This is a genomic window from Teichococcus wenyumeiae (assembly GCF_003696345.1).
Taxonomy (GTDB): domain Bacteria; phylum Pseudomonadota; class Alphaproteobacteria; order Acetobacterales; family Acetobacteraceae; genus Pseudoroseomonas; species Pseudoroseomonas wenyumeiae.
This window is the reverse complement of sequence record NZ_RFLX01000015.1, coordinates 56,094-144,501: the sequence shown is the minus strand read 5'-3', so window position 1 is coordinate 144,501 and position 88,408 is coordinate 56,094. Positions and strand designations below refer to the sequence as shown.

Sequence of the window (88,408 nt, the reverse complement as noted above, 5' to 3'; positions counted from 1 at the left end):
TGATCGTTACCGCCGGTCTGCCCATCGCGGCTCTCCCTACGATCACCTGCATGATCATAGGAATTTCGCGATCAGGACACTAGGCCTGCTGAAGAGACAGGCGCAGGCTCATCTGCATAAGGTGGCGGCTGACATCCCGGAGCCCCTGGAGCCGCCGCTTGCGGATGACCTCCAGCGGCCTGGCGCCCCGGAAGGGTTCCGGGCGGAGCGGCGCCGAAAGCCACGGCCCCGGATCGAGCCCCAGTTGCCCCAGTGCCGCATCGAGCGACCGCATGGCGGCCAGGATCTCAGCCTGACTGTCGGTCAGCTTGAAGCGCGGACGGGCGCCCGACTTACTCAGGCCCCGATCGGACCCGATGAGCGCGAGGGCATCGGGCGCGGCGAGCCCCCAGCGGTCCGCCAGCGACCAGAAGCTGCCCGAGGACAGGCCGGCGCGGGAGCGGGGCCTGTGGTCATGCTTCTCCTCCGGCGACGGTGAGAGCTTGGCGGGAGGGCGGCGCGCCTGCGCCGGCTCCCGCCCGGGCGTCTCGGGAGGCTTGGGCGGCGGCGGCGGTGCCTGCACCTCGGGCCGCAGGGGATCAGCGGTGGCCGCGGGTGCGGAGCCGTCCAGGTCCACGCCGAAATGCTGTGCCAGGCGATCCAGCGTTGCACTGAGATCGCCAAGCGGCTCCAGCACCGACGCGGCCGGGGGCAAGGCCGCCAGGCGCCCATCCCGCCGCAGGGCCGGCAGGTCCTGGGGCAGGGCATCGAGCCGCAGGAGACTGGCTTTCAGCGGATTGCGCGCATCGATGCGGCTTGTCTCGGGAGGGCCGGCATAGCCCTGCTCGGAGGCCACCACGGCCTCGATCAGGCGTGTGGCGGCATCGCGCAGCAGGCGGGCGGCATTCCGGGTGCCGCCGGCCTGCGCCAGCCGCCGTGCGTCCTGGGCATCGGCATGGGCGAGGCGGAGCAGGCTGGCGATCATCTGCCGCACCGACACGCGCTTCCCGGCATGTTCCTTCACGGGCTGGGCCTCCACATCAGTCGGCAGGCCCGGAGGACGAAGCGCCGCAGCCTGGCCTGTCCTGGCCTTTAACGCCCAGAAGGCCGGAAGGGTCGGCGCCCGGCCGGTCGGAACCGGCACATCCAGCGCGGGCGGCCAAGCCGTTGGGCAACACGGCTTCAGCTTTAGGGTGGCAGGCGATCACGACATCTCGGGTCGACAAGGTGCTCCGAATCGTACTCTATTTGTTCTCATAAATGATCCTGATGCCGGAGCCGTATTCATGCCCGATGAGACGCCATCCCTGGTGGACCCCGTCACCGCCCATCGCGTGCGCCAGGCACTGGCCCAGGCGCTCCGCAACGGCTGCACCCTGCGGGAAGCCAAGGGGGAGGGGCGTGGTTACCTGAAGGCCATCAGCCCGGCTCTGCCCCAGGCCCATGTCGCCGAGGTCATCGATGGGCTCCTGGCCGAACTCGATCCGGCCCTGTGCGACCTGATGCACGGCGGGGCCGATGCGCGTGCCGAGCCGCCCGAGCAGCTCCGGCTGGGGTTCTGATCGGCCAGCGGCCAGCACGGTATCAGAGAACCGGCGTGCCCGGCTCGATGCCCAGCAGAACGCGGCCGGCGGTTTCGAAATTCGCACTCTGAACCTGGGCATGCTGAGAGGCCGTATGCACGTCGCGAAAGCAGCGCTGCAGAGGGCAGTGGTCGTAAATCGAGGTGCCGCCGCCGATGTCATAGGCAGCCTGCACCACGGATTTCGACACCTCCCCCGCCTGGGCCAGGGCCAGCCGCACCGCCACCCGCTGCTCCAGGGTGACGGTGCCGCCGCCCGCCGCGGTGCTCCAGGCGGCCTCGCAGGCTTCGAGCAGGAAGGCACGGGCGGCCCGCAATTGCGCTTCCGCCCGCCCGAGGGTGGCGTGAACGACGGGCCGGTCCCGCAGCAGCTCCGGCCGGATGCGGGGGGTCTTGCCGGCCGTGATCTCCCTGACCGCATCCAGCGCCGCCCGCGCGATGCCGAGCGGCACGGCCGCGATCGTGAGGCCGAGGACGGTGTGCCGCGGTATCGTGTAAAGGGGGCCGGGCTGCACCGGCTCCTGATCCGGTGCCAGGGCATGGGAAGCCGGGACGAAGACATCGGCCATGCGGTAGTCGTGGCTGCCGGTTCCACGAAGGCCTCCGACATGCCAGGTGTCGATGATCTCCGCCTCGCCGGTCGGAAGAAACAGGATGCGGGTATCGACGGTGCCGTCCAGTGCCCGGCGCAGGACACCATCCTCCATCACCACGCATCCCGTGGCGATCCAGGCGCTGTGCAGGATGCCGCTGCCATAGGCCCAGCGTCCGCTCACGCGGTAGCCCCCTGGTAACGGCACCGCCCGGCCGAGGGGCGCGAGGTTGCCGGACACCAGCGCCCGCTCCGCCACGAAGATCCGGTGGGCGGCAGCCTCGGGCAGAAAGCCCGAGAGCCAGGGCGGAGCGCCGCCACCGATGGTCACGCACCATCCCACGGTGCCGTCCACCCGGCTCATCTCCTCCACGACCTGGAGGTAGTCGGTCAGGCTCAGCTCGAGGCCGCCCAGCCGCCGCGGCAGGAACAGCGAGAAGAAGCCATGCTCGCGGAGCTGCTCGATGAGGACGGCGGGCAACCGCCTTTCGCGCTGGATATCGTCCCGCAGGCCGGTGATGGCCGGGCTGAGGGAGCGGGCCGCCTCGATGAGCCTCTGCGCTTCCAGCCCGCGTTCGCGTGCGATGGACATGGCCGGCCTTCCTGTTGCAGCCACTCTGCCAGGTGCATGCTTCTTCCTCCGGCGCGCCGCTGGCAAAGGAAAACCGCCGCCCGGCATCCGCCGATTGCGTGGCCGCGCCGCAATGCGCGCCGGGGTTAAGGGCGCGCCCTGAGAGACCATCAAAGTGCTATTCCTGTTCTGATCCACTGGCGCATATCGGCGCCGGGCGTCATGGAAGCGGCATGCCACATGATGCCGTGACCGCACCTGACCTCCACGCGCTGGAAGAGATGGCGGCGTTGCTGGAGGCCAGTGGGCAGTACCGCGTGCTCCGCCGGGTGAGACCTCACCCACAGGCCGCGATCCCCGACGGCACCCGGACCCGCCTTGGCCTGCTCCTGGACCTCGAGACGACCGGGCTCGACCCGTTGCGGGACGAGATCATCGAGATCGCCATGCTGCCCTTCACCTACGGGCTGGACGGCACGGTCTATTCGGTGGGGGAGGCGTTCAGCCAGCTTCGGCAGCCCTCCGTGCCCATCCCGCCCGCCATAACGGCCCTGACAGGCCTGACGGACGAGATGGTGGCCGGCCATAGCATCGACCCCGCCGAAGTGGCGCGGTTCATCGAGCCGGCCGCTCTCATGATCGCCCATAATGCCGGCTTCGACCGCCGGTTCGCCGAAGCCTTCTGCGGCGCCTTCGCGGAGAAGCCCTGGGCCTGCTCGCTGAAGGATGTCGACTGGGCGGCCGAGGGGTTCGAAGGCAGCAGGCTGGGCTATCTGGCGATGAAGCACGGGCTGTTCTTCGACGGCCACCGCGCCGTGCACGACTGCCAGGCGACGCTGCAGATCCTGGCGCGGCCGCTGCTCCGCTCCGGCGTCACCGGCCTGGCCCGGCTGCTGGAGAACGCCCGGCGCCCAAGCTGGCGCATCTGGGCGGCCGAGGCGCCGTTCCACCACAAGGATACTTTGAAGGCGCGGGGCTACCGGTGGAACGGCGAGGCCAACGAACACCCCAGGGCCTGGTACATCGACGTGGTGGAGGGTGCGCAGGCCGCCGAATGCGCCTTCCTCTGCGAGAGCATCTATGGCCGCGAGGTGGAGCCGCCGATGCGCCGCTTCACCGCCTATGAACGGTTCTCCGTCCGGGGCTGACAGCCGGCGGAGGCCCGGAGGTCTTCCACGCCCACCAACCCTTCACCTCAAGGCTCGCAGGTCTCGTTCAGCGCATCACCGGTCATGGCGCGGATGCGGCTGGCCAGAGCGGTCATCGCGAAGGGCTTGGTGATGACCTGCATGCCGGGCTCGAGGCTCACATTGCCGATCACCGCATTCTCGGCATAGCCGGTGATGAAGAGCACCTTCAGCCCCGGCCTGTGCTGGCGCGCGGCATCCGCCAGCTGCCGCCCGTTCACGCCGCCCGGCAGGCCCACATCCGTCACCAGCAGGTCCAGGCGCCGGGGGGACTGAAGGATGCGCAGGCCTTCCGGGCCATCGGCCGCCTCGATGGTGTCATAGCCGAGTTCCTCGAGGACCTCGGTGACCAGCATGCGGATGACCGGCTCGTCATCCACCACCAGCACCGATCCCTTCGCCCCGGCGCCGAGAGCGCCGGATGGCGCTTCGGCCGCCACATCGGCCACGGTCTCCCCGACATAGCGCGGCAGGTAGATGTGCACGGCGGTGCCCCGGCCCACCTCGCTGGTGATGCGCACGCGCCCGCCGGACTGCTGCGCGAAGCCATAGACCATCGACAGCCCGAGGCCGGTCCCCTGGCCCAGCGGCTTGGTGGTGTAGAAGGGCTCGAAAGCCCGTTCGGCGACCTCGGGCGGCATGCCGGTGCCGGTGTCGGTGACGGAAACCATCACATACTCGCCCGGCTCCACCCCGCGCAGCCGTGCCGCGCGCGGGTCGCCCAGCGACTTGTTGACCGCCTCGATGGTGAGGCGCCCGCCATCCGGCATGGCGTCGCGGCCGTTGATCGCCAGGTTGAGCAACGCGTTCTCAAGCTGGTTGGGGTCGCACAGCGTCATCCACAGGTCCGGCGGTATCGCCGTCTCGACCTGGATGGCGGGCCCGACGGACCGGCGGATGAGGTCTTCCATCGAGCTGACAAGCCGGGTGATGCCGGTCGGCTTCGGGTCGAGCGTCTGCCGCCGCGAAAAGGCCAGCAGCCGATGGGTCAGCGTGGCCGCGCGCTGTGCCGAGCTTTGGGCGGCTTCCAGGTAGCGTGAGAGATCCTGCGTCTGGCCCCGGGCGATCCTGAGCCCGATCAGGTCCAGGCTGCCGGTGATGCCGGTCAGCAGGTTGTTGAAGTCATGCGCCAGGCCCCCGGTGAGCTGGCCGACGGCCTCCATCTTCTGGGACTGACGAAGCTGCTCCTGCGCCCGCTCCAGTTCCTCGGCCGCGATCTTCTCGGCCGTGATGTCGCGCCCCACGGCGTGGATGAAGCTTTCATCCGGAACGCCGGTCCAGGAGATCCACCGGTAGCTGCCGTCCTTGTGCCGGTAGCGGTTCTGGAAGTGGAGGACCCGCGCCCCTTCGGCAAGCTGGCCCACGGCCGCCGTGCTGGCTTCACGATCCTCCGGGTGGATCAGGTCGAGGAAGCGGCTGCCGAGCAGCTCCGCCTCGCTCCAGCCCAGCAGCGTCCGCCAGGCGGGGTTTACCGCCGTCATCGTCGAATCGAAGCGCCCGACCAGCATGATATCCGTCGAGAGGCGCCACATGCGGTCCAGGTCCGCGGTACGTTCCGCGACGCGTGCTTCCAGCGCCTCGTTGATGGCCAGCAGCGCGTCTGCCAGCGTGCGGCGGTCGTGGATGTCGGTGTTGTTGCCGAGCCAGACGGTGATCTCGCCGCTGGTGTCGCGCACCGGCATGCCACGGATCTGGAACCACCGGTAGGCGCCGTCATGGCGCCGGAAGCGGCAGTCCACGGCATAGATGCCGCCCTCGCTGCGGGCTTTCTGCCAGGCGGTGAGAAGCGTTCCGGCATCCTCGGGATGCAGGATCCTGTCCCAGCCGAGGGGGAGGGATTCCTCCGCTGTCAGGCCGGTATATTCGTACCAGGCATCGTTGAGGTAGCTCAGCGTCCCGTCCTGGTGGCCGAGCCAGATGATGGCCGGCGAGGAGGAGGCGAGCAGCCGGAAGCGGCCTTCGCTTTCCCGCAGCCGCGCCTCGCTCTCCGCCAGGGCCCGCACCGCCCGCCTGCGCTCTGTGATGTCATGCACAACCAGAACGGCGCCCGTGACCCGGCCCTCCACCAGGATCGGCGCGTTCGAGCAGGCGACGTCGACCGTGTCGCCGGTCTTGCGGAAAAACACGTCCTCATGCCCGCGCAGCACCTCGCCGGACGACAGTGCCCGGACCAGCGGGCATTCGCTGGCGCTGTAGGGCTGGCCGTCCTCGTGGTGGTGATGCAGGAGGTCATGCAGGGCGCGGCCCATCAGCTCGCCGCGCTGCCAGCCGAACATCTGCTCGGCGGCCGGGTTGGCGAAGGTGATGCGCCCTTCAGGGTCCATCAGGAACAGCGCCTCAGCGGCATGCTCCGTGATGGTCGCCAGCAGGTCCGTCTGCTGGCGCAGCTCGGTTTCGGCGCGCAGGCGCTCGCGGGCCGCGGCGGCCTGTTGCGCCAGGGTGCCCATGAAGAGCAGGTCGGCGTTGGAGAAGCGGTCGCGGCGCCGCGTCCCGAAGGACAAGGTGCCCAGAAGCCGTTCCGCCGCCAGCAGCGGGAAGGCGGCATAGGCGCGGATGCCATGCCGCCGGACGATGCCCGTGCGGGGATCGTCGCTGGCCTGCACGTTGCCGACATACATGGCCCGCCGGGTGCACGCGACATGGCCGCACACGGAGCTGCCGTCCATGTCGATCCGCGCGACCTCCGCCTCGACCTCCGGCGGCAGCCCGAAGCGGGCGGCGAGATGCAGCGCGTTTTCTCCTTCATCGGCCACGAAGCTCAATGCCGCATCGATGCCGAATTCATCGGCCAGCGACTGGAAGAGCGATCGCAGAACCTCGTCCGGGTCCCCTGTGTCGAGGAACCTGGCCGCGGTCTCGGACACGATCTCCAGCCTGCGCGCCCGCATGCGCAGCACATGCTCGTCGCGCTTCCGGTCGCTGATGTCGCGGTAGAAGACCACGATGCCATCGGCCGTCGGATAGGCCCGGATCTCGAACCATGTGTCGCGGTGGTCCGAGACATAGTGGTTCTCGAGAGTGACGGGGACGCGTTCCTCCAGGCAGCGCCGGTAGGCCGCCTCCAGCGGCGTGCCCACGGAGGCTGGCCAGAGGTCCCAGTGCACCTGGCCGAGCAGGTCTTCGCGGGACCTGCCCTCAAGCTCGATTGCCCTGCCGTTCACTTGCACGATCCGGAAGTCGCGATCCATGGCCATGAAGGCATCGCCCATGGCTTCAAGCAGGTCAGCGGCGCGCGCCTCGGCCAGCTCGGCTTCCTGCTGGGACCGGCGCTCCTCCGTGCGGTCCCGCAGGATCTTGAGGAAGCCCCGCACCTCGCCGTCCCGGAGCGGCATCATCTGGCCGCGGGCCCAGAAGCGCGAGCCGTCCTTCCGGACGTGCCAGCGCTCACCCTCCGCCCGGCCGTGCTCCAGGGCGATGTCCATCTCGGCGCCGGGCAGGCCGGTGGCCCGATCCTCGGGCAGGAAGATCACGCTGCCCGGCTGGCCGAGGATCTCGGCCTCCTCCCAGCCGAGGGTGCGCCGCGCCCCCTCGTTCCAGGATGTCACCCTGCCCGACAGGTCCATGCTGAAGATGGCGTAGTCGGTCGCACTCTCCAGGATGAGCCGGTGGAGCTCCGAGCTCTTCTGGAGTTCGGCCTGGCTCCGGCGCAACTCGGCGTTGACGCGCTGCAGCGCGGCGTTGAGTGAACCGGGCGAGGCTGAGCCCTCTTCCCTCATGCCAGCCCGGAGCTGTGCGACCTCGGCCTCCAGCTCGGCTTCACGGCGCCGCAGCCGCGCCAGTTCCGTCTGGTCTGCTTGCTCGTCCGGGGGCATCACCGCGCCACCTGCGGGGCACCCGCGCGGCGTGCCTCGGCCATGTCCAGCATCCGCTGGCGCGAGAAGCCGGCGATGCGCGCGGAAAGGGTGGTGAGCGCAAGTGCCAGTTCGGCCTCGTCCATGGCGCCCCGGGCAACCCATTCCGCCAGCAGGCCTTCCGGCGTTTCTTCCGCCCGCCGCATCCAGTCCGGCGTCGTGGCGCCGTGGCTCCCGTCCCACTGGCTGCACCAGAGCCGCCAGCGCGTCCTGGATCCGTGGTCGCGGGGGAGCCCCGTGAAGCAGCCTTTCGGCAAGTAGCCGACGGCGATGTTCACATGCGCAGCCGGAGCATGAAGCCGGGGGCGCCGGTCCCAGACGATCACGGCGTCCTGCGGCTGGATGCGGCCTTCCAGCAGGTCCTGGGGGAAGAGGGCCAGGGTGGGGCAGGTCTCCGAAGCCTTGCCCAGCCCACGCCAACGCTCCGGCCAGGCCGAGGCCGGCGTGGCTTCCAAGGTTTCGATCAGGGCGCGGAGCGCACCGCTGGGGCCATCCCCGGCCCCGATGTCGCGCGCCCGGCGCCGGGACAATATTCCGGCATGGTCCAGCGCGGCCTGCCAGACGTTTCCGAACAACATCTCCAGCCGTGGGACGAGGTTACCTTGGCCGTCCATCATCCCCTCACGTGTGAGCCGCTGTTTCTAGGCTAAAGCAACCTAGGCGGAAAGCACCTAAGGGCATTCTGGGTTGTATCTTAACCCAGGGCTTTCCCCTCGGGCTTTAGAAATGAACGCCATGGCTCAGCAGGGGCTTTAATCCTTTGACATTGTCCTGATATGAGCATAGTCCATATCGAGGCATAGGAGGCCGCCTTATGACCGCTGTCCAGAGTGCCGCACGCTCGCCTGTCGCCCCCAGGCCGTACCGCCTGGACCGGAGCCGCTTCGCGCCGGAAAACCGCCGCCGCCTCAGTGCTCCCGGACTGCGGACCTTCCTGGCCATTGCCGATCTCTGGGGGCTCGACGAGACCCAACGCCTGCTGGTGCTCGGCTACCCGCCGCGCTCGACCTTCCACAAATGGGCCAAGACGGTTCGCGAGCATGGCGAGATCACCCTTGATGCCGATGTGCTGACGCGGATCTCGGCCGTGCTCGGCATCCATCAGGCCCTTGGCGTGCTGCATGGCAGTGAGCGGGAAGGGATGGCGTGGCTGCGGGCCCCGCATGGGGCGATCGTCTTTGGCGGCAGGCCGCCGCTGGATCTGGTGACCAGCGGCACCCAGGACGGGCTGATGACGGTGCGCCGCTTCCTCGATGCCGCGCGCGGCGGCCTCTACATGGAGCCGGTGGAGGCGCTCGACCAGAACGCCCGGCCTTACACGGACGAGGATCTGATCATCTCTTGATGGATGCCCATGCGGCCGCTCCGGCCCCCAGCTACCGCCTGATTCCCTCGAAATTCCCGCCCATCGGGCTGTTCGACACCGTGGCCACGGCGGCGGATGCCGAAGCCGTCATGGAGCTTGCCGGCTGGACCAACGACCGGCTGGTGGAAGAGCGGCTGCGGCGGCTGCCCGAGGCGGAATGGGTCTACGGCCGCCCGAATTCCAGCGTCGTCATGGCCACCTTCCTGCACGCGCCGCCCTCGGGCGCGCGCTTCAACGGGCCGGACCTGGGGGCCTGGTATGCCGCGGCCAGCCTGCGGACAGCGGCCATCGAAGTGGCGCACCACCTGCGGCGGGAAGCCGTGGCCACCGGTGCGCCCAGGCTGCAACGGGCCTTCCGGACCTACACGGCCAGCCTCGCGGGGGATTACCTGGACCTTCGGGGGCAGCAGGCGGCGCGGCCGGAGGTCTATGCCACCGGCAGCTACGCGGCCTCCCAGCTCCTGGGGGAAAGCATCCGTGCCTCGGGCGGGGCGGGCATCATCTATGACAGCGTGCGGCATGCCGGGGGCACCAATATCGTGGCCCATCGTCCGCGCAACATTCTCCAGGTGACCCAGGCCGACCACTGGCTGCTGGCCGTGCAGGCCGCCTCGCCCCGGATCAGCCTGAAGCGGTTGAGCGGCGCCTGAGGCGGCGCTTCCAGGGCCGGCAGGTCTCCTGCCGGCAGCGGCTCAGCGTGGCGCTGGCCCGGCAGCCTCCGGCAGCGGCGCCAGCAGCAGCTCGAAGGTCATCAGCACTGGGTTCTCGCCGGGCAGGATCGCGCCTTCCTCCACCCGCCCCTCGTGATCCACGGCCAGCAGGGTCAACGCGGCGCGCGGTGGCTCCTGGCCCTGGGCGGGCAGCACCTGGCCGTCCCGCACCAGCACCTCGGCCGGCGCCATGCCCATGCAGCGCCCATCGGCGAAGCGCGCACCCACCAGGCTGCCGAGGCCGCCGCAAACCCGCGCCGCCGGCCAGCCGAGCCGGGCGCAGGCGGCCTCCAAGGCGGCGCAGGCATCCTCGTTCGGCTGGATCTTGACCAGTGCCCCGGTGGCCGGGCCGGTTGGCGCGGCCCAGGCTTCCGGCGTGAAGAGCGAGAAGTTGGTTTCCGCATCCGGGCGGACCGTGAAGCCGGCACCCTCGACAGCCCAGGCCTCAGCCTCCACCGGCTCGGCCAGCATCGTCTCCAGCGGCAGGATATGGCCGGCGGCGCGCTTTCCATCGGCCCCGGTCCAACTCGCATGAATATGGGCGAAGGGGCCATCCTCGCGTTCGCCGAAGGTGATGTTCACCTGCCCGCCGCGCGCGGGGGCCGCGGCCTCATGGGTTTGGGAGTAGTAGGCGGCGTAGCGCGGCTCGGTGGACAGGGCGGGGATGACGTAGCGCAGCCGCCGGAACACCCCGCCATGCAGCACCAGCACCCCGCTCCGATGGCCCTCGGCGCGCATGGCGCGGGCCACCGCCTCGTTCAGCGTCACGCCGGCCTCTAGCATGACGCTGAACCGCGCCAGCTTCCCCGCTTGAATGGTCAGCCGCTCGGCCGCCGCGGGCCCCGGCTGCTGCTGCCGGCGCATCAGGCCACCTTGTCCCGTGGCGTGGCGGGCAGGGGCAGCAGGCCGCGCGCCTCCAGGTCCTGGCGGACCAGCGCCTTGGTGATCTTGCCATAGCCCGATTTCGGCAGGGCCTCCTGCACGAAGACATGGCGCGGCAGCTTGTAGCGGGAGAGCCGCTCGCCGAGGAAGGCCAGCAGCGCCGCCGAATCGACCTGCGCGCCCGCCTGCGGGACGACGACGGCGATGCCGGTCTCGCCCCAGAGCGGGTCCGGCACGCCCAGCACCGCGCATTCGACGATGCCGGGAAAGGCCAGGATCTTTTCCTCCACCTCGCGCGGATAAACGTTGGAGCCACCGGAGATATACATGTCCGAGGCCCGGCCGGTGATGAACAGGAAGCCTTCCGCATCCATGTGGCCGAGGTCGCCGGTGCGGAACCAGCCGTTGCGGAAGCTCTCCGCATTGGCCTTGGGATTCTCCCAGTATCCGGCGAAGACGGCGGGGCCGCAGACGCAGATCTCGCCATCGGTGCCCGGCGGCACCGGGCGGCCCTCGGGGTCCTGGATCTCCACCATCATGCCGGTGCGCTCGATGCCGCAGGTGCCGATGCGCGCCTCCGGCCCATCCTCCGCCACATGCAGCGCCGGCGGCAGCACGGTGATATTGCCGGTGACCTCGCCCAGCCCGAAATACTGCACCAGCACGGGGCCCAGGGCGGCCAGGGCGCGCTTCTGGTCCTCCCGGTACATCGGCGCGCCGGCATAGATGACGTGGCGCAGCGAGGAAGTATCGGCCGCCGCCAGGGAAGGGTGCTCCACCAGCAGCTTCAGGATCGTCGGCACGGTGAACATATTGGTCACGCGGTGGGTGGCGACGATGCTCCAGATTTCCGCCGGGTCCAGCCGCTCGCCCGCCGGCAGGATGGTGACGGCGCCGCAGGCGATCTGCGTCATGGCATGCACGCCGGCGCCATGGGACAGCGGCGCGACCACCACCGAGGCGTCCCGCTCCGTCGTGCCGGGCATCAGGTCGTTGAGGTGGTTGTTCAGCACGAAGGCCATCTGCCCATGCGTCAGCACCGCCGCCTTGGGCCGGCCCGTGGTGCCGGAGGTGTAGAAGAACCAGCAGGGATCGTCATATTCGACATCGGCATCGCGCAGCGGCGCGGCATCCTCGGCCGCGATCCAGGCATCGAGCGCATCCGCCCCCGCGCCCTCGATCCAGCCAAAGACCGCCAGATCCGGCCGCGCCGCCCGCACCGCCTCGGCGTGCTCCGGGAAATCCCCGTGGCAGAGAAAGGCGCGCGCGCCGGACTGGGTGGCCATGAAGCCGATCTCGGCCGGCGTCAGCCTGAAGTTGGTGGGCACGAAGACGGCGCCGAGGCGGAAGGCGGCGAGCATCGTCTCGATAATGCCATTGCCATTCCTGGCATGCACCAGGATGCGGTCGCCCTTTACGATGCCGCGCCGCGCCAGGGCGCGGGCGAGGGCGGAGACGCGGCCATCCAGGTCCCGCCAGCTCCAGCGCCGCTCGCCCCAGAGGATGGCCGAGCGGTCCGGCAGGCGCCGCGCCGCGCGGGTCAGGAAGTAGGACAGGTTGGCAACGCGGCGGGAGGCGGGCTGCATCAAGGCGCTCACCGCGTGCGTTCCAGGATGGAGACGTAATTGACCACCGCCGTGCCGCCCATGTTGAACACGCCGCCCAGGCGCGGTTCGGGGAGCTGCATCGCCCCCGCCTCGCCGCACAACTGCATGGCGGCCATGGCATGCATGGAGACGCCGGTGGCGCCGATCGGGTGGCCCTTGGCCTTCAGGCCGCCGGAGCGGTTGATCGGCAGCCTGCCGCCGGGAAGGGCCGTGCCCTCGCGCACCACGCGGTAGCCCTGGCCGGGCGGGGCGAGGCCCATGGCCTCGTATTCGATCAGCTCGGCGATGGTGAAGCAGTCATGCGTCTCAACGAAGCCGAGGTCGTCCAGTGTGATGCCGGCCTCCGCCTTGGCCCGGTCCCAGGCCCGGCGCGCGCCCTCGAAGGCGATAGGGTCGCGGCGGGAGAGGGGGAGGATGTCATTCGCCTGCTGCCGTGCGCGGAAGGACACGGCGCGGGAGAGCCCCGCCGCCGTCTCGGCATCCGCGATCACCAGCGCGGCGGCGCCATCCGAGATGAGGGAGCAGTCTGTGCGGCGCAGCGGGCCGGCGACCAGCGGGTTCTTGTCCGATACCGTCGAGCAGAAATCGAAGCCCAGGTCCTTGCGCATCTGCGCGTAAGGGTTGTCCACGCCGTTGCGGTGGTTCTTGGCGGCGATCTGCGCCAGCACCTCGCTCTGGTTGCCGTAGCGCTGGAAATAGGTCTGGGCGATGCGGCCGAAGATGCCGGCGAAGCCGCCCTCCACATCCGCTTCCTCCTTCGCATAGCTGGCGGACAGCAGAATCTCGCCGGTGCGCGCGGTGGGGATGGCGGTCATCTTTTCCGCGCCGATGACCAGCGCGATGCGCCCGCGCCCGCTTTCGACGAAATCCAGCGCGCCATACAGGGCGGCGGAGCCGGTGGCGCAGGCATTCTCGTAATGCGTGGAAGGCGTATGGGCGAGGCCGGGCTCGTTCAGCCCGGCCAGCGCGCCCTCAAAACCCTGGCGGGAGAAGCCGTTGTTGTAGACGCCGACCGTGATGGCATCGACATCCGCGGCCTCCACGCCCGCATGTTGCAAGGCGGCGCCGGCCACGCGGGCCATCAGCGCCTCCACATCCGGTTCCTCCAGCCGGCCAAAGGGCGAATGCGCCCAGCCAACGATCGCGGCACGGTTTCTCACGCCATTTTCCTCCCCGAGGTTTTGCGGGCTACCGGACGCTCGGCCCGCAGCCTGCCGGCATTTTTCAGTTTTGCTTCCAGCCGCGTCACTTCCTCGCGCAGCAGGGCTGCCAACTCGGGCTGCCGGTCCGGGCCCATGCGGCTCTCGATGGCGGCGAGGGAAAGCGCGGCCACCGGCTCGCCCGCCGCGTCCCGCACCGCGAGGCCCATGCCCCAGGAATGCGAGACCACCAGGCCGGGATTGATGGCGAAGCCCCGCATCCGGCATTCCGCCACCAGCGCCCGGAGCCGCTCCGGCCTGTGCTGCGGGTAGCTTGTGGCCAGCAGCCCGGCATTGGCCTCCAGCGCCGCCTCCACCTCCGGGTCCGGCAGCGCGGCCAGCAGGGCGAGGCCGGCGCCGCCCACGCCCAGCGGATGCCGCATGCCGGCGGCCAGCACATGGGTGCGGATGGGAAAGGAGCCTTCCTCGCGGTGCAGGCAGACGGTGAACATCTCCCGCCGCACGCAGAGAAAGGCGGAATCGCCGCTGGCCTGTGCCAGCCGGGCCAGCCCGTCCATCGCCAGCCGGTGGATGCCGAAGCGGTCGGCCGCCAGCGTGCCCAGGACATAGCTCTCGGGGCCGAGGTGGTAGCGGCGGCTGTGCGCATCCTGTTCCACCAGCCCGCCACGCATCAGGGCCAGCAGCAGGCGCCGCGCGGTCGGCCGGTTCAGGCCGCTGGCCTCCACCAGTTCCGCCAGCCCGATGCCGGCCGTGGACTGCCCGGCCACGAGCTTGAGCAGGGCGATCACCCGCTCGCTGCTCTGGGCGCCGGAGGTGGGGCGGCGCGAGGCTCCGGCGCCACCGTCCACAATATGGACCTTTCTTGCGTCTCCCATGGGGTTTGACGATAGATCATTTACGGCGTCTGGCAATTCGTTTTAACTTTCTATCAAAGTTGCCATCCACGATGTGGATGGCTGCCATGCCCTCCGGGGACGCAGCGAAAAAGATTTGGGAGAGGAAATCGGATGAGCATCACCACGGGCTTCGGCCGTCGCGCGGTTCTGGGCACGGCCGCGGGCAGCCTGCCGCTGCTGTTTATCGGGCGGGCCAGGGCGGCGGAGACCACGCTGCGGATCTCCAACAACGTGCCGGCCACCCACCCGCTGAATGTCCGGCTGCGCGAGGCAGCGGAGGCCATCGCGCGTGAGACGGATGGCAAGGTGGAACTGCGGATCTTCCCTTCCAACCAGCTCGGCGCCGATACCGACGTGCTGAGCCAGGTGCGCGCCGGCGCGGTGCAGATGATGACCATCTCGGGCCTCATCCTCTCCACCCTGGTGCCGGCGGCCTCCATCAACGGCGTGGGCTTCGCTTTCACGGACTATCCCACGGTGTGGAAGGCGATGGACGGCGCGCTGGGCGCCCATGTGCGGGCGGAGGTCGGCAAGGCCGGGCTGATCATGTTCGAGCGGATCTGGGACAACGGCTTCCGGCAGATCACCTCGTCCCACAAGCCGATCAACACGCCGGCGGACCTGGCGAATTTCAAGATCCGCGTGCCCGTCAGCCCGCTCTGGACCTCGATGTTCACCGCCTTCGGCTCGGCGCCCACCTCGATCAACTTCGCCGAAACCTATTCCGCCTTGCAGACGCGCATCGTGGACGGGCAGGAAAACCCGCTGGCGGTGGTGGAAACGGCGAAGCTCTACGAGGTGCAGAAATACTGCGCCATGACCAACCACATGTGGGACGGCTTCTGGCTGATCGCCAACCGCCGCGCCTTCAGCGCCGTGCCGGCCGCGTCCCGCGTCGTCGTGGAGCGGGAGCTGAACGCCGCCGCCATGCGCCAGCGCGAGGATGTCGCCGCCCTGAACGCGAAGCTGGAAGGCCAGCTCCGCGAACGCGGCGTCACCTTCAACACGCCCGATGCCGCGCCCTTCCGCGCCAAGCTGCAACAGGCCGGCTTCTACAACGAATGGAAGGGCAAGTTCGGCCCCGAGGCCTGGGCCCTGCTTGAGGGCGCCGTGGGCGGGCTGGCCTGAACATGGCCCTGCCGCAGGCCGCCGTGGCGGATGGTGCGCGGGAGGCGGATGGCCTGTTCCGCACGGCCCTCTACCGGCTGGAAAGCGTGGTGGGAGGATTGGTCTCCACCGCCGCCGCCCTGCTGGTGGCGGCCGAGATCGTGCTGCTCTTCGCCGGCGTGCTGGCGCGCTACGCGCTGCATACCCCCCTGATCTGGGCGGATGAGCTGGCCACGATACTCTTCATGTGGCTCGCCATGCTGGGGGCGGTGATCGCCTTCCGGCGCGGGGTGCATATGCGCATGACGGCGCTGCTGGCCCGCGCCCGCCCCGGGCTGCGGGGCCTGCTGGAGGTGCTGGCCCTGACGGTGCCGCTGGCCTTCCTGCTCATCCTGCTGCCCACCGCAATCGAATACGCGGAGGAGGAAGCCTTCGTCACGACGCCCGCCCTCGGCATCGCCAATACCTGGCGCGCCGCGGCCCTGCCCGCCGGCATGGGCCTGATGGCCTTCATGGCGCTGTGCCGGCTGGCGCGGGCCGAAAGCCTGGGACGCAGTGCCCTCGGGTTGGTGCTGACCGGCGCGGCGGTGGCCGGGCTGGTGGCGCTGGCGCCGGCCTTCCCGCCGCTGGGCAACCTGAACCTGCTGATCTTCCTGGTGGCGGGCGTCGCCCTGGCTGTGCTCTCCGGCGTGCCCATCGCCTTCGCCTTTGCCATCTGCACCATGGGGTATCTGGGACTTTCCACCGATATCCCGATCTTCGTGATGGTGGGCCGGATGGAGGAGGGCATGTCGCACCTCATCCTGCTGGCCGTACCGCTCTTCGTCTTCCTCGGCCTCTTGATCGAGATGACGGGCATGGCGCAGGCCATGGTCGCCTTCCTGGCCGCGCTGCTCGGCTCCGTGCGCGGCGGGCTCTCCTATGTGCTGATCGGGGCGATGTATGTTGTCTCCGGCATTTCCGGCGCCAAGGCGGCGGATATGGCCGCCATCGCCCCCGCCCTGTTTCCCGAGATGAAGGCCCGTGGCGCCGATCCCGGTGACCTCGCCGCCCTGCTCTCCGCCACCGGGGCGCAGACGGAGACAGTGCCGCCCAGCCTGGTGCTGATCACCATCGGTTCCGTCACCGGCGTCTCCATCGCGGCGCTCTTCGCGGGTGGCATCCTGCCGGCGGTGGTGCTGGGCATCATGCTCTGTCTGGTGGTGCGGCACCGTTACCGGCACGAGGATGTCTCCCACGTGCGCCGCGCCTCCTGGGCCGAGATCGTCCGCAGCTTCGGCATCGCCCTGCCGGCGCTGGCGCTGCCCTTCATCATCCGCGCCGCCGTGGTGGAGGGCATCGCCACCACCACCGAGGTCTCGACCATCGGCATCATCTACGCCGCCCTGGCCGGGCTCCTGCTCTACCGCCGCTTCGACATGCGGCGGCTGGGGCCGATGCTGGTGGACACGGCGAGCCTGTCCGGCGCCATCCTGCTGATCATCGGCGCCGCCACGGCCATGGCATGGTCGCTGACGCAGTCCGGCTTCTCCGCCGACCTCGCCCACGCCATGACCAACCTGCCGGGTGGGGCCGCCGGCTTCATGGCCGTGTCCATCGTGGCCTTTATCGTGCTGGGCAGCGTGCTGGAGGGCATTCCGGCCATGGTGCTCTTCGCGCCGCTGCTCTTTCCCATCGCGCATCAGCTCGGCATCCATGAGGTGCACTACGCGATGGTCACCATCCTCGCGATGGGGCTGGGGCTTTTCGCGCCGCCCTTCGGCATCGGCTACTACACCGCCTGTGCCATCGGGCGCGTCGATCCGGATGCGGGGCTGCGGCGCATCTGGGTCTATCTGGGCGCCCTTCTGGTCGGGCTGGTGATCGTGGCGGCGGTGCCCTGGATCTCCGTGGGGTTCCTCTGATGAGCGGGCCGGGCAGGGGCCGCCTGCAGGGCAAGGTGGCCCTGGTCTTCGGCGCCGGCTCCTCCGGCCCCGGCTGGGGCAATGGCAAGGCGGCGGCGGTGGCCTATGCGCGGGAAGGCGCCCGGGTCGTTTGCCTCGACCTTTCCGCCGAGGCGGCGGAGGAAACTGCCGGCATCATCGGCGGCGAGGGTTTCGAGGCGCTGGCCCTCCCCGTGGACGTGACGGAACTCGGCTCCGTCACCGCCGCCGTCGCGGCCGCGCTCGCCCGCTTCGGCCGCATTGATGTGCTCCACAACAACGTCGGCGTCACCGTCTCCGGCGGGCCGCTGGAGCTGGAGGAGGCGCAGTTCCAGCGTGCCATGGACCTGAACCTGCATTCGGTGTTCCGCACCGCCAAAGCCGTGTTGCCACAGATGCTGCGCCAGGGCAGCGGGGCGATCGTCAACATCTCCTCGCTCGCGGCGGTGCGCTGGACCGGCTATCCGTATTTTTCCTACTACGCCTCCAAGGCGGCGGTGAACCAGGCGACGGTGGCCCTTGCCATGCAGTATGCCGCGCAGGGCATCCGCGCCAATTGCATCATGCCAGGGATGATCGACACCCCGCTGATCTACAAGCAGATCGCCGCCCACTATGCCTCGGTGGAGGACATGACGGAGGCCAGGGCGCGCGCGGTGCCCATGGGCCGCATGGGTGATGCCTGGGACGTGGCCCGCGCCGCCGTTTTCCTGGCTTCCGACGAGGCGGGCTTCATCACCGGCGTGTGCCTGCCCGTCGATGGCGGGCAAAGCTGCGCGACAGCCGTGCCGCGTTAGCGGCGGGGCTCCGGCGCCATCGCGGCAGTGCCCGGCTGCATCCCGCCGAGGCATCGCCTTCAGAAGCGTGCCAGAAAGAGGTTGAAGGCCTCGGCCACGATCTCCGGCGTTTGCACCGCCATGAAATGCCCGCTCTCCACGGCCTGGAAGGATGCCCCGGGCACCAGGCGCGACAAGGGCTCGATCATGGCGGGCGGGCGGAGCGGGTCGTGCTGGCCGGCCATGAACAGCGCCGGGCAGCGGATGGAGGCGATGCCGGCCTGCATCTCGAGCCCCGCCAGCATGCGGTAGATGGCGGCATAGCTGTCCGGATCATTGGCCAGCCAGCGTGCGCGGAAGCTGCGGAAGCGCGCGGCATCGCTGCGCAGAATCTCAGGGTAGCTGCGCGCCAGTTCCGTCTCGGCCACGGCGGCCATGCCATCGCGCTGCACCGTGTCGGCGTAATCGAGGATGGCCTGCCGGCGTTCCTCCGGGATGCCGGTCGCCGGCCCCATGGCGATCAGCCCTAGCACGCGCGATGGCCGCGTCGCCGCGAAATGCAGGGCGATGGCGCCGCCCACAGCGCATCCGGCGAGCAGGACGGGACCATCCACTCCCAGCGCATCGAGCAGGGATTCAAGATCCTGCGCCATGGTGTCGATGCTCAGCGGTGACCGCGCCTTGGTCGAGATGCCAGCCCCGCGGGTGTCGTAGCGCAGCACCCGGAACCGTGGATCGAGTTGCGGGACCAGCATGTCCCAGCTTTCCAGCGTGCCGCCCATCTCATGCACCAGAACCAGCGTCTGGCGGCCCTTGCCGCTCAGGGCATAGCGCAGGCCCGCGCCGTTTGCCTCGATCCAGTCCATCTGCCTCTCCCGTTTCTCGTTCTCACGGCGTTACCAGCCATCGAGGGCGGCGCCGATCTGTTGCGCGGCTTCCCGCAGTGCCGGCAGCAAGGTGCGGCGCAACTGGTCGAGCGAGACGCGCGCCGCCGATGTGCCGATGTTCAACGCGGCCACTGTGGCGCCAAGCCGGTTGACGATGGGCACGGCGACGGACCGGATGCCGAGTTCCATCTCCCCATCGATGATCGCATGCCGGGCGCGCCGCACTTCCTGAATCCGTGCCCGGAAACGCCCGGGGTCGGTGATCGTCCGCTCTGTCCAGGCTGTCAGTTCATGCCGCCCCAGCCAGGCCTCGAACTGATCCTCGGGAAGGGCCGCCAGCAGTACGCGGCCCAGCGAGGAGCAATGGGCCGGCAGCCGCGTGCCGACATCGATGCGGGAGGAAAAGACGCGCCGCGCCTCGACCCGCGCGACATAGATCACGTCGGCGCCCTCCAGCACCGCCATGGAGCAGGACTCCTGGAACTTCTCCGACACCGCCTGCAGGATCGGCCGCGCGACATCGCCGCGCCCGAAGGAAGAAAGGTATCCGTGGCTGAGGTCCAGCACCCGCGGCGTCAGCCAGAAGTTCTTGCCGTCGCTCGCCAGGAACTGCAGCTCCACCAGCGTCAGCAGGAAGCGCCGCGCGGTGCCGCGGCTGAGATTTGTATGCGCCGCAACCTCGGTCAGCGTCAGCCTTTCCCGCCCCCGGCCGAAGGTCTCCAACACCGCTAGGCCACGCTCCAGCGCCGCCACGAAATCGGGCCCGCGTGCCGGCGAGTCGTTCAAGTCGGATTCCGCCTGCCGGGAAGTCTTCTTCGCAGATGCAGCAGAATTCGCTGTCACCGTGTAAGCGCCTGTGCGGCCTGCATAGCGTTATCCCTGGTCTCGCGCCCGAATGCCGTGAACCGCATACTGCTGCGCATCATCCGCTCGCAAGGCGCATTTCACCTCGCGTCGCGCGTGGAGAATTCGCTTGACAGCACGCTGCGGCTAGTTCGTCATGATGCAGTTTCACGGACAATTGTCCGCTATACGGACAAACTCCGCAAGAATCCACACGGCCCGCAGAGGCCGGCGCAAGTGCACTGACGGCCCCCGGCGCAACAGCCGGAGGCCCACGAGGGAGGCGCCAGCGAGATGACGAAACCCAGAGGTTCTGGGGCTATGTGCCCACGCCTGACGACCCGGACGGACCCACCGCGCCGCGCGGGGCGCCGGCTTCCATGATCGACAAGCGCGTGCAGACCGTCGCCGATGCTCTCGCCGATACGCAGGATGGTGCCTGCGTGCTGCTGGGCGGCTTCGGCGCCGTTGGCCAGGCCGATGCGCTGATCGAGGGCCTGATCGAGCAAGGCGCCAAGGACCTCACCGTCGTTGCCAACAACGCGGGCTCCGGCCGCACGGGCCTGGCGCGGCTGCTGGAACTGGGCCGCGTGCGGCGCATGGTCTGCAGCTTTCCGCGAAGCCCGGGCTCGTCGGTCTTCGAGGAACTCTACCGCGCCGGGCGCATAGAGCTGGAAATCGTGCCGCAGGGTACGCTGGCGGAGCGGATGCGCGCCGCCGGCGCCGGCGTGCCGGCCTTCTATACCCCGACCGGCGTCGGCACCCTGCTCGCCGAAGGCAAGGAAACCCGCGAGATCGACGGGCGCACCTACCTGCTGGAAAAGGCTTTGCACGGCGACGTGGCGCTGGTCGAGGCCTGGCGCGCCGACCGCTGGGGCAACCTGACCTACCGGGAATCAGCGCGCAACTTCAACCCGGTCATGGCCATGGCGGCGAAGCTGACCGTCGCGCAGGCGCAGCACATCGTCGAGCTCGGCGATCTTGACCCCGAGGCGATCGTCACGCCGGGCGTCTTTGTCGACCGCGTCGTGCATGTGCCCTATGCCGCGGCCACGGCAGCGGCCTGAAAGGAAGCCACCATGCCGAGCGCAGTGGACCTGGGCTGGAAGCCCCGCAGCCGCACCGAGATCGCCGGCCGCCTCGCAAGCGACATCCCCGAAGGCTGGGTGGTGAATCTCGGCATCGGCATCCCGACGCTGGTGGCGGATCAGGTGCCGGAAGACCGCGAGGTGATCTTCCAGTCGGAGAATGGTGTCGTCGGCATCGGGCCGGCCCCTGCCGCCGATGCCGTGAGCCCCTGGCTGATCAATGCCGGCAAGCAGCCCGTGACGCTGCGCAAGGGCGGCGCCTATATCCACCATGGCGACAGCTTCGCGATGATCCGTGGCGGGCACCTGGACCTTTGCGTCCTGGGCGCCTTCGAGGTCGCGGAGAATGGCGACATCGCCAACTGGGCCGTTTCGGCGACGGATACGGCCCCCGCCGTGGGCGGGGCCATGGACCTCGCGGTGGGCGCGCGCCGCCTCTGGGTCGCCATGGAGCACACGACGCGCGAGGGCCAGCCCCGCCTGGTGCAGCGCTGCTCCTATCCGCTCACCGCGGCTGCCGCCGTGTCGCGCATCTACACCAATCTGGCGGTGATCGATGTCACGCCCGAGGGGTTCCGCGTGGTGGATATGGTTGAAGGCCTTGGCTTCGATGCCTTGCAGGCCATGACAGGCGCGCCGCTGCGGCAGGGCTGATATCGCAGCCGCCGAGGTCAGACAAAGAAAAAAGGTCAGGGAGGTCCAAATGCTCAATCGCCGCAGCCTGCTTGCTGCCACCGCCGCCACGCTGGCCGCGCCGCGCATCCTGCGGGCCCAGGAAAGCGCCTATGTCGTCGGCACGCTCTTCCCAATGGCCGGGCCGAATGCCGAATACGGCACGATCTTTACCAACGGCATCCAGCTGGCGGCTGAACATGTCCGTGCCGACGGTATTCTGAAGAAGCCCATCGAGATCCGCGCGCAGGACAGCCAGGCCACGCCGCAGGGCGGCGCCGTCGGCATGACCAAGCTGGCGAATGTGGACAAGGCCTCCTATGTGATGCTGGGCTTCACCGGCGTTTCCAAGGCCGCCGCGCCGATCGGCACCCGCAGCAAGGTGATGATGATCAATGGCGGCGGTGTCGGGCCTGACCTCGCCGGTCTCTCGCCCTACTTCTGGAATGTCATTCCCCTGGCCAACCAGGAGGTGCAGGCCCTGCTGCCCTGGCTGAAGCAGCAGAACCTGTCCCGCATCGCGCTGATCTATGTCGATGATCCGCTCGGCAACGGCATCCTGCAGCAGTTGAAGGAAAGCCTGCCCGGCATTGGCGGCAGCCTGGCCGGCAGCTTCAGCATCCCGCCGGCCACGCAGCAATTCGCGGCCATCGCCGCCCGCGTGCGCGACACCAAGCCGGATGCCGTCTATTTCGCCAGCTATGGCGCGCAGCAGGCGCAGATCGTGAAGCAGCTGCGCGACAACGGCGTGTCGCAGCAAATCCTGACCTATTCCAGCGGCAGCATCCCCTCCGTCGTCACCTTACCGGAAAGCGAGGGGCTGGTCTTCACCAGCCAGGCCTCCGACTGGTCGGCCGCCGACCCGCTGACGCAGCGCTTCGTCACCGACTGGCGCGCCAAGCACAATGCCGATCCCACCAGCTACAACCAGAACTATTACAACGCCATGCGGCTCTTCGCGCTGCTGGCCCAGGGGCTGGAGAAGGCGAACAAGCCGGTGACCGGCGAGAACCTGCGCGAGGAACTGCTGCGGGTCCGCCGCTTCCCGCTGGTCGGCGGCGAGGGCAATTTCGGGGACGAGGGCACCATGTCCATGCCCATGCAGATCAACCGCATCCAGGGCGGCAGCTTCCAGAAGATCGCCTGACACCATGCTGTTCCTGCAGCTTCTGGTCAGCGGCATCCAGACCGGCGCGATCTATGCCCTGACGGCGGCTGGCTTCGCGCTGATCTTCGGTGCCACGCGCATCTTCCACGTGGCGCATGGCGCCAGCTTCGCCCTGGCCGGCTATGCCTTCCTCATGTGCAGCCAGGCCGGCCTGCCCTGGCCGGTGGGCTGCCTGGCCGCGCTGGTTGTCGCGGTATCCTTCGGCCTGGGCATGGATGCCTTTATCTACCGACCGATCCAGCGCCACGAAGGCTCCTTCTTCACGGTCTTCGTCGCCGCCTTCGGCATGACCATCGTGGTGCAGAGCCTGATCGAGATCGGCTTCGGCCGTGGCTTCGCGGTGGTGCCCAGCGCCCTGACCATGGCGAGGGAGGTCGTGCCCGGGCTCTACCTCGCGAATATCTTCTGGGTGGCGGTCGGCGTCGCGGTGGTGCTCTTCGCGCTGGTCGGGGTGTTCCTGAACCGCAGCCGCGCGGGCATCGGCCTGCGCGCGCTGTCGGAGAATCCCGAATTGCTGCGCGCCTATGGCCTGTCGTCCCGCAGGCTCTCGGCCCTGGCCTTCGGCCTTGGCTCCGCGCTCGCCGTGCCGGGCGCGGTGCTGACCGCCGTGACATCCGGCCTGCAGCCCGCGATCTCCGCGCAGGTCATGTTGATCAGCCTGGCGGCGGCGGTGGTGGGCGGCATCGGCAGCCTGCGCGGCGCGGCGCTGGCCGGCCTGCTGCTCGGCGTGGTGGAGAACCTGGTGGTCTCGGTGCTCGACACGCAATGGAGCAGCGCGGCGGGCTTCGTGGTGCTGTTCATCTTCATCATGTTCAAGCCCAGCGGCCTTTTTGGGCAGGCGGTGACGCGATGATTGCCTATCTGCTGAATCTGGCCACCCTGGCCACGGTCTTCGGTATCCTGGCGGCCAGCCTGAACCTGCTGATCGGCTATGCCGGCATCTTCAGCATCGCCCATGCCGTGTTCTTCGGCATCGGCGCCTATACGGGCGCGCAGCTCGCCATCCTGTTCATCCCCGATGTGCTGCTGGCCTGCCTCGCGGGCGGCCTGCTGGCCGGCGCCCTGTCGCTTTGCCTCGCGCTGCCGGCGCTGCGCGTGCGGGGGGAATATTTTGTCGCGGCCAGTCTCGGCCTGCAGATGATGGCGGTGACGCTGTTCTCCGAGGCGCATGTCCTGACCGGCGGCCATGGCGGCTTGGTCGGCATCCCGCTGCCGACGCTCTTCGGCATCGACATCTCCGCGCCCGCCACCTTCCTGCTCTTCTGCCTGCTGGTGCTGGCCTGCGTGCTGCTGGCCATCCGCATGCTGATGCGGGGCAGCTTCGGCCGGGCGCTGATGGCCATCCGCGACAGCGAAAGCGCGGCGGAGGCCTTCGGCAAGGATGTGCCGCGGCTGAAGACGCTGGCGGTCGCCCTCGGCTGCACGCTGGCGGGCGTCGCGGGGGCGCTCTTCGCCTTCTACATGGCCTTCGTGAACGTGGAGAGCTTCACGCTGGAGCAGTCGATCCTGGTGATGGCCATGGTGATCATCGGCGGCACCGCGACGCTGGCGGGGCCCCTGGTCGGCGTGCTGCTGCTGTTGCTGCTGCCGGCCGCGCTGTCCTTCCTGCCCTTCATCCCGGCGACGCAGATCGGCGCGGTGCAGCAGCTCATCTACGGCGCCGCCATGACGCTGCTGATGATCTTCCGCCCCGCGGGTCTTGCCGGGCAATCCACGGGGCGCCGCTGATGACGGACCTTCCGCTCTCCGTCCGGGGCCTCGCCAAGAGTTTCGGCGGCCTCGCGGCGGTGCAAGATGTGGACCTGGACCTGCGGCCCGGCATCTGCACCGCGCTGGTCGGCCCCAACGGTGCCGGCAAGACCACCATCTTCAACCTGATCACCGGCAATATCCCGCCCGATGCCGGCGAGGTGCTGGTCGATGGCAAGGCGGTGCGGGGCATGGTGCCGCATCGCATCGCCCGCATGGGCGTCGCCCGCAGCTTCCAGGACCTGCGGCTCTTCGGCCGCATGTCGGTGCGGGACAATGTGCTGGCGGCGATCGAGCACAGCGCCTGGCTCTGGCAGCCCGGCGGCGGCAAGGCGCGCCGCGCGCGCGAGGCCGCCGTCGAGGCGGCGCTGGACCGCACTGGCCTGACGGCGCTGGCCGATGCGCGCGCGGCTGATCTCGCCTATGCCGAGCGCAAGTTCCTGTCCATGGCCCGCATCCTGGCGACGGGCGGGCGCATCTGGCTGCTGGATGAGCCCGCCTCCGGCCTCGACCCGCATTCACGGGCGCGCTTCGTCTCGCTGGTGCGCTCGGCGGTGGCCGAGGGCGTGACGATCTGCCTGATCGAGCACAACCTCGACATCGTCACGGAACTCGCGACACGCATCGCCTTTCTCGACCGTGGCACCAAGCTGGCGGAAGGGGAGCCGCAGGCCATCCTGCGCGATCCGGAGCTGATCGGCATCTATTTCGGGGAGCGCCGGACATGAGCGCCGTGATGAGCCACACCGCCGCCATGCCCGCCACCGGCACGCCGCCGGCGCTGGAGGTGCGCGGCCTCACCTCCGGCTATGGCGGCCGTGAGGTGCTGTCGGCGCTGGACCTGGCGCTGCCGCAGGGGGAGGTGCTCTGCCTCGTCGGCCATAATGGCGCGGGCAAGTCGACGCTGCTGAAGCTGCTTTTCGGGCTGCATCAGGCCAGCGCCGGCACCATCCACCTGCGCGGGCAGGCGATACAGCCGAGGCCGGATGTCATGGCCCGCGAAGGCGTGGCCTATGTGCCGGAAGGGCGCGGCGTCTTCCCGGGCCTGCCGGTGCGGGACAACTTCGCCCTGGCCCTCTGGTCCGCGAGGCTGGAGGGCGCGGAGGCCGAGGCCCGCACCGAGGAAGTCCTGACCGTCCTGCCGCGCATCCGCGAATTCTGGAGCCGCCGCGCCGGGCAGCTTTCCGGCGGGCAGCAGCAGATGGTCTCGATCGGGCGCGCCCTGTTGTCCCGGCCCTCCATCCTGTTGCTGGACGAGCCTTCCATCGGCCTCGCGCCCAAGACCTTTCAGGACCTGATGGCGCCGATCCGGGCGCTGCAGCAGAAGCTGGGCATGTCGATCCTGCTGGTGGAGCAGAATGTTGGCGAGGCTTTCGCGGCCTCCGACCGCGTGGCCGTGATGAAGTCTGGCCGCATGATCTTCAACGGCGTGCCGGCGGACCTGTCCGACCATGCCAAGCTGATGGAGATGTTCTGATGACGTCTCTGGAGCAGCGCATCCAGCGCATCGAGGATGAGCTGGCGATCGGCCAGCTCCGCGCGCGCTATTGCCACCTGCTGGATGACCGGAACTGGCCCGCCTTCATCGACCTCTTCACCGAGGACGGTGTCTTCCAGGGGCTGGACGCGGTGCGCGGCCATGCGGCGCTGATGGATTTCTTCAGCCGGCGCGTGCCGGAGCTCACCGAGGATTTCTGGCACTTCTGCACCAATGGCACCGTCGAGATCGAGGGCGACGCCGCGAAGGGGCGGATCACCCTGGAATATCTCTCGGTCACCGATGGCGTCTCCTATGTCTCCGCCGGCCACTACGACGATGTCATGGTGCGGCGGGACGGGCGCTGGCGGTTCCAGTCCCGCGTCATCACCTTCTACTACCTCGCGCCGCTCAGCCAGGGCTGGGCCGGGCGCCCCTTTCCCGGCCGCTGAAACGATCCAGGAGATTCCACATGCTGTTCCATGTTGCCATGGAAGTCCGCCTTCCCCCCGACATGCCGGCCGAGCAGGCCAATGACATCAAGGCGCGGGAAAAGGCCTTCGCGCTGGAGGTGCAGCGTTCGGGGAAATGGCCGCATCTGTGGCGAGTCGCCGGACGCTACGCCAATATCTCGATCTTCGATGTTGCCGACACGGACGAGCTGCACGGCATCCTCTCCTCCCTGCCGCTGTTTCCCTACATGGACATCAAGGTGACGGCGCTGGCGAAGCATCCTTCGGCGCTCTGAGCCGCCCGGATTTCTCACGGCACAAGAAGAAGCAGGGGGCCGGGCAGGCCATGCGCCGGACCCTCCGCCATGACACAAGGAAACGCCATGTTAGACGATACCCCGCCCGAATTGCGCATCATGGCTGAGGGGCTCCGCTTTCCCGAGGGGCCGGTGGCCATGTCCGACGGCTCGGTGGCGCTGGTGGAGATCGAGGCCCGCACCGTCACGCGCATCGCGAAGGATGGCGCGCGCAGCGTCATCGCGCAGGTGCCGGGCGGACCCAATGGGCTGGCGCTGGGGCCGGATGGCATGATGGTGCTGTGCAACAACGGCGGCTTCGCCTGGCATGAGGAGCCTGGCATGCTGCGCGCCGTCGGGCAGGCCAGGGATTACACCACTGGCCGCATCGAGCGCCTCGACCCGCGCAGCGGCGAGATCACCCGGCTCTACGATTCCTGCGACGGCGAGCGCCTGAAGGGGCCGAACGACCTGGTCTTCGACGGGCAGGAAGGCTTCTGGTTCAGCGACCTCGGCAAGAGCCGCCCGCGGGACCGCGACCATGGCGGCGTCTACTGGGCGGCGGCGGATGGCTCCCGCATCGTGGAGGCCGCCTTTCCCATCCCTGGCGGCGCCAATGGCATCGGCCTGTCCCCGGATGGCAAGGTGCTCTATGTGGCGGAAACGGAGACGGGGCGGCTCTGGGCCTGGGACATCCTGGGCTCGGGCAAGCTGCGCAAGGCGCCCTGGCCCAGCTTCAACGGCGGCAGCGTGCTGTGCCAGTTCCCCGGCTTCCGGCGGCTGGACAGCCTGGCGGTCGCGGCCTCCGGCAATATTGTCGTCGCCACGCTGGTGAGCGGGGAGATCACCACCGTCTCGCCGGAGGGGCGGATCGTGCACACCATCCGGATGCCGGACCTGATGCCGACCAATATCTGCTTCGGCGGCCCGGACCTGCGGACGGCCTATATCACCCTCTCCACCACCGGGCGGCTGGCGACCATACCGTGGCACGAGCCGGGGCTGGCGCTGCCCTACGCGGCATAGAAGGCGCGCCGGGGGCCTGCGTCCCCCGGCTCTTTTGTCCTGCCGGCTGGCGCGGGCCGCGCCGGGGCAGCGGAAGGATATCCCGACATGGCACATCTCCCCGAGGCTCAGGTTCCGGGCCTGTACCACCGCAGGATCGGCACCATCCTGCTCAGCGCCGTCAGCGATGGCTTCCTGAGAGGCTCCAACGCGGCGCTGCAGAATATCTCCGGCGACGATGCCGCGCGCATGCTGACCGAGGCCTTCCGGCCGACGCCGCGATGCGGCTCGGTCAATACCTTCCTGGTGCGCGGCGGCGGTCGCACGGCGCTGATCGACACGGGCTGCGGGCCTTCCATGTTCGCCATGGCCGGGAAGCTCTTCCAGAACCTGGCCGCAGCCGGCGTGGACCCGGCCGAGGTCGATACCATCCTGATGACCCACCTACACCCCGACCACTCCAGTGGCCTGACGGGCGCGGACGGCCGCGCGCTGTTCCCGAACGCCGAGCTGGTCATGCATGTGGACGAGCTGGCCTATTGGGATGACCCGGCCTCCGCCACCCGCGCCGCAGAAACCGGGCAGGGCTTCCCTTACTTCGCGGAGGCGAAGGAGCAGCTGGCGCCCTACCGCCAGCGGCTGCGCCTGTTCGAGGGCGGCGAGGTCTTCCCGGGCGTCACGGCCATGCCCTTTCCCGGCCATACGCCGGGGCACTGCGGCTATGCCATTGCCTCCGGCGACGAGACGCTGCTGATCTGGGGCGACATCGTGCATGTGCCCGAGATCCAGGTGCCCCGCCCGGAGGTCGGCATGCAGTTCGACGTGGAGCCGGAGCAGGCCGCCGACACGCGGCGCCGGGTCTTCGACATGGTGGCGGCGGACCGGCTGCTGGTCGCCGGGATGCACCTGCATTTCCCCGGCTTCGCGCATATGGCCCGCCACGGCGACGGCTATGTGCTGGTGCCCGAGGCCTGGAACGTGGCGCTGTAGCCCGGCCGCCCGGTGCCGGCGGTCAGGAGATCCACCCGAGGAGCCTGAACCAGGCATAGTCCAGCGGCACCAGCAGGGCGAGCGTCACCACCGCTAGGAGCAGGCAGAGCCGGAGCCCGTCCCGCGCCGGCACCTTGCCCATGCCCATGGCCACGACGATCGGGGAGGCCTGGTAGGGCAGCAGCGGCGTGGCATAGCCGATCACCTGCACCATCAGCACCGTCAGCAGCGGCAGGCCGGTTCCCTCGGCCAGGCCCTGGGCGAGGGGGGTGAAGAGGGCCGGGACGCCATTGGCCGTGACAACGAAGTTCAGCAGCACGGTCAGGGCCGCCAGGGTGGCGAAGCCGAGGCCGGGGCGGGCGGGGTCGAGCGGCAGCAGGGGCAGCAGCGCATCCCCGATCATGGCCCCCAGGCCGGAATGCACCACCACCGCGGTGACGCCCAGGATGCCGGCGACATAAATGCAGGTGCGGATATTCGCCCCGGCCGCGAATTCATCGCCGCTGAGAAAGCCGACGCGTGGCAGCAGGCAGAAGCAGGCGGCGCCGAGGCCCACCCAGGCCGGCTGGATGCCGTGCCAGGCATCCGTGGTCCAGAGCAGCAGCGTGGTGGCGAGCAGCAGGCCCATGCGGCGCTCGGCGGCGCTGAGCGGCCCGGGGGCCTCCGCCACGATGTCCTTGCGGGGCGTGGCCGGGAACAGGGCGCTGATGCACCCGGTCAGCACCGCGCCCTTCAGCAGGCCCAGCACCGGGGCGTGCAGCAGCAGGTAGGAGAGGTAGGTGAAATGCGCCCCATAGGCCCGCTCCGCCGCGCCGGCCATGATCAGGTTGGGCACATTCGCCGGCAGGATGCTGGCGGAAAGCTGGAAGGTGCCGAAGCCCACCGCGAGCGCGAGGCCGATGCGCCCCCGGCCGCCCTCAGCCAGCCCGGCACGATCCGCGAGCGCCATGACGACCGGCATCAGCAGCGTGATCCGCCCCATGTTGGAGGGCATGGCGAAGGCCAGCGCATAGGTCAGCAGCACGACGCCGCCCACCATGCGCGGCCAGGAGCCGGAAAGATGCGCCGCCAGGAGCCGGGCGGCGCGGTCGGCCAGCCCCACCTTCCGGATCGCCACGCCGAGCACGAAGCCGCTGAGCACCAGCCAGAAGGCCGATGACAGGAAGCCGGAGAACACCACCTCGGCCGGGGCGATGCCCAGGATCATCGCGATGGCGAAGAACAACAGGGCCGTCAGATACTCGGGCAGCCGGGATGCGGCCCAAAGCCCGATCGTGCCGGCTGTCAGCAGGCCAGGCAGCAGCAACCCGCCCCAGGCAGCAGATGATCCCATGTGAAGCCCTTCATCCTCTGTTGAGGCCAAAGGACCATGGCGGGAGGCGGAGAGGAAGAGCGGCTACCTCGGGCCGCCGGTATCGACGGTGCTGCCGCGCGGCGCCGGCTCTCCCGTCACGAAGCGCGCGATGGCCGCCGCGATCTTCCGACCGCCTTGCACCGAAGGCTCGATCGGATTGGCGAAATCGCCATCCTGGTCGCAGATCAGCCGAAGGTCGATCAGCGGCAGGCCCAGCCGGAACGCTTCCCGGATGATCACGTCGTTGAACAGCGCCAGGCCCGTCACCGCCAGGTTCCGCTGCTGCTGGTCCGGGAAGCGCGGGTCATAGATGGTGCAGAGCGCCACCGGCAGGCGGCGGGCCGATACGGCTTGCAGCATCATCCTGTAGTCCTGGCGGAAGGCCTGCTGCATCTCCGCCAGCCGCTGCACGGCCTCCGCCACGCTTCGCGCCGGCTGGGCCAGCAGGCCTTCCTGCCGCAGCGCGTCGTTGCCGCCGGCGCTGACCACCAGATGCGTCGCCGCACCGGGGGCCTGCTCCAACTGGCGCGCGACACCGCTCACCACAGCCCCGTCCCGCGCCGCCAGCCCGGCCTGCCATCCCTGCGGCAACAGCGGGCGAAGCTGGGCAATGACATCCGGTCCGCCAGCCACATAGGCGCCGTTGTCGAGGATCGAATCGCCCAGCAGGACGACATGCCCCGCCCTGCCGGCCTGGGCCTCTCCGGCGGCCTTCGCGGGGGCTGCGGCCAGGGCCGCCAGCCCGGCGCCCATCGTCACGCGGCGGGGCACCGCCGGATCCTGTGGAGCAGACATCATCAACCCTCCGCGCCGTCCGCCGAGCAGGGCGGCGGCCACGGCGCCATCATCCGCCTGGGTGTCAGATGGAAATCCTCCTCCTCCCGCCGCAAGAACCGCCCGATCACTTCATCGGGCAGTTGCCGCGGCAGAGCCTCAGGCGGGCAGCACATCCATGGCCAGCGTCATCTCATCCGCGCGGGGCATATGGCTGACGCCGCGCCGCATGGCCCAGATATTCTTCTGGATATGCAGCGGCACCCAGGCGGCATCGGCGGCGGCGATGCGTGTGGCGTCCTGGAACAGCTTCTCGCGCGCCGCATCGTCGACGGTCGCCAGCGCTTGCGTCAGCACGCGGTCGTATTCCGCGCTGGAATAGCCGACGTGGTTCACGGTGCCCCAGCCCTTTTCCATGTCGCGGGTGCCGAGCAACCCGCGCAGGCCGGCCGAGGGCTCGCCGCCCGAATTGGACCAGCCGCCCATGGTGATGCTGGCATCGCGCCGCGCGCCGCGCTGCGCCACCACGGCGAAGGGCATGGTCTCCACCTTCGTCTTGATGCCGACGCGGCTCCACATCTGCCCGATGCTCTGCGCGATCTGCGCATCGTTCACGTAGCGGTCGTTGGAAGCCAGCAGCGTGACCCCGAAGCCATTGGGCAGCCCGGCTTCCGCCAGCAGCTTGCGCGCCTTCTCCGGGTCGAAGGCGGGGAAGGGCAGGTCCGGCACATAGCCATAGGTCTCCGGCGGCATCAGCTGGCCGGTCGGCAGCGCGGCGCCGGACATGACGCGGTCCGCGATGGCGGGGCGGTTGATCGCGATGGACATCGCCTGCCGCACCCGCAGGTCCGTCATCGGGTTGCGGATGGCCTCGCCATTCGGGCCGGTGACATAGGGGGATTCGGCGCGGAAATCGGTGCGGAGATAGACGGAGCGCAGGCTGGTGATCTCCGACAGCGCGAGGCCGGCCTCGCCGCGCAGGCGCGCGATGTCGTTGGTCGGCACGGCATCGATGAAGGCGACATCGCCGGCCTGCAGCGCGGCGGTGCGGGCGCCGTCATTGGCGATGATGCGGTAGTTCACCCGCTCCCAGGCCGCCTTTCTGCCCCAGTAGGCATCGTTGCGCACCAGCTCCACCCGGTCGCCGGAACGGAAGGAAACGAGGCGGTAGGGCCCGGTGCCGATGGCGTTCTTGCCGTTGTTGAAGTCGCCCGTCGCCGGGTTCGCGCCCAGCCCGTGCCAGATGATGGCAACCTGCGACAGATCCGCCGGCAGCAGCGGATAGACGCCGGCTGTCTGGAAGCGGAGGCAATGCGGGTTCACGATCTCCACCCGCTGGATCGCCTTGGTATAGACGGCGAAGGAGCCGGGGCTGTTCACCACGGTCGGCACGCGCTCGATGGTATAGGCCACGTCCCGCGCGGTGAAAGGCTCGTTGTTGTGGAAGCGGATGCCTTCCCGCAACTGGAATTCCCAGGTTGTGTCATCCACCAGGCGCCAGGAGGTGGCGAGGCCCGGCACCAGGCGGCCCTGCGCGTCCCGGTGCACCAGGTAATCGAAGAGATGCGCCGCCAGGGCATTGTTGGGCGTGAGCGTATAGAAATGCGGGTCCACCGAGCTAGGCGGGGCGCCGACGGCGAGGTCCAGCAGGCGGCCCGCCTGCGCCCGCGCGGGGCGTGCCGCCGGCAGCAGGGCGGGCGCCAGGGCGGCGCCCAGGATCAGGCGGCGGGGAAAGCCAGTCATGCGGTGTCCTCCGGTGCGGGGGCGGGTGTCGCCTGCGGGGTGGCTTCGGCCTCGGCGGGCCCCAGGATGTCCCGTGCCGTGCGCATGAAGATGCGGGCGCCGATCGCGATCAGGTCGTCGGGGAAGTCGTAATCGGGGTTGTGCAAGCTGGGCCGGCCTTCCCCGGCGCCGAGCAGGAACATCGCGCTGGGCGCGAGCTGCCGGAAGCGGCCGAAATCCTCCGAGGCCCGCAGCGGCAGCCCCCGTGGGCCATGGGGGATGCCCTCGGCCTCGCAGGCGCGGCGCAGATGCGCCACGGCCTCCGGCGCATTCTCGCAATGGTTGAAGACATCCTGGTAGACGATCCCGACATCCAGGCCGGTATCCGCCGCCGCCTGCCGCGCCAGGGCCTCGGCCTGCCCGCGCAGGCGCTGCATCCGCGCATCGTTCAGGGTGCGCAGCGTGCACCAGACCTCGGCCTGGCCGGGGGCGATGCCGAAGCAGGGCTCGCCTAGGGCGGCATGCGTCACCGTCACCATGGCGAAGTCGGGCGCCAGCCAGTCGCCGCCGCCCAGCGCCGTCAGCTCCGGCATCAGCCGCGCCACGGCCGCCATGGGCGAAAGCCCGGTCTCGGGGGCCGAGGCATGGGCGGTGCGGCCGGACAGCACGATCCGCATGCCGGCGGAAGCGCAATTGGCCGGCCCCGCGGCCAGCGCCACGGCGCCGAAGGGCAGGCCGGGCATGTTGTGGCAGGCGAAGGCGAGGTCCGGGCGGATGGCGGCGAAGGCCGGGTCGGCGATCACGGCGGCGGCGCCGGTGCCATCCTCCTCCGCCGGCTGGAACAGCAGCACCACGCGGCCCCGCTGCGGCCGCTGCCGGCCGAAGCCGCGCGCCAGCGCCGCCAGCATGGCCATATGCCCGTCATGGCCGCAGGCATGCGCCCGGCCGTGCACGCCGGAGCGGTGCGGCGCCTCCGAGAGTTCCTGGATGGGCAGCCCGTCCAGCTCGGCGCGGAACATCACCGTGGGCCCTGGCGCCGCGCCTTCGAAGATTGCGGCCACGCCATGCCCGCCCAGGCCGGCCAGCACATGGTCCGCGCCGGCGGCGGCCAGCATGGCCTGCACCGCGCGGGCGGTGCCGGCCTCCTGCCCGGAGAGTTCCGGCATCCGGTGCAGGCCGCGCCGCCATTCCGCCAGTTCCACCGCATCGCGGTTGGTCAGGAACATGGTCACGCGGCGGCCCTGAGGCCGGCGCGCAGCAGCATGCCGTAAAGGTCGCGCGGGTCGTCCGGGTCGGCCAGCAGGTCCAGCTGCGCGTATTTTCCCGTGCGCAGCAACTGGTCCCGCACATAGCGCAGGGCGGAGAAATCCTCCGTCGCGAAGCCGACGCTGTCGAAGACCGTCACTTCCGCCGCATCCCGCCGGCCTTCCGCCCGCCCGGTGACCACCTGCCAGAATTCCGTGACGGGATGGTCCGGCGGAAGCTGCTGAATCTCGCCCTCGATGCGCGTCTGCGGCGTGTATTCCACGAAGATGCCCGCGCGCAGCAGGATGTCGCTGTGCAGCTCCGTCTTGCCCGGGCAGTCGCCGCCGATGGCGTTGATGTGCACGCCGGCGCCGACGAGGTTGTCTGTCAGGATGGTGGCGAACTGCTTGTCGGCGGTGCAGGTGGTGATGATCTGCGCGCCCAGCACCGCTTCCTCGCTGCTGCCGCAGGGCACCACCGTCAGCCCGCTGCCGGACAGGTTCTGCGCCGCCTTGCGCGTCGCGGCCGGGTCGATGTCATAAAGGCGCACGGTGTCGATGCCGCAGAGGGCCTTGAAGGCCATGGCCTGGAACTCGCATTGCGCGCCATTGCCGATCATGGCCATGACACGGCTGCCGGCGGGCGCTAGGTATTTCGCGGCCAGGGCGGAGGTCGCGGCGGTGCGCAGCGCCGTCAGGATCGTCATCTCGGAGAGCAGCACGGGATAGCCGTCGCTGACCTTGGCGAGCATGCCGAAGGCGGTCACGGTCTGCCGGCCTTCCCGCGTGTTCTTCGGGTGGCCGTTGACGTATTTGAAGCCGTAGGTCTCGCCATCGCTGGTCGGCATCAGCTCGATCACGCCCTCGGCCGAATGCGCGGCGACGCGCGGCGTCTTGTCGAACAATTCCCACCGCGCGAAATCCGCCTCGATATAGCTGGCAAGTTCCGACAGCAGCCGCTCGACGCCGATGTCCAGCACGATCTCCATCATGTGCTCGACACTGACGAAGGGCACGAGGCTGAGGGGGCCGGGGGCGGCAATCGTCATGGAACAACTCCTGTGACGTGCGTGGCGTGCTGGTCCGTCTAGCGCTATCGGTGTTACTGTTAACTGTCAACAGTTACGACCGGGAGCGCGGATGAACAGGAGACGCGCGCCCGCCCGGCCCGGAGAAGGCCGTGAAGGACAACGGATGAACCTCGCCAGCACCACGCCCCTGCATTCCCCCAGCCTGACCCAGACGGTGCGCGGGCAGTTGATGCGCCTGATCGCCCAGGGCACGCTGCGGCCGGGGGCGCGGCTGAACGAGGTGCATCTGGCCGAGCGCTTCGGCATCAGCCGCGGCCCGGTGCGGGAAGCGGCGCGGGAGCTGGAAGGCGCCGGGGTGCTGGTCAGCCGGCCACGCCAGGGCTTCTACGTGGTGAACTTCACCCCCGCCGAGATCCGCGACATCTACGAGACCAAGAACTGGCTGGAAGCGGCCTTCATCGCCGACCTCGCCGCGCACCTGCCCATGGCGGCACGCCAGGCGATCCTGGCCGATATCGGCAGCATCGACACCACGGACCGCGAGGCTTTCGGCGAAACGCTGCTGCAGTTCCGCCGCCGGGTCTGCGACCAGTTGCGCAACCGCTTCCTGGCGGAACTGATGACGGCGCTCCACCGCAAGTTCTACGTCATCTCGGCCGTGGTGCCGGTGACCGATAACGCGGTGCGGGAGCAGTGGATTCTGGCGGTGCTGCGCCGCTTCTGGACGGCGATGATCGCGGGCGACGTGGATGCCGCGCGCGCCGTGATGGCCGAGGACACGGCGCATTGGCTGGCGGACCTGCCGCAGCGCTTCACAGGGGTGCCGCCATCATCCGCGCCCCTGTCGGTGGTGCGCGGCTGAGGCGGCCAACCGGCCCATATGGCGTGCCGGTAAGGGTTCGCGGTGGAGGGAGGCCCCCTTCCCGGCAGCAGGGAAGGGGGCCTCGTCAACCATGGCGGCCGCGGCGTTTACTCGGCCGCCGCGTTCTCCTTGGCGAAGGCCGCGACATCGGCATGGGTGGCGAACCACACGTCGCCCTTGGACTTCGCATGGCGGATCAGCTCGTCAAGGATCCAGATGCGCGAACGGTAGCCGATGATGTGCGGATGCGTGGTGAGCTGGAACAGGCCGCCTTCCTCATAGGCGGCGTCGAACTCGCGGCGGAAGATGTCGAACACGGCTTCCGGCGGCGTATAGGGCCGCAGCGACTGGAAGCGGTGCATCATGAAATACACCGCGTCGTCCCGCACCCATTCCACCGGCAGCTCGACGATGCCGGTGGCCTCGCCCTCCAGCAGAAGCTCGTAGCAATCCTCGTCCGCCATCAGGGACGAGTCGTAGAGTAGGCCCATCTCCCGCTCGATCCGCAGGGTGTTCGGGCTGAAGTCCCAGGACGGCGTGCGCAGCCCGACGGGACGCTTGCCGGTGATCTTCTCCAGCGTGTCGGCCGAACGCAGCATCAGGTCCCGCTCCGCCTCGTAGGGCAGCACGGAATTCAGCTCGTGAATCCAGCCATGGATGCCGATCTCGTGGCCCTCGGCGATCACCTGGCGCTGCTCCTCCTCATGCAGCAGCGCGGCGACGGCGGGCACGTAGAAGGTGGCGGGCACGTCGTGCTGCCGCAGCAGCTTGAGGATGCGCGGCACGCCGACGCGGGGGCCGTACTGCCCCCAGGCCAGGCGGCCGATGGACTTGCCGCCGTCGCGCAGTTCGTTGGTCTCATGGTCCGCGTCGAAGGAAAGGGCGAAGGCGGCGCGGGCGCCGTTCTTCCAGCGCGCCGGGCGGTAGCGCCGGCCGGCGCGAACCTGGTCCACCAGCCCGCGCCAATGCGGCTCCGGCCACTGCCAGGGTTCCTGCGATGCCTGATCGGGCATGATGCCGCCTCCTTGCGTTGACTTGCCTGCGCTCATTTTCCGCCATCCACGGACAGAATCTGCCCGTTGACGAAGCTGGCCAGATCGGAGGCCAGGAACAAGACCGCCTTGGCGATCTCCTCCGCCGTGCCAAGGCGCTTGAGCGCCACGTTCTCGACGATCTGGCGCTGCTTCTCCGGGCTGTAGGAGGCCCATTGCCGCTCCGTCGCCTCATTGGTGCGGACGAAGCCCGGCGCCACGCTGTTGACCCGGATGCCGTGCGGGCCGAACTCATGCGCCATCTGCCGCGTCAGCCCCAGCAGCGCGTGCTTGGAGGCGCAATAGGCCTGCACGCCCGTCAGCGAGGCCTGGAGGGCGGCGCCGGAGGTGATGGTGACGATGGCGCCGCGCCCGGCCGCCTTCATCGCCGGTGCCGCGGCGCGGCAGAGCGAGAAGGCGGAACCGAGGTTGATCTCGACCACGCGATCGAATTCCTCGTCCGCCACGCTTTCCAACGGCTTCATGGCCTGGCCGGCCACGCCGCCCGCGTTGCAGACCAGCACGTCGATGGGCCCGCCGGCGGCGGCCTCCACGCCACGTATCCAGGCGGCGGCGGCGGCGCGGTTGGTGAGGTCCACCCGCTGCCCGTGCATGCCCTCGGCGGCCAGCGCCTCCTGCGTTTCAGGGCGGATGTCGCAGCCATGCACGGTGGCGCCGTGGTCGCGGAACATCCGGGCGATGGCACGGCCGAAGCCGATGGCGGCGCCGCTGACCGCCACCGTCTTGCCGGTGAAGTCCAGCGCCGTCACGGCAGGATCTCCAGCAGGTTGGCGTCGGCCATCGGGCGCTTGCCGGCCTCGATCTCATGGATGCAGTTGACCAGGCCGTTCAGGGCCGGGCAGGGGATGCCGTGCCGGGCGCCCAGCGCCGCGACCGGCGCGATCTGCACATCCACCTCGGTGCGGCGCTTGCGCACCGCGAGGTCGCGCCACACGCCGGAGTGGGTCTTGGCATTGGGGCGGTTGAAGGCGACCATGGCCTCGACGCTGGCCCGCGCCTGTTCCTCGGTGGCGCCGGGGCGGAAGGCGGCGGGGTCGAAGCCGTTGAAGCCGAGCGGCGAGACGCCTTCCGCCGCCGCGACCTGCAGCACCTCGCCGGCCAGGGCGCGCCACAGCGGCAGCAGCTCCGGCCGGGCGAGGCAATCGGCGATGCCGAGCTGCCCCACCGCCTGCGCGAAGAGCAGCGAGCCATAGGCCAGCTTGCCCCAGAGATAGGCGGCGATGTCCTGGGTCAGGATGGCGTCGGGCTCGAAGAGCCTGGCTTCCTCGAGGATGTCCTTCAGGCGCTCCGTCACCTGCCCGTCCAGCTCGCCCACCACGAAGGCGGCGCGGTTGCCGTAGAGGATCTCACCCGGCGCGATCCAGTCGGCGCCGAAGTTGATGAAGGCGCCCACCGTGCGCTCGGCGCCGACGACGCCGGCGATGATGGATTCACAAAGGCCGTTCTGCAGCGAAACGACATGGCCGTCCGGCGCCAGGTGCGGCGCCAGGGCGCGCGCCGCTTCCTCGGTGTGGTGCGCCTTCACTGCCAGGTAGACGCGCTTCCACTGGCCCTTCAGCTCCTGCGGCAGGAAGGCGGGGGCGGCGACGGTCATGGGGTCCACCGGGCCGGTGATGCGCAGGCCCTCGCGGATCGCCGCCACATGCTCCGGCACCACATCGACGAAGGTGACGTCGCGCCCGGCGCGGGCCAGCGCGGCCCCGAAGGTGCCGCCGATGGCGCCGGCGCCCCAGATGAGAACAGGTTCGCTCATGGTCTCGGTTTCCTCAGCGCAGCTTTTCATGGGCGGTTTCGCGGAAGCCCCAGATCACCAGCCCGGACACGACGCCCGAGAAGATCAGGTAGTAGGTGGGGGCGATCGACGACCCGGTGTTGGAGATCAGCCAGGTGGCGATGAAGGGCGCGAAGCCGCCGAAGATGGCGACGGCCACACTGTAGCCGGTGGACATCAGCGTGGTGCGCGAATGGGTGGGGAAGAGTTCCGACAGGGCGGAGGGCCCGGCGCCGGAGAAGGCGGCGATGAACAGGTTGAAGACGATCTGGATGGCCACGATCGTCGCCAGCGAGGGCGAGGACAGGATCACGCTGAACAGCGGGTAGGGCAGGATGGCGAAGGCGGCACAGCAGGCCAGCAGCAGCGGCTTGCGCCCGATGCGGTCCGACCACCAGCCGAAGAAGGGCGTGGCCACCACCAGCACCACCAGGGCGATGGAATTGCCCCAGAGCGCCTGGGACTGCGTCAGGCCGGCTTCCTTGGTCAGGAAGGTCGGCATGTAGCTGAGCATGATGTAGTAGGAGACGGTCCAGACCACGGTGAAGCCGAAGGCCTTGCCGAGCAGCACCAGCGGGCTGCCGAGGTCATGCGGCTCGCGGGCCTTCTGCGGCGCCTGCTGCGCTTCCACGAAGGCCGGCGTTTCCTTCAGGTTCCGCCGCATGTAGATGCCGACCGGCAGCAGGATGCCGCCCAGCAGGAAGGGCACGCGCCAGGCCCAGTCCCGCATCTCGTCCGGCGTGAAGATGCCGGCGACGATGGCGACGACGACGCTGCTGAGCAGGTTGGAGGCGGCGATGGAGGCCTGGCCGATGCCGCCGAAGAGGCCGCGCCGGCCCTCGGGCGCGGATTCCACGATGAAGGCGGTGGCCCCGCCCCATTCGCCGCCCGCGGCCAGCCCCTGGATCAGCCGCATCAGCACCAGCAGCACCGGCGCCAGCAGGCCAACCGTCTCGTAGGTCGGCAGCAGGCCGATGCCCACGGTGCCGAGTGCCATGCCGAAGATGGTGATCAGCAGCGCGGCCTTGCGCCCCTTCCTGTCGCCGAGGCGGCCGATGACGATGCCGCCCAGCGGCCGCGCCAGGAAGCCGACGCCGAAGGCGGCGAAGGTGGCCAGCAGGCCCGCCGTCTCATTGTCGCTGGGGAAGAACTTGTGGCCGATGGTGGTGGCCAGATAGGCATAGACGACGAAGTCGTAGTATTCGAGCACATTGCCGATGCAGGCGGCGGCCAGTTGCTTGCGGCGCTCGGCGATGGAGAGCTTGCCTCCCTCCGGCGCGGCCGCGGCGGTGGTGCCATGTGCCATATGGTGTCTCCTGGGTTCCGGGTTGCGGCGGGTGTCAGCCGGAAGCGGGCGAGCCCAGCGCCTGGGTCAGGCGCTGCCCCGCGGCGCGCAGCCGGGCGGTGAGGTGGTCGCGCTTGGCGAGGAAGCGCTGGGTGACGCAGCCGACATCAAGGGCCGCGGCGATGCCGCCCCCGGGCAGGAAGACCGGCACGGCGACGCCGGTGCCGCCCAGGACCCATTCTTCCTCGACAATGGCGATCTTCTCCTCGCGGACGCGCGCGACGATGCGGCGCAGGGTGGCGAGGTCGGTGACGGTGCTGGGCGTCTGCTGGGTCCGGGGCACGGCGCCGAGCATCGCCTCGGCCTCATCGGGCGGGGCGAAGGCCATCAGCACGCGCCCCATGGCGGTGCAGTAGAAGGGCGAGCGGGTCGCGATGTCGAAGTCGTAGCGCAGCATCTGCTGCGACACGACCTTGCAGAGCGAGCGCACCCCGTCGCTCTCGGCCAGGCCGAGCAGCACGGTCTCGCCCACCTCCTCGCAGAGCTGCTCCATGATGGGCCTGGCATGGGCCAGCAGCCGGGCCTGGTGCTGCCCGCCCCAGCCGAAGCCGTGTTGGCGGAACAATTCGTTCAGGGCATAGCGGTCGGCGGTGTCGCGCGTGACATAGCCGCGCGCGGTGAGGGTACGCAGCAGCATGAGCGTGCTGCTCTTCGGCAGGGCGAGCGCCGTGGCCAGCTCGCTCAGCGAAGCGCCTTCGCCCCGGCTGGCCAGATGTTCCAGCAGGTCCAGGACCCGTGCGGCGGAACGCACCGTGTCGTTCAAGATGTTGAACTGCGTTCAATCATTCGAACAACGCTATGAAACGTGGCCTCCCCCTGTCAATAGGAACCGCCCTGGCACTGCGCTTCCGCCTATTCCCACCTGCTAAACTGCAATAGCATTCCGATGGTGCGTAGATGCTCGGCCCGCTGGTGTTCGGCGATGTCCGCGCCCCATGCGCTGCGCTCGCTGGCCGTGGCTTTCCCGGAAGAGGCCCGACCGCCCGGACCAGGAAAAGCGCTGCCCTGAGCAGCAACGAAGACCAAGGGAGAAAACCGATGTCCATCACCCGCCGCCTGACGCTGGCTGCGCCGGCGCTCCTGCTCGCCCGCGCCGCCGCCGCGCAGCCTGCCTGGCCGACCCGTCCGGTGCGCGTCATCGTGCCATTCACGCCCGGCGGCGCTGCGGATATCGCGGCCCGGCTGCTGGCGGAAAAACTCACCCCCGTCTGGGGCCAGCCCGTGGTGGTGGAGAACCGGGCGGGCGGCAATGGCATCATCGGCACCGACCTCGTCGCCAAGGCGGCGGCGGATGGCCATACCCTGGCCTGCACCTCCATCGTGCACGCGGTGAACGCGCCGCTGTACCGCACGCCCTACGATGTGCTGAAGGATGTTCCCGCCGTCACCATCCTGTATTCCGTGCCGCTGGTGCTGGTGACCGCGCCGGACCTGCCTGTCAGCAACCTGGGGGAACTGATCGCGCTGGCCAAACGCAGCCCCGAAAAGGCCACCTGCGTCGGGACCGGCGGGCTGTATTGCGCCATGTTCAACATGCTGGCGGGCACCGATATCGAGCAGATCCCCTATCGTGGCTCGACGGCGGCGCATCCCGACCTGATGGCGGGCCGCGTCGGCTTCATGGTGGACACCATGCCGGCCGCGCTGGGGCATGTGCAGTCCGGGAAGCTCAAGGCCCTGGCGGTGCCCAGCCCGCAGCGGATCGCCTCCCTGCCGGATGTGCCCTCGATGCCGGAAGCCGGCCTGCCGGACTTCATCGCCTCCAGTTGGGGCGCGCTGCTGGCGCCAGCAGGCGTCTCGCCAACCATCGCCCAGAAGATCGCCGATGACAGCGCCACGGCCCTGCGCGCGCCCGAGATGAGGGAGCGCCTGGCCGCCCTTGGCGCCGAGCCGGTGGGGCTGGGGCCGGATGAGGCGCAGCGCTTCGTCACCGCCGAGGTCGCGCGCTGGACCCGCATCGCTGAGAACGCGAAGATCGAGAAGCAGTAGGTGCCAGGCCACTGCAGGCCCTGGCGGCCCGCAGTGCTTCTGCCCGGAAAGGCTGTCGGGGCGTTCTACCGCTTCGTCAGCCAGCGCTTGGAGATGCGGCAGGCGACGGTGAAGGCCGGATTGAAGACATTGCCGACATCGTAGCGGACGACCTGGCCCATCAGGTGGCTGGCCGCGCGGGCATCCAGCCCGTAATCCTCGCCGAGCCACCGCATCATCTCGGTGGTCGCGTGCTGCAAGGCCTGATCCAGCGGCCGGGCATTGCCGATGGTGAAGATGTCCTCGGCCGTCTCGCCGCGCGGCCAGGTGATCCTGCGCTTCAGCACACGGAAGGTGACTTCCATCTCGAAGGAGGTCTCGATGCCGGTGCCGACGATCTCGCCATCGCCCTGGCAGGCATGGCCGTCGCCCAGATAGAAGAGCGCGCCCGGCACCGAGACCGGGAACCACGCCGTCGTCCCCGGCGCGAAGAGGCGGTAGTCCATGTTGCCGCCATTCTGCGCGCTGGTGGCTGTGGAGATCGCCTGCCCGCCCGCGGGCGCGACGCCGAAGCAGCCGATCATGGGCTGGAGCGGCGGCGCGAAGGTCTCCAGGCCCGGGGCCGCTTCCTGCAGCCGCACGGTGCCGGCCTGGTTGTCGATCTCCCAGACCGCGCGCTGCTGCGGCGGCCGCTCGGCGACGGCGGCCGGGTCCAGCACGGTGAGGGCGAGGGGGGAATAGGTCCAACCGGTTGCGCGGCTCGGGGTCAGCCGGTCGATCCGGACGGCCAGCGTGTCCCCGGGCTCCGCGCCTTCAATGAAGAAGGGCCCCGTCATCGGGTTCGGCCGGCTGGCGACGGCTGTCTCGCTGGCATCCAGGCCGGAGGCATCGATCGTGTCGGTCACCACCGTGTCGCCATCGGCGATTCGCAGGCATGGCTCGGCGGTGCCGATCACGTTGAAATAGCGGGTGGGGCGGAAGCGGTGCGTGGCCATGGGCCCTCCGGGAAACCTCTTTGATGCCAGGTGTGCCGTCTGCTCGGCCTACGCCACAGCTGCGTCCGGCACGCTAGGAACCGCTCCGGGGGTGGTCAAGGGCGGGAGAGGTGGGCCCGGGCACCGGCGACTCTGCCCTTGCCACCACACCAGTTGCTGCCAAGAGTGCCAGCAGCCGGCTGAACAGGGGGAACGAGATGGACATCAGGTTGGACGGCCGCGTGGCCGTGGTCACGGGCGGCAGCAAGGGCCTTGGCCTGGCGATCGCGACCCGCATGGCGGCCAGCGGCGCCGATGTCGCGCTGCTGGCGCGCCGGGCGGATGTGCTCGAGGCGGCCCGCGAGGCGGTCGGCCGGACAGCGCGCGGCCGCGTCCTGACCGTGGCCTGCGATGTCTCCAAGGCCCAGGATACCGCGCGCGCCTACGAGGAGGTCATGGCCGGCCTGGGCCGGGTGGATATCCTGGTGAACAATGCCGGCACCTCGCAGACCGGCGCCTTCACGACCATCACGGATGAGGTGTGGCAGGCCGATCTCGACCTCAAGCTCTTCGCGGCCATCCGCCTGGCGCGGCTGGTCTGGCCGCAGATGGAGGAGCGGCGCTGGGGTCGCATCATCAATGTGCTGAACATCGGCGCGAAGGCGCCCAAGGCTGGCGGCGCGCCCACGGCGGTGTCGCGGGCCGCGGGCATGGCCCTCACCAAGGTGTTGGCCGGGGAAGGCGCCCCGCACAACATCCTGGTTAATTCGCTGCATGTCGGTCTGATCGAAAGCGACCAATGGGTGCGCCGCCATGCGCAGGCCCAGGGGCAGACGGGCCAGTCCTATGCCGGGTTCCTGGCCGATATGGGCAAGGGCGTCCCCATGGGGCGGGTCGGCACCGCCGAGGAATTCGCCAACGTGGCCTGCTTCCTGGCCTCGGACGCCGCCGGCTACGTGACCGGCACGGCGATCAACGTCGATGGCAATCTGTCGCCGGTGATGTAGCGGCCGGGGACGCTGGCCCTGCGGGTTCCCGGGCCGGATCGGCCGGTTGCCGGACTGCGGTGGGGCAGCATCGGCCTTGCCGCAACGCCCGGACGTTCGGGCCGATTACCGCGAGGCGGCCTGGGCTGTGGCTGGAGCCGCCGCGACATCCATCGGGTGCCGGTGGCCTTTATTCCGCGGGCTGGAAAGCCGGCACCGGCGCCGGGTGGCTCGCGGAATTTGCGTTCGGCCGTGCCGTCCCGCGCAGGTAGATCCGCACCGACTTGACGATGCGCTCGCGGATCACCTCCGGTGGGAAGGATGATGCGACGCCGAGCAGCAGCCGATGATGAAAGGCGCCCAGGGCCATGCCCATCAGCATATGGGCCGCTTCCCGTGGGTCGCCGATCTCGTGATGGCCGCTCTGCTCCAGCTCCGCCAGATACGACTCCAGGGCCATCCGGGCTGTACCCGCGCCCCGCCGCTCGGCAGCCGCCAGCAGCGCCGGGCTATGGGTATATTCAGCCATGATCATCCGGCGGCGGGACGCGGCGTCCTGGCTCAGTATGATGCGGCCGGCCTCTTCCAGGAATGCCACCAGGGCCGCCTCGGGCCCCTTGGACCGGTCGATCCGGACCTGGCTGACCACCTCCTTGGAATGGTCCATCAGGCCGAAGAAAAGGTCCTCCTTCGAGCTGAAGAACTTGTATATGGTCTTCTTGGAGCAACCGGCCCGGCGCGCGATATCATCCATGGTCGCCACATGAAAACCATTGGCGGTGAAGGCGGCCTCGGCCGCTGAGAAGATACGCGCACGCGCGGCGGCCTCGGCCGCCTCATGGGCGCAGGCCTGCCGCTCCAGCGTAACACCCGGTTGCATCTTGTCGTTTTGCTGCAATGCAATATCGCCTTGACGCTCACGAGGAAACTAGCGAGTTTCCGCAGTAACCGGAAACCACGAAGTTTCCAACTGAACTCCCTGCAGGACAGCCAAGATGCCCAAGCCGAAGCCCCCTTCTGCCCGCCCACGCTTATGGCAGGCCCTGCCGCTGCTCCTGCTGGCCCTGCCTTTCCTGGCCGCCTGCAAGGATGAGGTACAGGCCGCCAAGCCGGCCGCGCCGCCGCCGCCTGTCTCGGTGGTCCGGCTGCAGCCGGGAAGCGTGCCGATCCAGAGCGTGCTGCCGGGCCGCACCGCCCCCTATCAGGTGGCCGAGATCCGGCCCCAGGTCAGCGGCCTGCTGCAGGAGCGGCTCTTCCGCGAGGGCACCGAGGTGGAGGCCGGGCAGCCCCTCTACCAGATCGACCCCGCCCCCTACCGCGCGGCCCTGGCCAGCGCCGAGGCCAACCAGGCCCGCGCCGAGGCTTCCTTGCAGGATGCCCGGGCCACCACCAGCCGCTACCGCCCGCTGGTCGGGCAGAACGCGGTGAGCCGGATGGCCTATGACAAGGCCGTCGCGGTCGCGGCGCAGGCCGAGGCCGAGGTGGCCGCCGCCAAGGCATCGGTCCAGGCCGCGCGCATCGACCTGGAGCGCACACGCATCACCTCGCCCATCTCCGGCCGCACCAGCCGCTCCAACCTCACGGTCGGCGCGCTGGTCACGGCCAACCAGGCGGCGGAGCTGCTCACCGTGACGCAGCTCGACCCCATCCTGGTGGATGTCACCCAGCCCGCCGAGGCGCTGCTGCGGCTGCGGCGGGACATGCAGGCGGGGCGGCTGCTGCGCGGCGAGGGGGAGGCGGTGGATGTCCGCCTGACCCTGGGCGACGGCACCGAATACCCGCTGGTGGGCCGGCTGCAATTCGCCGAGGCGACGGTGGACCGCGACACCGGCTCGGTCACCCTGCGGGCCACCTTCCCGAATCCGGATGGCATGCTGATGCCCGGCCTGTTCGTGCGGGCGCGCCTGGAGGCCGGCGTGGCGCAGAACGCGCTGCTGGTGCCGCAGCAGGCGGTGACCCACAATGCGCGCGGCGAGGCCACGACGCTGGTGGTCGATGAGCAGGGCACCGTGCGCCAGCGGGTCATCGAGACCAAGCAGGCCATCGGCAACCAGTGGCTGGTCAGCACCGGCCTCTCGGCCGGGGACCGCGTGGTGGTCCAGGGCATGCAGCGCGTGCGCGACGGCGTGAAGCCCGAGGTGCGCGAGATCACGTTGCAGGAGCTGGAGCAGGGCAGCGGGCCCGCCGTCGCGGCCGCGCAGGCGCGGGGCTGACCCGGCATGGCGCGCTTCTTTATCGATCGACCCGTGTTTGCCTGGGTGATCGCCATCGGCATCATGCTGATGGGCCTGATCGCCCTCCGCAGCCTGCCCGTGGCGCAGTACCCGACCATCGCGCCGCCCACCATCTCGATCCGCGCCACCTATCCCGGCGCCTCGTCCCAGACGGTGCAGAACACCGTGGTGCAGATCATCGAGCAGCAGCTGAACGGGCTCGATGGGCTGCAATACTTCACCTCGCAGAGCAACCGCGACGGCTCGGCCCAGATCACCCTGACCTTCGCGCAGGGCGTGGACCCGGACATCGCGCAGGTGCAGGTGCAGAACAAGATCTCGCCCTCCCTGTCCCGCCTGCCGCAGGCGGTGCAGCAGCAGGGCGTGCGCGTGGTGAAGTCGGCCACTTCCTACCTGATGGCCGCAGCCTTCGTCTCCACCGACGGCAAGCTCACTAGCAACGACCTGGCGGACTATATCGGCTCCACCGTGCAGGACCCGCTTTCGCGCACCCCCGGCGTCGGCGACTTCAACCTCTTCGGCTCGCAATACGCGATGCGGATCTGGCTGGACCCGGACAAGCTGGTCGCCTTCGGCCTGATGCCCGCCGATATCTCGGCGGCGCTGTCCTCGCAGAACGTGCAGGTGGCCTCGGGTGAGCTGGGCGCGCGTCCCTCCGTGCCGGGGCAGCGGCTGAATGCCACGCTGATCGGACCCTCCTATCTCCGCACGCCCGAGGAATTCGGCGCGATCCTGCTGAAGGTGAAGGAGGACGGTTCCCAGGTACGCCTGCGCGACGTGGCGCGGGTGGAGCTGGGGGCGGAGAATTACGGCGTCAGCAGCGTGCTGAACGGGCAGCCCTCCGCCGGCATCGCGGTGCAGCTGGCACCGGGCGCCAATGCGGTGGACACGGCCGCGGCGGTGCGCGCCACCATCGATTCCCTGAAGGAGACCCTGCCGCCGAATGTCGAGGTGATCTATCCGCTGGATACCTCGCCCTTCGTGGAGATCTCGATCCACGAGGTGATCAAGGCGCTGGTCGAGGCCATGGTCCTCGTCTTCATCGTGATGTTCGTCTTCCTGCAGAACTTCCGGGCGACGCTGGTTCCGACGCTGGCGATCCCCGTGGTGCTGCTGGGCACCTTCGCCGTGCTCTCCATCGCCGGCTACTCGGTCAATACCCTCACCATGTTCGCCATGGTGCTGGCCATCGGCCTGCTGGTGGATGACGCCATCGTGGTGGTCGAGAATGTCGAGCGCGTCATGGAGCAGGAGGGGCTCTCGCCGCTCGAGGCCACGCGCGTCTCGATGGACCAGATCTCCGGCGCGCTGGTGGGCATCGGCCTGGTGCTCTCGGCCGTCTTCCTGCCGATGTTCTTCTTCGGCGGCTCAGCCGGCGTGATCTACCGGCAGTTCTCGCTGACCATCATCACGGCCATGACGCTCTCGGTGATCGTGGCGCTGGTCTTCACGCCCGCGCTCTGCGCCACCATCCTGCGCCGCCCGAAGCATGGGGAGAAGCGCGGTTTCTTCGGCTGGTTCAACCGCGGTTTCGACCGCACCAGCCGCGGCTACGTGAAGGGCGTGGGCGTGATCGCCCGCCGCCCGGCCCGCTTCCTGGTGATCTATGCGGCGCTGGCCGTCGCCATGGGCGTGCTCTATGCCCGCCTGCCCACCTCCTTCCTGCCGGACGAGGACCAGGGCGTGATGTATGCCCAGGTCGTCGCCCCTCCTGGCGCCACGGTGGAGCGGACGCAGCGCGCGCTGGACGAGCTGATCTCCTACCTCCTGACCGAGGAGAAGGACCGGGTGGAATCCGTCATGGGCATCACCGGCTTCAACTTCAGCGGCCGCGGCCAGAATGCCGCCATGGCCTTCATCCGCCTGAAGGACTGGTCGGTCCGCAAGGGGGAGGAGAATTCGGTCCAGGCGCTCTCCCGCCGCGTCATGGCGCGCTTCGCCCGTTACCCGGATGCGATGGTCTTCGCCTTCGCGCCGCCGGCGGTGTCGGAACTGGGCAATGCCAGCGGCTTCAACATGCAGCTGCTGGACAATGCGGGCACGGGGCGTGAGGCGCTGGTGACCGCCCGCGACCAGCTGCTGCAGGCGGCGTCACAAAGCTCGGTGGTCAGCAATGTCCGCCCCAACGAGCAGAACGCGGAGCCGCAATACCGGCTGGAGATCGACTGGGAGCGCGCCAGCACCCTCGGCCTGACCATCTCGCAGGTGAACAGCACGCTTTCGGCGGCCTTCGGCGCCTCCTATGCCGGCGACTTCGTGGACCGTGGGCGGGTGAAGCGCCTTTATATGCAGGGCGACGCGGCATCGCGCATGCAGCCGGACGACCTGGCGCGCTGGTATGTCCGCAACAGCCAGGGCGCGATGGTGCCGTTCTCGGCCTTTTCCTCGGCGCAGTGGGAGCTGGGCGCGCCGCGCCTGGCGCGGTTCAACGGCATCGGCTCCATCGAGATCCAGGGCAATGCCGCCCCGGGCCATACCACCGGCGACGCCATGGCGGAGATGGAGCGGATCGCGGCGGAACTGCCGCAGGGCATCGGCATCGCCTGGAGCGGCCTGTCCTTCGAGGAGCGGGCGGCGGGTTCCCAGGCCTTTGCCCTTTATGCCATCTCGATGATCGTGGTCTTCCTGTGCCTGGCCGCGCTCTATGAAAGCTGGGCCATCCCGGTCTCGGTGATGATGGTGGTGCCGCTGGGCGTGCTGGGCGCCGTGGCGGCGACGCTGCTGCGGGGCATGTCGAACGACGTGTATTTCCAGGTCGGGCTGCTGACCACCATCGGCCTTTCCGCCAAGAACGCGATCCTGATCGTGGAATTCGCCAAGGAGCACTTCGAGTCCGGGGAGAGCCTGCTCGACTCCGCGTTGCATGCGGCGAAGGAGCGCCTGCGGCCGATCCTGATGACCTCGCTGGCCTTCGTGCTGGGCGTGGTGCCGCTGGCCATCTCCACCGGCGCGGGCGCGGGTGGCCGCACGGCGATCGGCACGGGGGTGATCGGCGGCGTGATGACCGGCACGGTGCTGGCCGTGTTCTTCGTGCCGCTGTTCTTCGTGGTGGTGCTGCGCCTGTTCCGCACCAAGCGCGGCTCGGAGCGGGTGCAGCCTGCGCCGGCACCCGCGGAATAACCCGCTCTCCGGCAGCCCCTTCAGCGGGGCTGCCGGGCCATCATCGGATCCCCCTCGTGTTTGATGATGGCGGCTTCGAGCCATGACACGGCATGGCTTCGCGCCCCGCGCCGCAGGGTGGGGAAGGGGTGCAGTGAACGCGGCAGCCCGGTGAAACGGGCCCGCCGGTTACCGCCAGCCGGGCGCCGGGGCCTTCCGGACGCGGCTGGAAGCCTCCTCCAAGGTTTTGATCTCGCCTTCCCAGACGAGGTCGATCAGGTCGCGATTCGCCATGATCCAGGACGAGACCTTGGTGAACTCATCCTGATACAGTCCGCCGCTGATCTGCATGACCAGGGGCTCCAGCATGAGCGTGGTCATGCGGTTGGGCTCGGGCCGCATGCTCGGTGTCACGGCGATCACCACAGGCTCATCGCTGCCGCCGCGCCGAAGCCAGATCACGCCCGGCAGCCCGGTCAGATGCGGCCCGAGGCCGATGGGCTGGGGCGTGTTCCGCACCGCGGGCGCGGGAGCGGGAGCAGCATTGGCTTCCACCCGGCGCGGCGCGCGGGATGCCTCGTCACCAGCCGCGGGCGAGCGGCCCGGGGGCGGGGAGGCCGCGGGAGGAGCGGGGCGCGGCGCGGCAGCAGGCGGAGGAACCGGTGCCGGCGCAGCCGGCTCTTCCCGCGATGGCCGCGCTTCCGGCGCTGGCTCGGCTTCCGGCACAAAGGAGCCGACGGTGACGCCCTCGTCATCCGCCGCCAGGGAAATCGAGTAATCCGCCGCGAAGACCATCCGCAGGGCATCCTCGAAGGAAGCGCGGAAAGCCTGGGGCTCCTGGCCCGGGCCGCCGAACCGGCGAAGCAGGTCGGGCCAGGGAACTGTCGTCGTCTGCCCGGCCGGCTGATTGTGCAGCACGTAGCGGATCCAGCCATGCGCATCGAGCGCCAGGGATTCCGCCGCCAGGGTGCCCACGATCTCGCGGTCCAGGGGAATGGCGTGTTCCATCAGGCTGGCATGGAAGCGGCTGCTCAGCCGGATGCGGGAGCGCCATTCCGTGCCGGGCCGGCGCCGCTGCCCCCTCGCGTCGAATACCGCCAGGGCCTGGTCCTTGTCCCAGGAGAGGCTGAGCCTCGCCGCGGCCAGACGCTCAAGCTGCGTGGTCAGTTCCTGCAGCACGGGTTCGGTCGCGGGCAGGCCGGCCTCGGCGGCCAGGGCGGCGGCATCGGCGCCCATCTCCAGCACCGCGCTTTCCGTCCGCACGGCCTTGTCGCAGACATGCATCAGCAGGCGCCGCAGGGCCCATCCGGAGGGCACCAGCTGATCCGCCTCGGCCACCTCGATGGCCAGGCCCGCGCCATCCACCTCGCGACGCCAGGACCCGCTCGACGCGGAGAACGGAAGTGCCATCTGGGAGAAGGCGGCATGGTGCCAGATGAAGCGAGGATCGGAACGGGCCTCACCTCGGTTCAACGCTATGGCAGGCGGCACAAGAACAGACATGTTGGATTAATCCAGCTGGCGGCGAAGGGCCACGGCGTGTTCCTGCGGCGCGTCGCAGCGGAGCCGGGCGCAAGAAGCAGAGAAGGCCCTTGAAGAGAGAATTATGGCTTCAGGAGAATAATCACAGGAGATCATCCTGAGAAGAGACCGCCGGCATTTTTCTTGCGAATACACCCGTGGACACCTTCGGCAGCTTTTTTGAGGCGCTTCCGGCCATAGTGACGGAAACGTGCGGGAACGCCGGCGGCGCCTCATCCTTGCGCTGACAACTTCGGAGAAGCCGCCACGACTGGGTAGCCGTGGCCAATGGCGGGATGATGGGCACTGGGCCTTGTTCAGCCGATGCATGCGGCGGTTGTTCAAGAGCAGCCCGCCCCTGCATGCGGCCTTGACCATGAACTGGGCGCGGGCGCCACCGGTGGGAACAGGCCTCACAGAACCGCCACTGGCTGCGCTAGCGCGTTCCAGTCGCCTGGGACGTGCTGACCATGGTCGAAGTATGTCTGGTGATCGCGCTGCCACAGGCCCCGCAACCGGTGCTGCATTGCTCGGAATTCCGGCGGCTGAGGGAAGGCCATCCCGCTGATGTGCGAGCACTGGCATGCGGAACAGGGCCTGGACTGCATCTCCCTGACCTTCCGTGCCGCTCAACACGCGCGGGGATCGTCCTGGCTGGCACAGTAGTGATCGCTTCTCCACCACCTCAAACAGCAAGTCACTGCCGCAGGTAGAATATCGCGGGGTGGCCCTGCCGCAATCATATGCAAAACGTAATATTTCGACCCCAGGTCGAACCGAACTCCAGCCTGTTGAGTTAACTGCTGGTCTTCATGACCCCGTGCTGTCCCCCTCCCCCAGGAGACCGCCGTGCCCCCCCATACATCCGATCTTTGCCCCCTCCACGTACCAGGGGGCACATCGCGCTCTTCTGGCCATCGCTGGAAAAGGTACTTCCTTCCTGTGGCCCTGGCCGCGTCGATACTGCTTCTGCCCGGCGGCGCCGTCGAGGCCGAGGCCGCGCAGACAAGGCAGGCGCGCCCGGCACCAGCCGCGCAAAAGCAGCAAGCCTCGAGAGCAAGCAGCCCGACGGTCAGGAAGGGCCTTGCCCAGCGCCGAGGTTCCCGTGACCGTGAGAGGCAGGCCCGGCCTACGCCCCAGCCCAGTGCGGCGGCCAAGCCGGATCCTGAAGTTATCAACGGCGCTCTGCAACGCGCGGCTCTGGCAACCGGGCTTAATGCCGGTGTCCTGCGCCGCATCGCTGAGCGGGAAAGCCGCCTCAACCCCGCAGCAGCCAATCCTTTCTCATCGGCGAGAGGACTGATGCAGTTCACCCGCGACACCTGGCTGGAAGTGGTTCGTGATTTCGGTCCGCGCCACGGGCTCAGCCAGCAGGCCCAGGCATTGACCACTGACCGCGACGGCAAGATCGGCGCGCGGAACTGGCAGGAGCTCCAGGGCATTCTCCGCCTCAGGGACGACCCGCATCTTTCGGCGGTCCTCGCCGCGGAAAGGCTCAAGAAGGCCCGCCCGGCTCTTGAGCAGGCTCAAGGCCGCACGGCCAGCCCCGCCGACCTTTACCTGGTGCATCTGCTGGGACCAACCGGAGCCAGGCAGTTCCTGGCGGCGGTCCGAGAAACCCCCAGCCGTTCGAGCCTTGCCATCGTCGGCAATGCGGCGAAGCCGAACCCGGGGGTCTTCGAGCGGAGCGGCCGGCCGCTCCCCGTCAGCAAGGTCTATGAGGAAGTGGCCGAGATGTTTGAACCCCATGCAACGGCGACCGCTGAAGTGGCACAGGATGCTGCGCATATCGCAGTGGCTGAAGCCGACCGGTAGGACCGCCCCATCCTATCCGGCCTCAGATGGTATCAGAACGATGATCCCATATCGACGGGCGCCTCAGGCAGACAGCCGGACCTTGCCGCAGTCAGCGTCGATGTTCGTTCTCCTGAAACTGAATCAACGGCTCGGGGCCGGACAAATTGTAAATTGCGCCACCAGTTACCGCAGCCAGCACCACGCCGGTGCCGATCAGGAGAGTCTGTCCAATCTGTTGCCGACTTGGCCCCTCGGCGCATCCCGCCGCTGCCAGAAGGAGTACGAGCATGGAAAGCCGACGCATGGATTCGCTTCATGTCGATTGGAATGCCAAAATTACATCATCCGCAGGCACATAGCTGGATCGCAACAAATTCTGCCGGCGCTGGATGATGGCCACCGGAGGCCCCCACGCCAGACCTGAGGGAACTGCATATCCTGGGCGACTGAATCGAAGGCAGTTATGCGAGTCTTGCCGGGGTGGAAGCGGGCTGTCAGCCGCTTCACTCACGACATTGGGCAGGATGATCAGGGCTCATCCAGCGACACGCCACCAGCGGCCTCGTTGATGGCGTTTTTCGCGGGGTCCAGCTCCGTAACCAGAACAGACGGCTAAGGCGCACGACTCACGCCAGGAGGCTACGACGAAGCCTTATCCTTTCCTGGTAGTGCCGCACACTCAGCGCAAACCATACTTCGACGGACAGAACGAGGGCCATCAAAGCTACCGTATGGATGACGTGGCGACTTACCCCGATCTCAGGCGAGTGCTTCGTCAGGTCGCAGCGCTCAAGCTCGAATACTTCGGGATCGAGTTTGTCGTGGCGGTGCCGTCGGCTCCATGGCGCCCCTGCGCCGACAGCATCGACTTCCTGGGCATGCCGCAGTCAGCCTTCTCGTCCTGTTCGGCCTGGGTTGGGGCCTGCGCAGCGGGCCAAGCTGGGCATGCTGCTGGCGGGAGTCCTGCTCATACGGCTTTTGCCACACCCTCCACGGCCCCGGCGGCGCCCGCCCGGTCGTCCTGACGCTGGTTGGCGCCGGTGCCCTGGCGATCAACCTTGCCTGCACGCTCATCCTGGTGCGCTACCGGTCCCACGGCGGCAGCCTGACCCGGGCGGCCTTTCTGTCGACCCGCAACGACGTGCTGGCCAATGCCGCTGTCACAACCGCCGGAATGGTGGCGGCCCGCCTCTGGCCCTTTGCCTGGCCGGACCTGATCGTGGGCCTTGGCGTTGTGGCCATGAATGCAGGCGCGGCTCGCAAGGTCTGGGTGGCTGCCCGCGAGCAGCACGGAACAACTGCCTGAAGGCGGCTCAGGAGCGGTCATGCCATCTTGTTTTGCACGGCACACGCCAGCGTGATACGATACGACCGTATCATTTGAAACGTGCGATGGTTCCTCCAAGCTGGCTGCTCTTCACCTATAAGGTACCCTCTGAACCGGCCCCACCCCGCATCGCCGTATGGCGGAAGCTCAAGGGCATGGGCGCCGTCTACCTGCAAAGCGGCCTGTGCCTGTTGCCCAGGACCGAGGAGCACACGCGGCGCCTGAAGATGCTGGAGAATGACGTCGCCCAGGCGGGCGGCGAGGCGGTGATCCTGGAGACAGCCGCGCTGGACCGGTCGCAGGAGGAGAAGGTGCTCGCCCGCTTCCGGTCCGACCGGAACGAGGCCTATCGCGAGTTCCTCGAAAAATGCGCCGACATGGAGGCCGAGATCGCCAAGGAGCGGGCGGCCAACAAGTTCAGCTATGCGGAGCTGGAGGAGAACGAGGTCGATCTCAAGAAGCTCCGCGGCTGGCTCGCCAAGATCACCCGGCTTGACTTCTACGGCGCCCCCCTCGCGGCCGAGGCGGCGGAGCGACTGCGCGCCTGCGAGGCGTTGCTCGACGCCTATGCTCGCCAGGTCTTCGATGCACATGACGAGAACCGATAAGCGAGCGTGAGATCACGAGGCGGCCGCGTGACCGCCGGACCTGAGACAGCCGCCCAACGCCATACGTGCCTGCCTTCCGCCACGTCCTGCCGCGACCGTCGCGCGGTGTTTCCGAGAGTTTACGGCATCCATGTTTGCGTCATTCTCCAAGCCACCGGCCGCAACCGTCCTGGTCGTCGATGACGAGCCGTTCATCCGCACGGTGGTCGCGAGGGCTTTGGACGAGATAAACTACTTCACCATTGAGGCCGAAAACGCCGAGGTGGCCCTGGATCTGTTGCATGCGGACCCAGGCATCGGCCTTCTCATCACTGACATCCACCTTCACGGCGCCCTCGATGGGCATCAGCTGGTATTGAAGGCCTACAGCATCATCCCTGCGCTGAAGGTCATCTACATGACAGGGGACTTTGTTGCCGCAGCACGGCTCGGCAAGCAGCCAGGCCCTGCTGACGGGGTCTTGGTCAAGCCCTTCCGCCTGGAAGATCTCTGGCAGATGGTTGAAGGCTGCTTGAAGACAGCCTAGCAGCCACCGCGTCGTGGAGCGTGAGGATGGAGCAGATCAACACCTTCGATCTCCTGGTAGCACGTGAGAAACTTGAAGGCCTCAAGGCGGCAGTGGCAGCCTTGGTCGATCGTCCTGAAGCTGGCTCCATCATCCAGCTCCTGAACGCTCTTGAGACTGCGCTCGATCAGGCCGACCAGCTCGCCGACATCCTTGGCGCCAAGATTGCGCCCATGCCATGGTGGCATGACTTCGCATGGAAGCCGGGAACAGGAAGCCCAGAATGAGCGGCGCCTTCTAGCAAGCATGCGCGTGAAGCTGTTCAAACGATAGCCTGGGCGTAGTCCACTATGGATGCTGCGGCGCGCGAGGCCTTTCATCCAGGGCCGGAAGATCGTGGCCGGGCATGTGGCGGCGATCCCGTTGTACCAGTTCGTCATTCTTCGGCGGCGCGGCGTGACCTACGAGGCGCAGCAGGACCAGCGGATGGTCGCCATCAGCGCACCTGGGGTGCGCCGACGTCTACCTGATCCTCATCAAAAAGCCCTGCTCAATGACTGCGACGGGCGAGATGGCGCAGCTTCATGCCCAGCCAGGGTTCTCGCCGGCTGAGGAGCCTTCCGGAAAGCAGAGATTGGAGCAGATGCTCAGGACGGCGGATGATGAGCCTGAGGCGTCAACTCACGATCATTGGCGCCGAACCCTGTGCCGCGCCAGATCAATCGGAGCCGTTCGCCTGCAGTTGACGCCGCAGTTGCTCGTTCTCCGCCTTCAAGGCAGCTATCGCGTCGCGCACAGGCCGGAGCGCCTCCTTCAACTCGGCTTGCGTGAAGCGGGGGGTGATGTGCTGCGGGCAATTCCAGTCGCCGCCTCGACCGTGATCAGTACCGCGCGCTCGATGCGCCCGGCATAGCCGCGCACGGCCGGCCGTTCTGCCAGGAGCGGCTCCTCCCATGCATCTGCGACGTGCATGCGCCCGAAGATCTTGAGGCGGCGCTGCCGCGCGTAATCCATGAGGAACAGGGCGGCCCGGTTGTTCGCCCGCACGTTGCCGATTATGAGGTACTGCCGGTTGCCGCGGCAATCAGCATAGCCGGCGTTATGCCGTCCAGGAAGCGCGGGAAGCCCGCCGGTCCGCCGCGGAACTGGACATAGGGCCAGCCGGTCTCGGACAGGCTCGCCAGATAGAAGCCGTCGCGCTCTTCGATGAACTGCTTCTCGGCTGGCCAAGTCGATCATGATGGACAGCCTCACCGGGCGCGGAGCCCTCGGCGCGGGCCCATTGGCCCGCACCGCCGTAGCGCTCACGCACCGCACGCACAGATGGCGTTGTCGCGACCTCGAGATACCTGTGACGCATGGGCTGCTCCTGTGCCTCGGCCGGGACGGCGGCGCGGCAGACGCCCCGGCGGTCCCTTAGGCCTGGAACGCCCAGTCGGCCGGCTGCCAGCGGAGGCTGCCCCGGTCGGAAACGATACGCCCGAGCCCTGGAAAGGCCATGTGCGTGGCGGCAATCAATGCACCTTGCTCCGCGGCGCGCGGGAAGAACCGCGCCCGCATGGCCTGCGCCGCTGCGTGGTCCTGTTCCATGAGAAAGTTCACATCGGTCGCGGAGGGATGCACCACTGGAAAGACCATGTCGGACACCATGATCAGGCTCTGCCCGGCATCCTCGATCCGCACGCCGATGTGGCCGGGCGTATGGCCGGCCAGATCGATGATGGAGATGCCACGTGTGATCTGGCGCTCGCCGTCAATGGCCTGCAGCCGCGGATACAGCCGCATCACCTCGGCCGATAGCCGGAAGCTGGGCTGCAGATACTCCGGGGCAGCGTTCTGCTTGGCAGGGTTTGTCCAATGCACCACGTCACGCCGGTCAATGTAGATCTCGGCACTGGGGAAGTTGTTCCGCCCGCCGGCCACCAAGCCACCGATGTGGTCCTGGTGCATGTGGGTCACGATCACCGCGTCGATCTGGTCGGGGCGCAGGCCGAGGGCGGCGAGCGCCTGAGGCAGCAGGCCCGTCTGGCCGAGCGAACCGGCGGGGCCGGTATCGATCAGGACCCGGCGCTCGCCATCCTCGATCAGGTACTGGTTGAACAGAAAGCGGACGCCACCGGGCCGGGCCACGAACTGTGCCCGCGCGGCCTGCTCGACCTGCTCAGGCGTGCGGCCCGGGAAGTAGCTGTAGGGCATGTCCGCGTAGCCGTCCGCCAGCGCGGTCACAGTGAATCGGCCGATCCGGATCTGCGCCTGGGGCAGGTTAACGGCCGGGCTGGCGGCGGCGGCATGGCTGACCAAACCGACGAGGGGCAGGGTTCTGGCGGCCAGGGCACCGAAAGAAAGGCCGAGCGTAAAGGCACGGCGGGACGTACCGGTCATGACTTGCTCCTTCTGATCAGGTCCGCGGCCTCGGCGGGTCTGCCTGACGGGTGGCGGTTGCCTGAACGGAAAGCTATGGCCTCTCACCAAGCCCGCGATATCCTGCTTCTGCGGGAGCCTGCCTTCCGTATTGCGGGAGGCAGCATGGACCGGTTCGAGGCAATGTCAGTGCTGCTGGCGGTGGTCGAGGAGGGGAGTCTCTCGGCCGCATCGCGCCGCCTCCGTGCGCCGCTCGCCACGGTCAGCCGCAAGGTCGCTGACCTCGAACGGCATCTTGGGATCCGGCTCCTGGTGCGAAGCAGTCGCCGTGTCGAGCTCACCGATGCGGGGCGTGACTATGTCGCCGCTTCGAGGCGGATCATCGAGCAGGTGGAGGAGGCCGAGCGGCAGGCCGCGGGCGAATACCGCGTGGCGCGTGGCGAATTGCATGTCACTGCTCCGATCATGTTCGGCCAACGGCACCTGCTGCCGGTCGCGCTCGCGTTCCTGGCCGAGCAGCCCGAGATCAGCCTGAGGCTGATGCTGGTTGATCGTCAGATCAGCCTGGCTGACGAGCATGCCGATATTGCCCTGCGCATCGGGCACCTTGAGGACAGCGCGCTGGTTGCCACGCGCGTCGGGACGGTGCGCCGCGTCATCTGCGCCTCGCCAAGCTATCTTGCCCGCCGAGGCGTGCCGCGCCGGCCCGAGGATCTGGCGCAGCATGATGGCATCAGCTTTCGCGGCTTCGCCCATTCCCCCGAGTGGCGCTACCGGCGGGACAGCACCGCCTTCACGGTCGAACCGCGCCAAAGGCTTGCCGTCAATACGACAGAGGCCGCCATACAGTCCGCACTGGCCGGTTTCGGCGTCATCCGCGTACTGTCCTATCAGGTCGCGGACGAGTTGCGGTCCGGCCGGCTCCAGTCGCTGCTGGCGGATTTCGCGCCAGAGCCGATGCCGGTGAGCCTGGTCTACGCGATGGCCGAGCCCTTGCCGTTGAAAGTCCGAAGCTTCCTGAACTGGGCTGTGCCGCGACTGCGGGCTGACATGGCCGATCTGGACACCAAAACTACCTGACCGCCATGACAACAATCTCTCATCAAACAACTTTCCGCAGCCCGGCCGGTTCCCTTGCAGGAATGCGGCGATGTCAGCCGTAGGCCAGGGCAAGCCCAGGCTCATGCCATGCCATCTCGCAGAGCCGGCCTTCGTGGGACATGGTGACGTAGGCGGTGCGCAGGTCCTGGCCACCGAAGCAGATGTTGGTCACCAGCATGTCCGGCACGGTGTGCGGCACGACGCGCGACCCATCCGGCGAGATCTCCATCACACTGCAAGTGTCCAGCGCAGCGATGCAGATCTGGCCGGAGGCGGATATGGCCAGGCTGTCGAAGCGGCGGTATCCACCCACCCCTACCACCAGGCGTCCGCCATTTGGCGAGGGCCAGGGTGCCTTCGCCACCGTTCCAGGCCCCGTGACGTCCCAGCACCAGAGCCGGCCGGAATCGGTCTCCGCCACGTACAGCGTCCGTCCATCTGGCGAAAGGCCAATGCCATTCGGCGCGAAAAGCCCCCCGATGACCTCGCGAATTTCCGATCCGTCCTCCCGCGCCCAAAAGACGTAGCCGCGATCCATGTCGCGGTCCCGTCGCTTGCCGTGGTCGGTGAACCAGAACCCGCCCTGCCCATCGAAGACCAGGTCATTGGGCCCCTTCAGCGCATGCTCCCCGCAACGATCGTAGAGCCGCTCCACCCGGCCGTTGGCGGTATCTACCACCTCGATCCGGCCGCCGTCATAGCTGTCGGCCTGCCCATGCGGGCGGAAGGTCTGCCCCTCCCGCACCCAGTTGAAGCCGCCATTGTTGCAGATGAAAACCTTGCCGCCAGGGCCCATGGCCGCGCCGTTGGGGCCGCCTGGCACCTGCGCCACGATCTCGGTACGGCCATCCGGCCGCACGCGGGTCAGCGTCTGGCGCGCAATCTCGACCAGCAGCACCGAGCCGTCGGGCATGCTGATCGGGCCTTCGGGAAATTGCAGCCCGCTGGCGATGACTTTCATGTTCGTTTCCTCTCCCCATGACGCATCTGCGCTTCATTCTGTGCGACGCGCAGTACGATCTTGCCGGTATGGCGACTGTTTTCCATCATACGGTGCGCGGCCTGGGCCTCCCCCAACAGCGGCACGTCGTGGATTGCGGTCCGCATTCGCCATGGTCCAACAGCGACCAGACCTTGTGCGCGGCTCTGCCAGAATAGCGCCCTTCGGCGGCGCTGCGTGGGCGCGCGGTGGAGCCGGTGACCTTCAGCCGCCGCCTCACGATGCGGGCCAAGTCGACCTCGTCCACAACCGCCCCCGTGACATCGATGGTCACCAGCCGCCCGTCTGGAGCCGGGCAGCGCAGGTTGGCGGCGGCATAGCCGGCGTCAACCATGTCTGGCACCACGCTACTTCGGTAACCGCGCGACCTCCTCTCGAAGCTGGCGCCGTGGTGGTTCCATCGGCGATGGTCACCACATTGCCCTCATGCGTCAGTCAGGCAGCCGCTGCATCATGCCGGCGCCGCCGCGCAGGATGTCCTTGACGATGGCGGCCCGCGCGCCTGCGCCGTCACGGCGCCGCAGCGCTTCCATGACCTCGACATGGGCATGCGGGTCGTCGCCAACGGGCCAGCCTTCCGGACCGTTGTAGAGGTAGTTCAGGAAGGGGCCGCTCTGCGCCCAAAGCCCTTCCACCACCCGGTAAAGCCGTGGCATGCCGGACTGGCGGGCAAGACCGAGGTGGAAGGCCTCGTTGAAGCGCAGGGCGGTACCGTAGTCCCGCTCCGCCTTGCCGCGCACCAGCCCGTCATGCAGCGCGGCAAGCTCGGCGATGCCAGCGTCGTCGATGCGCTGGGCCGCACGTTCGGCGCCAAGGCCTTCCACCTCCGCCCGGATGTCACGCAGTTCCCCGTAAACAGACCGGGTGGGCTTCGGCACGGTGATGGACTGGCCCGTGCGCGATTCGAGGATGCCCTCGGCCACCATCTGCAACAGCGCTTCCCGCACCGGGGTCAGGCTGGTGCCGAGCCGCAAGGCCAGCTCGCGCCCGTTAAGCTTCTGGCCCGGCTTCAGTTCCCCCACCATCAGCGCCTTGCGGATCTGCTGGTAGGCCTGCGTGCTGAGCGAGCTGCGTTCCACGGTACCGAACACCTCGGGCGCAGGGTCCGCCTCCTGCTTGTGCCTCATGCTGCTTTGTTCCGCCGCCACATCAGTGTTGACAAGCCTCTTAAGGTCGTCATGAAATATATCAAATAAATTAAACCAGGGAGGGGACGATGAGCAAGCCGTCGTCGTTTAAGGCCGCAGAGCCAGTTTCCAACGCATCCGCGGCCGTGGCGATCGCCGCCAGCCTGCAGCGCCATGGCGTCACCGCCACCTTCGGGCAGAGCCTTCCCTCGGCGCTGCAACTGGCCAACCCGCTCTTCGGCATCCGCCAAGTGGCCTATCGCACCGAGAATGCCGGCGGCGTCATGGCCGACGGCTATGCGCGCATCTCCCACAAGGTCGGCGTGGTGACGGCGCAGAACGGCCCAGCGGCCGCGCTGCTGGTCGCGCCGCTGGCGGAGGCGCTGAAGGTGTCGGTGCCGGTCGTCGCCATCGTGCAGGAGGTCGCGCGCGACACCTACGACAAGAACGCCTTCCAGGAACTGGATCATTTCGCGCTCTTCTCCGGCTGCGCGAAATGGGTGCGCCGCGTGGACCGCGCCTCCCGTGCCGAAGACTATGTGGACATGGCATTCACCGCCGCCACGTCGGGGCGGCCAGGGCCGGCGGTGCTGCTCTGCCCCGCGGACTTCCTGAACGAGGCCGCCACCATCGCCAACAAGCGGTCCGCCAACCTGGGCCATTACCCGCTGGACCGGGTGGCGCCCGATCCGGCGCAGGTGGAACGCGCGGCGGAACTGCTGGCCGGCGCGCGCGCGCCGCTGGTTTTCGCCGGCGGCGGCGTGCATCTTTCCGACGCGGCCGGGGCGCTGGCGGCGCTGCAGGAGGAAGCTGCGCTTCCTGTGGCCACCACCAACATGGGCAAGGGCGCGGTGGATGAGACGCATCCGCTTTCCCTCGGCGTCGCGGCCAATGCCATGGGGCGTAACGGCAGCACGCGGCACCTGCGCCCGATGATCGAGCGTGCCGACGTGGTGCTGCTGATCGGCACCCGCACCAACCAGAACGGCACGGATTCCTGGCAGCTCTACCCACGCGATGCGACCTTCATCCATATCGACCTGGATGGGCAGGAAGTCGGCCGCAACTACGAGGCCCTGCGCGTGGTGGGCGACGCCAGGCTGGCGCTTGAAGCGTTGCTGGAGGCGCTGCGCCGGCGGGGCCTTTCCGCCCGCCACGCCGCCCGCGCAGCGGTGGAGGTCGAGATCGCCGAGGGCAAGCGCCGCTTCCGCGACGAAGCGGCCGCCGTGGTGACCTCCGCCGCCAGCCCGCTGCGGCCGGAACGCGTGATGGCGGCGGTGGACGAGGTGCTGACGCCCGAGACCATCGTGGTCGGCGATGCCAGCTATTCCTCCCTCTGGATCACCAATTATCTGGTGTCCCGCAAGGCGGGGCAGCGCTTCCTGACGCCGCGCGGCCTGGCCGGGCTGGGCTGGGGCCTGCCGATGGCGCTGGGTGCCAAGGTGGCCGCGCCGGAAGCGCCGGTGATCTGCATCAGCGGCGACGGCGGCTTCGGCCATTGCTGGGCGGAGCTGGAAACGGCGCGGCGCATGAAGCTGCCGGTCGTGCTGATCCTGCTGAACAACGGTGTCCTGGGGTACCAGAAGGACGCGGAGATGGTGAAGTTCGGCGCCCATACCGACGCCGTCTTCTTCGAATCCGTGGACCATGCCGGCATCGCCCGGTCCTGCGGCTGCCATGGCCGGCGCGTGGACCGGGCGGAGGATCTGGTGCCCGCGCTGCGGGAGGCGCTCTCCGCCGACCGCCTGACGCTGATCGAGGTGATCACCGATCCCGCCGGCCGGCCGCCCGTCACCTATTACGACGGCCATTTCTGAGCCGGCGGGACGGAACCCCGCCATGCAGGTCCTGTTGCAGCTCCTCATCTCCGGCGTGCTGCTGGGGGCGGTCTATGCGCTCGGCGCGCTGGGGCTGAACCTGATCTTCGGCGTCGCGAAGGTGGTGAACTTCGCCCATGGCGAGTTCCTGATGCTCGGCATGTTCGCCGGCTATTGGCTGATGACGCTGACGGGCATCAACCCTTACTACGGCGCGCCGCTGATCGGTGTCGCCTTCTTCCTGCTCGGGCTGTTGTTCTACGGCGGGCTGATGCGCTTCACCATCTACAAGCCGGAGCTGACGCAGGTCTTTGCAACGCTCGGCCTCGGCATCCTGCTGCAGAACCTGGCGCTGATGGCATGGTCGGCCGACTACCGCACCGTGCAGGTCATGCCGCCGGGGTTTGAATCCATCAACTTCCTCGGCGTCTTCGTGCCCACCAACCGGCTGGTCGCCGCCGGCTATGCGGCGGTGATCCTCGGCGCCGTCATCGTCTTTCTCAAGACCACCTTCACCGGCCGCGCCATCGAGGCGGTGTCGCAGGACCTGATGGCGGCGCGGCTGATGGGCGTGAACCCGAACCGCATCTTCCTGATCACCTTCGGCCTGGGCATCGCACTGACCGGCGTGGCCGGCGCGGTGCTGGTGCCCTCCTTCTACGCCTTTCCCTCCGTCGGCTCCTTCTTCGTGCTGGTCTCCTTCGTGGTGGTGGTGCTGGGCGGGCTGGGCAGCGTGGCGGGCACAGCGCTGGGCGGGTTGGTGCTGGGCATCGTGGAAACCGGCACCGGCTACCTCGCGCCGGACCTGAAGGAAGCCACGCATTTCGTGCTGCTGATCCTGCTGCTGGCGCTGCGCCCGCACGGCCTGCTGGGCGTCAAGGGCGCCGAGAAGGAGACGTTGAAATGAGGGCGCATGGCTACCTCGCCACCGGCCGGCGCGACCTGCCCGGCCTGGCGCTGACGCTGCTCGTCGCCGTCGCGCTGCCGCTGCTGGTGCGGGACGAATACTACGCCAACGTGCTGGTGCTGATCCTGATCTATGCCGGGCTGGCATCCTCCTGGAACCTGATCGGCGGCGTCGCCGGGCAGTTCTCGCTGGGGCATTCGGCCTTCTTCGGCATCGGCGCCTACAGCTCCACCATCCTCTACAACTATCTCGGCGTCTCGCCCTGGCTGGGGCTGCTGGTGGGCGGGGTGATCAGCGTCGCCCTGGCCGCGCTGATCTCCTTTCCCGTGTTCCGCATGCGCGGCGTGTTCTTCGCCATGGCAACGCTGGCAGTCAGCGAGACCATCCGCATCCTGGTGATCTACGCCCGCAAGTTCGTGCCGCTGCCCTACAGCATCAGCATCAACTACGAACCCGGCTTCTGGCGCATGATCTTCGAGGACCGTTCCTCCTATGCCCTGCTGGCGGGCTGCTACTTCCTCGTCTGCGCCGCCGTGACCTTCGTGCTCACGCGCAGCTACACCGGCTACTACCTGCGCGCCATCCGCGACAACGAGGACGCGGCCGATGCCTCCGGCATCCATATCCGCCGCTACAAGCTGCTGGCCTTCGTGGTCAGCGCCTTCCTGACCGCTGCCGGCGGCACGCTGATGGCGCAGTACATCCTCTATATCGAGCCTGGCACGGTGTTCAGCATGGAACTCTCCGTGGACCTGCCGCTGATGAGCATCCTGGGTGGCATCGGCACCGTGCTCGGCCCCTTTGTCGGGGCGCTGATCCTGATCCCGCTGCGGGAACTGCTGGTTGAGCATCTCGGCGGCACGCTGCCGGGCGCGCATCTCGTGCTCTACGGCCTGCTGCTGATCCTGATCGTCATCCTGCTGCCCAACGGGCTGCTGGGCGGCCTGGCGCGCCTCGGCGCCCGGCTGCGCGGCCGCCGGCCGGCGGCGCGGCCGGAGGTGCGGAAGGCATGAGCCTGCTGGAAGTCACCGGCGCCACCAAGCGCTTCGGCGGGCTGGTCGCTGTCAACGCGGTGGACCTGCGCGTGGAGGCCGGGGGGATCGTCGGGCTGATCGGCCCCAACGGCGCCGGCAAGACCACGCTGTTCAACCTGATCGCCGGCGCCTTCGCTCCCGATGCGGGCGATGTGGTGTTCGACGGCCGCTCCATCGCCGGCCTGCATGCCGCCACGATCTGCGAGCGCGGGCTGGCGCGCACCTTTCAGATCCCGCAGCCCTTCGGCTCCATGACGGTGCTGGAAACCATCACCACCGCGGCGCTGCTGCACGGCCGCCACATCGGCCGCGCCGAGCAGGCCGCGCGCCTCGCCGCCGAGCGCGTGGGCTTGCAGGGGCGGGAGGATGTGCTGACCGGCTCCCTCACCAACGCACAGAAGAAGCGGCTGGAGGTCGGGCGTGCGCTGGGCACCATGCCGCGCCTGCTGCTGCTGGACGAGGTGATGGCCGGGCTGAACGCCGCCGAGGTCAGCCGCATGCTGGACGTGATCCGCCGCCTGCGCGGTGAGGGCGTCACGGTGCTGTTGGTGGAGCACAACATGGAAGCCGTCATGGCCGTCACGGACCGCCTGGTGGTGCTCGACAGCGGCCGCAAGATCGCCGACGGCCCGCCGCTGGAGGTGGTGGAGGACCCGCAGGTGATCCGCGCCTACCTGGGCGAGGACGATGCCGCCGAGCTGGAGGACAGCGATGCTGAGCGTCCGTAACCTGCATGCCGGCTACGGCGACACCGAGGTGCTGCAAGGCATCGACCTGGACGTGAACCAGGGCGAGGTGGTCGCCATCATCGGTGCCAATGGCGTCGGCAAGACCACGCTGCTGCGCACGATCTCCGGCCTGCTGGCGCCGACGGCGGGCAGCGTCACCTTCAAGGGCCAGCCCATCGGCGGCATGGCCGCCCATGCGGTGGTGGAGCATGGCGTGGTGATGGTGCCGGAAGGCCGCCGGCTGTTCCAGCGCATGAGCGTGCGGCGCAACCTGGAGGTCGGCGCCTATGTCGGCCGCGCCCGCCCGCGCATGGCCGAGAGCCTGCGCGAGGTCTACGACATCTTCCCGATCCTGCAGGAACGCGGCGCGCAGCTTGCCGGCACATTGTCCGGCGGCCAGCAGCAGATGTGCGCCATCGGCCGCGGGCTGATGGCGCTGCCGGAACTGCTGATGCTGGACGAGGTCTCGCTGGGCCTGGCGCCGATCGCGGTGAAGCGGGTCTACGAGGCCGTGCGAGCCATCCGCGACCGCGGCATCACGCTGGTGATCGTGGAACAGAATGTCAGCCAGGCGCTGCGCGTGGCCGACCGCGCCTACGTGATCGGCGGCGGCCGGGTGGTGCTGAGCGGGACGGGACGTGAACTGAGCAACAACAACGATGTCAGGCGGGCCTATCTGGGCCTCGGCCTGCACGAGCACGGGGAAACGATACCATGAACATCACCCGGCGTGGCCTGGGCGGCTTAGTGGGTGTGGGGCTCGCGGCCCCCGCCATCCGCACGGCGCGGGCGGCTGACGTGGCCAAGATCGGCGTGCTGCTGCCGCTCTCCGGCCCGCTCGCATCGCTTGGCAATGACGTGATGCGCGGCATGCAGCTGGCGCGTAGCTTTGCGAACGCGCAGGGCGGCGTCTTCGGGCAGCCGGTGGAATTCGCGCAGGTGGACGTGCCCGGCTCCACCGAGGCAACGTCACAGGCGCAGCGGCTGATCTCCAGCGAGCGCGTCAAGGTCATCGTCGGTTCCTACGCCAGCGCCATCTCCTTCGCCGCCAGCCAGGTGGCCGAGCGCAACCGCGTCGTCTACTTCGAGCAGGGCGCGGTGGCCGACGACATCACCGCGCGCGGCTTCAAGTACCTCTTCCGCTTCATCTACCCGTCCAGTGAGCTGGGCCGGAAATGCGCGGAATACGTGACAGAGAAGGTGATCTCGGGCTGTGGCCTGGAACTCGGTAGCGCCAAGATCGCCATCCTGGCCGAGAATTCCAACAACGGCACCGCTGTCGCGGCCGGCGCCAAGGCCTGGTTCGACGGGAAGAAGGCCAATCTGGTCGATGTCACCAGCTACGACTTCAAGACCAACGACCTCTCCTCGGTGGTGCAGCGGCACAAGTCGCTGGGCGTCGACATCGTGGTGGCGGAATCCTACACGCCCGATGCCATCCTCTACTGGCGCCAGGCCCGCGAGGCCGGCCTGAAGCTGAAGGCGATGATCGGCAACGGCGGCGGCCACAATGTCGGCGAGTTCGCCGAGGCGATGGGCGACGATGTCAATGGCATCCTGAACACCGGCACTTCCGTCTACATCAACCCGGAGGCCCTGACGCCGGAGACGGCGACCCTGTTCCGCCGCTTCCACGACGAATACCCGAAGATGTTCGACGGCCGGAAGCCCTCCGCGCATTCAGGCATGGGCTTCAACGCCATGCATACCCTGCTGACCGAGATTCTGCCCGCCGCCGGCAGCATGGATACCGAGAAGATCCGCCAGGCCGCGCTGGCCATGGACAAGCCGGTCGGCACCTCCATCGTCGGCTGGGGGCTGAAGTTCGACCCGAAGACGCAGAACAATACGCGCGCCTTCCCGACCTACGACCAGTGGCAGGACCGGCAGATCCGCTCCATTGGCCCGGACAGGTTCGGCATCGCCGAGAAGGTGACCATGCCGCTGCCCGACTGGGGCCAGCGCGCCAATGTCGGCAAGTAGTCGCGCGAGAACGGCGCCATGAGCAGCCAACGCGTGGTGCTGGTCGCCGGCGCGCTGGGCGTGGTGGGGCGCGCCGCGCTGGCGCATTTCCAGGAGCGCGGCGACAGCCGCGTCATCGGCCTCTCCCGCCGCGCGCCGGATTTCCCGACCTCGGCGCAGTGGCTGCGTGTCGACCTCACCGATGCGGCGGCGACGGCGGAAGCGCTGCGCGCCGTGCCGGACGTGACGCACCTGGTCTACACCGCGCTCTACGAGGAGCCGGAGCTGGTTTCCGGCTGGACCGGCGACCGCCAGATCCGCATCAACCTGGAGATGCTGCAGAACCTGGTGGAGCCGCTGCAGCGTCACGCTCCCGGCCTGCGGCACGTGACGCTGCTGCAGGGCACGAAGGCCTATGGCATCCACCATGGGCCCTTCCCCATCCCGGCGAAGGAGAGCGACCCGCGCTTCATCGCGCCCAACTTCTACTACGACCAGGAGGACTGGCTGCGGGCGCAGGCGGCGACGGCGGAGTGGGACATCACGGTGCTGCGCCCGCAACTGGTCTGCGGCCACGCCATCGGCAACCCGATGAACGCCGTGGCGGCCTGGGTGTCTATGCCTGCATCACGCGGGAGCTTGGCCTGCCGCTGCGCTTCCCGGGCGGGGAGCCCTGCATCCAGCAGGCGGTGGATGCAGGGCTGCTGGCCTGCGCCATCGCCTGGGCCGGCGAGGAACCGCGTTGCCGTGGCGAGATCTACAACATCACCAATGGCGATGAATTCACCTGGCCCAGGCTGTGGGGTGCCTTCGCCGATGCTTTCGGCATGACGCTGGGCGCGGCGCATCCGCATGCGCTGGCGGCGGTGATGCCGGGGCGGCGCGCGGTGTGGGAGGCGATGGTGCGCCGCCACGGCCTGCGCCCCCATGCCTACGAGGAAGTTGTCCGTTCCTGGGAGTTCCTCGACTTCACGCTGCGCCATGGCGAAACGCGGCCGCGCCATTCGATCATGTCCACGGTCAAGGCGCGCCAGCACGGCTTCGGGGATTGCACCGACTCCGAGGCGATGTTCCGCCGCCAGTTCCGCGAATTGCAGGCGGAGCGGATCCTGCCGCCCAATCCCGCCTTGCCGGCGACCGGTGCCGGCGTGGCCTGACCGGCGGCACTGAAGGACTGCACAGACAACGAATCTGCCGGTCCCGTCGGGTACCGGCCAGGAGAGCACCGATGCTTGCTGTTCAGAAAACCTCGCCGGCCTTCGGCCTCGATCTTGTCGAGGCGGCCGAGCCGCAGCCGGGACCGGGCGAGGTGCTGGTGGAAGTCGATGCCGTGGGCATCTGTGGCAGTGACGTGCATGTCTACGAATGGACGGCCGGCTACGACTGGATGCGGGAGAGGATGCCGCTGACCATCGGCCATGAATTCGCCGGCCGCGTCGTGAAGGCGGCGCCGGATGTCACGACGCTGAAGCCGGGCCAGCGTGTCACGGTGTGGCCCTCCATCGCCTGCGGCCATTGCCGCGCCTGCGCCGCCGGCCGGCCGGAAGCCTGCGAGAACCGCACCACCATCGGCCTGACCCGCCACGGCGCCTTCGCGCGTCATGTGACGGCCCCTGCCAGCCAGTGCTTCGCGCTGCCGGAGGGGCTGGACATGGAACTGGCGGCGATGACCGAGCCGCTCTGCGTCGGGGCCCGGGCCGTTGAGGTTGGGGAGGTGGCGCTGGGGCAGACGGTGGTGGTGCTGGGCGCCGGGATGATCGGCCTGTCCATCGCGCTGATGGCGCGCATGGCCGGCGCCTCGATCGTGATCGTCGCCGGCCTGAACGACGAGGTCCGGCTGGAAACGGCGCGGCGGCTCGGCTTCCAGCACACGGTGGACCTGGCGCAGGAGACGCTGGACCAGGCGGTGCAGCGCATTGCCGGCGGCCCGGTGGACCGGGTGTTCGAGGCCACCGGCGCGCCCTCCAGCATCACGGATGGGCTGCGTGTGTTGCGGCGCGGCGGCGTGCTGGTGGTAGGCGGCATCCACGCCCGCCCGGTGGAGATCAACCTGACCGACCTGGTGCGCAACAAGCACCAGCTCCGGGGCACGCATGGCTCGGCCCGCACCACCTGGGACACCGTGCTGCGCCTGCTGGCGCAGTCGGGCGAGAGCTTCCGGCCACTGATCTCCCATCGCATCGCGCTGGAGAAGACGGTGGAAGGCTTCGAGCTGAGCCGCAGCAAGGCGGCCGTCAAGGTCATGGTGCTGCCGGGCCTGACATAGGGAAGGACACGAAGAATGGCGGAACGGAAGCGCGTGGCGTTGGTGACCGGGGCCGCGCGCGGCATCGGCTACGGCATTGCCGGGCGGCTGGCGCGGGACGGCGCGCATGTGGTGATCACCGACGTGCTGGACAGCGTGGCCGGCAGCGCGGCGGCGCTGCGGGCGGAGGGCGGCTCGGTTGAAGGCATCGCCGGCGACGTGTCGGACGAGGCCTGGGTCGCGGCGCTCGCGCGGCAGATGGAGGAGCGCCATGGCGGCGTGGACATCCTGGTCAACAATGCCGGCATCTCCCCCAAGCGCGACGGCGGCAAGATCCTGGTGCGCGACACCACCTGGGCCGAATGGCAGCAGGTGATAGCCATCAACCTCGGCGGCGCCTTCCTGATGTGCCGCGCCTTCGTGCCGGGGATGCAGGCGCGGGGCTGGGGGAGGGTGGTCACCATCTCCTCCCAGGCGGCGCGCACGCGGGCGGATATCGCGGGCGCCGCCTATGCCGCCTCCAAGGCAGGGCTGGTGGCCTTCTCCCGCGTGCTGGCCTCGGAAGCGGGGCGGCAGGGCGTGACGGTGAACTGCATCGCCCCCGGACGCATCGAGAGCCCGATGCAGGCCGTGGCGGGAGAGGAAGCCACGCGAGAATACGTCACGCGCATTCCGGTCGGCCGCATCGGCACCGCGGCGGATATCGCGGCCACCGTGGCCTTCCTGGCGTCCGAGGAGGCCGGCTTCATCACCGGCGCCACGCTCGACGTCAACGGCGGCTTCTTCATGGGCTGACGGCCCCAACAATCCGAGGAACACCCAGAATGCCCACGCCCCGCCTGCTGCAGGAGGAGGTCACGACGTCGGATGCCATCACGCTGGTGCTGGAACAGGCCGGCATCGACATGGTCTTCGGCATCTCCGGCGGCCATACCGGCCATGTCTTCACCGCACTGTCGAAGCGGCAGAACAGCATCCGCACCGTGCTGGTGCGCGAGGAATCCCTCGCCGGCGTCATGGCGGAAGTCTATGGCCGGCTGACCGGCCGGCCCGGTGTCATCCTGGGGCAGGGCCCCTGGGTGCTGGGCAACGGGCTTATCGGCACCATCGAGGCGCTGCTGTCCAGCTCCCCCATGCTGCTGCTGACCGACCTCAGCGATACGCCGGAATTCTCCACCCATGCGCCCTACCAGTCCGGCACGGGCGAGTACGGCAACTGGGATGCGCGGCGCAGCTATGGCGGCGTCACCAAGGCGGTCTATCCCGCGCTGCAGCCGGCCGGCGCCGTGCAGGCGACGCAGCTGGCCATCAAGCATGCGCTGGCCGGGCAACGGGGACCTGTGGCGGTGCTCTACAGCATCGCGGCCCTGGCGGGGCGTGTCGGGCCGGACAGCGTGCCACGGCTCTACGAGACGCAGCCCTACATCCCTGGCCCGCTGCCGCCCGAGCAGCCCGACCGCATCCAGGCTGCCGCACAGGCGCTGGCGGCCGCCAGGCGCCCGGTGCTGGTGGCAGGCAACGGCGTGCGCATCGGGCAGGCCTTCGGCCCGCTCCAGGCCCTGGCGGAGGCTGCGGGGCTGCCGGTAGTGACGACGCCGTCCGGCAAGGGCGCCATTGCCGAGACGCATCCACTGGCGCTGGGCGTCTTTGGCACCTTCGGCACGCCGGCCGCCAATGCCTGCGTGGCCGAGGCGGATCTCGTGCTGATCGTCGGCTCCAAGATGACGGCCTCCGACACCGCGCGGGAGAACCCGGCGCTCCTGAACCCGGAGCGGCAGGTGCTGATCCAGATCGACGTGGAGCCGCGCAACCTGTCCTGGACCTTCCCGGTCGACCACCCGCTACTTGGCGAGGCGGGCGTTGTGCTGAGCCAACTTCGCGATGCCTGCCCAGGCGGGAGCCGGCTGGAGGAGGGCCCCGCCCGCGTCGAGGCGCATCGGGCGGCACATGGCTTTTTCGACCATCCGGCCTCCCGCGCGTCCGGGTCGCCGGTGATGCCGCAGCGGATCATCGCCGAGTTGCAGCGCGCCCTGCCGCCGGATGGGATGGTGACCTGCGATGCGGGCGAGAACCGCATCTTCATGACGCATTTCTTTCAGACCCGGCAGGCCGGCAGCTTCCTGCAGGCCGCCGGCGCCGGGCCCATGGGCTTCGCCATCCCGGCCGCGCTGGCCGTGAAGCTAATTCATCCGGAGCGCGCGGTGGTGGCCGTCTGCGGCGATGGCGGTTTCGCCATGACCATGAACGGGCTGATGACGGCGCTGGAAAACGACCTTCCCATCGTGGTGCTGGTCTTCAACAATCATGCCCTGGGCTGGTCCAAGCATTCGCGCGGACCCTTCGCGACCGAGTTCCACGATTTCGACCATGCCGCCATGGCGGCCGCGATGGGCTGCCACGGCATCCGCGTGCGCGATGCGGAGGAGCTGGCGCCGGCACTCACGGAAGCCTTCGCCTGCCGGAAGCCCGTGGTGGTGGATGTTCACACCTCTCTTGAGGTGGCCTTCAGCGATCTTGTGACACCACTGGCGCGCTAGAGCCGCGGCTACAGCCTGCACGGGATGATCAAGGTTGACAGTCGGTTACTGATCAGACCTGATGCAGGCAAAAAGAATGACAACAAAGATGAGGGAACGAGACCATGGAAGAAACGCCTTCTGCGCCGCCGCACACGCATGACACCATGGATCATGGTGCTACGCCCGGCGGCATGAAGCCTTTGCCGCGTCCCTGAGCGCGGGCACCGCTCCAACCAACACAACAAGCAAGGTCGGGGGCGGCAGCCTGATGCCGGGAACCCGACCAGAAAGCCTTGGTGAGGAACCATGAGAAGACGCCAAGCTATTCTGGCGGCCGGCAGTGCATTGCTGGCGCCGTCCCTGGCACATGCGGCCTGGCCGGAACGCGAAGTCACGATCCTGGTCGCCTATGGCGCCGGTGGCTCGACCGATGTCTGCACCCGCGCCGTGGCTTCGGAGGCCGAGAAGATCCTTGGTGTGCCTGTGCAGATCGTGAATCGCACGGGCGGGCAGGGCACCAGCGCACCCGCGCAGGTCACCACCGGCCGGCCCGATGGCTATACACTGGCCACCGCCGGCATGGCCGCGCTGGCCATCATGCCCCATGTGATGGACCTGTCCTACACGCTCGATGACTTCACCTACCTGCCGGGCTATGCGCGCTACCTGTACGGAATCGCCGTGCCTGCGGACAGTCCGTTCCAGAATGTGCGGCAGTTGATCGATGCCGCGAAGGCACGCCGCATCACCTTCGCCGCGGCCGGCGCGCCACAGAATATCGGCATGTTCGAGCTGAATGCGAAGCTCGGCACGCGCTTCGGCTTCGTGCCCTTTCCCGGTGGCGCGGAAGCGGTGACGGCCGCCATCGGCAAGCATGTCGATTTCGTGGTGCAGAACCCGCCGGAGATGCTGCCCGCTCTGCAATCTGGCCGGCTGCGCCTCCTCGCCTCGGCCAGCGATGTGCGGTGGAAGGAATATCCCGATACCCCGACCCTGCGTGAGGAGGGTGTCGACCTCGCGGTGGACAGCGTGCTCGGGCTGGTGGGGCCGAAAGGCATTCCGGCGGAGCGGGCGGAACTGCTCTCGCGCGTGTTCCTGGAGGCCGCGCGGAAGCCCATTGTGGCCGAGACGCTGAATCGCTTCGGCATGATCCCGGCGCCCGTTCCGGCGCCTGATTTCGAGCGCATGCAACGCACCGCCTTCGCCGAGTTCGGCCCGCATCTCCGTGCGGCCGGCCTGGCCAAGCGCTGAACCCGGAATGCCTGTCATGAAACGACGCCAGCTCATCCTCGGCACCACCACCCTGCTCGCCGCGCCGGCCCTGGCCCAGCCGCGCTGGCCCGACCGCGAGGTCAGCGTGCTGGTGCCCTTCGGCGCCGGTGGCTCCACCGATGTCTCGGTCCGCGCGGTTTGCGCGGAGGCCGAGAAGATCCTCGGCGTACCCATGCAGATCGTGAACCGCACCGGCGGGCAGGGCACCTCGGCGCCGACGCAGGTGGCGCAGGCCCGCCCCGATGGCCACACCATCGGCAGCGCCGCGATGTCCGGCCTGGCGATCGCGCCGCATATGTTCGAGGTGAGCTACAACCTCGACAGCTTCTCCTACCTGTCCGGCACGGCACGCTTCCTCTACGGCATCGCCGTGCGGGCGGAGAGCCCCTATGGCAGCGTGCAGGACCTGATCAACGCAGCCAAGGCGCGGCGCATCACCTTCAGCGCCACGGGCCCGCCGAACAACCTGGGCCTGTTCGAATTGAACCGGAAGGCCGGCACGCGCTTCGGCTTCGTGCCTTTCCAGTCGGGCGCAGAGGCGGTCACGGCGGCCATCGGTGGCCATGTGGATGCCACCTCGCAGACGCCGCCCGAGATGATCCCTGCCATCCAGTCCGGCCGGCTGCGCCTGCTGGCCTCGGCCAGCCCGACGCGGTGGAAGGAATTCCCGGACGTGCCGACGCTGCGCGAGGCGGGCTATGACGTGATGATCGAGAGCCTGCTGGGCTTCGTGGCGCCCAAGGGCGTGCCGGCGGAACGGCTGGCGGTGCTGGGCGACGCCATCCAGCGCGCCGCGGCCACGCCGGCGGTGGAGGAAGCGCTGGGCCGCTTCGGTATGGTTCCGGCCATCCTTTCCGCCACCGAGTTCGAGGGTGCCATCCGCTCCGGCTTCACAAGCTATGGGGACCAGCTCCGCGAGGCCGGGCTGGCACGGCGTTGATGCGGGGACATGTCCGTGCCGTGGGCATCGCGGCGCTGGTCTTCGCGGCGCTCGCTGGCTGGGAAGCCTCCCGCTTGCAGGCCTGGTCTCCCTTCGACGGGCCAGGCCCCGGCCTCGTGCCTCAGGTCCTCGCCGTGCTGATCGCAGTGGCGGCCCTTGGCGTCATGGCGGCGCCAGGGGATGGCGCGCTGGAGGGCGGCGATGCCTCGCCCCTGCGCTCCCGCTGCTTCCTGGCCTATGGCGCCGCCATGCTGGGCGTGGCGCTGGCGCTGCCATACGCGGGCTTCATCGTGACCGGCTTCGCCGCCACCCTGCTCGTGCTGCGGGTGGGGGAGGGCCGCTCCTGGGCACGTTCGGCCGGTTGGGCGGTCATTCTCGTGGTGGCGGTGACGCTGCTCTTTGGCACGGCACTCGGCGTGCCGTTTCCTGACGGGCCGGCAGAGCGGATGCTCGCCCCGCTCAGACTGATCCGCATCGGCTGAGGAGGCTGGCATGATCGACGGACTGATGCAGGGCTTCGCGGTTCTGCTGACCTTCCAGAACCTCAGCCTTTGCCTGCTGGGCGCCGTGCTGGGCACCTTGGTCGGTGTGCTCCCCGGCCTCGGGCCGGCCACCACGATCGCGCTGCTGCTGCCCATCAGCCTCAAGCTGGACCCCACCGGTGCCATCATCCTGCTGGCCGGCATCTATTACGGCGTGGCCTATGGCGGCACGATCACCTCGGTATTGATGCGCATCCCGGGCGAGGCCTCCTCGGTCGTGACCTGCATCGACGGCTATGCCATGGCCAAGAACGGGCGCGCGGGCGCGGCGCTCGGCATCGCGGCCATCGGCAGCTTCATCGCCGGCACGGTCGGCGTGCTGGGCGTGATGCTGCTTTCCCCCCCGCTGGCCGAGATCGTCATCGCCTTCGGGCCCTGGGAATACGCGGCGCTGATGCTGGCGGGCCTGTCCATGATCGCCTTCTTCGCGGCTTCCGGTGTCGCCAGGGCGGCGCTGATGGCGCTCATCGGGCTGTTCCTGGGCTCGGTGGGGCTGGACCCCATGGCCGGCACCCCGCGCTTCACCTTCGGCGTGCCGGCGCTGGTGGACGGCATCAACATCGCGCCCCTCGCGCTCGGGCTGTTCGGCCTCTCGGAACTGCTGTTCCTGGCGTTGAGCGGCGACGGGAAGCCCGAGATCCTGCGCGCGCCCTCCGGCATGCTTGGCTTCATGCCCAACCGGCAGGAATGGAAGCGGAGCGCCGGACCCATCGCGCGCGGCTCCGTGCTGGGCTTCCTTGTCGGGCTGCTGCCGGGCGGCGGCGCGGTGCTGGCTTCCTTTCTCTCCTACGCGGTCGAGAAGCGGCTCACCAAATACCCGCATGAGTTCGGGAAGGGCGCGATCGAGGGTGTCGCAGGGCCGGAAAGCGCCAACAACAGCGGCACCGCAGGCGCATTCATTCCGCTTCTGACCCTTGGTATTCCGTCCAACGCCGTGACGGCCCTGCTGCTTGGCGCGCTGCTGGTGCATGGTGTGCAGCCCGGCCCCATGATCCTGGAGCGCCAACCCGAACTCTACTGGGGCGTCATTGCCTCGATGTATCTGGGCAACTTCATCCTGGTCGTGCTCAACCTGCCTTTCGTCGGGTTGTTCGTGCGTGCGCTGGAGGTGCCACGGCGTTTCATGGCCACGAGCATCCTGCTGATCTGCGTCATTGGCACCTGGAGCACAGGCCTGAACCACTTCGATGTCCTGCTCGCCGCCATCTTCGGCATTGTCGGCTTTCTTCTCCGCCGGGCTGGCTTCGATCTCGGGCCGCTGATCCTTGCTTATGTGTTGGGGCCGACGCTGGAGCGATCCCTTCGCCAGGCCTTGCTCATCTCGGATGGCGACCTGATGGACGTGGTGAATCATCCGATCGCGCTCGGGTTTCTGATCGTCGCGGCCCTCGTGCTGCTGAGCGCGGTGACAATGCGGAAGCGGCCGGCGGTGGTGCAGGATGGCGGCTCGTAGAAGGCAGCATCAGGTTCGGCTGCGGCCTGGATGCAGGTGCTGCCGGACGGCGCTGTCCAGGATCATCCCGAAAGAGAGGTCGATCCTAAAGAAGGCACTCGGCTCCGGTAAGACGCCTTCGATCCGGTCTGCAATATAGGACAGAAGTCTGTCCTGTTTGTAGAACATTATCGTTGCGCGGGTCTCCTATGGGTGCTTATCGTGGCATCCGTTGCACGATGCGCAGCGATGGCGCGACGGACGCTGCTTCGGCTTTCGCAGAAGCCTGGCAGCCTGTTTTGCCATGGCCGCAAGCGGGAAAGGCTGGTCGGCTGCGACACAGATGCTGGGCCTATGCCATGCAGCATCAGATACGTCGCGCCTAATCCAAATCCACCGAAAGGAAGCGCCGGGACAATGAAGAGCCAAGATCCTGACAAGGATGGTCACGTCGGACATGCCCATGGCGGTGCATTCGGCCAAACCGGGGAACTGCCCCGGGCGATTACGCCGGATTGCCTGTGGACCGGACGGTGCCTTGCCAGCAGCGTGCCTGACATGCACGCGCATTACTCGCTCTATCTGCTCAAGGGCTCCACGAAAACGATCCTGATCGATACTGGCCATCCCATCCACTGGGACGCGGTGAGACGCGACGTGGACACCTTCCTGGCTGGCCGCTCCATAGACTACATCTTCCCGACGCATAGCGAGCTTCCGCATTCCGGCCTGCTGGAGCGCTGGATGCGCGAGTTTCCGGAGGCCGTCGCGGTAGGAGACCTGCGGGACTACCCGCTGTACTATCCTTCCCTCCAGAAGCGCTTCCGGCACGTCGCGGCCGGCGACACGCTCGACCTCGGCGACCGGCAGTTCCTGTTCCTGCCCCCGGTGTGGCGTGACCTGCCCGATACGCTCTGGGCCTTCGACACCAAGGACCGCATCCTCTTTCTCTCCGACGCCTGCGCCTACTTCCACGCCCATGTGCCGGGCCAGTGCGATCACCTGAGCAGCGAGATCGCACCGCCCGACATCGCCATGATGCAGGACTTCAACGACAAGGCCCTGCACTGGCCGAAGTTCACCGACAGCCGGCCGACCTTTCCCGAGATGGATGAACTGATCGCCCGCCTGCGCCCACGCCTTCTCGCCGGCGCCCATGGTTGTGTGGTGGACACGCCGGAAAGCACGCTGCCGCTTTTCAAGCAGGGTATCGCGATGGGGCCCGTGGCGGCATGAGCGCACCGGTATCCATGGAAACCGAGGGACTGGCAGAGATCATCCCTGGCACGCTCTTCGCCACCGGGGGCTGGCTGGATGTGGCGGCGCGTCCCATCAGCTGGCTGCCGCAGGGCGCGCGCGGCCTGTTGCCGGTGCAGGGCTATATCCTGCGGGATGGCGGGCAGTGGCTGATGGTCGATACCGGATTGGCCGTGCACTGGCCGCTGATTGCGGATGGCATCCGCAACACACTGGGCGGCACGACCGAGCGGCGCCTCATCACCACGCGGCGCGAGCAGGATTGCATGATCAACCTGCCAGCTATCCTCCAGGACTTCGGCGTGCAGGAAGTGCTTTATGCCGGCGTTCTCAACCCGTTGGATTTCTTCGAGGGCGTCGAGGAGACAAGCGCGGCCGCGCAGATCGAGGCGACACCTGGCCTGCGCGCCGTGCGCATCGCACCTGGTGTGATCACCCAGGTCGGCCGCCTGCGGCTGGAGGTGCTGCGGGTGGAGTTGCGCCTGCTCGCCACCAACTGGTTCTACGAGGCGGCAACGCGCACGTTGTTCACGTCGGATGCCTTCGCCTTTCTCGCCCGCCCGGCCGGAGCCTGGGCCCCTGGCCTTTCGCGGCTGCGGGGTCGGGACGAGACACCGATGCGGGCCGATGACATCGCGCTCTACCTTTCGGCCAAGATGGACTGGCTGGTCGGCATCGACCCCACGCCCATTCTCCGCGATCTCGATAGCATCCAGTCCGCACGCCCGATCGACCGCCTGTGCCCCGGATTCGGCCTCGTGATTGAGGGTGAGGAGGCGGTGCGCGAGGCTTTCGACCGGATGCGCGAGGCGCTGCATATCCTGGCCTCCCGGCAGCGGACGGCCTGGCGCTTCCCGGATGCCCTGCTGGCCTTCACGGCGGGAGAGGCGGTGGAATGAGCGGCTTTCCCGGTAGCGCCTTCCGGGCGCGTATGGCGGCGGGGCAACTGGCGCTCGGCAGCAACCTGCGCCTGTCGCGCAGCGCGGAAGCGGGGCCGATCCTGGCGGCCTGCGGCTTCCACTGGGCCATGCTCGACTTCGAGCACAGCCCGGCCTCGCCGCATCTGGCGCATGACATCGCGCTCTCGGCCATTCGCGCCGGCATCCTGCCCATGGCGCGCCCCTCCAGCCACGACCCGCATGAGATCGCGGGGCTGCTGACCAACGGGGCGCTCGGCCTCGTGGTTCCGCATGTGGACACGCCGGAACAGGCGGCCGCCGTGGCACGCGCCGCGCGCTTCGCGCCCAGGGGGAACCTCTCGGTGCCGGGAACCCTGGCGCATTTTGGATATGATAAAAGCCTCGCGGAAGCCTGCGGGATCTTCAACGAGGAGGTGGTGGTGGTCGTGATGATCGAGAGCCGCGCCGCCGTCGCGAATGTTGAGGCGATTGCGGCCGTGCCAGGGGTGGATGGCCTGTTCATCGGGGGCTCCGACCTGCTCTGGGATCTCGGGCTGGCCGGCCAGTACGATTCGCCCGCACTGCGGGACGCGGTGGAGCGGACCTGTGCCGCCGCCGCGCGCAACGGCCTCTTCGCTGGCATGGGCGGGCCGCGCGACGAGGGACCCTGGCAGGGATTCCTCCGCGCCGGCATGCGCATGATCCTGACGGAGAACGACCTTTCCCTGATGATGCGCGGCGCCCGCGACCGCCGCGCCTTCTTCGAGCGGGCGCTCTCGGCCAGTGACGTGACGGCCTGAACGCGATGTTGACCCTAGGCGCCCGGGGTCAGCATCAGTGGGCCCTGCCCGGAGGCTTCCGCCCAGGCGGCGAAGAGGGGGGAAGGGGTGACGCAACCGCTGCGCAGCAGTTGCAGCCAGATGTCGGCCGCGCGCACGAAGGCATTCACCCCGCGTGGCCAGATGATCAGGCTCATCGCCTCCGCCATGGCGCGTTCCTCCAGCCGCGCCGCATAGGAGGCTTCCAACTCGACGCGCAGCCCCCAGAGATTGCCGCGGGCGGCGTGCACGGACAGGCGCAGCAGGCGGGCCGTTGCATCGGGCAAGGGGCTGCCCGCATTCAGGGCCGCCGCGCCGTCAAGATAGCTCCGCGCCGCATCGAGCCCAGGGAAAAGGGGTGCCCAGGCCTTCGGCAGGAAGGCATGGGCCTCGACACCCATGGCCCAGCCGGTCTGCCGGAACACGGCGTCGGCCAAGTCATCGCTGCCTCCGTGCTCGCGGAACAGCGCGACGTGATGCGTACCCACGCCCTCGTCGCATGCCGCCAGGATCGCCAGCCACACGCATTCCCGTTGCAGAGGCGGCAGGCCGCCTTCCTCGAGGGTGAGCGCCCGGTACATCGCGCCGTAGGTCTCGTGCAGATGGGGCAGGGCGGCCGCCAGCAGGCCGCGATGCGGCAGCACATAGCCCCGCGCGTCCCGCAGCGACCGCATGGCCTCGCGGACCCGTTCCACCTCCGCCGCGCCATCATCGGCCCCGGTCTTGCTCATGCGCTCCTGGCTCCTTCGAAGCGGCTCGCCTGCTGCGCGGCAGGTCTCTCCGCCAATGACTGCGGTCAATCACATTGGCCCTGGCTGCCCAAATCCAGCAAGGCGGGATGCCGCCAGGAGGATCATGATGCGACGCCGTGAAGCCCTCACCCTTTTCTCCCTTGCCATGCTTCCGGGCGCCGGCAGCGCGCTGGCGCAGGCGCCTTGGCGGCCGACGAAGCCTGTGACACTGCTGGTGCCCTTTCCGCCCGGCGGTGCCACCGACCTCTGCGCCCGCGCGCTGCAGCCGGGCTTGCAGGCCGCCCTGGGTCAGACTGTCATTGTCGAGAACCGCCCCGGTGCCACCGGCGTCGTCGGCACGCGCGCCGTCGCCGCGATGCCGGGGGATGGTCATGTGCTGCTCGTGAATGCCAGCGGCACGATGACCATCCAGCCCATCGTGATGCAGCAGCCCGGCTTCGATCCCGAGCGGGACTTCAAGCCCGTGGTGCTGGCCATGAGCGCGCCGAACGTGATCGTGGTGAATCCGCAGGTCCCCGCGCGCGGCGTGGCGGAACTGAAGGCCTGGATGGCGACCCAGGGCGACAAGCTGTCCTTTTCCTCTTCCGGGATCGGTTCCTCGGAGCAGTTGGGCATGGAGCTGTTTCTTCTGCGGACCGGCCTGAAGGCGCTGCACGTGCCTTTCGCCGGCGGCGCGGCCGCGATCACCGCCGTGATCCAGAACACCGTGCCCTTCTCCATGGTCAATTCCGGCACTGCCGCGCCGCAGATCACCTCGGGCCAGATCCGCATGGTGGCCGTGGCCGGCCCGCGCCGCCTGACCTGGGCGCCGGAGGTCGCGACCATGGCGGAGCAGGGCCTCCCCGACCTGCATTCCCTCTCCTGGACGGGCCTCTTTGTCCCGGCCGCGACGCCTGAGCCGGTGGCCGATGCGCTGCATGCCGCCATCGCCGCCACCCTGCGCCAGCCCGAGGTCGTCGAGCGGCTGGAGCGCATCCGCTTCGTGGTGGAGGGCGGGAGCCGTGCTGAGCTTGGCGCCCTGGTATCCGGCGATCTCGCACGCTGGCGGGGTGTGGTGAAGGATGCCGGCATCGCCGTGAACTGACCGAGGCTTACCCTTTCAAAGACAGGACCTGCCCCATGCCCATTTCCCGCCGCGCGGTCCTGGCCGCTACCGGCTTCGCCGCCGCCTCCGCCCATGGCGCGCGCGCCCAGCCCGCCTGGAAGCCCAACCGCCCCATCCGGCTGATCGTTCCCTTCACCCCCGGCGGCACCACGGACCTGCTTGGCCGCCTCGCCGCGCGGGGCATGGAGGTCGCGATGGGCGCCTCCGTCGTGGTGGAGAACCGTGGCGGTGCCGGCGGCGCGATCGGCAGCGACCTCGTCGCCAAGTCGCCGCCGGACGGCTACGCGATCGTGCTCTCGAACATCGCCTCCCAGGCCATCGGCCCCGCGGTGTGGAAGCAGGTTCCCTATGACCCAGTGCGGGACTTCACGCCCATCGGCCTCATCGCCGCTGTTCCCAGCGCGATCGTGGTCGCGGCGGATAGCCCGATCAGGACCATGACCGACCTCATCACGCGGGCGAAGGCCGGCACCGTCCGCTTCGGCTCCACCGGCATCGGCACCTCCAGCCATGTGAAGCTGGAGTTGCTGAACCGCGCGGCCGGCGTGCAGATCCTGCATGTTCCCTATCGCGGCTCGGCGCCGGCCGTGGCGGATATCCTGGGCGGGCAGATCGAGGGGCTGATCGCGGCCGTGCCGGATGTCGGCCGCAACGAACGGCTGCGCATGCTCGCCGTCACCACGCCGGAACGTGCGGTGCGCTGGCCGGATGTGCCCAGCGTGCGGGAATTCGGACTGGAAACGCTGGTGGCCACCAACTGGTTCGGCCTGTCCGGGCCGGCCGGCGTTCCGGAGCCGGTGGCGGACGCGCTGCACCACGCCCTGGCGAAGGGCCTTGCCGAGCCCGGCACCGTGGAGCGCCTGCTGGATTTCGGTGCCGGCCCGAACAGCATGAGCCGGGAGGATTACGCGGGCCTCATCGCGTCCGAGGTCACGCGTTGGAAGAACATCGCGCGGGAGGCCAATATCCAGGGCGAGTGAGCAGCCCAGCCCATGCGAATCCGGGTGCGGCCAGATGGCCGCACCCGTGCTATTGAGAGCGACCATGGAGACCAAGCCCCCCACGCCCCGCGCTGTTCTTGTCGGCATCCAGACGCCGGAGGTCGATGACGTCGCGCATGAAGCCAGCCTCGAGGAACTCGGGCGCCTGGTGAAGACGCTGGGCTACGAGGTGGTCGGCACGGTGTCCCAGCGCCGCGAAGGCACCGGCGCCGGGTCGTTGCTGGGCAGCGGCAAGCTGGCGGAACTGGCGGCGCTGACCGGTGGCACCGGCGTGGTCAGCTCGATGGCGCCGCCCCCGCGCTCCAAGGCACGCGCAAGGTTCGAAGCCGCCGCCGAGGCTGCTGAGCCGGCCGAGGCCGATCAGGACGCTGCCCGCAAGCCTGAGTTCGTGATCGTGGACCATGAACTCTCGCCCAGCCAGATCCGCAACCTGGAGCGCGCCACCGGCGCCGAGGTGCTGGACCGCACCGGCGTCATCGTCGAGATCTTCCACCGCCATGCCAAGACGCGCGAGGCGAAGCTGCAGGTGGAGATGGCGCGCCTGAAATACGTCGCCCCCCGGCTGCGGGAATCCTCGGGTGGCGGTGAGCGGCGGCAGGGCCCGGGCGCGGGCGAGAGCACCCTGGACCTCGACCGCCGCAAGATCCGCGACCGGCTCGCGGAACTGAAGGACCATCTGGAAGCGGTGCAGCGCGACAGCGACCACCGCCGTTCCGCGCGGCAGGACCAGCTGCGGGTGGCGCTGGTTGGCTACACCAATGCGGGCAAGTCCTCCCTGATGCGCGCCCTGACCGGCAGCGAGGTGCTGGTGGAGGACAAGCTTTTCGCCACCCTCGATACCACCGTCCGCATCCTGCAGCCGGAAACCCGGCCGCGCGTGCTCATCTCGGACACGGTCGGCTTCATCAAGCAGCTCCCGCACGACCTGGTCGCCTCGTTCCGCTCGACCCTGACGGAGGCCCTGGAGGCCTCGCTGCTGCTGTTCGTGGTCGACGCGTCGGACCCGACCTACGAGGCGCAGCTGGAAGTGACCCGCGGCGTGTTGCGCGAGATCGGCGCGGATGCGGTGCCATCCCGCCTGGTGCTGAACAAGATGGACCGCGTGGATGCCGCCGGCCGCGCCGCCCTGATCGAGAAGCATCCCGACGCCATCCTGCTTTCCGCCCATGCTCCGGAGGATGTGAGCGCGTTGCGCGGCACCATCATCGCCTTCTTCGAGGCCGAGATGGTGGAGGACGTGCTGGCGCTGTCCTATGCCCAGCAGGGGCTGATTGGCGAGATCTACAACAGCGTGCGGGTGCTGTCGGAGGAATACGACGAAAGCGGGCGGGTGCTGAAGGTGCGCGGCTTGCCTGGAGTGATCGCGCGGCTGAAACGGAGCCTGGCGGCATCATGACGCGGAAGGCCCGCAGGCGTCTCTGCGGCAGCCTCCATCGGCCCGGCCTGGCAGCGCCAAGGTAGCCCCGGGTTCGCGACAGCCGCCATCCACTCGGTTCCCCGGCACGCAGTGGCAGGAATATCGCTGAGCCACTGCGGATTGGATCTTTGCGACATGTCATCGGCGTGCTCGGATCACGTCCTGCGCCGTCCTGGCAAGGGTTCCGGGATGGACCATGTGGAACGCCGCCTTGGTGACGATGACGCCCAGGAACCGATCGAGCCATTCGCGCCAGGAGGGGACAGGAAGCCTGCGGCGTGCCCTGGCCCTTCTGAGGGAACTGGGCTCGGCCGAGGAGGGCGGGCTTCGGCTGACGGAACTGGTTGGCCGCACGGGGCTGGAGACCTCCACGGCCCATCGCCTGCTCGCCTGCATGGTCGAGGAAGGCTTCCTGCAGAAACTGGACAACAAGCGCTACATGCTGGGCCCCCAGCTCTTTGAGCTGGGCCTGGTCTCCGCAGCGCGGATAGACCGCTATGCCGCGGCCGAGGAGCCTTTGCGCGACCTTGCTGCCCGCGTGGGCGCTGTCGCCGTGCTCAACCAGCGCAGCGCGTGGGAAACCATCTACCTCAAGCGCGTCGCCTGCCCGACCCCTGGAATGGCCATCAGGGGAACGGTCGGCACGCGCCTGCCCATTGGCATCGGGGCGGGCGGCGTGGCCTTGCTGGCAAGCATGGCGGCGGCCGAAGCCGAGGAACTGCTGCGCGCCAATGACCATCGCTACCGCCGCTTCCACCGCCATGCACCGGACCTGCTGCGGCGCCGGCTGGAGCGGGCCCGCAGGGACGGGTTCGCCGTCACCGAGAGCTTCCGGCATCCTGGCGTGAATGCCCTTGGCCTGGTCGTCCCAACCGGGGCGGGCCACCCGGAGCTGTCGCTCGGCCTCGTCGGCCCAGGGATCGACGCCAGCCACCCGGGCCGCCTTATCGGCGAGATGCAGCGCACCGTGCATGAGATCGCCGCAGGCTGCCGCAGTTGAGTGACCGCCCCTGCCGCCGTCTTTCCAGCGACCATAAACTTTCCACATCTTGGGAAAGATTGGCTGGGGCGGCCTCTTTCCCGGGCGCGCCGCCGGCCTGACCATGCCGTCGCGGAACCGCATTCCGCGACGGAGAGAAGCCACCCATGATTGAAGCCTCTACCCTATGCTGCCGCGGCAAGGTGGCTGCGCCCCCCGTCGCGGGCACCGGCATCCTGTTCACCGATGCGAAGGCGGAGCCCCACATGCCGGCGCTGAAGGGGCAGATCACGTCAGGTGCCGTGCTGGAGGCCGTGGCATGAGCGGGCGGCAGACCATCGTCATCGCGACCCCGCTGGAGGCGGAGCATGTCGAGGCCCTGCGCGATGTCGCGCCCGGCCGGCTGGAGGTGCTGCACGAGCCTGAACTGCTGCCGCCCATCCGCTACACTGCCGACCACAAGGGGGCGCCCTTCACGCGTGACGCAGCGCAGGAGCAGGCTTGGCGGGCGCTGCTGGCCAAGGCCGACATCCTCTGGGACTTCCCGCCGGCCGAGCTGCTCGACAGCATGCCGAAGCTGCGCTGGATTCAGGCGACCAGCACGGGCGTCGGCCCACTGGCGGCGAAGCTCCGGCTGGCGGAGCGTGGTGTCACCGTCACCACGGCGCGCGGCGTGCACGCCGGGCCGCTGGCTGAATGGGTCTTCATGGCGCTGCTGCAGCATGCCCGTGGCCTGGATCACCTGCGGCGGGAGCAGGCGGCGCGGCGTTGGGTGCGCTACTGCGGCGAGGATCTGGCCGACCGTACCCTGCTGCTGATCGGCGGCGGCGACCTCGCGCGCGGCTGCGCCCGCATCGGCAAGGCGCTTGGCATGCGAGTCGTCGCCCTGGTCCGCCGCCCCGGCCAGGAGCGGTCCCAGGCGGCGCTCTTTGACCAGATCGCACCCGTGTCCGACCTGCTGGAACTGCTGCCGAAGGCGGATGCGGTGGTGGTGACGGTGCCGCACACGCCGGAAACGGAAGGGCTGTTCGGCGCCGCCGCTTTCGCCGCCATGCGGCCCGGCGCAGCCTTCGTGAACATCGGCCGCGGGGCGGTGGTGGAGCACGCGGCACTGCGCGAGGCGCTCGGGAGCGGGCAGGTGGGCTTCGCCGCGCTGGACGTGACGGAGCCGGAGCCCCTGCCGCCGGAGGACCCGCTCTGGGCCATGCCCAATGTGCTGATCAGCCCGCATTCCGCCAGCACCGTGTCACGCGAGAATGCGCGCATCGCCGCGATCTTCCGTGAGAACCTGTTGTGCTGGCTTGATGGCAGGCCGGAGGCCATGCGCAACATCCTGGCCCCGGGCCAGCTCTACTGACCTGCCGGCGCCACCCGCGCGATGCATGGCCGGTGCCGAACCACCGGCACCTGAATGAAGGAGATGATGGCATGAAGCTGCTGCCGAGACTGGCCCTGGGCCTGTCCATGCTGCTGTCCGCACCGGCCATGGCGCAGGAACTGCGGATCGGCATCCAGTCGCCGCCCAGCACGCTGGACCCGCACTGGCTGCTGAACCTGTCGAACACCGGCGCGCTGCGCAACATCTACGAAACGCTGGTCACCCGCGACGGGCAGATGCAGTTGAAGCCGGGGTTGGCACAGTCCTGGCGGGTGCTGGACGACACCACATGGGAGTTCCGGCTGCGCCCTGGCGTGCGTTTTCACGATGGCTCGCCGCTGACCTCGGCAGATGTCGTGGCCTCCTTCCAGCGGGTGCCGAACGTACCGGGCAACCCGAACCCCTATACCATCTACCTCGCCGGCGTGACGGCCGTGGAGCCGGTGGACGACCTCACCCTGCGCATCCGCACCAACGGGCCGCTGCCGATCCTGCCGACCAACCTGACGCAGATCTTCATCGTCCCCCGCTCGGTGGCGGAGAAGGGCAATGCGGAATTCAACACCGGGGCGGCCGCGATCGGCACCGGCCCCTTCCGGGCCGCGAGCTGGTCCACCAGCGCGCCGCTGGTGATGCGCCGCAACGAAGCCTGGTGGGGCGGCACCGTGCCCTGGGAGACGGTAAGCCTGGTGCCGATCCCGGTGGACAGCGCCCGCGTCGCCGCGCTGCTCGCGGATGATGTCGATTTCATCAACAATGTTCCGTTGCAGGACGCGCCCCGCATCCGGGGCGACCAGCGCTTCGCCCTGTTCGACGGCCCTTCCGTCTATGCCGCCAACCTCTACCTGGACGTGGAGCGTCCGAACCCGCCCGGCGTCGAGGCGGAGGGGCGCAACCCGATGCTGGATGTCCGCGTCCGCCGCGCCATGTCACTGGCACTGAACCGGGAGGCGATCGCGCGGCAGATCATGGAAGGCTATGCCGACCCGACGGACCAGCCGGCGCCGCCTTTCGTCTTCGGTGCTCTCCCCGACCGCCCGGTGCCGGGCGCGGACCCGAACACGGCCCGAGCCTTGCTGGCGGAAGCGGGATTTCCGCAGGGCTTCGGCCTGAACCTGTTCTGCTCCCCGAGCCGGACGCCGCGGATCTGCCAGGCGATGGCCGCCGCCTGGACCCGCATCGGCATCCGCACCACGGTCGAGATCGTACCGCAGGCCACCTTCCTCACCCGCCGCAACAAGCGGGAATACGGGGCCTTCGTGACGGCCTTCGGCTCCCTGACGGGCGAGACCTCCTATCTGCTCGGCTCGCAGCTGCACTCCGCTGGCACGGTGCCGGGCCTTGGGACGCTGAACTTCACCGGGCTTGGCTTGCCGCAGACAGATGCGCTGATCCAGCGCGCCCGCGCGACCCTGGACGATGCCTCACGCGCGCAGCAACTGCGTGAACTGATGCAGCATACGGTGGACCACAGCTTGATCATCGGGGTCGGCCTCCTGCGCTCCGTCAACGCAGGACAGGCCCGGCTGAGCTACAAGGCGCGGGCTGATGAGGAGGTTCTGGCCGTCGAAGTCAAAGCGCGCTGATACGACGAGCTAGGCGGCGGGAGGCGATGGCCGTGCCGGTTCACGCGCAATCCCTGCCCGCCTCCCAGGAAAGCGGAGAGGGGAGCGCCAGTATGGAGCTTCCCGGCTCCCCGGCGGAATGTTTCGGCGATCGAGGCCAGCTCCAGCAGGGAACACGACGATCTCTTGGGAGTTCTCCGGAGGGAGAAAGCATTCCCCCTCCTTGTTCTGCTCGGACGATCAGGCCCGCTCCAGGTTCCACATGATTGCGAAACCTGCCACGCGCCCCTTCAGGTTCTTGTTGATCGCCGTCATGGATTTGTAGGCCCCAACAGGAATGTAGGGCAGTTCGTCCATGACGATGCGCTGCATATCCTCAGCGATCTTCTTCTGTGCGGCGAGGTCCGGGGCCACGAACCATTCGTCGCGCAACGTCTCCAGTTGCGGCACATCCGGCCAGCCCACCCAGGCGCCCGCGCCATTGCCGCGCAGCGGGAAATGCGCGGAAGGATCGACAAAGTCGAAGGACGAGAAGGAGGTCAGCAACATGCTCCAGCCACCTTTGTCCACCGGCTCCCGCGACGTGCGGCGCTGCACCACCGTGCCCCAGTCGCCGAGCGCGATATCCGCGTTGAAGTCCAGCCGGCGGACCAGATCAGCCGCCACCTGGGTCATGGCGGAGGGAGCCAGGATGTCGGTCGGCCCGATCAGGCGCATCAACTCGTTGTTGTAGCCGGCTTCCTTCAGCAGCGCCTTGGCCTTGTCCACGCTGCGGGGGCCCATCAGCGGCTCCAGCCCCACTTGCGACGCCAGTGGCGTGCCAGGAGTGAAGACGCCGACATTGTCCATGTAGATGTCAGGCTCCAGCCCGACGATGGCGCTCATGAAGTCCGTCTGGTTGATGGCGGGCAACAGCGCCTGGCGGATCTTCTTGTTGTTGAAGGGCCCGTGCAGGTGGTTGAAGCGCAGCACCCCCACCAGCGGCAGCGGGTCGATCTCCTCGATGGAGATCTGCCGGTTCCGCTTCAGCAGCAACTGGATCTCCGGCGGCGGCTGCTCGAACCAGTCGATCTCACCGGTTTGCAGGGCAGCAGCGGCCGTGGAAGCATCCGTGATGATATGCCACTCGACGCGCTCGAACTTCGGGAGCTTCGGGCCAGCCGTCAGGCTGGGCGTACCGGCCGGCGTGGGGCTGTAGGCGTCGTTGCGCTCGTACACCACCATGCTGCCGGAGTTGAACTCGTCCTCCTTGAAGCGGAAG

General features: G+C 68.7%; 84 protein-coding genes (1 of these 84 running past the window's edge). 54 read left to right on the top strand and 30 right to left on the bottom strand.

Features of this window, described 5'->3' with window-relative positions; translation table 11 throughout:
* Positions 1–79 precede the first annotated feature (79 nt).
* On the bottom strand, positions 80–1,003 hold the full coding sequence (locus EBE87_RS18770) for a hypothetical protein (protein WP_147425981.1): 924 nt from the start codon (positions 1,001–1,003) through the stop codon (positions 80–82).
* A 262-nt stretch (positions 1,004–1,265) separates the two neighbouring features.
* Between EBE87_RS18770 and EBE87_RS18765 the strand changes: the two genes are divergently transcribed.
* Positions 1,266–1,541, top strand: a complete 276-nt coding sequence (locus tag EBE87_RS18765; RefSeq protein ID WP_120637266.1) for a hypothetical protein — start codon at positions 1,266–1,268, stop codon at positions 1,539–1,541.
* Between the two features lie 22 nt (positions 1,542–1,563).
* Here the strand turns inward: EBE87_RS18765 and EBE87_RS18760 are convergent, their stop codons facing one another.
* Positions 1,564–2,745 carry an acyl-CoA dehydrogenase family protein gene (locus tag EBE87_RS18760; RefSeq protein ID WP_158600826.1) on the bottom strand — a complete coding sequence of 394 codons (1,182 nt, stop codon included), beginning with the start codon at positions 2,743–2,745 and terminating at the stop codon, positions 1,564–1,566.
* A 212-nt stretch (positions 2,746–2,957) separates the two neighbouring features.
* Here EBE87_RS18760 and EBE87_RS18755 point away from each other — a divergent pair, with 212 nt between their 5' ends.
* A complete protein-coding gene (locus tag EBE87_RS18755; protein ID WP_120637268.1) occupies positions 2,958–3,872 on the top strand; it encodes a 3'-5' exonuclease in 915 nt (304 codons plus the stop codon).
* Between the two features lie 47 nt (positions 3,873–3,919).
* Here the strand turns inward: EBE87_RS18755 and EBE87_RS18750 are convergent, their stop codons facing one another.
* Together EBE87_RS18750 and EBE87_RS29060 are read right to left on the bottom strand one after the other, a co-directional pair.
* Positions 3,920–7,723 carry a PAS domain S-box protein gene (locus EBE87_RS18750; RefSeq protein WP_158600827.1) on the bottom strand — a complete coding sequence of 1,268 codons (3,804 nt, stop codon included), beginning with the start codon at positions 7,721–7,723 and terminating at the stop codon, positions 3,920–3,922.
* Positions 7,723–8,340, bottom strand: coding sequence for a hypothetical protein (locus EBE87_RS29060; RefSeq protein ID WP_158600828.1), 618 nt, complete (start codon positions 8,338–8,340; stop codon positions 7,723–7,725). The genes EBE87_RS18750 and EBE87_RS29060 overlap by 1 nt, the downstream gene beginning before the upstream one ends.
* 236 nt (positions 8,341–8,576) lie before the next feature.
* Between EBE87_RS29060 and EBE87_RS18745 the strand changes: the two genes are divergently transcribed.
* Positions 8,577–9,107, top strand: a complete 531-nt coding sequence (locus tag EBE87_RS18745; RefSeq protein ID WP_120637270.1) for an MbcA/ParS/Xre antitoxin family protein — start codon at positions 8,577–8,579, stop codon at positions 9,105–9,107.
* Positions 9,107–9,778, top strand: coding sequence for an RES family NAD+ phosphorylase (locus EBE87_RS18740; protein ID WP_120637271.1), 672 nt, complete (start codon positions 9,107–9,109; stop codon positions 9,776–9,778). Before EBE87_RS18745 ends, EBE87_RS18740 begins: the two co-directional genes overlap by 1 nt.
* A gap of 42 nt (positions 9,779–9,820) precedes the next feature.
* On the opposite strand, the gene EBE87_RS18735 is transcribed toward EBE87_RS18740, so the two are convergent.
* From EBE87_RS18735 to EBE87_RS18720, 4 genes are read right to left on the bottom strand one after another with little or no spacing between them, the layout of a single operon-like run.
* A complete protein-coding gene (locus EBE87_RS18735; RefSeq protein WP_120637272.1) occupies positions 9,821–10,702 on the bottom strand; it encodes a PPC domain-containing DNA-binding protein in 882 nt (293 codons plus the stop codon).
* Positions 10,702–12,318 carry an acyl-CoA synthetase gene (locus EBE87_RS18730; protein WP_233553098.1) on the bottom strand — a complete coding sequence of 539 codons (1,617 nt, stop codon included), beginning with the start codon at positions 12,316–12,318 and terminating at the stop codon, positions 10,702–10,704. The genes EBE87_RS18735 and EBE87_RS18730 overlap by 1 nt, the downstream gene beginning before the upstream one ends.
* Positions 12,315–13,487, bottom strand: a complete 1,173-nt coding sequence (locus EBE87_RS18725) for an acetyl-CoA acetyltransferase (RefSeq protein WP_120637273.1) — start codon at positions 13,485–13,487, stop codon at positions 12,315–12,317. Before EBE87_RS18725 ends, EBE87_RS18730 begins: the two co-directional genes overlap by 4 nt.
* Positions 13,484–14,335: an IclR family transcriptional regulator gene (locus tag EBE87_RS18720; protein ID WP_233553099.1), complete on the bottom strand. Its 852-nt coding sequence runs from the start codon at positions 14,333–14,335 to the stop codon at positions 13,484–13,486. Before EBE87_RS18720 ends, EBE87_RS18725 begins: the two co-directional genes overlap by 4 nt.
* Before the next feature lie 159 nt (positions 14,336–14,494).
* On the opposite strand from EBE87_RS18720, the gene EBE87_RS18715 reads away from it, so the two are divergent.
* From EBE87_RS18715 to EBE87_RS18705, 3 genes are read left to right on the top strand one after another with little or no spacing between them, the layout of a single operon-like run.
* Entirely contained in the window at positions 14,495–15,511 is a 1,017-nt protein-coding gene (locus tag EBE87_RS18715) for a TRAP transporter substrate-binding protein (protein ID WP_120637275.1), read from the top strand.
* A 2-nt stretch (positions 15,512–15,513) separates the two neighbouring features.
* Positions 15,514–17,394, top strand: a complete 1,881-nt coding sequence (locus EBE87_RS18710) for a TRAP transporter large permease (RefSeq protein WP_120637276.1) — start codon at positions 15,514–15,516, stop codon at positions 17,392–17,394.
* Positions 17,394–18,209, top strand: a complete 816-nt coding sequence (locus EBE87_RS18705; RefSeq protein ID WP_120637277.1) for an SDR family NAD(P)-dependent oxidoreductase — start codon at positions 17,394–17,396, stop codon at positions 18,207–18,209. Before EBE87_RS18710 ends, EBE87_RS18705 begins: the two co-directional genes overlap by 1 nt.
* A 59-nt stretch (positions 18,210–18,268) precedes the next feature.
* On the opposite strand, the gene EBE87_RS18700 is transcribed toward EBE87_RS18705, so the two are convergent.
* Together EBE87_RS18700 and EBE87_RS18695 are read right to left on the bottom strand one after the other, a co-directional pair.
* Complete coding sequence (locus EBE87_RS18700; protein ID WP_120637278.1) at positions 18,269–19,054, bottom strand: alpha/beta fold hydrolase; 786 nt, start codon at positions 19,052–19,054, stop codon at positions 18,269–18,271.
* A 30-nt stretch (positions 19,055–19,084) separates the two neighbouring features.
* The gene (locus EBE87_RS18695; RefSeq protein WP_120637279.1) at positions 19,085–19,861 is read right to left on the bottom strand and encodes an IclR family transcriptional regulator domain-containing protein; all 777 of its coding nucleotides are present in this window, start codon (positions 19,859–19,861) and stop codon (positions 19,085–19,087) included.
* Between the two features lie 437 nt (positions 19,862–20,298).
* Between EBE87_RS18695 and EBE87_RS18690 the strand changes: the two genes are divergently transcribed.
* The 11 genes from EBE87_RS18690 (at position 20,299) to EBE87_RS18640 (ending at position 28,815) form a co-directional block, all read left to right on the top strand.
* Positions 20,299–20,985, top strand: coding sequence for a 3-oxoacid CoA-transferase subunit A (locus EBE87_RS18690; RefSeq protein ID WP_120637280.1), 687 nt, complete (start codon positions 20,299–20,301; stop codon positions 20,983–20,985).
* Between the two features lie 12 nt (positions 20,986–20,997).
* Entirely contained in the window at positions 20,998–21,660 is a 663-nt protein-coding gene (locus EBE87_RS18685; RefSeq protein ID WP_120637281.1) for a 3-oxoacid CoA-transferase subunit B, read from the top strand.
* Positions 21,661–21,709: 49 nt separating this feature from the next.
* The gene (locus EBE87_RS18680) at positions 21,710–22,825 is read left to right on the top strand and encodes an ABC transporter substrate-binding protein (protein WP_120637282.1); all 1,116 of its coding nucleotides are present in this window, start codon (positions 21,710–21,712) and stop codon (positions 22,823–22,825) included.
* A gap of 4 nt (positions 22,826–22,829) precedes the next feature.
* Positions 22,830–23,699, top strand: a complete 870-nt coding sequence (locus tag EBE87_RS18675) for a branched-chain amino acid ABC transporter permease (protein ID WP_120637283.1) — start codon at positions 22,830–22,832, stop codon at positions 23,697–23,699.
* Positions 23,696–24,574 (top strand): branched-chain amino acid ABC transporter permease, encoded by an 879-nt coding sequence (locus EBE87_RS18670; protein WP_120637284.1) that lies wholly within the window; start codon positions 23,696–23,698, stop codon positions 24,572–24,574. Before EBE87_RS18675 ends, EBE87_RS18670 begins: the two co-directional genes overlap by 4 nt.
* Entirely contained in the window at positions 24,574–25,323 is a 750-nt protein-coding gene (locus EBE87_RS18665) for an ABC transporter ATP-binding protein (protein ID WP_120637285.1), read from the top strand. The genes EBE87_RS18670 and EBE87_RS18665 overlap by 1 nt, the downstream gene beginning before the upstream one ends.
* Positions 25,320–26,072, top strand: coding sequence for an ABC transporter ATP-binding protein (locus EBE87_RS18660; RefSeq protein WP_233553100.1), 753 nt, complete (start codon positions 25,320–25,322; stop codon positions 26,070–26,072). Before EBE87_RS18665 ends, EBE87_RS18660 begins: the two co-directional genes overlap by 4 nt.
* Positions 26,072–26,524, top strand: a complete 453-nt coding sequence (locus EBE87_RS18655; RefSeq protein WP_120637286.1) for a nuclear transport factor 2 family protein — start codon at positions 26,072–26,074, stop codon at positions 26,522–26,524. The genes EBE87_RS18660 and EBE87_RS18655 overlap by 1 nt, the downstream gene beginning before the upstream one ends.
* Before the next feature lie 20 nt (positions 26,525–26,544).
* Positions 26,545–26,820: a muconolactone Delta-isomerase gene (gene catC / locus EBE87_RS18650; RefSeq protein ID WP_120637287.1), complete on the top strand. Its 276-nt coding sequence runs from the start codon at positions 26,545–26,547 to the stop codon at positions 26,818–26,820.
* A gap of 87 nt (positions 26,821–26,907) precedes the next feature.
* Positions 26,908–27,846 (top strand): SMP-30/gluconolactonase/LRE family protein, encoded by a 939-nt coding sequence (locus EBE87_RS18645; RefSeq protein WP_120637288.1) that lies wholly within the window; start codon positions 26,908–26,910, stop codon positions 27,844–27,846.
* An 87-nt stretch (positions 27,847–27,933) separates the two neighbouring features.
* Complete coding sequence (locus EBE87_RS18640) at positions 27,934–28,815, top strand: MBL fold metallo-hydrolase (protein ID WP_120637289.1); 882 nt, start codon at positions 27,934–27,936, stop codon at positions 28,813–28,815.
* Between the two features lie 22 nt (positions 28,816–28,837).
* On the opposite strand, the gene EBE87_RS18635 is transcribed toward EBE87_RS18640, so the two are convergent.
* The 5 genes from EBE87_RS18635 to EBE87_RS18615 form a co-directional block, all read right to left on the bottom strand.
* Positions 28,838–30,148: an SLC13 family permease gene (locus tag EBE87_RS18635; protein WP_120637290.1), complete on the bottom strand. Its 1,311-nt coding sequence runs from the start codon at positions 30,146–30,148 to the stop codon at positions 28,838–28,840.
* 63 nt (positions 30,149–30,211) lie between these two features.
* Entirely contained in the window at positions 30,212–30,967 is a 756-nt protein-coding gene (locus EBE87_RS18630; protein ID WP_199707192.1) for an SGNH/GDSL hydrolase family protein, read from the bottom strand.
* Between the two features lie 135 nt (positions 30,968–31,102).
* Complete coding sequence (locus EBE87_RS18625) at positions 31,103–32,686, bottom strand: ABC transporter substrate-binding protein (RefSeq protein ID WP_120637292.1); 1,584 nt, start codon at positions 32,684–32,686, stop codon at positions 31,103–31,105.
* Positions 32,683–33,891, bottom strand: coding sequence for an amidohydrolase (locus tag EBE87_RS18620; RefSeq protein WP_120637293.1), 1,209 nt, complete (start codon positions 33,889–33,891; stop codon positions 32,683–32,685). Before EBE87_RS18620 ends, EBE87_RS18625 begins: the two co-directional genes overlap by 4 nt.
* 2 nt (positions 33,892–33,893) lie before the next feature.
* Entirely contained in the window at positions 33,894–34,958 is a 1,065-nt protein-coding gene (locus tag EBE87_RS18615; protein WP_120637294.1) for an ornithine cyclodeaminase, read from the bottom strand.
* Positions 34,959–35,103: 145 nt separating this feature from the next.
* Between EBE87_RS18615 and EBE87_RS18610 the strand changes: the two genes are divergently transcribed.
* Positions 35,104–35,802, top strand: coding sequence for a GntR family transcriptional regulator (locus EBE87_RS18610; protein ID WP_158600829.1), 699 nt, complete (start codon positions 35,104–35,106; stop codon positions 35,800–35,802).
* Positions 35,803–35,909: 107 nt separating this feature from the next.
* Here the strand turns inward: EBE87_RS18610 and EBE87_RS18605 are convergent, their stop codons facing one another.
* The 5 genes from EBE87_RS18605 to EBE87_RS18585 are packed head-to-tail and all read right to left on the bottom strand — an operon-like array spanning position 35,910 to position 40,733.
* Entirely contained in the window at positions 35,910–36,815 is a 906-nt protein-coding gene (locus EBE87_RS18605; RefSeq protein ID WP_120637296.1) for a polysaccharide deacetylase family protein, read from the bottom strand.
* A gap of 32 nt (positions 36,816–36,847) precedes the next feature.
* A complete protein-coding gene (locus EBE87_RS18600; protein ID WP_233553101.1) occupies positions 36,848–37,603 on the bottom strand; it encodes an SDR family NAD(P)-dependent oxidoreductase in 756 nt (251 codons plus the stop codon).
* Positions 37,600–38,607 (bottom strand): ketopantoate reductase family protein, encoded by a 1,008-nt coding sequence (locus tag EBE87_RS18595; RefSeq protein ID WP_120637297.1) that lies wholly within the window; start codon positions 38,605–38,607, stop codon positions 37,600–37,602. Before EBE87_RS18595 ends, EBE87_RS18600 begins: the two co-directional genes overlap by 4 nt.
* Positions 38,608–38,620: 13 nt before the next feature.
* Positions 38,621–39,931 (bottom strand): MFS transporter, encoded by a 1,311-nt coding sequence (locus EBE87_RS18590; RefSeq protein WP_120637298.1) that lies wholly within the window; start codon positions 39,929–39,931, stop codon positions 38,621–38,623.
* Between the two features lie 34 nt (positions 39,932–39,965).
* The gene (locus tag EBE87_RS18585) at positions 39,966–40,733 is read right to left on the bottom strand and encodes an IclR family transcriptional regulator (RefSeq protein WP_120637299.1); all 768 of its coding nucleotides are present in this window, start codon (positions 40,731–40,733) and stop codon (positions 39,966–39,968) included.
* Positions 40,734–41,008: 275 nt separating this feature from the next.
* On the opposite strand from EBE87_RS18585, the gene EBE87_RS18580 reads away from it, so the two are divergent.
* Positions 41,009–41,959, top strand: a complete 951-nt coding sequence (locus EBE87_RS18580; RefSeq protein WP_120637300.1) for a tripartite tricarboxylate transporter substrate binding protein — start codon at positions 41,009–41,011, stop codon at positions 41,957–41,959.
* Positions 41,960–42,024: 65 nt separating this feature from the next.
* Here EBE87_RS18580 and EBE87_RS18575 read toward each other — a convergent pair whose 3' ends face one another.
* Positions 42,025–42,933, bottom strand: coding sequence for an acetamidase/formamidase family protein (locus EBE87_RS18575; protein ID WP_120637301.1), 909 nt, complete (start codon positions 42,931–42,933; stop codon positions 42,025–42,027).
* A 197-nt stretch (positions 42,934–43,130) separates the two neighbouring features.
* Here EBE87_RS18575 and EBE87_RS18570 point away from each other — a divergent pair, with 197 nt between their 5' ends.
* The gene (locus EBE87_RS18570; protein ID WP_120637302.1) at positions 43,131–43,919 is read left to right on the top strand and encodes an SDR family oxidoreductase; all 789 of its coding nucleotides are present in this window, start codon (positions 43,131–43,133) and stop codon (positions 43,917–43,919) included.
* 169 nt (positions 43,920–44,088) lie between these two features.
* Here EBE87_RS18570 and EBE87_RS18565 read toward each other — a convergent pair whose 3' ends face one another.
* Positions 44,089–44,778, bottom strand: a complete 690-nt coding sequence (locus EBE87_RS18565; RefSeq protein WP_120637303.1) for a TetR/AcrR family transcriptional regulator — start codon at positions 44,776–44,778, stop codon at positions 44,089–44,091.
* Positions 44,779–44,893: 115 nt separating this feature from the next.
* On the opposite strand from EBE87_RS18565, the gene EBE87_RS18560 reads away from it, so the two are divergent.
* Positions 44,894–46,111 (top strand): efflux RND transporter periplasmic adaptor subunit, encoded by a 1,218-nt coding sequence (locus EBE87_RS18560; RefSeq protein WP_120637304.1) that lies wholly within the window; start codon positions 44,894–44,896, stop codon positions 46,109–46,111.
* Between the two features lie 6 nt (positions 46,112–46,117).
* Positions 46,118–49,252, top strand: coding sequence for an efflux RND transporter permease subunit (locus EBE87_RS18555; protein ID WP_120637305.1), 3,135 nt, complete (start codon positions 46,118–46,120; stop codon positions 49,250–49,252).
* A 168-nt stretch (positions 49,253–49,420) separates the two neighbouring features.
* On the opposite strand, the gene EBE87_RS18550 is transcribed toward EBE87_RS18555, so the two are convergent.
* Complete coding sequence (locus EBE87_RS18550) at positions 49,421–50,596, bottom strand: replication initiation protein (RefSeq protein ID WP_158611659.1); 1,176 nt, start codon at positions 50,594–50,596, stop codon at positions 49,421–49,423.
* Between the two features lie 1,098 nt (positions 50,597–51,694).
* On the opposite strand from EBE87_RS18550, the gene EBE87_RS18545 reads away from it, so the two are divergent.
* Complete coding sequence (locus EBE87_RS18545; RefSeq protein WP_158600963.1) at positions 51,695–52,567, top strand: transglycosylase SLT domain-containing protein; 873 nt, start codon at positions 51,695–51,697, stop codon at positions 52,565–52,567.
* A 91-nt stretch (positions 52,568–52,658) separates the two neighbouring features.
* On the opposite strand, the gene EBE87_RS28680 is transcribed toward EBE87_RS18545, so the two are convergent.
* Entirely contained in the window at positions 52,659–52,853 is a 195-nt protein-coding gene (locus EBE87_RS28680; RefSeq protein WP_147426137.1) for a hypothetical protein, read from the bottom strand.
* Between the two features lie 537 nt (positions 52,854–53,390).
* On the opposite strand from EBE87_RS28680, the gene EBE87_RS18540 reads away from it, so the two are divergent.
* The 4 genes from EBE87_RS18540 (at position 53,391) to EBE87_RS18525 (ending at position 55,276) form a co-directional block, all read left to right on the top strand.
* Positions 53,391–53,855: a cation diffusion facilitator family transporter gene (locus EBE87_RS18540; protein ID WP_233553334.1), complete on the top strand. Its 465-nt coding sequence runs from the start codon at positions 53,391–53,393 to the stop codon at positions 53,853–53,855.
* Between the two features lie 86 nt (positions 53,856–53,941).
* The gene (locus tag EBE87_RS18535) at positions 53,942–54,484 is read left to right on the top strand and encodes a Chromate resistance protein ChrB (protein WP_120639660.1); all 543 of its coding nucleotides are present in this window, start codon (positions 53,942–53,944) and stop codon (positions 54,482–54,484) included.
* Between the two features lie 130 nt (positions 54,485–54,614).
* Positions 54,615–55,010, top strand: a complete 396-nt coding sequence (locus EBE87_RS18530) for a response regulator (RefSeq protein ID WP_120639659.1) — start codon at positions 54,615–54,617, stop codon at positions 55,008–55,010.
* A gap of 26 nt (positions 55,011–55,036) precedes the next feature.
* Positions 55,037–55,276 (top strand): hypothetical protein, encoded by a 240-nt coding sequence (locus tag EBE87_RS18525; RefSeq protein WP_120639658.1) that lies wholly within the window; start codon positions 55,037–55,039, stop codon positions 55,274–55,276.
* 526 nt (positions 55,277–55,802) lie between these two features.
* Here EBE87_RS18525 and EBE87_RS29415 read toward each other — a convergent pair.
* Both EBE87_RS29415 and EBE87_RS18515 read right to left on the bottom strand, forming a co-directional pair.
* On the bottom strand, positions 55,803–56,036 hold the full coding sequence (locus EBE87_RS29415; protein WP_199707644.1) for a hypothetical protein: 234 nt from the start codon (positions 56,034–56,036) through the stop codon (positions 55,803–55,805).
* 369 nt (positions 56,037–56,405) lie between these two features.
* Positions 56,406–57,458 (bottom strand): MBL fold metallo-hydrolase, encoded by a 1,053-nt coding sequence (locus EBE87_RS18515; protein ID WP_199707642.1) that lies wholly within the window; start codon positions 57,456–57,458, stop codon positions 56,406–56,408.
* Positions 57,459–57,515: 57 nt separating this feature from the next.
* On the opposite strand from EBE87_RS18515, the gene EBE87_RS18510 reads away from it, so the two are divergent.
* On the top strand, positions 57,516–58,430 hold the full coding sequence (locus tag EBE87_RS18510; protein WP_120639662.1) for a LysR family transcriptional regulator: 915 nt from the start codon (positions 57,516–57,518) through the stop codon (positions 58,428–58,430).
* A gap of 73 nt (positions 58,431–58,503) precedes the next feature.
* On the opposite strand, the gene EBE87_RS18505 is transcribed toward EBE87_RS18510, so the two are convergent.
* A complete protein-coding gene (locus EBE87_RS18505; RefSeq protein ID WP_120639656.1) occupies positions 58,504–59,412 on the bottom strand; it encodes an SMP-30/gluconolactonase/LRE family protein in 909 nt (302 codons plus the stop codon).
* A 470-nt stretch (positions 59,413–59,882) separates the two neighbouring features.
* On the bottom strand, positions 59,883–60,578 hold the full coding sequence (locus EBE87_RS18495) for a GntR family transcriptional regulator (RefSeq protein WP_120639654.1): 696 nt from the start codon (positions 60,576–60,578) through the stop codon (positions 59,883–59,885).
* An 89-nt stretch (positions 60,579–60,667) separates the two neighbouring features.
* Here EBE87_RS18495 and EBE87_RS18490 point away from each other — a divergent pair, with 89 nt between their 5' ends.
* From EBE87_RS18490 to EBE87_RS18405, 18 genes are all read left to right on the top strand, one after another.
* Complete coding sequence (locus tag EBE87_RS18490) at positions 60,668–62,395, top strand: acetolactate synthase catalytic subunit (protein ID WP_120639653.1); 1,728 nt, start codon at positions 60,668–60,670, stop codon at positions 62,393–62,395.
* 22 nt (positions 62,396–62,417) lie between these two features.
* Complete coding sequence (locus EBE87_RS18485) at positions 62,418–63,302, top strand: branched-chain amino acid ABC transporter permease (RefSeq protein WP_120639652.1); 885 nt, start codon at positions 62,418–62,420, stop codon at positions 63,300–63,302.
* Positions 63,299–64,315, top strand: coding sequence for a branched-chain amino acid ABC transporter permease (locus EBE87_RS18480; protein WP_122140099.1), 1,017 nt, complete (start codon positions 63,299–63,301; stop codon positions 64,313–64,315). Before EBE87_RS18485 ends, EBE87_RS18480 begins: the two co-directional genes overlap by 4 nt.
* The gene (locus tag EBE87_RS18475; protein ID WP_120636549.1) at positions 64,312–65,064 is read left to right on the top strand and encodes an ABC transporter ATP-binding protein; all 753 of its coding nucleotides are present in this window, start codon (positions 64,312–64,314) and stop codon (positions 65,062–65,064) included. Before EBE87_RS18480 ends, EBE87_RS18475 begins: the two co-directional genes overlap by 4 nt.
* Positions 65,048–65,782 (top strand): ABC transporter ATP-binding protein, encoded by a 735-nt coding sequence (locus EBE87_RS18470; RefSeq protein WP_120636550.1) that lies wholly within the window; start codon positions 65,048–65,050, stop codon positions 65,780–65,782. Before EBE87_RS18475 ends, EBE87_RS18470 begins: the two co-directional genes overlap by 17 nt.
* Entirely contained in the window at positions 65,779–67,047 is a 1,269-nt protein-coding gene (locus tag EBE87_RS18465) for an ABC transporter substrate-binding protein (RefSeq protein WP_120636551.1), read from the top strand. The genes EBE87_RS18470 and EBE87_RS18465 overlap by 4 nt, the downstream gene beginning before the upstream one ends.
* An 18-nt stretch (positions 67,048–67,065) precedes the next feature.
* Positions 67,066–67,857 (top strand): NAD-dependent epimerase/dehydratase family protein, encoded by a 792-nt coding sequence (locus tag EBE87_RS18460; protein WP_120636552.1) that lies wholly within the window; start codon positions 67,066–67,068, stop codon positions 67,855–67,857.
* Positions 67,854–68,183: a hypothetical protein gene (locus tag EBE87_RS29050; protein ID WP_120636553.1), complete on the top strand. Its 330-nt coding sequence runs from the start codon at positions 67,854–67,856 to the stop codon at positions 68,181–68,183. The genes EBE87_RS18460 and EBE87_RS29050 overlap by 4 nt, the downstream gene beginning before the upstream one ends.
* A gap of 71 nt (positions 68,184–68,254) precedes the next feature.
* Positions 68,255–69,292 (top strand): zinc-dependent alcohol dehydrogenase, encoded by a 1,038-nt coding sequence (locus EBE87_RS18450; protein ID WP_120636554.1) that lies wholly within the window; start codon positions 68,255–68,257, stop codon positions 69,290–69,292.
* A 15-nt stretch (positions 69,293–69,307) separates the two neighbouring features.
* Complete coding sequence (locus EBE87_RS18445; RefSeq protein ID WP_120636555.1) at positions 69,308–70,066, top strand: SDR family oxidoreductase; 759 nt, start codon at positions 69,308–69,310, stop codon at positions 70,064–70,066.
* A gap of 29 nt (positions 70,067–70,095) precedes the next feature.
* On the top strand, positions 70,096–71,808 hold the full coding sequence (locus tag EBE87_RS18440) for a thiamine pyrophosphate-binding protein (RefSeq protein ID WP_120636556.1): 1,713 nt from the start codon (positions 70,096–70,098) through the stop codon (positions 71,806–71,808).
* Between the two features lie 288 nt (positions 71,809–72,096).
* Positions 72,097–73,041, top strand: coding sequence for a Bug family tripartite tricarboxylate transporter substrate binding protein (locus EBE87_RS18435; RefSeq protein ID WP_120636557.1), 945 nt, complete (start codon positions 72,097–72,099; stop codon positions 73,039–73,041).
* A 16-nt stretch (positions 73,042–73,057) separates the two neighbouring features.
* Entirely contained in the window at positions 73,058–74,002 is a 945-nt protein-coding gene (locus EBE87_RS18430) for a Bug family tripartite tricarboxylate transporter substrate binding protein (RefSeq protein ID WP_158600789.1), read from the top strand.
* On the top strand, positions 74,002–74,484 hold the full coding sequence (locus EBE87_RS18425) for a tripartite tricarboxylate transporter TctB family protein (RefSeq protein ID WP_120636559.1): 483 nt from the start codon (positions 74,002–74,004) through the stop codon (positions 74,482–74,484). The genes EBE87_RS18430 and EBE87_RS18425 overlap by 1 nt, the downstream gene beginning before the upstream one ends.
* A 10-nt stretch (positions 74,485–74,494) precedes the next feature.
* The gene (locus EBE87_RS18420; RefSeq protein WP_120636560.1) at positions 74,495–75,997 is read left to right on the top strand and encodes a tripartite tricarboxylate transporter permease; all 1,503 of its coding nucleotides are present in this window, start codon (positions 74,495–74,497) and stop codon (positions 75,995–75,997) included.
* A 537-nt stretch (positions 75,998–76,534) separates the two neighbouring features.
* A complete protein-coding gene (locus EBE87_RS18415; RefSeq protein ID WP_158600790.1) occupies positions 76,535–77,212 on the top strand; it encodes an MBL fold metallo-hydrolase in 678 nt (225 codons plus the stop codon).
* Positions 77,209–78,132, top strand: a complete 924-nt coding sequence (locus tag EBE87_RS18410) for a hypothetical protein (protein WP_147425929.1) — start codon at positions 77,209–77,211, stop codon at positions 78,130–78,132. The genes EBE87_RS18415 and EBE87_RS18410 overlap by 4 nt, the downstream gene beginning before the upstream one ends.
* Positions 78,129–78,932 carry an HpcH/HpaI aldolase family protein gene (locus EBE87_RS18405; RefSeq protein WP_120636563.1) on the top strand — a complete coding sequence of 268 codons (804 nt, stop codon included), beginning with the start codon at positions 78,129–78,131 and terminating at the stop codon, positions 78,930–78,932. The genes EBE87_RS18410 and EBE87_RS18405 overlap by 4 nt, the downstream gene beginning before the upstream one ends.
* Positions 78,933–78,946: 14 nt before the next feature.
* On the opposite strand, the gene EBE87_RS18400 is transcribed toward EBE87_RS18405, so the two are convergent.
* Positions 78,947–79,681 (bottom strand): carboxymuconolactone decarboxylase family protein, encoded by a 735-nt coding sequence (locus EBE87_RS18400; protein WP_147425931.1) that lies wholly within the window; start codon positions 79,679–79,681, stop codon positions 78,947–78,949.
* 124 nt (positions 79,682–79,805) lie between these two features.
* Between EBE87_RS18400 and EBE87_RS18395 the strand changes: the two genes are divergently transcribed.
* From EBE87_RS18395 to EBE87_RS18370, 7 genes are all read left to right on the top strand, one after another.
* On the top strand, positions 79,806–80,786 hold the full coding sequence (locus EBE87_RS18395; RefSeq protein ID WP_158600791.1) for a Bug family tripartite tricarboxylate transporter substrate binding protein: 981 nt from the start codon (positions 79,806–79,808) through the stop codon (positions 80,784–80,786).
* Between the two features lie 35 nt (positions 80,787–80,821).
* The gene (locus EBE87_RS18390; RefSeq protein ID WP_120636566.1) at positions 80,822–81,787 is read left to right on the top strand and encodes a Bug family tripartite tricarboxylate transporter substrate binding protein; all 966 of its coding nucleotides are present in this window, start codon (positions 80,822–80,824) and stop codon (positions 81,785–81,787) included.
* Between the two features lie 64 nt (positions 81,788–81,851).
* On the top strand, positions 81,852–83,204 hold the full coding sequence (gene hflX, locus EBE87_RS18385) for a GTPase HflX (protein WP_120636567.1): 1,353 nt from the start codon (positions 81,852–81,854) through the stop codon (positions 83,202–83,204).
* Between the two features lie 217 nt (positions 83,205–83,421).
* Complete coding sequence (locus EBE87_RS18380) at positions 83,422–84,225, top strand: IclR family transcriptional regulator (protein ID WP_120636568.1); 804 nt, start codon at positions 83,422–83,424, stop codon at positions 84,223–84,225.
* 146 nt (positions 84,226–84,371) lie between these two features.
* Entirely contained in the window at positions 84,372–84,527 is a 156-nt protein-coding gene (locus EBE87_RS29045) for a hypothetical protein (RefSeq protein WP_158600793.1), read from the top strand.
* Positions 84,524–85,561: a D-2-hydroxyacid dehydrogenase gene (locus tag EBE87_RS18375; RefSeq protein WP_158600794.1), complete on the top strand. Its 1,038-nt coding sequence runs from the start codon at positions 84,524–84,526 to the stop codon at positions 85,559–85,561. Before EBE87_RS29045 ends, EBE87_RS18375 begins: the two co-directional genes overlap by 4 nt.
* A 71-nt stretch (positions 85,562–85,632) precedes the next feature.
* Positions 85,633–87,168 carry an ABC transporter substrate-binding protein gene (locus tag EBE87_RS18370; RefSeq protein WP_120636570.1) on the top strand — a complete coding sequence of 512 codons (1,536 nt, stop codon included), beginning with the start codon at positions 85,633–85,635 and terminating at the stop codon, positions 87,166–87,168.
* Positions 87,169–87,387: 219 nt separating this feature from the next.
* Here the strand turns inward: EBE87_RS18370 and EBE87_RS18365 are convergent, their stop codons facing one another.
* Positions 87,388–88,408, bottom strand: partial view of an ABC transporter substrate-binding protein gene (locus EBE87_RS18365; protein ID WP_120636571.1) — the 3' portion only. The gene runs 581 nt beyond the window's last position; the window shows 1,021 of its 1,602 coding nt (coding positions 582–1,602); its start codon lies beyond the right edge, outside the window — the gene reads right to left on this strand; the stop codon is at positions 87,388–87,390.

Bases quoted from the DNA above. Each gene is read 5' to 3' on its own strand.
- EBE87_RS18765 (WP_120637266.1), top strand. From the start codon at position 1,266: ATGCCCGATGAGACGCCATCCCTGGTGGACCCCGTCACCGCCCATCGC.
- EBE87_RS18760 (WP_158600826.1), bottom strand. From the start codon at position 2,745: ATGTCCATCGCACGCGAACGCGGGCTGGAAGCGCAGAGGCTCATCGAG.
- EBE87_RS18755 (WP_120637268.1), top strand. From the start codon at position 2,958: ATGCCACATGATGCCGTGACCGCACCTGACCTCCACGCGCTGGAAGAG.
- EBE87_RS18750 (WP_158600827.1), bottom strand. From the start codon at position 7,723: ATGCCCCCGGACGAGCAAGCAGACCAGACGGAACTGGCGCGGCTGCGG.
- EBE87_RS29060 (WP_158600828.1), bottom strand. From the start codon at position 8,340: ATGTTGTTCGGAAACGTCTGGCAGGCCGCGCTGGACCATGCCGGAATA.
- EBE87_RS18745 (WP_120637270.1), top strand. From the start codon at position 8,577: ATGACCGCTGTCCAGAGTGCCGCACGCTCGCCTGTCGCCCCCAGGCCG.
- EBE87_RS18740 (WP_120637271.1), top strand. From the start codon at position 9,107: ATGGATGCCCATGCGGCCGCTCCGGCCCCCAGCTACCGCCTGATTCCC.
- EBE87_RS18735 (WP_120637272.1), bottom strand. From the start codon at position 10,702: ATGCGCCGGCAGCAGCAGCCGGGGCCCGCGGCGGCCGAGCGGCTGACC.
- EBE87_RS18715 (WP_120637275.1), top strand. From the start codon at position 14,495: ATGAGCATCACCACGGGCTTCGGCCGTCGCGCGGTTCTGGGCACGGCC.
- EBE87_RS18710 (WP_120637276.1), top strand. From the start codon at position 15,514: ATGGCCCTGCCGCAGGCCGCCGTGGCGGATGGTGCGCGGGAGGCGGAT.
- EBE87_RS18705 (WP_120637277.1), top strand. From the start codon at position 17,394: ATGAGCGGGCCGGGCAGGGGCCGCCTGCAGGGCAAGGTGGCCCTGGTC.
- EBE87_RS18700 (WP_120637278.1), bottom strand. From the start codon at position 19,054: ATGGACTGGATCGAGGCAAACGGCGCGGGCCTGCGCTATGCCCTGAGC.
- EBE87_RS18690 (WP_120637280.1), top strand. From the start codon at position 20,299: ATGATCGACAAGCGCGTGCAGACCGTCGCCGATGCTCTCGCCGATACG.
- EBE87_RS18685 (WP_120637281.1), top strand. From the start codon at position 20,998: ATGCCGAGCGCAGTGGACCTGGGCTGGAAGCCCCGCAGCCGCACCGAG.
- EBE87_RS18680 (WP_120637282.1), top strand. From the start codon at position 21,710: ATGCTCAATCGCCGCAGCCTGCTTGCTGCCACCGCCGCCACGCTGGCC.
- EBE87_RS18675 (WP_120637283.1), top strand. From the start codon at position 22,830: ATGCTGTTCCTGCAGCTTCTGGTCAGCGGCATCCAGACCGGCGCGATC.
- EBE87_RS18670 (WP_120637284.1), top strand. From the start codon at position 23,696: ATGATTGCCTATCTGCTGAATCTGGCCACCCTGGCCACGGTCTTCGGT.
- EBE87_RS18665 (WP_120637285.1), top strand. From the start codon at position 24,574: ATGACGGACCTTCCGCTCTCCGTCCGGGGCCTCGCCAAGAGTTTCGGC.
- EBE87_RS18660 (WP_233553100.1), top strand. From the start codon at position 25,320: ATGAGCGCCGTGATGAGCCACACCGCCGCCATGCCCGCCACCGGCACG.
- EBE87_RS18655 (WP_120637286.1), top strand. From the start codon at position 26,072: ATGACGTCTCTGGAGCAGCGCATCCAGCGCATCGAGGATGAGCTGGCG.
- catC (WP_120637287.1), top strand. From the start codon at position 26,545: ATGCTGTTCCATGTTGCCATGGAAGTCCGCCTTCCCCCCGACATGCCG.
- EBE87_RS18645 (WP_120637288.1), top strand. From the start codon at position 26,908: ATGTTAGACGATACCCCGCCCGAATTGCGCATCATGGCTGAGGGGCTC.
- EBE87_RS18640 (WP_120637289.1), top strand. From the start codon at position 27,934: ATGGCACATCTCCCCGAGGCTCAGGTTCCGGGCCTGTACCACCGCAGG.
- EBE87_RS18635 (WP_120637290.1), bottom strand. From the start codon at position 30,148: ATGGGATCATCTGCTGCCTGGGGCGGGTTGCTGCTGCCTGGCCTGCTG.
- EBE87_RS18630 (WP_199707192.1), bottom strand. From the start codon at position 30,967: ATGATGTCTGCTCCACAGGATCCGGCGGTGCCCCGCCGCGTGACGATG.
- EBE87_RS18625 (WP_120637292.1), bottom strand. From the start codon at position 32,686: ATGACTGGCTTTCCCCGCCGCCTGATCCTGGGCGCCGCCCTGGCGCCC.
- EBE87_RS18620 (WP_120637293.1), bottom strand. From the start codon at position 33,891: ATGTTCCTGACCAACCGCGATGCGGTGGAACTGGCGGAATGGCGGCGC.
- EBE87_RS18615 (WP_120637294.1), bottom strand. From the start codon at position 34,958: ATGACGATTGCCGCCCCCGGCCCCCTCAGCCTCGTGCCCTTCGTCAGT.
- EBE87_RS18610 (WP_158600829.1), top strand. From the start codon at position 35,104: ATGAACCTCGCCAGCACCACGCCCCTGCATTCCCCCAGCCTGACCCAG.
- EBE87_RS18605 (WP_120637296.1), bottom strand. From the start codon at position 36,815: ATGCCCGATCAGGCATCGCAGGAACCCTGGCAGTGGCCGGAGCCGCAT.
- EBE87_RS18595 (WP_120637297.1), bottom strand. From the start codon at position 38,607: ATGAGCGAACCTGTTCTCATCTGGGGCGCCGGCGCCATCGGCGGCACC.
- EBE87_RS18590 (WP_120637298.1), bottom strand. From the start codon at position 39,931: ATGGCACATGGCACCACCGCCGCGGCCGCGCCGGAGGGAGGCAAGCTC.
- EBE87_RS18580 (WP_120637300.1), top strand. From the start codon at position 41,009: ATGTCCATCACCCGCCGCCTGACGCTGGCTGCGCCGGCGCTCCTGCTC.
- EBE87_RS18575 (WP_120637301.1), bottom strand. From the start codon at position 42,933: ATGGCCACGCACCGCTTCCGCCCCACCCGCTATTTCAACGTGATCGGC.
- EBE87_RS18570 (WP_120637302.1), top strand. From the start codon at position 43,131: ATGGACATCAGGTTGGACGGCCGCGTGGCCGTGGTCACGGGCGGCAGC.
- EBE87_RS18565 (WP_120637303.1), bottom strand. From the start codon at position 44,778: ATGCAACCGGGTGTTACGCTGGAGCGGCAGGCCTGCGCCCATGAGGCG.
- EBE87_RS18560 (WP_120637304.1), top strand. From the start codon at position 44,894: ATGCCCAAGCCGAAGCCCCCTTCTGCCCGCCCACGCTTATGGCAGGCC.
- EBE87_RS18555 (WP_120637305.1), top strand. From the start codon at position 46,118: ATGGCGCGCTTCTTTATCGATCGACCCGTGTTTGCCTGGGTGATCGCC.
- EBE87_RS28680 (WP_147426137.1), bottom strand. From the start codon at position 52,853: ATGCGTCGGCTTTCCATGCTCGTACTCCTTCTGGCAGCGGCGGGATGC.
- EBE87_RS18540 (WP_233553334.1), top strand. From the start codon at position 53,391: ATGGCGCCCCTGCGCCGACAGCATCGACTTCCTGGGCATGCCGCAGTC.
- EBE87_RS18535 (WP_120639660.1), top strand. From the start codon at position 53,942: ATGGTTCCTCCAAGCTGGCTGCTCTTCACCTATAAGGTACCCTCTGAA.
- EBE87_RS18530 (WP_120639659.1), top strand. From the start codon at position 54,615: ATGTTTGCGTCATTCTCCAAGCCACCGGCCGCAACCGTCCTGGTCGTC.
- EBE87_RS18525 (WP_120639658.1), top strand. From the start codon at position 55,037: ATGGAGCAGATCAACACCTTCGATCTCCTGGTAGCACGTGAGAAACTT.
- EBE87_RS18510 (WP_120639662.1), top strand. From the start codon at position 57,516: ATGGACCGGTTCGAGGCAATGTCAGTGCTGCTGGCGGTGGTCGAGGAG.
- EBE87_RS18505 (WP_120639656.1), bottom strand. From the start codon at position 59,412: ATGAAAGTCATCGCCAGCGGGCTGCAATTTCCCGAAGGCCCGATCAGC.
- EBE87_RS18495 (WP_120639654.1), bottom strand. From the start codon at position 60,578: ATGAGGCACAAGCAGGAGGCGGACCCTGCGCCCGAGGTGTTCGGTACC.
- EBE87_RS18490 (WP_120639653.1), top strand. From the start codon at position 60,668: ATGAGCAAGCCGTCGTCGTTTAAGGCCGCAGAGCCAGTTTCCAACGCA.
- EBE87_RS18485 (WP_120639652.1), top strand. From the start codon at position 62,418: ATGCAGGTCCTGTTGCAGCTCCTCATCTCCGGCGTGCTGCTGGGGGCG.
- EBE87_RS18480 (WP_122140099.1), top strand. From the start codon at position 63,299: ATGAGGGCGCATGGCTACCTCGCCACCGGCCGGCGCGACCTGCCCGGC.
- EBE87_RS18475 (WP_120636549.1), top strand. From the start codon at position 64,312: ATGAGCCTGCTGGAAGTCACCGGCGCCACCAAGCGCTTCGGCGGGCTG.
- EBE87_RS18470 (WP_120636550.1), top strand. From the start codon at position 65,048: ATGCTGAGCGTCCGTAACCTGCATGCCGGCTACGGCGACACCGAGGTG.
- EBE87_RS18465 (WP_120636551.1), top strand. From the start codon at position 65,779: ATGAACATCACCCGGCGTGGCCTGGGCGGCTTAGTGGGTGTGGGGCTC.
- EBE87_RS18460 (WP_120636552.1), top strand. From the start codon at position 67,066: ATGAGCAGCCAACGCGTGGTGCTGGTCGCCGGCGCGCTGGGCGTGGTG.
- EBE87_RS29050 (WP_120636553.1), top strand. From the start codon at position 67,854: ATGACGCTGGGCGCGGCGCATCCGCATGCGCTGGCGGCGGTGATGCCG.
- EBE87_RS18450 (WP_120636554.1), top strand. From the start codon at position 68,255: ATGCTTGCTGTTCAGAAAACCTCGCCGGCCTTCGGCCTCGATCTTGTC.
- EBE87_RS18445 (WP_120636555.1), top strand. From the start codon at position 69,308: ATGGCGGAACGGAAGCGCGTGGCGTTGGTGACCGGGGCCGCGCGCGGC.
- EBE87_RS18440 (WP_120636556.1), top strand. From the start codon at position 70,096: ATGCCCACGCCCCGCCTGCTGCAGGAGGAGGTCACGACGTCGGATGCC.
- EBE87_RS18435 (WP_120636557.1), top strand. From the start codon at position 72,097: ATGAGAAGACGCCAAGCTATTCTGGCGGCCGGCAGTGCATTGCTGGCG.
- EBE87_RS18430 (WP_158600789.1), top strand. From the start codon at position 73,058: ATGAAACGACGCCAGCTCATCCTCGGCACCACCACCCTGCTCGCCGCG.
- EBE87_RS18425 (WP_120636559.1), top strand. From the start codon at position 74,002: ATGCGGGGACATGTCCGTGCCGTGGGCATCGCGGCGCTGGTCTTCGCG.
- EBE87_RS18420 (WP_120636560.1), top strand. From the start codon at position 74,495: ATGATCGACGGACTGATGCAGGGCTTCGCGGTTCTGCTGACCTTCCAG.
- EBE87_RS18415 (WP_158600790.1), top strand. From the start codon at position 76,535: ATGCACGCGCATTACTCGCTCTATCTGCTCAAGGGCTCCACGAAAACG.
- EBE87_RS18410 (WP_147425929.1), top strand. From the start codon at position 77,209: ATGAGCGCACCGGTATCCATGGAAACCGAGGGACTGGCAGAGATCATC.
- EBE87_RS18405 (WP_120636563.1), top strand. From the start codon at position 78,129: ATGAGCGGCTTTCCCGGTAGCGCCTTCCGGGCGCGTATGGCGGCGGGG.
- EBE87_RS18400 (WP_147425931.1), bottom strand. From the start codon at position 79,681: ATGAGCAAGACCGGGGCCGATGATGGCGCGGCGGAGGTGGAACGGGTC.
- EBE87_RS18395 (WP_158600791.1), top strand. From the start codon at position 79,806: ATGATGCGACGCCGTGAAGCCCTCACCCTTTTCTCCCTTGCCATGCTT.
- EBE87_RS18390 (WP_120636566.1), top strand. From the start codon at position 80,822: ATGCCCATTTCCCGCCGCGCGGTCCTGGCCGCTACCGGCTTCGCCGCC.
- hflX (WP_120636567.1), top strand. From the start codon at position 81,852: ATGGAGACCAAGCCCCCCACGCCCCGCGCTGTTCTTGTCGGCATCCAG.
- EBE87_RS18380 (WP_120636568.1), top strand. From the start codon at position 83,422: ATGTGGAACGCCGCCTTGGTGACGATGACGCCCAGGAACCGATCGAGC.
- EBE87_RS29045 (WP_158600793.1), top strand. From the start codon at position 84,372: ATGATTGAAGCCTCTACCCTATGCTGCCGCGGCAAGGTGGCTGCGCCC.
- EBE87_RS18375 (WP_158600794.1), top strand. From the start codon at position 84,524: ATGAGCGGGCGGCAGACCATCGTCATCGCGACCCCGCTGGAGGCGGAG.
- EBE87_RS18370 (WP_120636570.1), top strand. From the start codon at position 85,633: ATGAAGCTGCTGCCGAGACTGGCCCTGGGCCTGTCCATGCTGCTGTCC.